General features: G+C 41.2%; 113 protein-coding genes and 1 tRNA gene (2 of these 114 only partly in view). 61 read left to right on the top strand and 53 right to left on the bottom strand.

Going from position 1 to position 115,343, the window contains the following annotated elements; translation table 11 throughout:
• The 4 genes from ACNS8M_RS09590 to ACNS8M_RS09575 all read left to right on the top strand — a co-directional run.
• Positions 1 to 308, top strand: partial view of a lipoprotein-releasing ABC transporter permease subunit gene (locus ACNS8M_RS09590; protein WP_168417760.1) — the end only. The gene continues 928 nt to the left of window position 1, outside the view; only the last 308 of its 1,236 coding nucleotides appear in the window; its start codon lies off the left edge, out of view; the stop codon is at positions 306 to 308.
• Complete coding sequence (lolD, locus tag ACNS8M_RS09585) at positions 301 to 984, top strand: lipoprotein-releasing ABC transporter ATP-binding protein LolD (RefSeq protein ID WP_168541745.1); 684 nt, start codon at positions 301 to 303, stop codon at positions 982 to 984. Before ACNS8M_RS09590 ends, lolD begins: the two co-directional genes overlap by 8 nt.
• A gap of 154 nt (positions 985 to 1,138) precedes the next feature.
• Positions 1,139 to 1,414: a hypothetical protein gene (locus ACNS8M_RS09580; RefSeq protein ID WP_216076196.1), complete on the top strand. Its 276-nt coding sequence runs from the start codon at positions 1,139 to 1,141 to the stop codon at positions 1,412 to 1,414.
• On the top strand, positions 1,401 to 2,036 hold the full coding sequence (locus ACNS8M_RS09575) for a ComEC/Rec2 family competence protein (RefSeq protein ID WP_419224793.1): 636 nt from the start codon (positions 1,401 to 1,403) through the stop codon (positions 2,034 to 2,036). Before ACNS8M_RS09580 ends, ACNS8M_RS09575 begins: the two co-directional genes overlap by 14 nt.
• Here ACNS8M_RS09575 and ACNS8M_RS09570 read toward each other — a convergent pair.
• Positions 2,033 to 2,896: an IS982 family transposase gene (locus ACNS8M_RS09570; RefSeq protein WP_004679438.1), complete on the bottom strand. Its 864-nt coding sequence runs from the start codon at positions 2,894 to 2,896 to the stop codon at positions 2,033 to 2,035. The genes ACNS8M_RS09575 and ACNS8M_RS09570 overlap by 4 nt on opposite strands.
• A gap of 123 nt (positions 2,897 to 3,019) precedes the next feature.
• Between ACNS8M_RS09570 and ACNS8M_RS09565 the strand changes: the two genes are divergently transcribed.
• Complete coding sequence (locus ACNS8M_RS09565) at positions 3,020 to 4,561, top strand: DNA internalization-related competence protein ComEC/Rec2 (protein WP_419224792.1); 1,542 nt, start codon at positions 3,020 to 3,022, stop codon at positions 4,559 to 4,561.
• On the opposite strand, the gene ACNS8M_RS09560 is transcribed toward ACNS8M_RS09565, so the two are convergent.
• A complete protein-coding gene (locus tag ACNS8M_RS09560; RefSeq protein WP_419224791.1) occupies positions 4,518 to 5,507 on the bottom strand; it encodes a lysophospholipid acyltransferase family protein in 990 nt (329 codons plus the stop codon). The genes ACNS8M_RS09565 and ACNS8M_RS09560 overlap by 44 nt on opposite strands.
• A 127-nt stretch (positions 5,508 to 5,634) precedes the next feature.
• Here ACNS8M_RS09560 and sppA point away from each other — a divergent pair, with 127 nt between their 5' ends.
• Positions 5,635 to 6,657, top strand: coding sequence for a signal peptide peptidase SppA (gene sppA, locus ACNS8M_RS09555; RefSeq protein ID WP_419224790.1), 1,023 nt, complete (start codon positions 5,635 to 5,637; stop codon positions 6,655 to 6,657).
• Positions 6,654 to 7,472, top strand: coding sequence for an alpha/beta fold hydrolase (locus ACNS8M_RS09550; RefSeq protein WP_419224789.1), 819 nt, complete (start codon positions 6,654 to 6,656; stop codon positions 7,470 to 7,472). Before sppA ends, ACNS8M_RS09550 begins: the two co-directional genes overlap by 4 nt.
• A gap of 78 nt (positions 7,473 to 7,550) precedes the next feature.
• Here ACNS8M_RS09550 and purN read toward each other — a convergent pair whose 3' ends face one another.
• Complete coding sequence (gene purN / locus ACNS8M_RS09545) at positions 7,551 to 8,180, bottom strand: phosphoribosylglycinamide formyltransferase (RefSeq protein WP_168460156.1); 630 nt, start codon at positions 8,178 to 8,180, stop codon at positions 7,551 to 7,553.
• A 10-nt stretch (positions 8,181 to 8,190) separates the two neighbouring features.
• The gene (purM, locus tag ACNS8M_RS09540) at positions 8,191 to 9,261 is read right to left on the bottom strand and encodes a phosphoribosylformylglycinamidine cyclo-ligase (RefSeq protein ID WP_168460155.1); all 1,071 of its coding nucleotides are present in this window, start codon (positions 9,259 to 9,261) and stop codon (positions 8,191 to 8,193) included.
• A 135-nt stretch (positions 9,262 to 9,396) separates the two neighbouring features.
• Between purM and cxpE the strand changes: the two genes are divergently transcribed.
• The 4 genes from cxpE to ACNS8M_RS09520 all read left to right on the top strand — a co-directional run bounded on the left by cxpE (position 9,397) and on the right by ACNS8M_RS09520 (position 15,751).
• Positions 9,397 to 10,617: a chloramphenicol efflux transporter CxpE gene (gene cxpE / locus ACNS8M_RS09535; RefSeq protein WP_168460154.1), complete on the top strand. Its 1,221-nt coding sequence runs from the start codon at positions 9,397 to 9,399 to the stop codon at positions 10,615 to 10,617.
• Between the two features lie 14 nt (positions 10,618 to 10,631).
• A complete protein-coding gene (gene hda, locus ACNS8M_RS09530) occupies positions 10,632 to 11,336 on the top strand; it encodes a DnaA regulatory inactivator Hda (RefSeq protein WP_325780815.1) in 705 nt (234 codons plus the stop codon).
• Between the two features lie 122 nt (positions 11,337 to 11,458).
• Positions 11,459 to 13,279 (top strand): rhombotarget A, encoded by a 1,821-nt coding sequence (gene rbtA / locus ACNS8M_RS09525; protein WP_419224788.1) that lies wholly within the window; start codon positions 11,459 to 11,461, stop codon positions 13,277 to 13,279.
• Positions 13,280 to 13,336: 57 nt separating this feature from the next.
• Entirely contained in the window at positions 13,337 to 15,751 is a 2,415-nt protein-coding gene (locus tag ACNS8M_RS09520) for a CSLREA domain-containing protein (RefSeq protein WP_419224787.1), read from the top strand.
• A gap of 139 nt (positions 15,752 to 15,890) precedes the next feature.
• Here ACNS8M_RS09520 and ACNS8M_RS09515 read toward each other — a convergent pair whose 3' ends face one another.
• The 5 genes from ACNS8M_RS09515 to ACNS8M_RS09495 all read right to left on the bottom strand — a co-directional run bounded on the left by ACNS8M_RS09515 (position 15,891) and on the right by ACNS8M_RS09495 (position 19,172).
• A complete protein-coding gene (locus ACNS8M_RS09515; protein ID WP_168460147.1) occupies positions 15,891 to 16,292 on the bottom strand; it encodes a DUF3106 domain-containing protein in 402 nt (133 codons plus the stop codon).
• On the bottom strand, positions 16,282 to 16,602 hold the full coding sequence (locus ACNS8M_RS09510) for a hypothetical protein (protein WP_168417773.1): 321 nt from the start codon (positions 16,600 to 16,602) through the stop codon (positions 16,282 to 16,284). The genes ACNS8M_RS09515 and ACNS8M_RS09510 overlap by 11 nt, the downstream gene beginning before the upstream one ends.
• Complete coding sequence (locus tag ACNS8M_RS09505; protein WP_168417811.1) at positions 16,599 to 17,213, bottom strand: RNA polymerase sigma factor; 615 nt, start codon at positions 17,211 to 17,213, stop codon at positions 16,599 to 16,601. The genes ACNS8M_RS09510 and ACNS8M_RS09505 overlap by 4 nt, the downstream gene beginning before the upstream one ends.
• 156 nt (positions 17,214 to 17,369) lie before the next feature.
• A complete protein-coding gene (locus ACNS8M_RS09500; RefSeq protein WP_168417774.1) occupies positions 17,370 to 18,146 on the bottom strand; it encodes a TrmH family RNA methyltransferase in 777 nt (258 codons plus the stop codon).
• A 54-nt stretch (positions 18,147 to 18,200) separates the two neighbouring features.
• Complete coding sequence (locus ACNS8M_RS09495) at positions 18,201 to 19,172, bottom strand: class 1 fructose-bisphosphatase (RefSeq protein WP_168541728.1); 972 nt, start codon at positions 19,170 to 19,172, stop codon at positions 18,201 to 18,203.
• 177 nt (positions 19,173 to 19,349) lie between these two features.
• On the opposite strand from ACNS8M_RS09495, the gene ACNS8M_RS09490 reads away from it, so the two are divergent.
• Positions 19,350 to 19,535 carry an NF038105 family protein gene (locus tag ACNS8M_RS09490; RefSeq protein WP_168417776.1) on the top strand — a complete coding sequence of 62 codons (186 nt, stop codon included), beginning with the start codon at positions 19,350 to 19,352 and terminating at the stop codon, positions 19,533 to 19,535.
• A 219-nt stretch (positions 19,536 to 19,754) separates the two neighbouring features.
• Here ACNS8M_RS09490 and pal read toward each other — a convergent pair whose 3' ends face one another.
• The 6 genes from pal to ybgC form a co-directional block, all read right to left on the bottom strand.
• Complete coding sequence (gene pal / locus ACNS8M_RS09485; RefSeq protein ID WP_168541726.1) at positions 19,755 to 20,324, bottom strand: peptidoglycan-associated lipoprotein Pal; 570 nt, start codon at positions 20,322 to 20,324, stop codon at positions 19,755 to 19,757.
• Between the two features lie 71 nt (positions 20,325 to 20,395).
• Positions 20,396 to 21,679 carry a Tol-Pal system beta propeller repeat protein TolB gene (gene tolB / locus ACNS8M_RS09480; protein WP_419225338.1) on the bottom strand — a complete coding sequence of 428 codons (1,284 nt, stop codon included), beginning with the start codon at positions 21,677 to 21,679 and terminating at the stop codon, positions 20,396 to 20,398.
• A 195-nt stretch (positions 21,680 to 21,874) separates the two neighbouring features.
• The gene (tolA, locus tag ACNS8M_RS09475; RefSeq protein WP_168541724.1) at positions 21,875 to 23,110 is read right to left on the bottom strand and encodes a cell envelope integrity protein TolA; all 1,236 of its coding nucleotides are present in this window, start codon (positions 23,108 to 23,110) and stop codon (positions 21,875 to 21,877) included.
• Between the two features lie 3 nt (positions 23,111 to 23,113).
• A complete protein-coding gene (tolR, locus tag ACNS8M_RS09470; RefSeq protein ID WP_168541722.1) occupies positions 23,114 to 23,566 on the bottom strand; it encodes a protein TolR in 453 nt (150 codons plus the stop codon).
• The gene (gene tolQ, locus ACNS8M_RS09465; protein WP_168541720.1) at positions 23,566 to 24,264 is read right to left on the bottom strand and encodes a protein TolQ; all 699 of its coding nucleotides are present in this window, start codon (positions 24,262 to 24,264) and stop codon (positions 23,566 to 23,568) included. The genes tolR and tolQ overlap by 1 nt, the downstream gene beginning before the upstream one ends.
• Positions 24,265 to 24,291: 27 nt before the next feature.
• A complete protein-coding gene (gene ybgC, locus ACNS8M_RS09460; RefSeq protein WP_004971791.1) occupies positions 24,292 to 24,699 on the bottom strand; it encodes a tol-pal system-associated acyl-CoA thioesterase in 408 nt (135 codons plus the stop codon).
• 227 nt (positions 24,700 to 24,926) lie between these two features.
• On the opposite strand from ybgC, the gene ACNS8M_RS09455 reads away from it, so the two are divergent.
• Entirely contained in the window at positions 24,927 to 25,505 is a 579-nt protein-coding gene (locus tag ACNS8M_RS09455; RefSeq protein WP_278517823.1) for a hypothetical protein, read from the top strand.
• A 66-nt stretch (positions 25,506 to 25,571) separates the two neighbouring features.
• Here ACNS8M_RS09455 and ruvB read toward each other — a convergent pair whose 3' ends face one another.
• The 3 genes from ruvB to ACNS8M_RS09440 form a co-directional block, all read right to left on the bottom strand.
• Complete coding sequence (gene ruvB, locus ACNS8M_RS09450) at positions 25,572 to 26,579, bottom strand: Holliday junction branch migration DNA helicase RuvB (RefSeq protein WP_419224784.1); 1,008 nt, start codon at positions 26,577 to 26,579, stop codon at positions 25,572 to 25,574.
• A gap of 286 nt (positions 26,580 to 26,865) precedes the next feature.
• The gene (ruvA, locus tag ACNS8M_RS09445; protein ID WP_168460136.1) at positions 26,866 to 27,468 is read right to left on the bottom strand and encodes a Holliday junction branch migration protein RuvA; all 603 of its coding nucleotides are present in this window, start codon (positions 27,466 to 27,468) and stop codon (positions 26,866 to 26,868) included.
• 112 nt (positions 27,469 to 27,580) lie between these two features.
• On the bottom strand, positions 27,581 to 28,924 hold the full coding sequence (locus tag ACNS8M_RS09440) for a deoxyguanosinetriphosphate triphosphohydrolase (RefSeq protein WP_419224783.1): 1,344 nt from the start codon (positions 28,922 to 28,924) through the stop codon (positions 27,581 to 27,583).
• Between the two features lie 308 nt (positions 28,925 to 29,232).
• Here ACNS8M_RS09440 and purL point away from each other — a divergent pair, with 308 nt between their 5' ends.
• Together purL and ACNS8M_RS09430 are read left to right on the top strand one after the other, a co-directional pair.
• The gene (gene purL / locus ACNS8M_RS09435; RefSeq protein ID WP_419224782.1) at positions 29,233 to 33,069 is read left to right on the top strand and encodes a phosphoribosylformylglycinamidine synthase; all 3,837 of its coding nucleotides are present in this window, start codon (positions 29,233 to 29,235) and stop codon (positions 33,067 to 33,069) included.
• Between the two features lie 178 nt (positions 33,070 to 33,247).
• On the top strand, positions 33,248 to 33,565 hold the full coding sequence (locus ACNS8M_RS09430; protein WP_168417786.1) for an NGG1p interacting factor NIF3: 318 nt from the start codon (positions 33,248 to 33,250) through the stop codon (positions 33,563 to 33,565).
• On the opposite strand, the gene ACNS8M_RS09425 is transcribed toward ACNS8M_RS09430, so the two are convergent.
• The gene (locus ACNS8M_RS09425) at positions 33,562 to 34,338 is read right to left on the bottom strand and encodes a nitroreductase family protein (RefSeq protein WP_168460132.1); all 777 of its coding nucleotides are present in this window, start codon (positions 34,336 to 34,338) and stop codon (positions 33,562 to 33,564) included. The genes ACNS8M_RS09430 and ACNS8M_RS09425 overlap by 4 nt on opposite strands.
• 150 nt (positions 34,339 to 34,488) lie before the next feature.
• On the bottom strand, positions 34,489 to 35,289 hold the full coding sequence (locus tag ACNS8M_RS09420) for an enoyl-CoA hydratase-related protein (RefSeq protein WP_168460130.1): 801 nt from the start codon (positions 35,287 to 35,289) through the stop codon (positions 34,489 to 34,491).
• 100 nt (positions 35,290 to 35,389) lie between these two features.
• Here ACNS8M_RS09420 and ACNS8M_RS09415 point away from each other — a divergent pair, with 100 nt between their 5' ends.
• On the top strand, positions 35,390 to 35,965 hold the full coding sequence (locus ACNS8M_RS09415) for a nicotinate-nicotinamide nucleotide adenylyltransferase (RefSeq protein ID WP_419224781.1): 576 nt from the start codon (positions 35,390 to 35,392) through the stop codon (positions 35,963 to 35,965).
• 65 nt (positions 35,966 to 36,030) lie between these two features.
• Here the strand turns inward: ACNS8M_RS09415 and ACNS8M_RS09410 are convergent, their stop codons facing one another.
• The 5 genes from ACNS8M_RS09410 to dapD all read right to left on the bottom strand — a co-directional run bounded on the left by ACNS8M_RS09410 (position 36,031) and on the right by dapD (position 39,335).
• Complete coding sequence (locus ACNS8M_RS09410) at positions 36,031 to 36,489, bottom strand: peroxiredoxin (RefSeq protein WP_168460128.1); 459 nt, start codon at positions 36,487 to 36,489, stop codon at positions 36,031 to 36,033.
• A 70-nt stretch (positions 36,490 to 36,559) separates the two neighbouring features.
• On the bottom strand, positions 36,560 to 36,964 hold the full coding sequence (locus ACNS8M_RS09405) for a hypothetical protein (protein ID WP_168525778.1): 405 nt from the start codon (positions 36,962 to 36,964) through the stop codon (positions 36,560 to 36,562).
• 13 nt (positions 36,965 to 36,977) lie between these two features.
• A complete protein-coding gene (gene queC, locus ACNS8M_RS09400) occupies positions 36,978 to 37,649 on the bottom strand; it encodes a 7-cyano-7-deazaguanine synthase QueC (protein WP_168460124.1) in 672 nt (223 codons plus the stop codon).
• 74 nt (positions 37,650 to 37,723) lie between these two features.
• A complete protein-coding gene (gene queE / locus ACNS8M_RS09395) occupies positions 37,724 to 38,434 on the bottom strand; it encodes a 7-carboxy-7-deazaguanine synthase QueE (RefSeq protein ID WP_168525780.1) in 711 nt (236 codons plus the stop codon).
• 79 nt (positions 38,435 to 38,513) lie between these two features.
• Entirely contained in the window at positions 38,514 to 39,335 is an 822-nt protein-coding gene (gene dapD, locus ACNS8M_RS09390; protein WP_168460120.1) for a 2,3,4,5-tetrahydropyridine-2,6-dicarboxylate N-succinyltransferase, read from the bottom strand.
• Positions 39,336 to 39,638: 303 nt separating this feature from the next.
• Between dapD and carO the strand changes: the two genes are divergently transcribed.
• Positions 39,639 to 40,388 carry an ornithine uptake porin CarO gene (carO, locus tag ACNS8M_RS09385; RefSeq protein ID WP_419224780.1) on the top strand — a complete coding sequence of 250 codons (750 nt, stop codon included), beginning with the start codon at positions 39,639 to 39,641 and terminating at the stop codon, positions 40,386 to 40,388.
• A gap of 56 nt (positions 40,389 to 40,444) precedes the next feature.
• On the opposite strand, the gene ACNS8M_RS09380 is transcribed toward carO, so the two are convergent.
• The 6 genes from ACNS8M_RS09380 to ACNS8M_RS09355 form a co-directional block, all read right to left on the bottom strand.
• Positions 40,445 to 41,617 (bottom strand): outer membrane protein transport protein, encoded by a 1,173-nt coding sequence (locus tag ACNS8M_RS09380; RefSeq protein WP_419224779.1) that lies wholly within the window; start codon positions 41,615 to 41,617, stop codon positions 40,445 to 40,447.
• 201 nt (positions 41,618 to 41,818) lie between these two features.
• A complete protein-coding gene (locus ACNS8M_RS09375; protein ID WP_168525785.1) occupies positions 41,819 to 42,742 on the bottom strand; it encodes a CysB family HTH-type transcriptional regulator in 924 nt (307 codons plus the stop codon).
• Positions 42,743 to 42,795: 53 nt separating this feature from the next.
• Complete coding sequence (locus tag ACNS8M_RS09370) at positions 42,796 to 43,857, bottom strand: sulfate/molybdate ABC transporter ATP-binding protein (protein ID WP_168525787.1); 1,062 nt, start codon at positions 43,855 to 43,857, stop codon at positions 42,796 to 42,798.
• 11 nt (positions 43,858 to 43,868) lie between these two features.
• Positions 43,869 to 44,762: a sulfate ABC transporter permease subunit CysW gene (cysW, locus tag ACNS8M_RS09365; protein WP_168460110.1), complete on the bottom strand. Its 894-nt coding sequence runs from the start codon at positions 44,760 to 44,762 to the stop codon at positions 43,869 to 43,871.
• The gene (gene cysT, locus ACNS8M_RS09360; RefSeq protein ID WP_168460108.1) at positions 44,759 to 45,592 is read right to left on the bottom strand and encodes a sulfate ABC transporter permease subunit CysT; all 834 of its coding nucleotides are present in this window, start codon (positions 45,590 to 45,592) and stop codon (positions 44,759 to 44,761) included. The genes cysW and cysT overlap by 4 nt, the downstream gene beginning before the upstream one ends.
• 84 nt (positions 45,593 to 45,676) lie before the next feature.
• Positions 45,677 to 46,282, bottom strand: coding sequence for an alpha/beta hydrolase (locus ACNS8M_RS09355; RefSeq protein WP_168460106.1), 606 nt, complete (start codon positions 46,280 to 46,282; stop codon positions 45,677 to 45,679).
• Here ACNS8M_RS09355 and ACNS8M_RS09350 point away from each other — a divergent pair.
• Complete coding sequence (locus ACNS8M_RS09350; RefSeq protein ID WP_286428231.1) at positions 46,274 to 46,483, top strand: hypothetical protein; 210 nt, start codon at positions 46,274 to 46,276, stop codon at positions 46,481 to 46,483. The two genes, ACNS8M_RS09355 and ACNS8M_RS09350, sit on opposite strands and share 9 nt — an antisense overlap.
• A gap of 64 nt (positions 46,484 to 46,547) precedes the next feature.
• On the opposite strand, the gene ACNS8M_RS09345 is transcribed toward ACNS8M_RS09350, so the two are convergent.
• Positions 46,548 to 47,558 (bottom strand): sulfate ABC transporter substrate-binding protein, encoded by a 1,011-nt coding sequence (locus tag ACNS8M_RS09345; protein WP_419224778.1) that lies wholly within the window; start codon positions 47,556 to 47,558, stop codon positions 46,548 to 46,550.
• A 171-nt stretch (positions 47,559 to 47,729) separates the two neighbouring features.
• Here ACNS8M_RS09345 and pabC point away from each other — a divergent pair, with 171 nt between their 5' ends.
• The 5 genes from pabC to mtlD all read left to right on the top strand — a co-directional run bounded on the left by pabC (position 47,730) and on the right by mtlD (position 53,085).
• Positions 47,730 to 48,563 (top strand): aminodeoxychorismate lyase, encoded by an 834-nt coding sequence (pabC, locus tag ACNS8M_RS09340; RefSeq protein ID WP_419225337.1) that lies wholly within the window; start codon positions 47,730 to 47,732, stop codon positions 48,561 to 48,563.
• The gene (gene mltG, locus ACNS8M_RS09335; RefSeq protein WP_419224777.1) at positions 48,556 to 49,626 is read left to right on the top strand and encodes an endolytic transglycosylase MltG; all 1,071 of its coding nucleotides are present in this window, start codon (positions 48,556 to 48,558) and stop codon (positions 49,624 to 49,626) included. The genes pabC and mltG overlap by 8 nt, the downstream gene beginning before the upstream one ends.
• 2 nt (positions 49,627 to 49,628) lie before the next feature.
• Positions 49,629 to 50,237, top strand: coding sequence for a dTMP kinase (gene tmk / locus ACNS8M_RS09330; protein ID WP_419224776.1), 609 nt, complete (start codon positions 49,629 to 49,631; stop codon positions 50,235 to 50,237).
• Between the two features lie 107 nt (positions 50,238 to 50,344).
• Positions 50,345 to 50,761, top strand: a complete 417-nt coding sequence (locus tag ACNS8M_RS09325; RefSeq protein ID WP_286428234.1) for a PaaI family thioesterase — start codon at positions 50,345 to 50,347, stop codon at positions 50,759 to 50,761.
• A gap of 194 nt (positions 50,762 to 50,955) precedes the next feature.
• Positions 50,956 to 53,085 (top strand): bifunctional mannitol-1-phosphate dehydrogenase/phosphatase, encoded by a 2,130-nt coding sequence (gene mtlD, locus ACNS8M_RS09320; protein WP_286428235.1) that lies wholly within the window; start codon positions 50,956 to 50,958, stop codon positions 53,083 to 53,085.
• Between the two features lie 178 nt (positions 53,086 to 53,263).
• Here the strand turns inward: mtlD and nadB are convergent, their stop codons facing one another.
• Positions 53,264 to 54,898 (bottom strand): L-aspartate oxidase, encoded by a 1,635-nt coding sequence (gene nadB / locus ACNS8M_RS09315; protein WP_419224774.1) that lies wholly within the window; start codon positions 54,896 to 54,898, stop codon positions 53,264 to 53,266.
• Between the two features lie 331 nt (positions 54,899 to 55,229).
• Here nadB and ACNS8M_RS09310 point away from each other — a divergent pair, with 331 nt between their 5' ends.
• The 11 genes from ACNS8M_RS09310 (at position 55,230) to ACNS8M_RS09260 (ending at position 64,615) form a co-directional block, all read left to right on the top strand.
• Positions 55,230 to 56,612 carry a Do family serine endopeptidase gene (locus tag ACNS8M_RS09310; protein WP_168417808.1) on the top strand — a complete coding sequence of 461 codons (1,383 nt, stop codon included), beginning with the start codon at positions 55,230 to 55,232 and terminating at the stop codon, positions 56,610 to 56,612.
• A gap of 148 nt (positions 56,613 to 56,760) precedes the next feature.
• Positions 56,761 to 57,207, top strand: coding sequence for an acyl-CoA thioesterase (locus ACNS8M_RS09305; protein ID WP_019837691.1), 447 nt, complete (start codon positions 56,761 to 56,763; stop codon positions 57,205 to 57,207).
• A 269-nt stretch (positions 57,208 to 57,476) separates the two neighbouring features.
• Positions 57,477 to 59,294 carry a translation elongation factor 4 gene (gene lepA / locus ACNS8M_RS09300; protein ID WP_194557563.1) on the top strand — a complete coding sequence of 606 codons (1,818 nt, stop codon included), beginning with the start codon at positions 57,477 to 57,479 and terminating at the stop codon, positions 59,292 to 59,294.
• A gap of 21 nt (positions 59,295 to 59,315) precedes the next feature.
• Positions 59,316 to 60,143 (top strand): signal peptidase I, encoded by an 828-nt coding sequence (gene lepB, locus ACNS8M_RS09295; protein WP_419224773.1) that lies wholly within the window; start codon positions 59,316 to 59,318, stop codon positions 60,141 to 60,143.
• A 24-nt stretch (positions 60,144 to 60,167) separates the two neighbouring features.
• Positions 60,168 to 60,539: a DUF4845 domain-containing protein gene (locus tag ACNS8M_RS09290; protein WP_419224772.1), complete on the top strand. Its 372-nt coding sequence runs from the start codon at positions 60,168 to 60,170 to the stop codon at positions 60,537 to 60,539.
• Positions 60,511 to 61,212 (top strand): ribonuclease III, encoded by a 702-nt coding sequence (gene rnc / locus ACNS8M_RS09285; protein WP_168418159.1) that lies wholly within the window; start codon positions 60,511 to 60,513, stop codon positions 61,210 to 61,212. Before ACNS8M_RS09290 ends, rnc begins: the two co-directional genes overlap by 29 nt.
• Positions 61,209 to 62,237 carry a GTPase Era gene (era, locus tag ACNS8M_RS09280; protein WP_168418160.1) on the top strand — a complete coding sequence of 343 codons (1,029 nt, stop codon included), beginning with the start codon at positions 61,209 to 61,211 and terminating at the stop codon, positions 62,235 to 62,237. The genes rnc and era overlap by 4 nt, the downstream gene beginning before the upstream one ends.
• 22 nt (positions 62,238 to 62,259) lie before the next feature.
• Positions 62,260 to 62,457, top strand: coding sequence for an NF038104 family lipoprotein (locus tag ACNS8M_RS09275; RefSeq protein WP_419224771.1), 198 nt, complete (start codon positions 62,260 to 62,262; stop codon positions 62,455 to 62,457).
• Positions 62,458 to 62,465: 8 nt separating this feature from the next.
• Positions 62,466 to 63,179, top strand: coding sequence for a DNA repair protein RecO (recO, locus tag ACNS8M_RS09270; protein ID WP_419225336.1), 714 nt, complete (start codon positions 62,466 to 62,468; stop codon positions 63,177 to 63,179).
• A gap of 11 nt (positions 63,180 to 63,190) precedes the next feature.
• Positions 63,191 to 63,916 carry a pyridoxine 5'-phosphate synthase gene (gene pdxJ / locus ACNS8M_RS09265; protein WP_168525749.1) on the top strand — a complete coding sequence of 242 codons (726 nt, stop codon included), beginning with the start codon at positions 63,191 to 63,193 and terminating at the stop codon, positions 63,914 to 63,916.
• Positions 63,917 to 63,961: 45 nt separating this feature from the next.
• The gene (locus ACNS8M_RS09260) at positions 63,962 to 64,615 is read left to right on the top strand and encodes a tRNA-(ms[2]io[6]A)-hydroxylase (protein ID WP_419224770.1); all 654 of its coding nucleotides are present in this window, start codon (positions 63,962 to 63,964) and stop codon (positions 64,613 to 64,615) included.
• Positions 64,616 to 64,800: 185 nt separating this feature from the next.
• On the opposite strand, the gene ACNS8M_RS09255 is transcribed toward ACNS8M_RS09260, so the two are convergent.
• Positions 64,801 to 64,876, bottom strand: a tRNA-Asn gene (locus tag ACNS8M_RS09255).
• 250 nt (positions 64,877 to 65,126) lie between these two features.
• On the opposite strand from ACNS8M_RS09255, the gene ACNS8M_RS09250 reads away from it, so the two are divergent.
• From ACNS8M_RS09250 to ACNS8M_RS09240, 3 genes are all read left to right on the top strand, one after another.
• The gene (locus ACNS8M_RS09250; protein WP_419224769.1) at positions 65,127 to 65,615 is read left to right on the top strand and encodes a hypothetical protein; all 489 of its coding nucleotides are present in this window, start codon (positions 65,127 to 65,129) and stop codon (positions 65,613 to 65,615) included.
• Positions 65,616 to 65,664: 49 nt separating this feature from the next.
• Positions 65,665 to 66,812, top strand: a protein-coding gene (locus tag ACNS8M_RS09245) for an IS3 family transposase (protein ID WP_419224768.1) whose coding sequence is annotated in 2 segments (ribosomal slippage) — positions 65,665 to 65,917 and positions 65,917 to 66,812 — 1,149 coding nt in all. Because the reading frame shifts where the segments join, the coding sequence is not laid out codon by codon here.
• 231 nt (positions 66,813 to 67,043) lie between these two features.
• The gene (locus ACNS8M_RS09240) at positions 67,044 to 67,871 is read left to right on the top strand and encodes a DMT family transporter (protein ID WP_419224767.1); all 828 of its coding nucleotides are present in this window, start codon (positions 67,044 to 67,046) and stop codon (positions 67,869 to 67,871) included.
• Between the two features lie 25 nt (positions 67,872 to 67,896).
• Here ACNS8M_RS09240 and ACNS8M_RS09235 read toward each other — a convergent pair whose 3' ends face one another.
• From ACNS8M_RS09235 to ACNS8M_RS09220, 4 genes are all read right to left on the bottom strand, one after another.
• Entirely contained in the window at positions 67,897 to 69,279 is a 1,383-nt protein-coding gene (locus ACNS8M_RS09235; RefSeq protein ID WP_419224766.1) for an RNA-guided endonuclease TnpB family protein, read from the bottom strand.
• A gap of 4 nt (positions 69,280 to 69,283) precedes the next feature.
• A complete protein-coding gene (locus ACNS8M_RS09230; protein ID WP_419224765.1) occupies positions 69,284 to 69,883 on the bottom strand; it encodes an IS607 family transposase in 600 nt (199 codons plus the stop codon).
• On the bottom strand, positions 69,883 to 70,524 hold the full coding sequence (locus ACNS8M_RS09225; RefSeq protein ID WP_419224764.1) for a hypothetical protein: 642 nt from the start codon (positions 70,522 to 70,524) through the stop codon (positions 69,883 to 69,885). Before ACNS8M_RS09225 ends, ACNS8M_RS09230 begins: the two co-directional genes overlap by 1 nt.
• Before the next feature lie 260 nt (positions 70,525 to 70,784).
• Positions 70,785 to 72,020, bottom strand: a complete 1,236-nt coding sequence (locus ACNS8M_RS09220; protein ID WP_419224763.1) for a pyridoxal phosphate-dependent aminotransferase — start codon at positions 72,018 to 72,020, stop codon at positions 70,785 to 70,787.
• A 218-nt stretch (positions 72,021 to 72,238) separates the two neighbouring features.
• Between ACNS8M_RS09220 and ACNS8M_RS09215 the strand changes: the two genes are divergently transcribed.
• Positions 72,239 to 72,418 (top strand): hypothetical protein, encoded by a 180-nt coding sequence (locus tag ACNS8M_RS09215; protein WP_168460083.1) that lies wholly within the window; start codon positions 72,239 to 72,241, stop codon positions 72,416 to 72,418.
• Positions 72,419 to 72,475: 57 nt separating this feature from the next.
• Here the strand turns inward: ACNS8M_RS09215 and ACNS8M_RS09210 are convergent, their stop codons facing one another.
• Entirely contained in the window at positions 72,476 to 73,264 is a 789-nt protein-coding gene (locus ACNS8M_RS09210) for a hypothetical protein (RefSeq protein ID WP_419225335.1), read from the bottom strand.
• A gap of 233 nt (positions 73,265 to 73,497) precedes the next feature.
• Here ACNS8M_RS09210 and uvrB point away from each other — a divergent pair, with 233 nt between their 5' ends.
• From uvrB to ACNS8M_RS09185, 5 genes are all read left to right on the top strand, one after another.
• The gene (gene uvrB, locus ACNS8M_RS09205) at positions 73,498 to 75,525 is read left to right on the top strand and encodes an excinuclease ABC subunit UvrB (RefSeq protein ID WP_168418168.1); all 2,028 of its coding nucleotides are present in this window, start codon (positions 73,498 to 73,500) and stop codon (positions 75,523 to 75,525) included.
• A 165-nt stretch (positions 75,526 to 75,690) separates the two neighbouring features.
• The gene (locus tag ACNS8M_RS09200; protein ID WP_168525707.1) at positions 75,691 to 76,299 is read left to right on the top strand and encodes a lipocalin family protein; all 609 of its coding nucleotides are present in this window, start codon (positions 75,691 to 75,693) and stop codon (positions 76,297 to 76,299) included.
• A 261-nt stretch (positions 76,300 to 76,560) separates the two neighbouring features.
• Complete coding sequence (gene rarD, locus ACNS8M_RS09195) at positions 76,561 to 77,484, top strand: EamA family transporter RarD (protein ID WP_019837675.1); 924 nt, start codon at positions 76,561 to 76,563, stop codon at positions 77,482 to 77,484.
• Positions 77,485 to 77,832: 348 nt separating this feature from the next.
• Positions 77,833 to 79,290 carry a glyceraldehyde-3-phosphate dehydrogenase gene (locus ACNS8M_RS09190; RefSeq protein ID WP_168418170.1) on the top strand — a complete coding sequence of 486 codons (1,458 nt, stop codon included), beginning with the start codon at positions 77,833 to 77,835 and terminating at the stop codon, positions 79,288 to 79,290.
• A 198-nt stretch (positions 79,291 to 79,488) separates the two neighbouring features.
• Positions 79,489 to 79,842 (top strand): winged helix-turn-helix transcriptional regulator, encoded by a 354-nt coding sequence (locus ACNS8M_RS09185; RefSeq protein WP_168418171.1) that lies wholly within the window; start codon positions 79,489 to 79,491, stop codon positions 79,840 to 79,842.
• On the opposite strand, the gene ACNS8M_RS09180 is transcribed toward ACNS8M_RS09185, so the two are convergent.
• Positions 79,843 to 81,030, bottom strand: a complete 1,188-nt coding sequence (locus ACNS8M_RS09180; RefSeq protein ID WP_168542126.1) for an MFS transporter — start codon at positions 81,028 to 81,030, stop codon at positions 79,843 to 79,845. It lies immediately after the preceding gene.
• Between the two features lie 217 nt (positions 81,031 to 81,247).
• Here ACNS8M_RS09180 and cgtA point away from each other — a divergent pair, with 217 nt between their 5' ends.
• Positions 81,248 to 82,462 carry an Obg family GTPase CgtA gene (cgtA, locus tag ACNS8M_RS09175; protein ID WP_168418173.1) on the top strand — a complete coding sequence of 405 codons (1,215 nt, stop codon included), beginning with the start codon at positions 81,248 to 81,250 and terminating at the stop codon, positions 82,460 to 82,462.
• Positions 82,463 to 82,489: 27 nt separating this feature from the next.
• Complete coding sequence (gene proB / locus ACNS8M_RS09170) at positions 82,490 to 83,623, top strand: glutamate 5-kinase (RefSeq protein ID WP_168418174.1); 1,134 nt, start codon at positions 82,490 to 82,492, stop codon at positions 83,621 to 83,623.
• Between the two features lie 137 nt (positions 83,624 to 83,760).
• On the opposite strand, the gene ACNS8M_RS09165 is transcribed toward proB, so the two are convergent.
• Positions 83,761 to 84,465, bottom strand: coding sequence for an SIMPL domain-containing protein (locus ACNS8M_RS09165; RefSeq protein WP_168460074.1), 705 nt, complete (start codon positions 84,463 to 84,465; stop codon positions 83,761 to 83,763).
• A gap of 493 nt (positions 84,466 to 84,958) precedes the next feature.
• Here ACNS8M_RS09165 and ACNS8M_RS09160 point away from each other — a divergent pair, with 493 nt between their 5' ends.
• The 8 genes from ACNS8M_RS09160 to ACNS8M_RS09125 all read left to right on the top strand — a co-directional run bounded on the left by ACNS8M_RS09160 (position 84,959) and on the right by ACNS8M_RS09125 (position 95,167).
• Positions 84,959 to 86,332, top strand: coding sequence for a diaminobutyrate--2-oxoglutarate transaminase (locus ACNS8M_RS09160; RefSeq protein ID WP_168542146.1), 1,374 nt, complete (start codon positions 84,959 to 84,961; stop codon positions 86,330 to 86,332).
• 4 nt (positions 86,333 to 86,336) lie between these two features.
• Positions 86,337 to 87,869 carry a pyridoxal phosphate-dependent decarboxylase family protein gene (locus ACNS8M_RS09155; protein ID WP_168525713.1) on the top strand — a complete coding sequence of 511 codons (1,533 nt, stop codon included), beginning with the start codon at positions 86,337 to 86,339 and terminating at the stop codon, positions 87,867 to 87,869.
• 483 nt (positions 87,870 to 88,352) lie between these two features.
• Positions 88,353 to 89,378, top strand: a complete 1,026-nt coding sequence (locus ACNS8M_RS09150) for a substrate-binding domain-containing protein (protein WP_168418178.1) — start codon at positions 88,353 to 88,355, stop codon at positions 89,376 to 89,378.
• A 98-nt stretch (positions 89,379 to 89,476) separates the two neighbouring features.
• Positions 89,477 to 90,856 (top strand): phosphate ABC transporter permease subunit PstC, encoded by a 1,380-nt coding sequence (gene pstC / locus ACNS8M_RS09145; protein ID WP_019837665.1) that lies wholly within the window; start codon positions 89,477 to 89,479, stop codon positions 90,854 to 90,856.
• Positions 90,856 to 92,244, top strand: a complete 1,389-nt coding sequence (gene pstA, locus ACNS8M_RS09140) for a phosphate ABC transporter permease PstA (protein WP_168460072.1) — start codon at positions 90,856 to 90,858, stop codon at positions 92,242 to 92,244. Before pstC ends, pstA begins: the two co-directional genes overlap by 1 nt.
• A 13-nt stretch (positions 92,245 to 92,257) precedes the next feature.
• Entirely contained in the window at positions 92,258 to 93,184 is a 927-nt protein-coding gene (gene pstB, locus ACNS8M_RS09135; RefSeq protein WP_096901086.1) for a phosphate ABC transporter ATP-binding protein PstB, read from the top strand.
• A gap of 216 nt (positions 93,185 to 93,400) precedes the next feature.
• A complete protein-coding gene (gene sohB / locus ACNS8M_RS09130; protein ID WP_168460071.1) occupies positions 93,401 to 94,363 on the top strand; it encodes a protease SohB in 963 nt (320 codons plus the stop codon).
• Between the two features lie 177 nt (positions 94,364 to 94,540).
• Complete coding sequence (locus ACNS8M_RS09125) at positions 94,541 to 95,167, top strand: cytochrome b/b6 domain-containing protein (protein WP_168525719.1); 627 nt, start codon at positions 94,541 to 94,543, stop codon at positions 95,165 to 95,167.
• Positions 95,168 to 95,196: 29 nt separating this feature from the next.
• Here the strand turns inward: ACNS8M_RS09125 and ACNS8M_RS09120 are convergent, their stop codons facing one another.
• The 9 genes from ACNS8M_RS09120 to ACNS8M_RS09080 all read right to left on the bottom strand — a co-directional run bounded on the left by ACNS8M_RS09120 (position 95,197) and on the right by ACNS8M_RS09080 (position 102,832).
• Positions 95,197 to 95,823, bottom strand: a complete 627-nt coding sequence (locus tag ACNS8M_RS09120; protein ID WP_419224762.1) for a DUF2238 domain-containing protein — start codon at positions 95,821 to 95,823, stop codon at positions 95,197 to 95,199.
• A 90-nt stretch (positions 95,824 to 95,913) separates the two neighbouring features.
• Positions 95,914 to 97,302, bottom strand: coding sequence for an adenylosuccinate lyase (purB, locus tag ACNS8M_RS09115; RefSeq protein ID WP_168525723.1), 1,389 nt, complete (start codon positions 97,300 to 97,302; stop codon positions 95,914 to 95,916).
• Between the two features lie 55 nt (positions 97,303 to 97,357).
• Positions 97,358 to 98,089 (bottom strand): high frequency lysogenization protein HflD, encoded by a 732-nt coding sequence (gene hflD / locus ACNS8M_RS09110; protein WP_168418184.1) that lies wholly within the window; start codon positions 98,087 to 98,089, stop codon positions 97,358 to 97,360.
• Between the two features lie 12 nt (positions 98,090 to 98,101).
• Positions 98,102 to 99,235 (bottom strand): tRNA 2-thiouridine(34) synthase MnmA, encoded by a 1,134-nt coding sequence (gene mnmA, locus ACNS8M_RS09105; protein WP_168542152.1) that lies wholly within the window; start codon positions 99,233 to 99,235, stop codon positions 98,102 to 98,104.
• Positions 99,236 to 99,239: 4 nt separating this feature from the next.
• On the bottom strand, positions 99,240 to 99,725 hold the full coding sequence (locus tag ACNS8M_RS09100; protein ID WP_419224761.1) for an NUDIX hydrolase: 486 nt from the start codon (positions 99,723 to 99,725) through the stop codon (positions 99,240 to 99,242).
• Between the two features lie 162 nt (positions 99,726 to 99,887).
• Positions 99,888 to 100,418 (bottom strand): gamma carbonic anhydrase family protein, encoded by a 531-nt coding sequence (locus tag ACNS8M_RS09095; protein ID WP_194558785.1) that lies wholly within the window; start codon positions 100,416 to 100,418, stop codon positions 99,888 to 99,890.
• A gap of 104 nt (positions 100,419 to 100,522) precedes the next feature.
• On the bottom strand, positions 100,523 to 101,671 hold the full coding sequence (gene dacC / locus ACNS8M_RS09090; protein ID WP_168460053.1) for a D-alanyl-D-alanine carboxypeptidase PBP5/6: 1,149 nt from the start codon (positions 101,669 to 101,671) through the stop codon (positions 100,523 to 100,525).
• Between the two features lie 116 nt (positions 101,672 to 101,787).
• Positions 101,788 to 102,192: an MCR_0457 family protein gene (locus ACNS8M_RS09085; RefSeq protein WP_168418188.1), complete on the bottom strand. Its 405-nt coding sequence runs from the start codon at positions 102,190 to 102,192 to the stop codon at positions 101,788 to 101,790.
• 268 nt (positions 102,193 to 102,460) lie between these two features.
• Positions 102,461 to 102,832, bottom strand: coding sequence for an MCR_0457 family protein (locus ACNS8M_RS09080; protein ID WP_419224760.1), 372 nt, complete (start codon positions 102,830 to 102,832; stop codon positions 102,461 to 102,463).
• Between the two features lie 207 nt (positions 102,833 to 103,039).
• Here ACNS8M_RS09080 and surE point away from each other — a divergent pair, with 207 nt between their 5' ends.
• From surE to ACNS8M_RS09065, 3 genes are all read left to right on the top strand, one after another.
• Positions 103,040 to 103,813, top strand: coding sequence for a 5'/3'-nucleotidase SurE (gene surE, locus ACNS8M_RS09075; RefSeq protein WP_419224759.1), 774 nt, complete (start codon positions 103,040 to 103,042; stop codon positions 103,811 to 103,813).
• A 111-nt stretch (positions 103,814 to 103,924) separates the two neighbouring features.
• Complete coding sequence (locus ACNS8M_RS09070) at positions 103,925 to 104,749, top strand: peptidoglycan DD-metalloendopeptidase family protein (protein WP_168418191.1); 825 nt, start codon at positions 103,925 to 103,927, stop codon at positions 104,747 to 104,749.
• A 94-nt stretch (positions 104,750 to 104,843) separates the two neighbouring features.
• The gene (locus tag ACNS8M_RS09065; RefSeq protein ID WP_419224758.1) at positions 104,844 to 105,773 is read left to right on the top strand and encodes a LysR family transcriptional regulator; all 930 of its coding nucleotides are present in this window, start codon (positions 104,844 to 104,846) and stop codon (positions 105,771 to 105,773) included.
• 99 nt (positions 105,774 to 105,872) lie between these two features.
• Here the strand turns inward: ACNS8M_RS09065 and ACNS8M_RS09060 are convergent, their stop codons facing one another.
• The gene (locus ACNS8M_RS09060; protein WP_168418193.1) at positions 105,873 to 107,084 is read right to left on the bottom strand and encodes an aspartate aminotransferase family protein; all 1,212 of its coding nucleotides are present in this window, start codon (positions 107,082 to 107,084) and stop codon (positions 105,873 to 105,875) included.
• A 161-nt stretch (positions 107,085 to 107,245) separates the two neighbouring features.
• Between ACNS8M_RS09060 and grxD the strand changes: the two genes are divergently transcribed.
• Positions 107,246 to 107,587 carry a Grx4 family monothiol glutaredoxin gene (grxD, locus tag ACNS8M_RS09055; RefSeq protein ID WP_019837647.1) on the top strand — a complete coding sequence of 114 codons (342 nt, stop codon included), beginning with the start codon at positions 107,246 to 107,248 and terminating at the stop codon, positions 107,585 to 107,587.
• A gap of 109 nt (positions 107,588 to 107,696) precedes the next feature.
• Here the strand turns inward: grxD and ACNS8M_RS09050 are convergent, their stop codons facing one another.
• A complete protein-coding gene (locus tag ACNS8M_RS09050) occupies positions 107,697 to 110,360 on the bottom strand; it encodes a Lon protease family protein (protein WP_419224757.1) in 2,664 nt (887 codons plus the stop codon).
• Positions 110,361 to 110,554: 194 nt separating this feature from the next.
• Here ACNS8M_RS09050 and ACNS8M_RS09045 point away from each other — a divergent pair, with 194 nt between their 5' ends.
• The 4 genes from ACNS8M_RS09045 to rpmE all read left to right on the top strand — a co-directional run bounded on the left by ACNS8M_RS09045 (position 110,555) and on the right by rpmE (position 114,780).
• On the top strand, positions 110,555 to 112,753 hold the full coding sequence (locus tag ACNS8M_RS09045; protein WP_168525735.1) for an AmpG family muropeptide MFS transporter: 2,199 nt from the start codon (positions 110,555 to 110,557) through the stop codon (positions 112,751 to 112,753).
• A gap of 1 nt (position 112,754) precedes the next feature.
• On the top strand, positions 112,755 to 113,156 hold the full coding sequence (gene gloA / locus ACNS8M_RS09040) for a lactoylglutathione lyase (protein ID WP_168418196.1): 402 nt from the start codon (positions 112,755 to 112,757) through the stop codon (positions 113,154 to 113,156).
• 205 nt (positions 113,157 to 113,361) lie between these two features.
• A complete protein-coding gene (locus ACNS8M_RS09035; RefSeq protein WP_168542164.1) occupies positions 113,362 to 114,360 on the top strand; it encodes a bile acid:sodium symporter family protein in 999 nt (332 codons plus the stop codon).
• A gap of 195 nt (positions 114,361 to 114,555) precedes the next feature.
• A complete protein-coding gene (rpmE, locus tag ACNS8M_RS09030) occupies positions 114,556 to 114,780 on the top strand; it encodes a 50S ribosomal protein L31 (RefSeq protein WP_004971624.1) in 225 nt (74 codons plus the stop codon).
• Between the two features lie 167 nt (positions 114,781 to 114,947).
• Here the strand turns inward: rpmE and ACNS8M_RS09025 are convergent, their stop codons facing one another.
• Positions 114,948 to 115,343 carry the 3' portion of an EAL domain-containing protein gene (locus tag ACNS8M_RS09025; protein ID WP_419224756.1) on the bottom strand. 1,731 nt of this gene lie beyond the right edge of the window, so only the last 396 of its 2,127 coding nucleotides appear in the window; its start codon lies beyond the right edge, outside the window; it ends in the stop codon at positions 114,948 to 114,950.

Below are 115,343 nucleotides of genomic sequence, written 5' to 3'. Positions count from 1 at the left end.
CGCCAAGTACCATTACTAAAATCTTTATGGTGCAAGGGACTGTCATTGGGGTGATTGGCACCGTGTCAGGGGCAATTTTGGGTATTATTTTTGCTTCAAGTATTAGTGGCTTTATTGCATGGCTGAATAATCTATTTGGGCTTAACTTGTTTGATGCTTACTTTATCAACTACTTACCTTCATATTTAAGATGGCAAGATGTGGTGGTGATTGTGAGTCTGTCGTTAATTTTAAGTTTCTTGGCAACCATTTACCCTGCGTTACGTGCAGCAAAAATTCAACCTGCAGAGGCATTGCGTTATGAGTAAAATTGTTCTTGAAGCGAAACAAGTTTCTAAGCACTTTACCGATGGCAAAACTACTGTAGAAGTGATTCGTGGATTAGATTTGCAGGTACAGCAAGGGCAGTTTGTGTCGATTGTCGGTGCAAGTGGTTCAGGGAAAAGTACTTTGCTGCATGTGTTAGGTGGTTTAGATCGACCAAGTACCGGTGAAGTATTTTTGAACGGGCAGCGTTTTGATAATTTAGGCGAAGCAGAGCGTGGTTATCTGCGTAATCAGTATTTAGGCTTTGTTTATCAGTTTCACCATTTGTTGCCTGAGTTTACTGCGTTAGAAAATGTTGCAATGCCGCTGATGTTACGTGCAGGTACGCAATTTAAAGAAGTGAAAGCACAGGCAGAATACTTGCTAGAACGTGTCGGTTTATCACATCGTTTAACCCATAAACCTGGCGAATTGTCGGGTGGGGAACGTCAGCGTGTTGCCTTAGCACGTGCTTTGGTCACCAAACCTGCACTGATGCTTGCCGATGAACCCACAGGTAATTTAGACCGTAAAACTGCAGTCAAAGTGTTTGAACTTCTGCGCGAATTGCGTAGTGAAATGAACATGGCGATGTTGATTGTGACCCATGATGAAGAGTTGGCGAAATCTGCCGATACCATTTTGCACATGCAAGATGGTGTTTGGGTAGATGGTTAAAAATTCTTAAATTTGACCACGTCATTATTGACCTTAATGTAGGCCATTGTGGATAGTCGAGCTAAGCTGCATTAGTGGAATAAGACTCTTTTATTGAAGCCCGCTTCGGCGGGCTTTATGATGCTTGCCAATAAAAATAATAAACTGAATTTTCATGTTGCAATTCATTGGGCTAGCTTGGGTAATGGGAATTGCCTGTGTTGGAATACGCGTTTCATTTTTTCCTTTTGATACTCTAAACGCATTACCACGCGTGCTGGTATTCATTTTTATATTGTGTATTGGGCTGCAAGTTTATGTGCAGCAGCGTTTGCCTTCTGTGTATTGGAAATTATTGAATGGGGTTTTGGCCAGTCTATTGTGTTTTATTTTAGGCTGGTTTTACGCAGATTCACAGTTACAGCAGCGAATGCAGAATGCAGTGGCGTGAACTGCAACGTGACACAGCAGAGGTCATCGTCTATGTACGGCAATTAAATCAGTTAAAAGACAACAATGTTTCACAACCTATTGAGGTGTTGAATCGACATACACAAACTGTCACATGGCTTGCTTTAGCTCAAAACTCTGTATTACCCGACTTAGAATTAGGTCAGTATTATAAGCTCAGTGGTACGGTTTACCCTGCGCATAGCTATGCGACTGCAGGTGTATTTGATGTAGAGCAATGGTATTTGCAGCAAAATATCATGGGCAATTTCTGGGTAACTCATGTCCAGCCTATTTCTGCCCAACATATTTATAGCATGGGTTTGAGCAAGCATTGGCGTGCACAACACACGCTTAGGGCAAAATTTCGGTTATGGGTAGAGCAACAGCGTTATCAAATTCGAGCGTTTATTCAACAGCAGTCTTTGCAACATAAAGGTCTGCTTTTAGCGTTACTCACGGGCGATAAAAGTCTGTTATCTAGTGAAATTGAAGATCAATTTCAACGCTTTGGGATTAGTCATTTGCTGGCAATTTCGGGGCCACATGTGCTGATTTTTGCAGCAATGCTGTGTTGGTGTTTGGATCGCTTAATTAACCTGAGTTCGATGAAATCCACTTAACCTTTTAGCATATTTTGGAAAGTTGGCTTATTGGGGTTCAAACAATAAGCCACTACAGCAGCCATGATATTCACCATGAAGTTATTTACCGAACGATGACGTGAATGTTCAAGTTGATGTAAATTTTTTAATTGATCATTCACTGTTTCGATCAATCCTCTTCTGCAAAGTAATTGTTTTTCTTCTTCAGTTTGGATGGGTTTATTTTTCATATTCCGACGTGATGGGGTCAATATTTTCAGTCCTCTTGCTGCTAAAGCTTCGGCTTTTGCTTTGCTCAAATAGCCTTTGTCTCCCAGTAGGATCCCTTTTAATTCTTGAGTTAAAGATTCTAATATAGCAACATCATGAACATTTCCCGATGTCAGCTTGAGATTAATAATTTCACCTAAATTATTGATAACGAGATGTAATTTAAAACCATAAAACCAACCCGTACTACTTTTTCCACGACCGGCCAAGCCTTTAAATACACGATGCCTTTTAATCCGAAGATTATGGCAAACTACCAATTTAGTGGAGTCAATGATACTGATTCCCGTATCTTTTCCTTTCACCTGATGGAAGAAACTACTCAGAGCTTGCAAACAACGGGGCATGATTTCAATAAATCGGTTGTAGCTAAGCAGTTTAGGAAAAGCAGATTTCCAGAATGGAACGATCATTTGGCAATAAAAATATTTGAAGAATCTAAAACCGGATTGATGAAATAAAATGACAATGGTCATTGCTTCAGACAAGCTTAAAGCTGACTTTTTCAACCTGGTTTTTTGATTAGAAATTAAAGCTTTCTCTAAAGATTCATTAAATTTTTTGCAGAAATCATCCAAAATACAAAATAATTCGGTAATATGATCCATTGAGAAGCCTTGTTTTATAACATTTTGTCTTGAGAACCAATATGTTACAAAAACAGGGCTTTTTTTCTACTCTTTTTTTATATCGAACTCAGGTTAATTAGGTGTTATCGCCCGCATTACTATTTGTGGATGCCCAGACAATACCTATTGTTGTTACCATTTTTAAGCTGTGTAGGGTTATACACGGCATTTGTCGGTTTCGAAATTCCAGCACTCAGAACTTTGTTGATGTGCAGTGTCGTCACAATAATGTTGCTGCTGAAGCAAAAAATAAGCAGTTTTGCCTTACTGATTTACAGCGCTGCTTTGTTGCTCTATTTAGATCCTTTGAGCGTATTGTCAGCAGCATTTTGGCTATCTTATGGTGCATGTTTTATTTTGCTGCGAATTTATCAGAGCCTGCATCATCAACCCAAACGTATTTATTTCAGTCGCTGGCAACAATTCTGGCAGGGCTTTAAAATTTTAGTTGAATCGCAATGGAAAATATTCATTGCCTTGTTACCACTGGTGATTGTGTTTTTTAAGCAAGTCTCTTGGATTGCTCCTTTAAGCAATATCGTGGCCATTCCTTTCATTGGGTTAGTGATTGTACCCTTAGATATTTTGGCAGGTCTTAGCTTTTTTCTATTTGAGCCATTGTCAGCAGTATTGTTTCAACTGAATGATAATTTACTGGCTTTGTTGTTACTGATATTTCGAGGTATAGACGCTTTATTTGTACCACAGCTATCTAGCATCGAAATGTCGGCTGCAGTTTATATTTGTTTATGTATAGGGTTGTTGTTGCTGTTTTTACCACAATCAGTTTTGCCTAAGACTTGGGCTGCCTTATGCTTTGTACCCCTCATTTTAATTGACCCGCAACGACAAAAGTTTGAGTTGGTTGTGTTGGATGTCGGGCAAGGGCAAGCCGTATTTCTGCGTTCTGGTTCGTACAGTATGATGATTGATGTGGGCGGATATTATGACGAAAGCAAGTTTAGTGTCGGGCAGCAGATTATACGTCCATTTTTATCTGTGCAGGGCATCAGTACGCTAGATCATGTAATGCTCACGCATTTAGACCAAGATCATAGCGGTGCTTTTGCTTATTTGAAAAATGAAATCAATATCCATAAGGTTAGTGCCAATCAAGCGGTGAATGTGACTGAAAATACCCAGTTTGAATTTTGTTACCAAGGGCAACAATGGAATTTACCATATCAAGTACGCATACAGGTACTCTCTCCAAAACCAAGTCAGTTACAGTATGCCGCACAGCAGCAGAATGAATACGCTTGTGTGCTACATATTCATGTGCCAAATGCACAACCTTATCAGGACTTTTTGCTGATGGCCGATACAGGCTGGGCAACTGAATATCAAATTTTACAGGATTATCCTGATTTAAACGTGGATGTTTTAATTTTGGGGCATCATGGCAGTAAACACAGCTCTGCTTATGATTTTTTAGCACATTTTCGGCCTAAACTGGCTGTGGCATCGGCAGGTTTTGACAATCGTTATGGGCATCCTAGCCCTATCGTTGAGCAACGTTTGGTCGATCTGAATATTCCATTCATGTATACGGCTCAGCATGGAAGTTTACGTTTTTATTTAGATGCGCCACAACGCATGCTTATACAGCCGTATCGGCAACAGAAGTTGTGGCTGCAGCGTTAACTTGATTCTGAGCTTGCATGCGCACAGCTTGAACATCAGCCAAGGCTTCATGCGTAGGCTTGTGATAAACCCCGCGTAAATCTGGATGGGCTTTGTATCGTTTATAACTCCAATGATAATGCGCAGGATAACGACGAATTAGGTCTTCAATTTCACGGTGAATAATTGCTGTACCAGCATTGGCATTACTTTCATAAATTTGTTCGTCAATCGCTTCGATATGAATATCAAAACCCTGATTTTCATTTCTCAATGCATATAAAAGTAGGGCGCTGGCTTTAGTTTTTTGAATTAGTTTGGCACTTAAATTGCTCGATTCCAAAGGGATGCCAAAAAATGGAATCATTTCACCGCCCACATTGGGAGTATGATCAGGCAGAATCACCGTAGTACCGCCTTGTTTCAGGGCTTTAAAAATCTGACGCACGCCAGACTCATCAGTTGGAACTAAATTCGCCTGTTCACGGCTACGTGCCTGACGAACAAAGTCATCTGCAGCAGGATTTTTCACTGGCTTATACATAATGGTCATTGGGGTAAATTGTGCAATCCATGCATTCATAATTTCCCAAGTGCCAAAATGCGGCACAATCAACACCACGCCTTTTTGTTGGGCAAGTGCTTCTTGTAATAAATCTAAACCGTGTACTTGATGAATTCTTTGAATATTCTTTTGATTGCTTGAGCCCCAAATATGAAAAAACTCAAAATAAGAGGTGAGTTCGTTACGAATCGCTTGTTGGGTAATGAGTTTACGTTGCTGAGCGTCTAACTCAGGAAGTGCAATTTCTAAATTCAGTTCAATGGTTTGTGAGGTTTTACTTAAACGTAGACGATTGACCAAAAAAGCCAATGATTTGGCAAAAATCCGCGCAACAGACAAAGGCTGACGACTGACAAAATGCAGCAAGCGCGATAAAGACGTTGTAGGTGCGGGTTGGGTCATAACGACAGCGTCAATTGATCAAAAGAATAAAGATGCGAAATATTATAGGAGAAAATACAGGCTTTAGACAGTTTTTGCCAATTCCGTGTATATAATGGAGCAAATTTACTATTTTTTGGATTGTTTCATGTCCGATTGGCCACCAAAACCACAAAATGAATCACAGCAAATCCCACCACATGCACAGCAGCCAACAGGCAATGAGTGGAAACTATTAGAAAAAGCAGTTTTAGCCTCAGTTGAAGAACAACGTCGTGCACGTCGTTGGGGAATTTTCTTTAAGTTTTTAACTTTTGCCTATGTTTTTTTGCTCTTGGTCATTATGGGCAAAGGTTGCAGTACCACGACGACGAATCCATCTGCAGCGAGTCCGCACATTGCAGTGGTTGATATTGTTGGAGCGATTGCATCAGATAAGCAAAGTGTGAACAGCAACGACACCATTAAGTCGCTGAAAAAAGCCTATGAAAATAGCAATAGTAAAGCCGTAGTGCTGAACATTAATTCACCTGGCGGCTCACCTGTACAGTCCGATGAAATCTGGCAAGAAATTCAATATCTGAAAAAACAGCATCAGGATAAAAAACTGTATGCTGTCATTGGCGATACTGGTGCTTCGGGTGCTTATTATATTGCCTCTGCTGCAGATGAAATTATTGTCAATCCATCTAGTTTGGTGGGTTCAATTGGCGTAATTATGCCAAATTACGGCCTGAGTGGTTTAATGCAAAAACTGGGTGTGGAAGATCGCACCATGACCTCGGGTGAAAACAAAGCCTTGTTGTCGATGACGCAACCTGTCGATCCTGCACAGAAAAAGCATGTACAAGCAGTATTGGATAATGTGCATGGTCATTTTATTCAAGCAGTGAAAGATGGACGTGGTGCGAAACTGAAATCACAAGATCCTGCGATTTTCTCTGGTTTATTCTGGACAGGTGAGCAAGCAGTTACACTGGGTATTGCCGATAAAATTGGTAGTCTAAATAGCCTAAAGCGTGACTTAAACCTTGATAAAGCTGTGAACTATACGATTGAACATAGTCCTTTAGACTCTGTACTGGGTCGTATGGGGGCCGCAGTGGGAGAGGGTTTTGCCACTTCAATTTCTCAACAGCTTCAGACTGAGCAAAACGCGAAATTACAATGAAACCACTGATTCATTTTGCACATGCCAATGGTGTGCCATCAAAGGTCTATCAAAAACTCTTTGATTCACTTAAAGATGATTACGATGTGATTGATGTTCCATTGCTAGGGCCAGATAAGCGTTATCCAATTGATAACCATTGGCATAGCTTAACCCAGCAAGTGATTGACAGTATTGTACGTCAATCGCAAGGCCGTAAAGTCATAGCGTTGGGACATTCTTTAGGTGCGGTCTTGTCTTTTCAAGCAGCATTGCAACGTCCTGAGTTGTTTGAGCAAGTGATTATGCTCGATCCACCTTTAATTATGGGCAAAGCTTCAGTATTTTTGCATTTTGCTAAAATGATGAAACTCAAAGCGGTTGATCAAATGTCACCCGCAGCTTTGTCTTTGCGACGTCGTGATCATTGGGAGAACCGTGCGCAGGCTGCAGAATTATTGCGCCCTAAAGGTTTTTACAAAGACTTTGATGCAGACTGTTTTCAGGCCTATATTGATTATGCGTTAACAGAAGACAGTGTGCGTGGTGGGGTAGAGTTGACCATTCCAAAAATGGATGAAGTCAATATCTTCAGAACCAATCCATCGCTTTGGTGGTTGCCGCAGTCTAAGCCGCAAGTGCCAATGCAATTGGTAATTGCAGAAAAAGGGCCATTTTTAAAGCCTGGTTTTCCACAGATTACTTCTAAGAAATTTGGGATACCGTATCAGGTTACGGCAGGCGGGCACATGTTCCCCTTAGAAAAGCCTATAGAGACTGCGCAGCTGATTAAAGACTTAATTCAAGCCCAGCAAACAAAAGCAAGCGTGGTGTAAAAAGATACTTGTTTGCATCGTGTATAAAAAACGCCTGATAACAGGCGTTTTTTATTTTGTATCCATTAAGCCAATTGCTTAAACACGGCAAAACTGTACTGGTTGCTGTAACAGCTGCTGACGATACATCACGCCTTGCGCGGTGTGTTCAAGGCTACCATTGCAAATCCATTCAACCACTTGTGGGTAAATTAAATGTTCCAATACATGTACGCGGTTGGCCAAACTTTCAGGAGTGTCATGCAGATTTACCTGTAATACACCTTGTGCGAGTGCTGGACCTGCATCTAGTTCGGCTGTGACATAATGGACTGTACAGCCATGCAAGGTATCACCAGTATTGAGGACACGTTGATGGGTATGCATGCCCTTATAATGTGGCAAGAGTGAAGGATGAATGTTGAGCATTTTTCCTTCCCAAGCCTGCACAAACTTGGCACTTAAAATTCGCATAAAGCCCGCAAGAACAACTAAATCGACATTCCAGGCCAGCAATTGCTGATGCATCACCTCATCAAAGGTTTCACGGTCAGGGTATTGCTTATGTTCAATGACTGCGGTTGGAATACCTGCATTTTGCGCACGGGTGAGGGCATAGGCATCAGGCTTATTGGAAATAACCCCAACAATTTGCCCTGAAAGATTGGCATCTATCAGGGCTTGTAGGTTACTTCCGCTGCCTGAAACAAGAACAGCTATTTTGATCATGGGTGTTGAATCACGCAAAAATTACGCGAATTTTTTCATCTGCGCCTTCAACAGATTCGGCATTGTCTTGAATGCGACCCATTACCCATGCTTTTTCGCCTAAGCTGTTGAGAAGTGCTACAGTTTTGTCTGCATCATTGGCATCTACTGCAACAACCATCCCTACACCACAGTTAAAGGTACGATACATTTCAAACTGTTCTACACCACCTTCGCGTTGTAATAGTTTGAATAGTTCAGGCCATTCCCAAGAAGATTCATCAATCACTGCTTGTGCACCATTTGGCAATACGCGAGGCAAGTTCCCAGGTAGGCCGCCACCAGTGATGTGTGCCATAGCATGCACATCTACTTGTTTGCATAATTCAAGCATAGATTTAACATAAATGCGTGTTGGTTCCATGGCAACGTCAGCAAGTGGACGACCATCAACCAGTTGAGTTAAATCAACATTTTTTACGTCTAAAATTTTACGAAGTAAAGAGTAACCGTTCGAGTGCGCGCCTGAAGATGCAACACCAATTAAAACGTCACCCGCTTTTACTTTAGAGCCATCAATAATTTTGCTTTGCTCAACCACGCCCACACAGAAGCCTGCAAGATCGTAATCTTCACCTTCATACATGCCTGGCATTTCTGCTGTTTCACCACCTACAAGCGCACAGCCTGCAAGCTCACAGCCTTTACCAATACCTGTCACAACATTGGCAGCAACGTCTACATTTAAGTGACCTGTTGCATAGTAGTCGAGGAAGAATAAAGGTTCAGCACCACATACCAGCAAATCGTTTACACACATTGCGACTAAGTCTTGACCAATGGTGTCGTGGCGATTTAGGTTCAACGCTAAACGTAATTTAGTCCCTACACCATCTGTGCCAGATACGAGGACAGGTTCTTCATAACCTTTAGGAATTTTACAAAGTGCGCCAAAGCCACCTAATCCACCCATCACTTCAGGACGAGTAGTACGCTTAGCAACAGATTTGATACGATCGACTAACGCGTCGCCCGCTTCAATATCGACACCAGCATCTTTATAGCTTAAACCAGTGGTAGGGTTAGAAGTTGAGTTGCTCATAATGAAGTCTCCGCATTCGCGGGGCCGATTATACCTGAATATACGAAACTCTTATGTTATTTATGCGCCAAAATGCTATCTTTATTCAAATATTTTAGCTTCTATAACGAATAAACTGAAAAAAGGCGAATTTCTATGGTCGATCGTACCTTGCGTCGCATTTTTATCCTGTCTGGGATAGTTCTGCTCCTTTGGGTGCTGTACTTATTAAAACCGGTTGTCATTCCTTTTGTGGTCGCATTTTTCATGGCCTATTTATTTAGTCCATTGGTGGAAAACTTGTGCAAAGTCGGTTTGCCGCGCTGGTTGTCAATCAGTATTGTATTTATTGGAATTGGTATCGCGCTGACGCTTGCTGTTTGGTACATCATTCCATTGGTTTGGAAACAGTTGATTATTGCGCGTGACAGTATTCCTGTAGGTATTAACTGGATTAATTCGACCTTTTTGCCTTGGGTGTCGTCCACCTTCAATATTGAAGAAATGGAAATTGATACCACGCACATGACCACGATTGTGATGGATTATGTGCAGACCAATTACAGTGCCGATAGCATTCAAGCAATGGCCTTGCGTGTTGCACAGTCTGGACTGAATTTTATCCAGATTGGGGGTACGGTCGTGCTCATTCCAATTATCGCTTTCTATTTCTTGTTGGATTGGCAGCGCATGCTCGACAGTTTACGCCGTTTAATTCCACGTCCGTATGAGCAAAGCACGTTGACTGTGGTGCAGGAATGTCACAGTGTTTTAGGCGCATTTGTGAAAGGTCAGTTTTTGGTGATGATTTTGTTGGGTGTGGTCTATGCCACAGGCCTACAACTGATTGGTTTAGAGGTTGGCTTAATTATTGGCATGATTGCTGGTCTGGCCAGTATTATTCCATATTTGGGTTTTGCCGTAGGAATTGTTGCTGCAATCATTGCCACTTTCCTGCAATTTGGGATTGACTGGATGCAATTGGTCTTGGTGCTGGTGGTGTTCATGATTGGGCAGGCCGTGGAAGGCTACATTCTGCAACCATTTTTATTGGGTGATAAAATTGGACTTTCACCTGTTGCCGTGGTTTTCGCAGTTTTGGCAGGCGCGCAGCTCGCAGGCTTTATGGGAATGTTAATTGCCTTACCGGTTGCTGCGGTGATTGTGGTCCTGCTTCGTCATTTGCGTGATTATTACGAAAAAAGTTACTTATATGGACAACCTGTGGTGGTGTCTGAAGATGCAGTATCGGGTGATATTAGTATTGAAACCTCACAAGTGCATATTGATATCGAACTTGACCCTCATGCTGCAAATTCACTGCAACAGACTGAAAAATCAAGTAAGATAAAACCCTCAGATCAGCCAGACTCCTAGGTGATTACAGTTATATGCGTCAACTGCAGTTAGACATCGAGCCTCAATTAGATGCACGGATCAGTGATTTTTCTGGTCCGGGTTGGGGGCACGTCATTGATGCAGTACGACAGCTTCATGCAGGACTGGTCAATCGTTTTTATGTCTATGGTGGTGCAGGTACAGGTAAAAGTCATTTGCTGTCTGCAATTTGTGATTCATATTTAGAAATTGGCAAATCTGCCATTAAAGTGTCTTTACTTGAGTTGCTCGATGCCCCAACCGAAGCAATCACGTCTTTAGATCGCTATGACTTGGTGGCTTTAGATGATATTGAAGCGATTAGCGGTGTGCCACATTGGCAACGTGCAGTTTTTCATTTGATCAACTACAGTAATGAAGTGGGTGGTCAGTTGGTATTTTCCTCCCGTTTTGCACCGATTGAATTGAAGTTGGAATTACCTGATTTACAATCACGTTTGACGCAAGCGGTGAGTGTTAAAGTACCTTCGGGCAGTTTATATGCAGACCGACAAGCATTGGTGAGTTCGGTGCTGGAACGTCGTGGCATCCTGATTGATCCACAAATTATTGATTATTTGTTATTGCATGGGCCACAACAAACTTCTATCTTGCTGCAAAGCCTTGAACAGTTGGTGCAATTACTCAAAGGAGAAAAAACAAAATTAAGTGGCGCCAATTTGCGTCAGATTTATGCGCTGATTGACGAATATCGGTAAAAATTAAAATTACTTGAGAATTTGCCCAAGCTGTGCGAAATTATTGGGAAAATAATTCGAAGTTGCAGGGAATTTGCAACTAAAGAAGAAAAAAAACAAAGAAAATTACAAGGAGTACGCTTATGCTCAAGCAGAGCATCGGCATTGGTATGCTGTTTATCGCAGGTCATGCATATAGTAGTAATATCATTGTCACCACCACTGCAGACACAAAAGCAGATGATCAACAATGTTCTTTGCGTGAAGCCGTCGAATATATTAATTTAGGAAAGCCTGAACAAGGCCATTTGGGATGTGGCGGTGAAAATGCCTCCAATGTGATTTTATTAGAAAAAAAAGCGATTTATCAGCTAGATCAGCAGCTTAAAATTATTGAAAGCCTGGAAATAAAAACCACTTATGACAGTAGTTTTAATGACAAAACCTCGCCAGGATTAAATAATGCCACGATTCAAATGCGTGGGAATGGTCGGATTTTCCATATTGATGATAGTCAGGATCGTTTCCTAAATGTGTCACTGAAAGAGCTAACATTAGAAGGATGTGGAGAGGAGCGCTGCCGTCAGGAACAAGGTGGTTTAATTCTGAATAATGAAAATTTAAATTTAGAGTACGTAAAGCTGAGTAAAGGTATTGCCAATCAAGGTGGTGCAATTTATAACTTGGCGCAAATCACTACTGATCTTGATCGTGTTGTTAGAGGCTTAATGCAGGTAAAAAATAGCCTGTTTGAAAGTAACCAAGCACAAGATGGCGGTGCCATTTATAGCAAAATTCCTAATTTTACAGTAACTTCATCGGTTTTTAAGAGCAATAAAACAACAAACTCAAACGCTGCCAATTTATATGCCGCTAGCAGCACAGCAGATGAAAATACCCAAGTTTTTTCAAATGATGTGAACAAGGTGACAAGTAGTACCTTTATTGCTAATGAAGGGTATGTGTTGAATGTCCTTGATGGTATTGGTGTTAATAATGTCAGCATCCTGGGGAACACGCGCGGTATTTATTTAAATGCCCCTTTGGGTAAAGGCTATGTAGCGAACAGTATTGTTTTGGCGAACCCACATCCAGTGAATAGCATGGCTTATAATTGTACCCAAGCAGGTTCAGATGCCACCGTATTACAAAATAATCTAGTTGGTGCAGGTTGCAGTACGGGTGATGCGAATTATCCAAACAGCGTATGGACAGGTAATACCATATTCGCAGGCAATATGCTTGAAGGGGCATGTAAAACACTGAGCGAAGATGCTGCGGCCTTATTTTGTCCATACCATGTGCCTGAAAATGCGTTCTTAGGTTTTATTCGTCCGCGTGTATTGCTGACTGATCAAAGCTTGCAAGATTCTCTAGTGGTGAATAAAGGTCAACTTGCTAAAGCAGGGTTGCCTATGCAGGGGTGTACATCAGCCGATCAGCGAGGGATGCAACGTGAATTTGATAGCACGTTATGCGATCGCGGTGCAATTGAGGTAATGGTGCCTGCATCTAGAGGCTTAATCGGTCAAGATATTCTGGCTGGTCAAATTGCAAAAATGACAGTGAGTGACTTGCTCGGTGACAGTGACCTTGTACCTAAAGAGTTTTGTGATCAAGTCTATCCGACGAATCCAACAGGGCAGCCTTGGCAAGCCGGATGTGTACAAATCGAACAATTAGATACCCGCTCTAAAGGTAAGCTGACGATTGATGAGTCTGGCAACTTGGTTTACACACCAGATTCTGCTTGGCATGGGGCAGATGTTTTTAAAATTAAACTGGTCACGAGCACAACGCGTTTTAATAGTACTTCTCCTTATATGGAAGTGAAAGTTCAAGTCATACAAGAACATGAAAATCGCATGGAAAGCGATAAATTAAATGTTTCAGGTGGTGCGTGGAGCGCTTACGGATTAATGGCTTTATTGGGCTTGTTAGGTTTACGCCGTAAAAAAGCATAAAGGATAAATATGAAAAATAATAAAAAAACACTGTTAGGGATAATGGTGCTGTCAGCGATGTCGCTTATGGCCGCGGATGATCGTGTTATTCAGGTGACGACTTTTGAGGATCAAAATGGTGAAGATCTAAACAATTGTTCCTTGCGTGAAGCCTTAGTCGCAGCCAAGAAAAATATTGCTTTTGGTGGATGTAGTGCAGGTAATACAAACCGTGGTAGTACCGACTATATTCAGTTGAAGGAAGGCGAATACATTTTAAACTCTGAGTTACGTCCTGAATCTATGGTGAGGATTTATGGTGCAGCTGCTTTAGACTATAATCAGCGTGATCCGCTGACACATCGTTATCCTTCTATTGCGCCATTAAAAACCAGTATTAATGCACAAGGTAACAGTCGTATTCTCAATACTTCGGATACTCAAGCCAGTGTAGCCTTGTATGATCTGGTACTCAAAAATGGTAATGCCAATGGTGGTGGTAATCTTAATGCTAAAGATCAAGGCAAAGGCGGTGCTGTTTTTGTAGCAGGGCCATTGTCTGCAAATAATATAGAAATCCAAAACTCAAAGGGCGAACAGGGTGGTGCAATATATGTAGTTGCGCATCAGACCGAACGTCAGGTTAATTTGGAAAATGCATTCATTCATCATAACCAAGCAAAAGTAGGAAGTGTTCTGGCTATGGATTGCCAGGCTAATCTAGTCAATACACGTTCTGTTATTCACGTAAATCGTAGCAGTATTATCCAGAATGGGTCTACAGATAGTCAGAGTACATTTGATCTTTGTGGGCAGCCAGATCTTAAAGTAAGCACAAGCACAATTGCACAAAACCAGGCAAATGCTAATCAAGGACATATTTTTAATCTAGTTCATTCTGATCAGCATCCTTTAAGTACATTGTCTCAAGTATCTTTAGAAAGTAATACTATTGTTGAAAACAAAGCATTCAGTACGCTGTTTTATGATCAGCATCCGCGTATCGCACTCTTTTTTAATGTGTTGGCTTTTAACCAAGGTAAATCTTGCCGATCTGCTCAAGATTTAAATCAGCTGCAACTCAATATTGCTACTTTACGCAATGCAATATTGCCAGCGAGTGCGACTGCAGAACAAGGTGAGTGTGATTTACCTGAAAAGGCTAGTAGTAGCTATGAATTGAGCAAGAATATTGATTTAACAGGCTTAAGTTTTGATCAGTTGCTTCAGCCTTTACAAGCCCCTTCGGCTTATAACTTATTCTTGCCACTTTATTATCCAAAGCGTGGTGTAGACCCAAGTAAAGACTTGATTGATGTTGAGGGTTTGGGTTGTGCCGAAGAGGACCAACGTGGTTTGGCACGGGTTAGTAACGCGACACTCACTTTAAATCCGGATGCAAAAAATAGCTGCGACATTGGTGCTGTCGAAGTCATGCGTTTAAATGCTGCAGATATTACCAGTTTGAGCAATATTTCGTATGAGAGATTATTAGATGGGTATCAAGAGCAAATTGATCGTACACAGGCTAGTATAGATCAAAACAAAACCAGTGATCAGGCTTTACTGACACAGGCACGTGCTGATTTGAAAACTTTACAAGATTTGCTAAATCATACCAAAGCCAAACAACAATATCGTGCAATTTATATTGATCCATTTGCATTGGCGTTAAAGCAAGATGAGCCAACCGCAGTTGGTCAGTTCGTTCAGTTAAAACAGTTAAACTCAGAGAATTTTAGTATTCAAACAGAAGCATTAGGCATAGGGGCTGTTTCTGGTACAGGAACAACGTTCAATGTGGATAAACTGACTAAAGACCCATTGTTTAAATGTGAGTGGGATGCTCAGTTACAGCGTATCTTAATGTATCGTTTGAATGACAAAGTGACAGAGCTAACTGATTCTGCGTACTGTAAATATACCATTACCTCTAAATCGGACAGTAATCATCATTCATCAGGTTTGCTGGAAGGGAAATTTAATAATATTCAGCCAATTGCAAAAGATGATCGCATACGTATGGAATATGGGTCAGACTTGAAAGTTAGTTTTAATCCATTGGCGAATGATAGCGATGGTGGGGATGGCATAATCAGTACTTTAACTGAAAATACCAATAAACCAGCATTCTATAAAGACCATACAGGACAAGAACTCGCAATTCGCTTTACACATATTCCTTCTAGCGTGGTGCTAGATGCAGATCGTAAAGCTCCTTGTCCAGGTGATTATGCGCGTGAAACCTGCTATGGAGGCAATATCCAAGTACAAGTGCGCAATAGTTTTAGCCCATTCGATTATGAACTGAGATATACCGTGTTCGATCATGAGCAGGCACTATCAGAAGAAGCGACTATTACTTTGGAGAATACAGCCAAGAATACCAACTATGAAGCCAGTAGCGGTGGTGGAGGTAGTTTGGGTATTTGGGGATTAATGACTTTATTAGGCTTAGTGGGCTATCGTCGTCACACTCGGTTCAAGTCTTAACGTAAACAGGTGGCATAATAAAAAAAGAAGCCCAGAATGGGCTTCTTTTTTTATGTGAGCAATTGAGGGTGTAATTATTTCTAGAAATATGCACAAAAGATTTTGTCTTTTATGAGCATAGGCGTGCTATTTAACCATTCTAGTGATTGACGATGTTTGGTTGATATTTTTGAATATATTCTTGACGAATCAAGGGGCGTTGCTCTGGTGTAGCTTGTTGTAGCCGTTGACCTAATTCTCTGCGTTCTTGCGTACTCATTTTTTGCCAGGTTTCACGCATTTTTTGCTTTTCACTTTCAGGCAATTGGGTAAACCAATCCATGCGTTGTTGTAAAGCCACACTTTTATCTGCAGGGATTTCTTTCAGATTTTGATAACGCTTAATCAGCGCCATCTGTTCTTCTTCAGACAGCGTTTCCCAAGTTTCTGCAATTTGCGTGTCGGCGTCTTTGGAAAAAATCCAAAAACGCTCAAAACCTGCAAAACTGGTTTGCAGAAAACCAAGTGCACAAAACGCAAATACAATTCGCTTAGCTGCCATGTGGAACTTTGTCCTCACCTAACACCATTAACATTTCTAAATCTTCCACCATTTGTGGAGAAAGTTTAGGAACAGACACAGCTTGATTTTGTGGTGCTGTGGTCATTTCCATTGAGTTTGGCAAAACCACAAAACCTGCAATTGCTGCTGCCAAAGCAAAGCCTGACATTTTCCAGAGTCCATAGCGCGAGCTTTTCTTGTCTTGAATATGATCTAAGACATGGTTCATGACCGCTGCTTTGTCTTGATGATGGTGAGCGAGCCCATCTAGTTTGGAAGTGACTTGTTTTAAGAAATCATCTTGTTTCATTCTGATGACCCTCCCAGATTTGGATTCATATGTGCCAAACTATTGCGTAAGGCTTGAATGGCACGGTGATAATGGGTTTTTACACTGCCTTCAGTACAATTCATAATTTGTGCTGTGGTGTGTGTGTCAAAGCCTTCCCATGCACGTAACATAAAAGCTTGTTGTTGACGTACAGGAAGCTTTGCAATTGCTGCTTGAATTTCGTCTACAGTGACGGCCTGATCTAAAAACTCAGCTGGATTGAGTGCTTGTTCATCCACAATATCGAGTTGTTCGACATCGTCATCATCTAAACTGACTTTTTTAAACAATGAAAAGGGATGTGCACGTCGCGCTTCTTTGCGTCGCCAGTCTTGTAATTTGTGATTTAAAATTGTGTAAAACAGGGGATACCATTCATCTGTGGCTTTATCTGCATAAGATTTATGTAAGGAAATAAAGGCTTCTTGAACTAAATCCATGGCAATGCCATGCTGTCCTTGGGTCGCACTTTCCATCATGACTAAGGCACGCCCGGTTACATCCTGCATAAAATTTTTTAGGCGTTGTTCAGCCGTACTCTTTAGAGCACTCAAATTTTCCGAGTGTGACGACTTCGGGTTTAAATCCATAGAGATGGAAAATCCTGTCATTGGATACCCACCATTATTTTTAACATCATACTTATATAACGCTAAAAACAATGGTTTGGTTGACATTACAATTTATTATTTTAAGTCTAATCTATTTTTTCTACAGGGCTAGTCTATTTAAAATAAAATAACCATTTACAGACGTTGGCGCACCATTTCAAAGAAACAAATCGAACCTGCAATCGCAACATTTAAGGACTCCTGACCACCAGGTTGTGGAATGCTTACCGCTTGTGCATGCTGCAAGGCGTAGTCTGACACACCTTGTCCTTCATTACCTAAAATCCAGACGCAGGCTTTACGCAAGTTTTTGCTGTACAAGCTTTCTGCATGGTGTGAGCTGGTTACATATACCGGAATCTGAAATTGCGGTAAAACCTCTTCCAGTGTGACATTTTCAAAAGTCTGTAAGCTAAAGTGCGCGCCCATGCCTGCACGTAACACACGTGGTGACCAGAGTGATGCAGAACCTTTGGTGCAAATAATTTGTTCAATCCCTGCGGCGGCGGCAGAACGTAATAAGGTACCGACGTTGCCTGGGTCTTGCACATTTTCTAAAATCAGCGTGTCTGCTTTAAAGTCCAGCGTTTGACTTGAGCTTGGTAAATCGACAATGGCTAAACAAGCCAATGAAGTACCTAAAGTGCTTAAATCTTTGTATAACGATTCACTAATGACAAATACTGCGCCAGTATATTTTGCCAAAATACGTTCATAGTCAGGGTGGCTGAGTGCATGTTCTGTGGTGAAAATTGAATTGATCTTTTTATTTTCATGTAACCACGCAAGACACAAGTGCGTGCCTTCAAGCACAGTTTGTCCTTGTTTTTTACGATAGCTATTTTGCTCAATTAAACCACGTAAGTGTTTAATTTTCGGGTTATCTTTTGATTCTAAAAAAATCGTAGGCATGCGATAAAATCCACAGCAATTGGCGCAATACCAATTGCTGTTGTTGAAAAATGATTAATGATAGCTGCTGACTAAATCGACTTCATTTTTTGAACCAATAATGACAGGCACACGTTGATGCAAGTCGGTTGGTTCAATATCTAAAATACGCACACGACCTGTAGTTGCAGCACCACCAGCTTGTTCCATGAGCATGCTCATCGGGTTGGCTTCATACATTAAGCGTAAACGGCCTGCTTTTTTGGGGTCTTTTAAGTCGTATGGATACATGAAAATACCGCTACGGCAAAGAATACGGTGAATATCACCCACCATACATGCTACCCAGCGCATGTTGAAATCTTTTTCACGTGGGCCAGTCTTACCTGCCAAAAGTTCATCGATATAGCGTTTTACAGGCGCTTCCCAGTGACGTTGGTTAGATGCGTTAATGGCGTATTCTTTGGTGTCTGCTGCAACTTGAATATTGTCTGCAGTCACTAAAAATTCTTGGCTTTCCGGATCAAAGGTAAAGAACACCACACCTGCACCAACAGTGAGCGCCATCATCGTTGATGGGCCATAAAGAACATAACCTGCTGCCACTTGTTGTGTACCTGCTTGCATAAAGTCTGCAGCCTGAGTCACCGCATTTTTTGCAGGTAAAATGGAGAAAATTGTACCCACACACATATTGATGTCGATGTTGCTTGAGCCATCTAGTGGGTCAAACAAGACTAAATATTGACCATTTTCTTGAGCAGGGGTGAATTCATCTAATTCTTCAGAAGCCAAACCACCAACATTTGGGTGTTTTTGTAATGCTTCAATTAAATAATCATTTGAAATGACATCTAATTTCTTTTGTTCTTCACCTTGTACGTTTTCATTTTGTGCACTGCCTAATACACCTGCCAAAGCACCTTTCTGTAATGTTTGATCAATTGTTTTACAGGTATTGGCAATGGTTTCAATTACTTGAGCAAGTTCGGGTGTTAAATTTCCAGTTTGTTGTTGTAGAAATTGGGAAAGGGTACGGTATGACATGACTGGAAAACTCCGAATAACTGCAAAAATGAGGATAACAATATGCTGCAATAGTTTAGATGAGAACGCGTTAAAAGAAAAATTAAACTCGACTATTTGCTGTGATTTTACCCTTGCAAGTCTTGTAGAAAGTGCTATGTTGATGTGAAGGATTTAATTTGAGATAGGAGCACAGATATGACAACGTTAAAGTTTGATGCGACTCCAACGCCGAGCGAAGGGATTAGTTTAGACGATATTTCTGAGGACAAGATGAAAGCAGCTTGGAAAGATTACGAGTCTAAACCTGAATATAAAAAGTTCAATAAGCATGATTTGATTGAATCTATGCAAACGGCTAAATCAGATGCAGAGTCTGAGTAAATTGTTTTAAACAATTTTCAGATATCAAACGCTTAGGATTCAACATATTCAGTTTGCTAAGTTTTTAAATTGCGATTGCAATCCTAGGAATATAGTGAGTCAAAATAGTAAGTCAAATAAAAAGCGCTCTTAAACAAATTGTTTCAGAGCGCTTTTTATTGGATTTGAGAAAACACTTCTTAAAAAGTCTAGAAATGCTTTCTCAAAACATAACGACCATTATTTTAATAATGGCGGTACGGCTTCATAGTTAATTTCTACACGACGGTTTTCTTTCCAGGCATTTTCATCGTGCCCTGGATTGACTGGCATTTCTTTGCCATAACTCACAGCTTCAAGCTGACCTGCATTGACACCGTTGGTAATCAAGAAACTTTCAACTGCTTTAGCACGACGCTCACCCAAAGCCATGTTGTATTCACGGGTACCGCGTTCATCGGTATGACCTGTAAGTGCAACTTTAGAGTTGGCATTGGCCATTAAAAACTGTGCATGTGCTTGCAAAGTTTGGTAATCGTCATTTGATAATTCGCTGCTGTCGTAGTCAAAATGCACCACACGTTTTGCTAAGAAAGCTTTGTTGGCTTCAGTAACACCTTTGGCTGATGCACCTGTAAGGTTTTGCGCACTTAAAGCGGCATCTTCACTCAAGCCTTGGGTATTGACTGTCGTTGCACCACTTGGGTTTTGACCCGCTTGTAAGTCTGTAGCAGGTTTACGGTTTGCACAGCCTGTCATGACTAAAGCCGATGCCAAAACAGGGAGTACCAATAATTTAACTGCGTTCATCCTCATCTCCATGAAGCTTGATTTTTTGGTTTTAAAACAGAACTGAAAAAGTATTTACTTGCATGATTGAATTACTTTGGCGCCCATGCAGGTTCACGAACTTCACCTTGTTCACTTGGTAAGTTCATGCGGAAACGACCATCTAAAGACATAATCGACAATAAACCGCGTGCACCTTCACGTGTTGCGTATACCACCATTTGTCCGTTTGGCGAGAAGCTTGGCGACTCATCTAAACTGGTAGGGGTTAAAATATTGGTGATGCTGGTGTTGATGTCTTGAATCGCAACTTTATAGTTACTACCACTTGGACGATGTACCAATGCTAGTTTACGACCATCGGCACTGAGTGTACCGCGTGCATTAAATGCACCACGGAAGGTCACGCGCTTGCTGCTGCCTGTAGCAAAGTCATAACGATAAATTTGCGCTGAGCCACCACGGTCTGAAGTATAAATAAAGGATTTACCATCTGGGGCATAACGTGCTTCGGTATCAATCGCACTGTCATTGGTCATGCGTTGCAGTGTACGGGTGTTCAAATTCATTTGATAAATTTCTGGATTGCCATGCATAGATGCGGTGAACAACATGCTTTGACCATCTGGTGAGAAACTTGGAGCACCATTTAAACCACGGAAACTGGCTAATTTTTCACGCTGACCTGTGGCTAAGTCCTGAACATAAATTGCAGGGCGTTTAGTCTCAAACGACACATAGGCAATTTTTTTAGCATCAGGTGTCCAAGCAGGCGATAAAATCGGATCACGCGAAGTCAAAATAGTTTTGGGTTGCTCACCATCAGTATCGGCAATTTGTAGAGTATAGCGTTGCTCAGGTGTTGCAGGATTACGTAGCACATAGGCAATACGTCCACTAAAATCACCTTTAATACCAGTGAGTGCTTCATAAATGGCATCACTGATCATGTGTGCGGCAGAACGCACCCGTGAAGCAGGTACGCTTAATAGCTCATTCAACAAATATTGCTGTTTTTGTACATCGTACAGTTGGTAATGAACTTCATAGCCTCCTGCTGCTGTGGCTTTGACATTCCCTGTAACGACATAAGGTACACCCGCCGCTTGCCATGCAGCGGCATTCGGGTGGTTCATTCCTGCTGTTGCAGCAAGGTTTTTAGATGAGCTGGTAAATTTCCCAGAACGATTTAAATCATTTTCAACAATGGGATAAATGCTTTGATCGTTTCCAAATGGCACAATCGCAATTTGTGGTGCTTCTTCTGGTGCTTTGGCAATTTCTAGATGCAGTTGGGCAAAAGATTGTGTGCTTAAAACTGGGCTGAGTGCAGTTAAAACGGCAAGGCAAAGTAGGTGTTTACGCGTTGTTTCCATCATTCGCTATTTTCTCAAATCAACATAACTTTTTTGGATGTAATTGTTGTACATAATGGCATGCTTTATTGGGAATGAAAGCATGAATGTATAATAAAACTGTTATAACACTGTGAAAAATGAAATTTATTTAAAGTCGTGAATATTTTTCTAGGGGAGAGTCTGAGTAAATGATTTTACTCAGACTATTTTAGCTTATTGTGCGGTAAAGGTTGAGGTGAAGCTGCGTGCTTCACGGCGTGCATCTGGGTCAGATGGCATTGGATAAGGCGCAGCAGCACGAACTGCAGCTTCTACACTGGCTTTCATGTCTGGGTCACTGGAATTGACCACTACAGATTGCACTGCACCACTGTCACTTAGAGTCACACGCGCAGTTGCACGTTTGCCCGATGAACCCACAGGGGTATCCCACGCACGTTTGATTTTATTTTCAAAATCACGTTTAGCTGTTGAAGCGATACGGCGTACTTCAGCTTTTTTCTGTGCGGCTTCTTCTGCGGCTTGTTTAGCGGCAGACGCTTTGGCTTCTGCATCAGCACGAGCCTTCGCTTCGGCATCTGCCTTGGCTTTTGTATCGGCATCTGCTTTACGTTTTGCTTCTGCGTCCGCTTTGGCTTTAGCGTCTGCTGCAGCTTTACGTTTTGCTTCTGCGTCCGCTTTGGCTTTAGCGTCTGCTGCAGCTTTACGTTTTGCCTCTGCGTCTGCTTTGGCTTTAGCATCTGCCGCGGCTTTACGTTTTGCCTCTGTATCTGCTTTGGCTTTAGCATCCGCTGCAGCTTTACGTTTTGCCTCTGCATCCACCTTCGCTTTTGCATCAGCTTCCGCTTTACGCTTTTCTGCTGCATTGGCTTCAAGTTTGCGTCTTTCTGCGGCTTCAGCTTTTTTTAGCGCTTCGGCTTCTTTACGGCGTATAGCCTCAGCTTCAGCACGTGTTTTAGCATCAGCCTTAGCTTTTGCTTTAGCATCAGCTTCACGTTGCGCACGTTCTTCAGCACGTGCCTGTTGTGCCTTTAAGCGTTCAGCTTCGACTTTTTGTTGTGCTGCAATTTGTTTTGCTTCAGCAGCTTGACGTTCTGCACGTGCTTGAGCTTCTGCCGCTTGCGCTGCTTTTTGTGTATCGACTTGAGGTTCGGGTGGCGTTGGAGTCGCTGCAGGTGTCGGAATGACTGGGGCAGGTTCAAGAGCAGGTTCAGCAGTTTGAGTAATTTGCTCCGCTACATTTTCATGTGTCGTTTCGGCAGATTCAGTTTCTAATAATGGTTTTAAATCTTCGGGTTTAATCAGTACGGTTTTAATGGGTTTAGGTGGCTCAGGCGCTTTACTCATACCCAAATAAAGCAAGCCAACCACAGCGATAATATGGACACCAACGGTGAACCCAATCGCAATAGCTTTTTGTTGAAAAGGTGGCTTTTTAAAATCTTTCATAAATTACTTTAAAGGCTCGGTCAGCAATCCAACTTGGGTTAAACCTGTATTTTGAAGTGTGTTCATCAGTGATATCACTTCACCATAAGGGCGTGATTTGTGGCCTTCAATAACTACTCTAAACTCTTTATTTTCTGACTTAGCCTGTTCCTGAGCTTGAGTGAGTATTGTTGTAAGTTCTTCAAGTGAAATAGGTTGGTTAGAACTAACATCTTTATATTTCAGGGAGTATCGCCCATCTTTATCTAAAGTTACCAAAGCATAAGCATCTTTAGATTCAATTGGATTACCATTGGCTTGCGGTAAATCGACCTGAATACCACTGGTAATCATAGGTGCGGTAACCATAAAAATCACAAGCAACACCAACATGACATCAATATAAGGTACAACATTCATGTCACTTTTCAGTGGTTTTTTGATGCGCTCGAAGCGTCCTGAGCGTTGAATGGCCATTAGTCGTGATCCTTAGTGTTGCCTAAAGATTGACGTTGTAATAAGGCCACCATTTCTTCAGCAAATAGGGCACGATCTGAATAAATACCTTCGCCCTTAGCTGTGTAATGGTTAAAGGCAAGTACCGCAGGAATGGCAGCAAATAAACCAATAGCTGTGGCAATGAGGGCTTCTGCAATACCTGGCGCAACGGTTGCTAGTGTGACTTGGTCAACATCAGCAAGTCCAATAAAGGCATTCATAATGCCCCAGACTGTACCAAATAAACCCACATACGGTGCGACAGAACCAATGCTGGCCAGTGCGCCTAAGCCTTGTTCTAGCTGAGCTTGGTCACGGCTTAAACCTACACGTAAAATACGTTCTGTACCTTCAATACTTTGTGTGGCAGGGGCGTGGCGTTTTTTAAGTTTTAAAAACTCCCCCAATCCCTGATAGAAAATATCTTCTAAGCCAACACGTTTTGAATTGAGCTGGGCGTTGTTATACAGCGTATTCAGCTCTGCGCCAGACCAAAAGATTTTTTGGAAATGCTGATCATCTGCCTGTGCTTTTTTATAGCTCATGTGTAACTTGGCAATCAGATACCAGCTGTATAATGATGCTAAAAGTAGCGACAGCATTACCAGCTGAACAACAGGACTAGCTTGTAAAATAAGATCTGATACTTGAAGAGATGATTCGAGTTGTGTTGCCATAGTTACTACATGTGCCAATTCATTTTTTTAATCTTGTCCTAATTCTTTCAGAATAAGGCTGCGAATTTCATCTGGCAGGCGACGCGGTTTCATGTCTGAACCAAGACAGGCCAATTCAACCTCACCAGATGCAAGCATGATTTCACCACGATAAATATTTTGTTGCAATACAAATGATGACGCTTTACACGAAACTACACTTGCTGTAACAGTAATTAGGTCATCCATTAAGATTGGGCGTGAATATTTCACATTAATTTTATGTACGACAAAATTGTAGTCTTGTTGATGCCAGTAATGATCAACACCCGATGCACGAAGCCATTCGGTACGGGTACGTTCCATAAAGCGAATATGGTTAGCGTGGTAAACAATACCGCCTGCATCGGTATCTTCCATATAGATACGAATTTTAAATTCAAATTTATTCGCCATGATCGTGTTCCGCTTCTATGTTGCAAAGTTGTTGAGTCAGCAATGTCTATAGCTTAAGTCGTGTCTGTGAAAGTGACGTGAATAAGTCTAGGAGTCAAGCTGTGTACCGCGTGGCAGTTTATCATTCTCACCGCTTGGTCCAATGGCACAAGATTTCAAACATGCTTTTAAGTTAAAATTATCTGGCTGCGTATTTCATGCAGATGATCAATTGAAATGAGAAATGCATGAGTCGGTTAATTAAATTTTTGGTTGTTATCGCAATTTTGTATGCGTTGTGGATAGTGTTATTTCAGTCAGATGATGGAATTTCTGATTCTGCAAGTTATCAATCCACGCAGCAAATCCATCAGTTTAAAGATTATAACATTCGTACTTTAGAAACTTATGCAGGGGAGTTTCGTGTTTTAGCACGTGAAGATTACAACTTTGGACGTGAAGCTGAACTTAGCCCTGTCGATTTTGCCTTAGGATGGGGTGAAATGGCAAAGCCAGAAGTTTATAAGCAGCTGTCTATTCGTCAAAGCAACCGTTGGTATCATTGGCGTTATGAACAAACACCGCCTATTCCTGTTCAAGAGATTGCACGATTGAGTGCCAATACCCACTTAATTCCTGCAACCTCTGCTGTTGCTACACAATTAAAGCGTATAGATGAAGATGATCTGATTTATTTGAAAGGTAAATTGGTTGAGGTCACTGCCGCAGATGGTTGGCAATGGCGCAGCTCTTTAAGCCGTGAAGATACAGGCGCGGGGGCATGTGAACTGATGTTGGTTGAAGATGTGCGTGTCATCGAAAATTAGGGTCTAGCTACCGACCTAACTGATTTAAATGTTTAAGAGTTCAAAGGGAGATGAACTCCCTTGAAGTTATTTTTCTTTCGGCTCAGGCGGTGTCATGCCAAATTGCAAATAAGCCATATTGGTGGCAATACGTCCGCGTGCGGTTCGCATCACATAACCTTGCTGAATGAGGTATGGCTCAATGACATCTTCCAGTGTGCCTGAATCTTCGGCCATAGCGGCTGCCAGTGCCTCTACACCTGCAGGGCCACCATCAAAACGCTCTAACAGCATAGATAAATAACGACGGTCTAAGGTGTCTAAACCATCTTTATCTACATTGAGCATATCTAGCGCACGTTGTGCCATGTCTTGTGTGACCTCACCTGTGCCTTTGACTTGGGCATAGTCACGTACACGACGCAACAAGCGATTCGCGATACGCGGTGTACCACGTGAGCGACGAGCAACTTCTTTGGCGCCTGCATCGGTCATTGGTACATCCATTAGGCTAGCCGAGCGTTTGACAATATGGGTCAAATCTTCAGCCGAGTAAAATTCTAAACGCTGCACAATGCCAAAACGATCCCGCAATGGAGAGGTCAGCAAACCTGCTCGGGTGGTGGCTGCCACAAGGGTAAAAGGTGGCAAATCCAGTTTAATGGAACGTGCTGCCGGCCCTTCACCAATCATGATGTCAAGTTGGTAGTCTTCCATTGCAGGGTACAAAATTTCTTCAATCACAGGCGAAAGACGATGGATTTCATCAATAAATAATACGTCGCCTTCTTCAAGATTGGTCAGCATGGCTGCTAAGTCGCCTGCACGTTCCAGAACTGGCCCCGAAGTGGATTTAAGATTGCCGCCCATTTCACGGGCAATAATATTGGCCAGTGTGGTTTTACCTAAACCGGGTGGTCCGAAAATGAGGGTATGGTCAAGCGCTTCACCACGGCCACGTGCTGCACCAATGAAAATTTCCATTTGTTCGCGCACGACAGGTTGCCCAATGTAGTCATCGAGGGAAGTTGGGCGGATGGCACGATCAATTTGATCTTCGGGTTTTTCAGAACCACTGATGAGACGGTCTTGCATAGGTGATCTAAACTTTAAGTAAACTGATTTTAATTAGAAGTCTCGCAAAACATTTTTGACGGAGTCTTTCCAATAGAACTTTAATATGAGGAATAACCTGCGGTTCGCCTTACTTTTGTTTAGGCAAAAGTAAGCAAAACCATTGTCATTCGCAAAACTCGTCGAATTTTGATTCGTATCGATAATATCGCAGAAACATTTTTGTGCAAATGCCTCCTGCCTCAAACAGTTGCGAATGACTTCGTCGCGTATCAGATTAAGTGAATCAGGTAATATTAATGTGTGCTTAGCGATTCATCGACTTTAATGCCGCCCGAATAATGTCGCTGGCTTCGGTAAAGTCAGCCTTGACTGCATTAATCAGTTTTTGTGCTTCGGCAGGTTTGTAACCCAAAGACTGCAGTGCGGCTTCGGCTTCAGCAACGGCAGAGTTACCCGTAAACTGAATTTGGGTGGTTGTAGAATTGTGACTGGTTGCTTCACTAGACATGGCTTTAAAGCGGTCACGTAATTCAATCATCAAGCGTTCAGCAGTTTTTTTACCCACGCCCGGCACTTTGATCAAGGTATTAATATCTTCATGTTCTACAGTGTGAATTAGCAACTCCACACTTAAGGTCGATAAAATCCCTAAAGCCATTTTTGGGCCGACACCATTTACTTTTAATAAGGTGCGGAAAATGGTTTTTTCCTGTGCATCTAAAAAACCATACAATAATTGTGCATCTTCACGTACTGCTAAATGTGTCCACAAGGTGATTTTTTGCCCTTTTTGAAGTTGGCAAAATGTGGTGAGTGGGGTGTCAATTTCATAACCCACACCGTTGACATTCAGCAACACGGTTGGTGCTTCCAAAGCTAACACTTCGCCAATAAGACATCCGATCATATTTATGCTTCACACATTGGTTTTAAATGAATTAAGGTTTGCATACTAGAGTGCCTTGCCCTAAAAGGCAAAATCTGTATTTGCGTGATGATATTGTTTATATCCAACGTATTCATCCAAGTAGTCCGACCTTATTGCCCTGTAATTCCTGTGACAAATTATAGGCTTGGTGATCAGAAAACTTAGAAATAATATCTAAGACTTGCATAATATTTTCATAATGATTATGCGCAAAATCTGCCCCTGCACGCTGTAAAATAGACATTAAACGCTGCTCTTTAAAGCTGAGAGTTTTATGCGGTGTGGTCAATGGAATAAACGCATCCAAGATATTTTGTAAACTTTGATGTGCAATAATTTCAAGCCCTGCTTTTTGTGGATGCTCAAAAATTTTCTCACGGGCTAAATCTTTGGCGCGATTAATACCAACTTCAATATCTGCCGAGCAATACTGCAATAAGCTACCTTGTAGTTGACCCATTAAAATTTCTACATGATGTTTAGCAAAAGCCGTGGTGACTTCATCGACCAAACGCTTCATCACCCGACCACGTAAAGCTGCAATTTTCTGTTGCCATGTGGTACGTGGCATCGCCAATTCTTCAGGGATGCCATACTCCCCAATCAGGTTTAGAAAAATTGGCTCGACTTCTTCATAGCTGAGCATATTCAGAATAATGCCATCTTCCAGATCAATCAGGGCATAGCAAATATCATCAGCTGCTTCTAACAAATAGGTGAGTGGGTGACGGCAATAGTGATAATCCCCCAATTGAATCAGCCCTAGTTGTTCTGCAATTTGTTGGAGTATCTCTTTTTCTGACTGATAACAGCCAAACTTTGCACGTTGATTGGCAGGACGGTTGCCTTGTTCGGCAATGGTTTTGGAGAGCCAAGGGTATTTCAAATATGCACCTAGGGTGGCGTAGGTTAAACGCATGCCGCCATCATTGGGGTGATAATCAATTTTGGTAAGCAGACGTAAGCCTTGTGCATTGCCCTCAAACTGACGTACATCGGCTTCTTCTTCATCGCTGAGTTTTGCAAGAAAGTTGCCGTGTGAGGCATCGTCAAACCATTCGCGAATAGCGTATTCACCTGCATGTCCAAAAGGTGGATTGCCAATATCGTGCGCTAAACAAGCCGCCTGAATAATGGCACCTACATCGGCAGGATAAATCCACATGGGTAAGTGGTCTTTAATTTTTTCTGCGGCCAACATGCCCAAAGAACGTCCAATACAAGAGACTTCTAAAGAATGGGTTAGGCGAGTATGGATACCGTCATGCTGTGTCAGCGGGTGAACTTGGGTTTTACGGTTTAACTGTCTAAAACTTTGCGAAAAAATAATACGGTCATAATCTTTATGAAAAGGGCTGCGCGCCTGTTCTGTACTTTGTTTTTTACTACCAATCCGAACTGTAGAAAGCAGTTCTAACCAACGCATTTGAGTCATTTATCATTATTCACTATGTGCTTGTTTGCATCATGCCAAAAAAAATGCAAAAGCTCTAGGGGAGTGCGACATGAGTTGTCTTTTAAAATACAGCTTTAACGTGTTTCTAAAATGGCAGAATCATCTAAGATGCAAAACCATCGGAAATCTATGCTTTATCTCAATATTCAGAAGTTTTGCTGCTGAAACGCAGCAATAAAACTGTTTTGCCATCTAGCTGATTTGGGCATTTCACAGTAGAATATGCGCTCTCTTCAAGTCACATTGTGGCATGGTCCAAAAGATCAGCCCGTGGAGCCAAAATCAGCATGTTTATCGTTGCCGGTGCACCTGCACATTCTTCTTTTAAGAAAACTCAACTCTTAAACCGTTTAGCGTCAATGAGTTCTGTTCAATCTTTCGATAGCCAATGGGTTTATTTATTTGACCAAGCGCTCGACGAGCAACAACAGCAATCTGCTTTACAGCTTTTAAACGATGGTGCGTCTTTTGAATTACGCCAAGCTGCAAGTGATGAAGTTCAAATTTTAGTCACTCCACGTGTGGGTACAATTTCACCGTGGTCATCAAAAGCAACAGATATTTTTGCTAACTGTAATACACCTGTGCACCGCTTAGAGCGTGGTGTTTTGTTCACCCTGAAAGGTATTTCAGCGGTATCGAATGAAGTTAAACAAGTATTGCATGACCGCATGACTGAAAGTGTGTTCAATCATATAGATGATGCGGCAGCGTTATTTACTGAAACTGAGCCAAAACCGCTCAACAGCATTGATATTTTGGGCGAAGGTAAGTCTGCGCTGGTAAAAGCCAACAGCGAATTTGGTTTTGCATTGTCTGATGAAGAAATTGATTATTTAACTGATGCATTTATCAAGTTAGGTCGTAATCCGCATGACATCGAATTGATGATGTTTGCGCAAGCTAACTCTGAGCATTGCCGTCACAAAATCTTTGGTTCTGAATGGACAATTGATGGCGAAGTACAGCCATTGTCATTGTTCCAAATGATTAAGAACACCTATAAAGAATCACCTACAGATGTTTTGTCTGCCTATAAAGACAACGCTTCGGTCATTGTGGGTTTTGATACTCAGCGTTTTTATCCGAAAAAAGACGCAGCGACAGGTCACTACATTTATAAGTACAAGAGCCAAGCTGCCCACATTCTAATGAAAGTGGAAACTCACAACCACCCAACGGCAATTGCTCCATTTGCAGGTGCTGCAACAGGTTCGGGCGGTGAAATCCGTGATGAAGGTGCAACAGGCCGTGGTGGTAAACCAAAAGCTGGTTTGACAGGTTTTACTGTATCTAACTTGAACATTCCTGGTTTTGAACAGCCTTGGGAAGAAAATTACGGTAAACCTTCACGTATGGCATCGCCATTACAAATTATGATTGAAGGTCCGTTGGGTGGTGCAGCATTCAACAACGAATTTGGTCGTCCTGCGTTAAATGGTTACTTCCGTACTTTTGAGCAAAACGTGAATGGTGAAGTCAAAGGCTTCCATAAACCAATCATGATTGCAGGTGGTTACGGTAACATTCGTCCAGATCATGTTGAAAAAGATCCAATTCAGCCAGGTGACTTGCTCATCGTTTTAGGCGGTCCAGCCATGTTAATTGGTTTGGGCGGTGGTGCTGCATCTTCTGTAGATAGCGGTACAATGGGTGAAAACCTTGACTTCGCTTCAGTACAACGTGAAAACCCAGAAATGGAACGCCGTTGCCAAGAAGTGATTGATACTTGCTGGCGTTTGGAAGATGCCAACCCAATCGTATCGGTGCATGACGTTGGTGCAGGTGGTATTTCTAACGCAATGCCTGAATTGGTGAATGATCACGAATTGGGCGCAGTACTTGATTTGCGTAAGATTCCATCTTTAGAACCTGGCATGTCGCCTATGGAAATTTGGTCAAACGAAGCGCAAGAACGTTACGTATTGGCTATCCGTCCAAGTTCTTTAGAATTATTTGAGTCGATCTGTGCGCGTGAGCGTTGCCCGTTTGCAGTATTGGGTGAAGCGACTGAAGCGCGTCATTTAACGGTTGAAGACCCGCTATTTAAAAACAAAGCTGTAGATATGCCAATGCAGGTTATGTTAGGTGGTACACCTCGCATGAGCCGTTCGTATGAAAGCATTGAGCGTAAAGGGGATGACTTTGCTGCGGCACAAGTCACCGATCTGAAAGATGCGATTTACCGCGTCTTGAAAAATCCAACAGTTGCTTCTAAATCATTCCTAATCACCATTGGTGACCGTTCAATTACCGGTATGGTTGCACGTGATCAGATGGTTGGCCCATGGCAAGTCCCTGTTGCGGATGCAGCAGTGACGACCACTAGCTTGCAAGGCTTCACAGGTGAAGCAATGGCAATGGGTGAACGTCCGCCTGTAGCATTGTTAAACCCTGCAGCATCTGCACGTTTGGCAGTGGCAGAATCAATTTCTAACATCATGTCGGCCAAAATTGATCAGATTAGCGATATTAAATTATCTGCGAACTGGATGGCGGCAGCAGGGCAAAAAGGTGAAGACCAAGCCTTGTTTGAAGGTGTTAAAGCCATTGGTATGGAAATGTGTCCTGCACTGGGTATTGCAATTCCAGTAGGTAAAGACTCATTGTCTATGCGTACCACTTGGAATGACGAAGGCGAAGACAAATCTGTCACTTCACCAATGTCAGGTGTCATCACAGCCTTTGCACCTGTAACCGATGTACGCAAAACATTAACTCCTGAATTAAAAAATACCGATTCAGTATTAGTACGCATTGACTTGTCTAAAGGTCAGTTCCGTTTAGGCGGTTCGATTTTGGCACAGGTGTATAAAGCCATTGGTTCAATCACACCAGATGTAGACAATTTTGATGAGTTCAAAGCTTTCTTTGCTTTGGTGCAAGATTGGAATGCACGTGGTCTGATCCAAGCCTATCACGACATTGGTGATGGTGGTTTATTGGCGACTGTTGCAGAAATGATGTTTGCTTCACGCTTAGGTGTGGCACTTGAAGATCAATCTGTTGCAGCATTGTTTGCTGAAGAAATTGGTGCAGTATTGCAAATTTCTAAAGCCGATTGGGCAGCCTTGGCAGCAGAAGTCGCTGCATCTGCACTGAAAGATACAATTACAGTCGTGGGTACTGTCAATAATACCGATCAATTGTCTGTGAATGGTTTGGTACTTGAACGTGCAGACTTGCAAGTGGCGTGGACTGAAGTATCTCACCAAATCCAACGTTTACGTGATAACTCAGAAACAGCAGATCAAGAGTTTGCATTAATTACCGATAAAGCACACAAAGGTTTAATTGCACAACCAAGCTTTGATTTAAATGAACCTGTAGAAGCACCGTATATCAATACACGTCGTCCTAACATGGTGATTTTACGTGAGCAGGGTGTGAATGGTCATGTAGAAATGGCGGCAGCGTTTGACAAAGTTGGCTTTAACACTGTTGACGTACACATGAGTGACTTACTTGCAGGTCGTGTTGATTTAGATGACTTTGAAGGTTTAGTGGCGTGTGGTGGCTTCTCTTACGGTGACGTATTGGGTGCTGGCGGTGGTTGGGCTAAATCAGTGTTGTTTAACCCGAAACTGCGTGATCAGTTTGAGAAATTCTTTAACCGTCAAGAAACTTTCTCATTGGGTATCTGTAACGGATGTCAAATGTTGTCACAATTAGCGCCATTAATTCCGGGTGCAGAAGCGTGGCCACGTTTCCATCGCAATACCTCAGAAGTATTTGAAGCGCGTAGCGTTAACGTACGTGTGGAAAAATCGAACTCTGTCTTGTTACAAGATATGCAAGGTTCAATTTTACCAATCGCAGTGGCACATGGCGAAGGTCGTGTCGTTGCACCAGAAGCGAATTTGGCTGCCTTGAATGCAGGCAACCAAGTGATTTTACGTTATGTGGACAGTCATGGAAATGCAACGCAGCATTATCCAATGAACCCGAATGGCTCACCAGATGCTATTTCTGGGGTGACTTCAACCGATGGTCGTGCAACGATTATGATGCCGCACCCTGAACGTAATTTCCGTGCACTTCAACATTCTTGGAAGCCTGAAGAATGGACTGAAGATGGTGCATGGTTACGTATGTTCCGCAATGCACGTAAGTTTATTGGTTAAGCTTGAGCTAAATTGATAATTAGACTAAGCCACCTTCGGGTGGCTTATTTGTTTTATCTGATTTAAATGATTAAGTGTTTTGTATAGAACAACAAGGCTTATCGAATAAATTCTGTTTAGACTATTTTAAATAGATTTTAACGAACGATTTTATTTAAATGCTTATTAAGGAAAATATATGCTGAAACTCATCTACTATGTACCTGAATCACATCTTGAAGCAACCAAGAATGCTATTTTTACAGCGGGTGCGGGCGGTATTGGCAATTATGAGCATTGTGCATGGCAGGTTTTAGGCACAGGTCAATTTAAACCAGTACAGGGCGCACAACCATTTATTGGTGAGTTGGATACTTTAGAACAGGTAGCCGAGTGGAGAGTGGAAACCATTGTGCCTGAGCAATACGCCAAGGCAGTGGCAAAGGCACTCAAGGCAAGTCATCCTTATGAAGAACCTGCCTTTGAGTTTTTACAAATAATTGAAATAAAGGATTAAACCTTTTGAATAAATAACCCACGGTCAAAACGATATTGCGGGAAAAATACACCATCTTCGGCACGTTCACCTGCAGCAATAACCATAACTGGGTGCTGTTGATCATTCAGCTTTAATAATTTGCGTACCATTGGTTCATCAAAACCTTCCATCATACAGCTGTCAAAGCCATGTGCACGAAGTGCTAATACCATATTTTCACAAGCGAGTGCGGTGGTTTTACTGGCCCAAAGTTTTGCATCGGCAGGGGTGAAGGCAGTGACAGGTAATTGTTTATCTAAACTACGAGCAATTTTAAATGCAACTTTCTTAAAGTTACCTACTGTGTTTAGGTAACCAGTCATGTAGTTATAAGGAATAAATTTGTAATACTTTTTCACTGCAGCAGGAGCTTCAGGAAAAGGAAACTCGCTGATGTTCTTTTTGGCCATTTCATCCACCCGGTCAGTGCGTGCTATACACACAATGAGCTCTGCAGCGGTGCGTGCCGCAAGCTGTCCTAAACAAGCTTTGACCAGTTGCTTTTTCTTAGCAGGGTTTTGCACCACAACAAATGTCCACGGCTGCAAGTTAGATGAGTTTGGTGCGAGTAAGGCCATGTCTAAGCAATCATCTAAAACCTCGGCAGGTATGGCTTTGTCAGTAAATTTACGCACCGAACGACGGCTTTGAATGACTTTTTTAAAGTTTTCGACATCAATATCTTGTGGGGCAGCTTCAAAATAGCGTTCTTTTTTCTCTAGTTTGGTGTCTTGAGTAAGCTTAGTAGACATTTCAAATAATCCTCAATTTTAATGATATACAGCACTTAGCAAAATATGGGGGCGAATAAAGAAAAAACCACATTCGCTTAAGCCGAATGTGGTTAGTCGTTCTTTTTAATTCAGGTGATGTGCTGAATACATTTTTAGTGAAACAGCAGCTTAATTAAACTGGCTAAAGTCAGGCTTACGCTTTTGCATAAAGGCCTGCACAGCTTCCATCATTTCAGGTGAGCCGACACGTTGCATGAATATTTCTGCTTCATGGTCAATCCATGCCACAATTTCATCTACATTGTGTTTCATTAACGCTTTAGATTGTTTGAGTGAAGCCAATGGTAAAGCGGCCAATTGCGCTGCTTTTTGCTGTGCAGTTGCATAGACATCACTTTCAATGCTATTGACTAAATTTGCAGCCAAGGCAGTTTCACTATTAAATTTTTGTGCAGTCAGTAAAAGTTCAGCAGCTTTATGATAGCCTGCTTGCTCCACTAAAAGCTTGCTCGAAGCCCCTTCTGGCGATAAACCTAAACTCACAAATGGAATCTGGAATAGCGCAGTGTCATCGCTATAAACTAAATCTGCATGTAACAGAATTGTGACACCAATGCCAATTGCTACCCCACGAACTGCAGCAATTAGAGGTTTTGAAAACTTAGCTGCAGATTTTAGCAAGATGAATGGAGGGCCTTCCGCAGCAGGCAATTGCCCTTTAAGTGCAGCAGACTTCATAAAGTCTTGCATGTCATTGCCTGCACTAAAGTCGGCATCTGCACCACGTAAAATGACACAACGCACTTCATTGGCTTGATCTGCCTCATCTAAGGCTTGTGCAATCCATAAATATAATTCACCATACAGCGCGTTTTTTGCTTCTGGGCGATTGATGGCTAAAGTCAGTACGCCATGCTCTAAATTCGCATTCAAATGTGGATGGGGTTGTTGAATACAGCTCAGTGTCATCGTACTATCCTTGCTTTAATTGGGTTGAATTTATGGCTCATTATGTCGCAAATTCGCAGCGCTGGCACAACTCATGAGTTCATAAAAAGTTAGATTTATTATGCAATATACCTTTGATTATTTGGTTTTCATTGGCCGTTTTCAGCCATTTCATTTAGCACACTTGCAAACTATTCAAATTGCTTTGCAGCGCAGTCATTATGTGATTTTGGCCTTGGGTTCGGCTCAAGCTGAGCGTAATTTGAAAAATCCGTTTTTAGCCAAAGAACGTGAACAAATGATTTTGTCTAACTTTACGCCAGATATGCAAGAGCGGATCAAATTTGTGCACGTAGTAGATGTGTATAATGATGAAAAATGGCAAAAACTGGTGAAATCTTTAGTGAATGAACTGATTCAGCCACAAGACCGAGTTGGATTGATTGGGCATTTTAAAGATGATTCATCTTATTATTTAAAGTTTTTTCCTGAATGGGAAATGGTCGAGCTAGACAGTTTGCAAGGTGCGATGTCTGCTACACCTGCGCGTGAAGCGTATTATCGTGGGGAAATCCAGCCTAATTTTTTCCCGAAAGGCACAATTGATTTCTTAAAGGCATTTCAAAGCACAGCTATTTATCAACAGTTACAAGAAAAATATCAACAACAGGACAGCAGCAATTTGCTTGAAGAATAAATTTTTAGAGAGAAATGGATGATTGAAAATGCATCAATCATCCATAATTTTTTAAAGCAGAAAAATTAAGCCTGTAAAGCAGTTAAGTCAGCCAAGACTTGTTCTGCATGCCCTGCAGCTTTGACTTTACGATATTCTTTTACCAGTTGACCTTGATGGAAAATAAAAGTCGAGCGTTCAATGCCCATTACTTTTTTTCCATACATATTTTTTTCTTTGATTACATCAAACAATTGGCACAGCACTTCTTCTTTGTCACTAATTAAATTAATACCTAAAGATTGCTTTTCGGTAAAGTTTTGATGGGCTTTGACCGAGTCGCGCGAAATACCAATGATGGTGGTATTGAGTGCCTCAAATTGTGGCTTTAGCGCTGTAAAATCGACAGCTTGTGTGGTGCAGCCAGGGGTAGAATCTTTCGGGTAAAAATACACCACTAACCAATCTGTACCAAGTTCGGTTAAATTTACTTCACCTGTAGTGGCAGGAAAAGCTTGATTTGGTAATTGAATTGTCGTGCTCATATTTTTCTCCAAAATCATGCACATAAAAAACTAGCCACATAAAGTGGCTAGTTGAAATTGTTAAGAAAACTTATTTTTTCTCAGCAGCTTTCATTGCTTCTTCAGTTAAGGTTTTTAATTTACCTGTTAACTGTGGGCCAAAACAAGCTTGTAAATCTTTATTTTGCTTTTGTACAAAAGCTAAAGTACCAGGGCTCTTTTTCTGGTTAATGGCACTTTGAATTTCCCATTTCTGAGCGTTGGTCAATTTACCATCTGCTTCTACTGCACAAGTACAATACTTGTTCACTTCAGCAGTAGTTAGTTTTTTGCCTTTAGCAGTTTCTTCTTTACAAACATTAATTAAAGCTGCTTTTACATTGGTGCTTTTGTATGCCTGTTGCAACTTATCATTATTTGCGTGTGTTGTTGTTGCGAATAATGCAGCTACAGACACAATCGCAGAAACCATAATGTTTGATTTTAAATTTTTCATACACTTTACCTTATTATGACGGTATATAACGTGTTGGGTCTGCAACACCTGCATCGGCAAAACCTTGTTTGCGTAAGCGACAGCTGTCACATTTACCACAAGCACGTCCTTGGTCATCTGCTTGGTAGCAAGAAACCGTTTGACTATAGTCTACGCCATGTTCAATACCTAAGCGAATAATATTTGCTTTGGATAAATGTAACAATGGTGTTTCAAATTTTAGCGGTTTGCCTTCTACACCCACTTTGGTGGCCAGACGTGCCATATTGGCAAAAGCATCAATAAATTCAGGGCGGCAGTCAGGATAACCTGAATAATCTACCGCATTGATACCGATCACAATCGCTTCTGCATCAAATACTTCTGCTGCAGCTAAGGCATAAGACAGGAAGATGGTATTACGAGCAGGCACATAGGTAACAGGAATACCTTCTTGCTCATGGTCAGGTACTTCAATGCTGTGATCGGTTAACGCAGAACCACCTAAATTACCCAAATCAATATTAATCACACGGTGCTCAACGCCTGCTTTTTGGGTCAAGGTGCGTGCAGCATCCAATTCTGTGGTAGAACGCTGACCATACATAAAACTAAGCGCAATACATTCATAACGCGCTTGTGCCCATGCCAAACACGTGGTTGAGTCTAATCCACCAGATAACAATACAATGGCACGAGGGCGCATAGTTGAATCTCCAAAACTTTAAAAATTAAGATTTAAGGCCTGAGCAAAATACTGAGCAATTTCGGCAGTCAGCATTAGCGACCTGTTTCATCGTTCCAAAGCAATTTATGCAATTGTAACTGGAAACGAACCGGGAGATGGTCGGCTAAAATCCACTGCGCTAAATCACGTGCAAGCTGAGGCAGGCTTACTGCACCTTTTTCTACTGCAAATGCGGGGGAGAACCACACCGTGTCTACTTTTTTATGCAGTTGATATTGTTCAAGCTGCTGTTTTGCCCAAAGATAATCATCATGGTTGCAAATCACAAACTTGATTTGATCATGTTGGGTTAAAAAATCCAAATTTGATAATAAATTACGCGACATTTCACCCGATGCAGGGGTTTTTAAATCTAGCACTTTAGATACACGATGATCCACTTTAGAGACATCTAACGCGCCGCTGGTTTCTAAAGACACTTCACAGCCTAAATCTGCCAGACGCTGCATAAGTGGCAGTGCATTGGGTTGAGCCAGTGGCTCACCACCCGTGACACAAACATACGGGGTTTTAAAATCGAGCGTGGTTTGAATAATGTCGTCTAAAGACTTGCGTTCACCACCTTCAAAAGAATATGTGGTATCGCAATAATGGCAGCGCAAAGGGCAACCCGTAAGACGAATAAAGACCGTCGGTAAACCAGACGTATTGGCTTCACCCTGTAATGAATAAAAAATCTCCGTAATGCGTAACCCCGCAGACGGATCAGAAACAGGAATAGCGGAAGATCGCAGCGTACTCATAATATTCATCACAGTATATAAAAAACAAAAATCCCTACGATCATTGCTGATCGTAGAGATGCTGAAGACTGAAAGGAAATTAGTCTTCGCGTAATAAATCGTTCAAGCTGGTTTTTGCACGTGTTTTAGCATCCACCTTTTTCACGATGATAGCCGCATATAGGCTGTATGTGCCACACTTAGATGGCAAGTTGCCTGATACGACAACAGAGCCAGCAGGTACACGGCCGTAGTGGATTTCGCCCGTTTCTCGGTCATAAATTTTGGTAGATTGACCAATATACACGCCCATAGAAATGACTGAGCCTTCTTCTACGATCACGCCTTCTACAATTTCAGAACGTGCACCAATGAAGCAGTTGTCTTCAATAATAGTGGGATTAGCTTGCAAAGGTTCAAGTACACCACCAATGCCGACACCACCTGATAAGTGAACATTTTTACCAATTTGTGCACAAGAGCCCACTGTTGCCCATGTATCTACCATAGTGCCTTCATCTACATAGGCACCAATGTTTACATAAGAAGGCATTAATACGACATTCTTGGCTTGGAATGAACCTTTACGTGCTACGGCTGGCGGTACAACACGTACTCCTGCTGCTTTAAATTGCTCGTCAGTCCAATCTGTAAATTTAGTATCGACTTTGTCGTAAAAACGAAGGTCACAAGATTCTATTGGCTTGTTGTCATTCAATTTAAACGACAGCAAAACTGCTTTTTTCAACCATTGGTGAACAATCCATTCACCATTAATTTTTTCAGCTACACGTAATGTGCCATTGTCTAAACCCACAATTACTTGTTCAACTGCTTGGCGAATTTCAGCAGGGCAATCTGCCGCTGTAAAATTAGCACGGTCTTCAAATGCTTGTTCAATAATTGTTGAAAGCTGCGACATCGATGTAATTACCTGAAAAATTTTCCCAAGATTTTACACTATATTGTGTCAAGAATAGATTGAAAATTAAGCTTTAAATAAAGAAATTATAATGAAAGGTCGAAAGCTAAACAGATTATATACAGCTTAATTGTTACTGTTTTGAAATTAAATTGTTTAACAATCAACAAGAAAAAAGAATTTGTATCAAAAAATAACATAAACCTAGCAAATCTTGCATAAAAGATGAGCGCAACATGCCCTATAGTTTTTTCATGACAAAACGAATGAAAAATTCAAAAGTTTTAATTTGAGGAGAACACAATGAAATCTTTACACACAATTTTAGCCGCATCGGTATTGGCAGCAGCTGCAGGTTCTGCAATGGCAGATACAGCTGTTGTGCAGGATGGTTATGCATTTGACCGTAACCAACTCATTCCAACAGGTGTTCGTGCTGAAGTCGGTACAACAGGTTATGGCGGTGCCTTACTTTGGACTGCAAACCCGTATGTGGGCTTAGCTCTTGGTTATAACGGTGGTGATATTTCTTGGTCGGATGATTTATCAGTCAATGGCTCAAAGTATGATATGGATATGGAGAATAACCTGACCTATTTAAATGCTGAGATCCGTCCGTGGGGTGCAAGTGCTAACCGTTGGGCTCAAGGCGTTTATGTAGCTGCTGGTGTTGGTTATGTAGATAATGAATATGACCTAGACCGCCGTGTTAAGCCTGGTGAAGGTTTCTCTGTAAACCATACTGCTTTTACAGCGGGTACAGATGGTGCTCATATCAATGGTAAAATGAGTTATAAAAATGACATCGCACCTTACTTAGGTTTAGGTTTTGCACCAAAGATTAACAATAACTGGGGTGTGTTTGGTGAAGTCGGCGCTTATTATACGGGTAATCCAGACGCCAATTTGACGCTTGTGAGTGGCGGTGCAGCTGATAATGCTGTTCGAGGAAGCTTGGTAGACAATATTGCCATTGAAGAGGAAAAAATTCGTACAGATGATAAACATGAATGGATGCCAGTGGCGAAACTGGGTGTGAGCTACCATTGGTAATTCAAGTCAGTGTTTGAATGAACAAAAAACGAGCTTCGGCTCGTTTTTTTGATGGACTAAAAACGGTGTGCAAGTTTGAGATGATAAATCCAAGCATCCCGTTCTTCGAGTTGTGAAAAGTGTGAGCTTTGTGAAAGCAAAGAAGACCCTTGTGCATTCTTTGGTTGATTAAAGTACAGATAATGAATACCGCTAATCACAAAAGTTTTAGGGGTGAAATTATAAATAAGGCCAGTACCTAAACCTAAATAACCATCTACAGGGTTGAAGCTGGAAGCAGGATTTCCTACACCTGAGTCCCACAATCCTTCAACAGCAGTGATCCATTTTGGTGACCATTGATGCGCTACACCCAAACGTGCCGACCACTGATTTTTTTGGTAATCAATCAGATTTAAATTCATATTAGGTACTTGCTGTAGCATTGCAGCATATTGTGAGGGCTGAATTTCAAAATCTTGCCAATTCACCCATCTTAAGGATGCATAGAGAAAATTTTGTGCAGGTAAACCTGTATGAAAATCGAAATTAATTGATTCTGGTGTTTGAATAGTAGTCGCATGCTGTGGTGCAATCTCTAGAGGAAACCCCAAAAAACTTTCGCTAGCATTGGTATGGTGCTTAATTTTAGAGCGGTAGGTAATAGCTGTAGTGAAAGCATATTCAGGAAGTTGATAGCTGATACCAGCCAGCCAGCCCCATGCGTGATCTTTAGGGAAGTGCACATCATAATCAAAATAAATATTGTCGACGTGTGTACCAATTCTGAGATTCCCTGAAAAGGATTGGTAGCTCACACCCGTAAACAGATTCCAGTTTGCATTTGGTTGGAAGCCAACCAGTGCAGTCATGTTGTTTGAATCGAATTCAACGTCTGCAATTTCTGAAGAGGGGTGAGTCGTTTTGAACTGATAACCCACATCCGTAAAAAAAGGTTGGTCAAATAATAATGCGACCGAAATTTGTGGATGCGGTTGTAGTTTTAAGGCGGCTTGAAAGTAGTGTTGCTTATTCACCATATCACCTGTAGAAAACTCTGGACTCCCTACAGATGAAACAGGTTGCACTTTTCCTGAAACATTCGGGTTGACTTGCAGCATAGACACTTCTGCATAATTGCCTTTTTCAAAGAAAGCTTGAATAGATTGATTACTGCGTTCTAAGCCTGCAGCATAAACATGACCGATGGGCAGCACGTAGAATAACGCAGTATAAATGTGATATTTCATGTTACGCCCTTGGTCGAAATTATAGAATCGTATTTAAAATTGAATCGTATTTTTTATTTTAGATTCTATATTATTCATGGTTTTTATAAAATATAAATCATTATTTCAATTATTTGCTGCACAAAAAGATAAACCAATTTCATAGCAAAGTGATGAAACATAAGCACGTCAATTTACGTGCTTATGTTGGTCTAATTTGGCTTATTCCTCAGGATACGCAATACGCTTCAAGGCTTTAATATCTGCATCTGGGGCGCATAATGAAATAAATTCATAGCCGTAGCCACGCAGTAAATGACCTTTGTGCACCGCAATCCAAGTGGTATTAATGCCAAAAATATCGGTCTGAATTTGTTTGAGACGATAATCGCGTTCAGCATCGTATGCCACATTGTTGACCACACCAACGCCCATGCCTAATTCCACATAGGTTTTAATGACATCGGCATCCAGTGCTGACATTACAATATTGGCATCAATCCCTGCATCGGTAAAAGCCTTGTCAATTTTAGAGCGACCCGTAAAACCACCGTGATACGTAATAATTGGGTAGTCTGCTAGATCGGTCAGCTGAATGTCAGTTTTACTCGCTAAAGGATGATCTTGCGGGGTGATAATGCTGTGCTGCCAGTTATAGTAAGGCACACTGGCCAAGTTGTCTTCTGTGGTTAAAGACTCCGTTGCAATGCCAATATCGGCTTCACCCTGAAGTAGCATTTCTGAAATTTCGATAGGGCTGGCTTGTTGCAAAATCAAATGAACTTTAGGAAATTCCTTTTTAAATTGATTTACAATTGGTGGCAATACATAACGTGCTTGGGTGTGGGTTGTTGCAATGGTAAGCGTGCCTTCATCGACTTTGTTAAAGTCATCGGCAAGGCGTTTAATGTTGTCAGCATCGACCAACATGCGCTCTACAATGCTCAGCAAGGCTTGCCCGGGTTCGGTGAGCCCCAGTAAGCGTTTGCCTTTACGCACAAATAGTTGTACCCCTAATTCATCTTCAAGGTCTTTAATGTGCTTACTGACTCCAGATTGAGAGGTGTACAGTGCAGCTGAGGCTTCAGTTAAATTAAAGTTCTGTCTAACCGTTTCTCTAATAATTCTAAGTTGTTGGAAATTCATAGTGGTGAAACCTTAAAAGAGGATGGGGCATGTGACGCCCCATCTTAATGTCCTTATGCAACTTGATTTTCAAATAAATGTAAAGTGCTGACACTTAACCATACTGTTTGATTTGGGCGGAATTGGTGGAGCTTGGCTTCTTCTGCACTTAAGGCAATTTCAATTAAATTACCTTGACGATCTTGCAATTCTGCAACCACTTTACCTGCAATCCAAACTTCACGTAAAAAAGTAGCTTGAATGCAATTTTCTTGTGGTTGTGCATGAATATGCAGTTCATCTGGACGTGCAAATGCAATCACGTCACCCTGCGGTGCATTGGGTTGGTTCAGCAGTTGTACCCGATCTTCACCAATCTGAACAAAGCCATTGTGGTGTTGGCCTTCAAAACGGTTGGCTTGACCCAAGAAGTCAAATACAAACGGTGTAGCAGGCTTTTCATACACTTCACGTGGTGAACCAATCTGCTCGACATTGCCTTTGTTCATAACAATAATCTGGTCTGCAACTTCCAGTGCTTCTTCCTGATCATGGGTCACGAAAATAGACGTGATGTGTAGCTCATCATGCAGGGTTCTTAACCAGCGACGTAATTCTTTACGTACTTTGGCATCCAGTGCGCCAAAAGGTTCATCGAGTAGTAATACACGTGGTTCAACCGCTAGGGCACGTGCTAAAGCAATACGCTGACGTTGACCGCCAGATAGCTGAGCAGGGTAGCGGTCAGCTAAAAAGCCAAGTTGAACCAAATCTAATAAACGGGTAACACGTTTTTTAATTTCAGCTTCTGAAGGTCGGGTTGAACGAGGACGTACACGTAAACCAAAAGCCACGTTGTCAAATACAGTCATGTGGCGGAACAAGGCATAGTGCTGGAATACAAAACCAACCTGACGTTCACGGACATGCACATCGGTCGCATCTTGACCTTCTAAAATTACTTGGCCACGATCTGCAGATTCTAAACCTGCAATAATACGGAGCAGGGTGGTTTTACCACAGCCTGATGGCCCAAGCAGTGCCACCAATTGACCATCTGGAAAATCGAGAGAGATGTCTTTGAGTGCATGGAATGCACCAAAATTTTTTTCAATATTTTTAACTTGAATACTCATGTGGTCATTCCTTAAGAAACGGTTGAATCTTCATTACGTTGGTTTTGTTTTTCTTGGCGAATTTCTACCCAGGTTTTTAAAATTAGGGTTACAATAGCCAAGAGTGCCAAGAGTGATGACACTGCAAACGCAGCACTAAAGGTATATTCGTTATAGAGAATTTCGACGTGAAGTGGCAGGGTGTTAGTTTCACCACGAATATGCCCAGACACAACCGATACTGCACCAAACTCACCCATCGCACGTGCATTACACAGAATCACGCCGTAAATTAAACCCCATTTAATATTGGGTAGAGTGACTTTCCAAAAGGTTTGCCAGCCTGATGCACCCAACACAATTGCTGCCTCTTCTTCTTCTGTGCCTTGTGCTTCCATTAATGGAATTAATTCGCGGGCTACAAAAGGTACAGTAATAAAAATGGTTGCGATCACAATTGCAGGAACGGCATATAAAATTTTGATGTCATGTTCCATCAACCAGCCGCCCATCCAGCCTTGTGTACCAAAAATCAACACCAGCATTAAACCTGCAATGACTGGAGAAACTGAAAATGGCATATCAATTAGCGTGGTGAGGATAGATTTGCCGCGAAAGTTGAATTTGGCGACTGCCCATGCGGCTGCAACACCAAAAACCACGTTTAAAGGGACTGCAATGGCTGCGGTCAGTAAGGTTAATTTCACTGCCGATAGCGTGTCTGGATGTACCAGTGCTTGTGCATAAACCCCCACACCTTGTTTAAATGCTTCTACAAAGACCAGAATCAGCGGCAAGATTAAGCAGCTTAAAAAGAAGATTAAGGCAATCGCAATTAGGGTATAACGCACCCAAGTCGGTTCACGAGTGGCATCGCGTGACTGTAGTTTTTCAGCCAAAGCATTGCTGTTGGTATTTAAACTCATCGTGCAGTTCTCCCTGTGCGACGGCTTGCCCATGCTTGTAATAAATTAATAAGGAATAGCATCACAAAAGAAATCAGTAACATCACCACAGCAATGGTAGTTGCACCTGCGTAGTCGTATTCTTCCAAGCGAGAAATAATCATTAACGGTGCAATTTCAGTTTCAAAAGGCTGATTACCTGCAATGAAAATAACAGAGCCGTATTCGCCTACACCACGAGCAAATGCCAAAGCAAAGCCAGTGATTAAGGCAGGCAGTAAAATAGGAAAAATCACTTTACTGACAATTTGAAAACGGTTTGCTCCTAGTGCCGATGCAGCTTCTTCCAGTTCGGTTTCTAAATCACTTAATACAGGTTGTACGGTACGTACCACAAATGGAATACCAATAAAAATCAAGGCCAAGGTAATCCCGATTGGGGTATAAGCGACTTTAATGCCAATCGGTTCTAAATATTGACCAATCCAACCCGTGGGTGCATATAAAGAAGTCAGCGCAATACCTGCTACTGCGGTCGGTAGAGCAAATGGTAAATCGACCAACGCATCTATAATACGTTTGCCTGGGAAACTGTAGCGAACTAGGCACCATGCCAATAACAGGCCAAAGACCACGTTAATAAAGGCAGCGATGAGCGCAGCACTAAAACTTAATTGCAAAGATTTTAGAATACGTTCTGAACTTAAAATTTCCCATAAACCATCCCAACCAATACCAAGCGATTTAATAAATACTGCCGATAAGGGAATAAGAACAATTAAGGATAAATACGCTAGGGTAAAGCCTAGAGAAAGACCAAATCCTGGCAGCACTCGGGATCGCTGCGACATGATGACTCCTCAAAGAGAGAATTGTGTTTGAAAACAAACAGAGCAAAGAAAATGTAAATTCGGCACAAGCATAGTTTGCAAGGGTTAAATTGCAAATTTAAATAAATACTTGCTGTTATCAGTATTGCTGATATGCGACATCGTATTTTGTGAGATGAGATAATGATGAATCTCAGGGAAAGCACCAAAGCCAGAAGCGACATTAATATGTCCAACTTGACCTAAATTAATAGGCTTTAATTGCCATGTTTGCGCTAAGGCTTGCGCATCTTCAAAGCTTAGCCATGGGTCATTTTCGCTAATTAATAATTGAGTCGGTACAGACCATTTGAGCTGCTTAAAATAAGCTAAATAGTTGTTTTGGCTTTGCTGTGCAAAACCTGATTCACCAAAACGTGCAGGGTTAGCAGGCGCAACCAAAACTACATTTTTAATTTTTTCTTGTAGTTCAGGATATTGTGCCAAGGCTGCAATTGTGGTCAGACAGCCAAAGCTATGTGCCACGATTTGGATATCGTCCTGAATAGGCGCAACAGTTTTCACAAACTCAGCCACCCAATGACTTAAAATTGGTAAATTCCAGTCTTGTTGTTGCACACGTGAGCAAGACATGAGTTGTCGTTGTAACCAAGACTGCCAGTGAGCATGTTCGCTGCCACCCACGCCTGGAACAATTACGGTATGAATCATGTCGATGCTCCTGAAAAATATATGTACATTAATGACGTTGCTGTTCCACTTTTTGAGTGGAAGGTCTGGTTAGGTTTGCAATTCAAATCACTAGACCATTGTTTAAAAGTCATTTTTGAAACCTGCACGAAGAATAGCGAGAGTTTCTATGCAAAAAAAATAATTAAAAATGAATTTTATATGAATAAAAAAGATATATAAGAAAATAGGGTAAAAAAGCACCCCTATTTTTCAATGAGGGTGCTTGCCCAAGTCCTTCACATGCTTATTTTGCAGCGTTGGCTTTTACAATTTGATCGAAAATACCACCATTTTCAAAATGGACTTTCTGCACTTTTTCCCAGCCACCGAATTCTTGATCAATGCTGACCAATTTTAAAGGTTTGAATACGTGCTGATACTTGGTCAATGCGGTTGCGCTGCGTGGGCGGTAAAAATGCTTACCTGCTAAGTCCTGCCCTAAAGGAGAGTACAAGAAGTTTAAATAGCCTTGAGCAAGATGCTGATTGCCTTTTTTCTCGGCATTTTTATTGACAATAGCCACAGGTGGTTCTGCCAATACAGAAAGGCTTGGGGTAATAATTTCAAATTTACCCGGCTGTTCACGAATCGCTAAATGAGCTTCATTTTCCCAAGCCAGTAAGACATCTCCAATACCACGCTCTGCAAAAGTGGTGGTTGAACCGCGTGCCCCTGAATCAAGAACTTTGGTTTGTTTATAGATTTGACGTACAAACTCTTGGGCTTTGGTATCATTCCCAGCAGGTTGATGTTTAGCCCATGCCCAGGCTGCTAAGTAATTCCAGCGTGCGCCCCCTGAGGTTTTCGGATTTGGTGTGATGATTGCAACATTTGGTTTAACTAAATCGCCCCAGTCCTTAATATTTTTAGGGTTACCTTGGCGGACTAAAAATACGATGGTTGATGTGTATGGAGTTGAGTTATTCGGTAACTTTTTTTGCCAGTCAGCGGGTAATAGTTTGGCTTTTTCTGCAATAACATCTATATCCGCTGCTAAAGCTAGGGTCACAACATCGGCATTTAAGCCATCAATAACCGCACGTGCCTGTTTACCTGAGCCACCGTGTGATTGCTTGAAATTAATAGTTTGTCCAGTGCGTTTTTTCCAGTAGTTGTCAAAGTGTTGATTGACATCTTCGTATAATTCACGGGTAGGGTCGTAAGAAACATTGAGAAAGTCTTTTGCAGATACACTCAGTGCTGTGCTAGAAAGTATGGCTGCCAGTACCCCAATTTTAAATTTTGAAAAGCTCATGATTGACCTCATTGGTTTATGCTTTGTTGTGTGCTGAGTTGAATGAGGCAAGCATATAGTCAGTTCATTTTCTTAAAAAATAATTTAAAATGCGGTGAATATCAGCAAATGATAAATATAAATTTCTTCATTCTTTTTTATATTTTGTGATAAATCATGAGTAAGTCGTCTATGCAGTGTTATAAAAATGCTGAGCCTATTGAGCACATCCACCTATTAGACCGAGCATTTCATTATGGCGATGGCTGTTTTAGCACTGCACGGATTCGCAACAATCAAGTTGAGTTGTGGCATCGTCATTTAGCGCGTTTAGCACATGCCAAAGAACACATGCATTTAACTGCAAATCTTGAACTTATTAACAAAACACTTGCCGATTTAAAACAAAAACAGGGCAAGTTAAATGGCACATTAAAGCTTGTGCTGAGTCGTGGTGAGGGTCAACGTGGTTATAGCTTGCCCGAACATCCTGCCGATGTATGGGTATTCTTTTATCCTCAGGCGCAAGAAACTTTGGGGGCAGAACACTACTACGAAATCATTCAAAGCGGCGTCTTAGAACAGACCATTGGCCTGACAATGCCGCAGTTGGTTGGTGTAAAAAGTTTGAACCGTCTTGAACAGGTTTTATTAAAACAAGAGGCAGATCAAGCGGGGTGGCTTGAGGCTTTGGTGACCGATGTGCAGGGGCGTGTGGTTGAAGGTGTGAGTAGTAATTGTTTCATTCTTATAAACAATACATGGATTACCCCACAACTTGGTTATAATGGCGTGCACGGCGTGATGCGGGCTGAAATTTTGTCGCGGATGCAACAGCACAATATTACGTGTGAACAACGTGATGTAGATGCTGCAGAAATTGCGAACATTCAAAGTTTGTTTTTTTGCAATGCGCTTAGTCCAATGAAAATTGCCAACCATTTACAGTCACAGCTTTTGGATGTGCAACCGTGTATTCAATTATTTAAGCAACTTCAACTGAATCAGATACATTCTTATGTCTAAACCTAAACGCCCATCAAAATCTAAAAAGAAAACTAATACAGTACAGTCTATACGTGCCTTGAAAGGTGGCATCATTTTTATACTGGGGCTATTACTGGTGCTTGGCGTGATTTTATGGTCAAGTCTGTTTAGAGAGTATCCTGTTGAAGGTCAAAAACAATTATTGGCGATTAATGAGGGCGACACGTATTCACGCTTTATTGATCGTTTGGCTGAAGATGATCATGTGAACTTTCCAATAGTTTTAAAGTTGTACCAACGGGTGATGATCCATGACAGCATGAAGAAAGGTGTATATGAAGTGCGTCAGGGCATGAGTGTACGTCAGGTTATGGAAATGATCGCCAATGCTGAAAATGCGCAAATGAACCGCATTTTGGTTATTGAAGGCACGACCTTTAAGCAATTGATTGAGGCATTAAAGAAAGATGATTTGGTTAGTAAAGAAGTAGTGCATTTACCTTATGCAGAATTGCTGAAAGCTTTAAATATTCCTTATGCACATCCAGAAGGGTTGTTTGCACCAAATACGTATTTTTTTGCTAAAGGTGAAACTGATCGTAAAATTTTAACCGATTTATATCAGCGTCAAATGAAAGCATTGGATGATGCTTGGAATAATCGAGCAGCAGATTTACCTTATAAAAATAAATATGAAGCCTTGATTATGGCCTCAATTATTGAAAAAGAAACCAATGTTGATGCTGAATTACGGCAAGTGTCTGGGGTGTTTGTACGCCGTTTAAAACTGGGCATGCGTTTGCAAACCGACCCAACTGTTATTTATGGAATGGGCGATAAATATCAGGGCAATATTACCCGTCAGGATTTACGCACGCCAACGCCATACAATACCTATACCATGAGTGGCTTAACGCCAACACCAATTGCTTTACCAAGTCAAAAAGCCATTGAAGCAGCCATACATCCAGATCAGTCTGACAATATTTATTTTGTGGCGACAGGCAATGGTGGGCATAAATTCAGTACCAATTTGCAAGATCATAACCGCGCTGTACAAGAATATTTAAGCGTAATACGTGCCAAAAAGTCAGGGGAATAAGTATGTTTATTAGTTTTGAAGGCACCGAAGGTGTAGGTAAAACCACACTGATTCAACGTATTCACGATTATCTTACGGCACAAGGCCAGTCTGTGGTACTCACCCGTGAACCAGGTGGCACAGCTATGGCTGAGCAAATTCGTAATTTGTTACTTAGCGTTAAGCATGAAGAAAAAATGTGTTCCGACACAGAGCTGTTGTTGATGTATGCCGCACGTGCACAGCATTTAGATCAGGTGATTTTACCTGCACTTGCTGCAGGTAAAACTGTGTTATGCGACCGTTTTAGTGATGCAAGTTTTGCCTACCAATGTGCTGGCCGTGGTTTAAGCGTAGCGAAGTTGAACATGCTGAATAGCCATTTTGTGGCACGTATGCCTGACTTAACTTTCTGGTTGGATGCCCCAATTGAGCTGGGTATGACCCGTGCACGTGCTCGGGGTGAGTTAGACCGCTTTGAACAAGAGAAAGCTACTTTCTTTGAGAAAGTCAGAGGCGGTTATCAAACTTTATGGGAACAACAACCTGAACGAGTAAAACGCTTGGATGCGACTCAAAACCCAGATCAAGTCTTTGCACAGGCAATGCAATATTTACAGCCAAATACTTAACAAGCGAATCAGTCATTCTTGCGCATTTGATTGCATTAAAAAATCTTCTATAGTGATTGTGCTTTAGAAGATTTTTTATCATTTAGAAAAATAGTGAATCGAACAACATGAGCATGACCAAAGAAGAAATTATTGAATTTTTAAAAGTAGAGTTTCCGCAAAGTCTGGAAAAATGTAAAATTGTGTCCATCACGCCACGTGGGGCATTGGTGAATTATCACATCGATGAACGTGATTTACGCCCAGGTGGTACGGTATCAGGGCCGACTATGATGACTGTTGCAGACTATGCACTTTATATCGCCATTTTAGGGGAGTTGGGTTTGGTGGCTTTGGCGGTGACCAGTAATTTAAACATCAACTTTTTACGCAAGCCCGCAGCAGGGCGTAATTTACGTGGTGAATGTCGCTTAATGAAAGTAGGGAAAAACCTCGTGGTCGGTGAGGTTTGGGTATATTCCGAAGGTGTAGATGATGCCGTGGCGCATGTCACAGGGACGTATTCGATTCCACAGATTGGCTGAGAATAAAGTCAGCTTTATCTTAATTTTAGTTACTTATATTTACCATGTGGTTACATATGTACACATACCACATGAAAATCAGGGTTTGATTGGTTAAAAAATAATCACAAATATTTCATTTTATGTTTTTCATATAGAACAAATCTGCTTTTGTCTAAGCTAGCAACCCGTAAGTGATAAAACAAGGGAGCTAAATGCTTAAATTTAAGAACAATATTGTTCATGGAGCAATCTTTGATATGGATGGAACAATGTTTGATACTGAACGATTACGGTTTCAAACATTGAAGCAGGCATCTCAGGAGCTCATTGGCGTTGAATTTTCAGACGTATACCTCATGCAATGTTTGGGTTTGAGTGCAAAGAGCGCTGAACAACTGGCGCAAGCAGAATATAGTGCAGACATTCCTTACCGTGAGATCCGTCAGCGTGCTGATGAACTAGAACTAGAAAGTGTGCGCAATTTTGGTGTGCCCATTAAAAAAGGTTTGTTGCAGGTATTAGAGCGGTTACGAAAGTCTGGCTTGAGAATGGCGGTTGCTACGTCTAGTCGTCGTGCCATTGCCGAAGAATATTTGATTAATGCCAATGTCTATAAGTTTTTTGATGTATTAGTTTGTGGCGATGAGGTGCAACAGGGCAAGCCACATCCTGAAATTTTTATAACAGCCGCACAAAAAATTAATCTAGAACCCAGCGAATGTTTCATGCTGGAAGATTCTGAAAATGGAATCAAATCTGCACATGCAGCGGGTGGCATAACCATACTATTTCGGGATATCAAAAAACCTAATGCTAATATGTTGTCACTCACGCAGCATTATTACGCAAGTATGCAAGCTTATTTAGATGACTTAAATCAAGTTATTCCTGTATTGGAAATGCCGAGTTTACAAGAGGCCTTCCCGCAAACTTTAAATCAGTTGAGTGTGGGGATTCATGGTTTTGGTGCAATAGGTGGGGGCTATTTGGCCCAAATTTTATCGCACTGGGATGGCTATACCCGTCCTAAACGTATTTATGCTTCTACACGGAATACCTTATATCGTTCTGCAGTAAACGCCTTTGGAACGTATTCAATTCGTTATGGACAATGTTCTTATGATGAACGAATTGAAAATATGCACATCATTGATGCGGAGAACTTGCAGCAGATGCAGCAAATGTATGTGGAGTCGAGCCTAATTGCATTATGTTTGCCTGAACATGCTTTACAGCAAGAGGCTAAAGTAATTGCGCAGGGCTTATATGCCCGTTTTATAGCGCAAGTTGAACTCCATCAGCCTTTAACTATTTTGGTAATTTTAAATAAAGTTGGGGCAAAACAGCTCTTGATGACGCATATTCATCAGGCGTTAGAGACGTTGTTGGATCCCGATACGGCAGCCAAAATTATGGCGCAGCATTATTTTTGCGATACTGTCGTAAATAGAATGGTCTCTAAATTAAGCGATCAAAACTTATATCGCCAATTACGCATCAAGTATAATATTTTTAAGCAATTTCAGTTGGATGACGAAGCAGAGCCAATTGAAATTGAAGACAATACTCGATTGCAGCCTGAGCAAGAGCGTCAAGCCACCTTATATGTAGAAGATTTAAGACGCAATTTTCAGCCCAGTCACATTTTGCAAAGTATGGATTTAATTTTATTTCATGCTGAAAGTGACATGCCTATTTATGTGGAAAATGCCAGTCCATTATTGCAACACATGCGTCAAATGATTTTGGTAGATGATATTGCCGAAATCCAACTCATTAAAAATCGTTTATGGAATGGTGTACATGCCATGATGGCTTGGTTATCCAGTTTAATAGGGCATAACAGTATTGGTGTCGCAATGGCAGACCCATTGGTTGCAGATTTTACCCGCGCTGTTTCGGCACAAGTAGCGTTGGGATTAGCTGCACAGTTGCCGCATCGTCAGCAAAACTTAAAGCATCTGGCACAGAGCTTTCTGGACTCATGTGAACATGCCTATAAAGACCCGTGTCAGCGTGTGGCACGTGACCCTTTGCGTAAACTCTCAGCCAATGAACGGGTGATGGGTGCTTTGATTTATCATCTGCAGCATGATTTAGCTGCAAATTATGTGAAGAAAGGAGTGGTGTTGGGCTATCTGTATGCAATTAAAATGCAGCAGTTGGGGACTCAAGCAGCATTACAGCATTTGTCAAAACAATTGCAAAATGCGCCTATATACGAACAGACACGGCAGCAATTGCAGTACACAATTAGCCACCAATTACAGCAACTATTGGCTGGTCAAGTTCGCTTAGAAGCATTTATTCAAGATGATACTCAAGTTGCAGCCGTAATATAAAACTCAACTTGATGAATTCTTAGGAGGAGGTTTAGTAAGTTAACGTCATCATATTCAAAATGATAAAATACCGAATCGTGTTATGGAATACGATTCGGTGCTTTCTTGCATTAGAATTCGAATGCACTTTATTCACAGATACTTTTATGCAAATGCTGTTGCGTAACAAGCAATCAGATCACTCATTCACCAATGGAGTTTCCACTTGGAAATTAGGTGGAATGAGCACAGTTTTACGCAATTCAGGCGCAAGCTCAGGATAATCCAGCGTGAAGTGTAAACCACGTGATTCTTTGCGTTGCATGGCACAGCGTACAATCATTTCAGAAACCAGAACCAAATTACGCAGCTCAATCAGGTTTTTACTAACTTGGTAGTCCTGATAATACTCGGTGATTTCACGTTTTAACATTTCAATACGGTGCAAGGCACGCTCTAAACGCTTAGTGGTACGTACAATGCCGACATAGTTCCACATGGTTGCACGTAGCTCATCCCAGTTTTGTAAAATCACCACATCTTCGTCAGGGTTGGTCACTTGCGAATCATCCCAAGCAGGGACTTCAGGCGAGCTATAATCTGCGGTGTAATGGGCTTCAATATGTTTGGCGGCTGCCATACCATAGACAAAACATTCTAAAAGAGAGTTACTTGCCATACGGTTAGCGCCATGCAAACCTGTATAAGACGTTTCACCAATCGCGTATAAACCAGAAATATCGGTTTGGCTATGTTCATTGACCATCACCCCGCCACAAGTGTAGTGGGCAGCAGGTACAACCGGAATCATATCTGTAGTGATATCAATGCCTAATTCCAGCAAACGTGCATACAGTGTAGGGAAGTGTTCCTTGACAAATTCTGCAGGCTTGTGGGTAATATCTAGCCATACATGACGAATACCCAAACGCTTGATTTCATAGTCAATTGCACGTGCCACAATATCACGCGGAGCGAGTTCTGCTCGTTCATCAAAACGCAGCATAAAGCGTTCGCCATCAGGTAAACGTAAATATGCACCTTCACCACGCATGGCTTCAGTAATTAAAAAAGAACGCGCCTGAGGATGATACAAACAGGTTGGATGGAACTGGTTAAATTCCATATTGGCTACACGGCAACCTGCACGGTATGCCATGGCCATACCATCGCCCGTCGCAATGTCTGGGTTTGATGTGTAAAGGTAGGCTTTCATTGCGCCGCCGCAGGCAAGTGCAGTAAATGGAGCAAGGAAGGTATGTACTTTTTGAGTACTTTCATCTAGTGCATATAAGCCCAATGAGCGATTAGCTTCGTTTAAACCAAGCTTTTGTGAGGTAATCAGGTCAATGGCAATATAGTTTTCAAATATCGTGATGTTTTGCTGTTCTTGAGCACGTTGCACCAAAGTCGTGGAAATTGCACGACCTGTTGCATCGGCAGCGTGAATAATACGGCGCTGAGAATGGCCACCTTCACGGGTTAAATGCAATTGCTCTTGTTCGTCTAAGGTAAACTGCACACCATGTTTGAGCAGAAAATCTACCGAAGGTTTACCGCCTTCCACCGTTTGTTTTACGGCGTCAATTTCACATAAATGTGCACCTGCAATCATGGTGTCATCTATATGTTGTTCAATTGAGTCGGTTTCATCAAGGACTGCAGCAACACCACCTTGCGCATAGAAGGTGCTGGCTTCAGTTAGGGTAGATTTTGCCAAAACGGCGATTTTGAAATGCTGGGGTAATGAGAGCGCTAAACTCAAACCTGCACCACCACTTCCCACAATAATCACATCAAATTGATGTGTTGTGTTTAAATTAGACATGTCCATCAGCTAATTTGAAAAAAGTTGGATAATGACACCCCTTTTTGCAGAAAAACGCAAGTGCGAAGTGGGCATGAATAATGAAAAAAAAAGAATAAACGAGAAACTTTTATGGAATATTCCAACTTTTATGACAATTTTGTCCAATCTATTTCAGATGTTGAGCTTTAAGTCAGATTCAGCATGGTTAAATATTCAATCTCATCAAACTGATTTAATTGCAATAAACTAAAAGCTGAAACTGAAAAGATTCAACATTTTATTACGCAAAACCGAGTAATTTTGTGATAAATAAGATGGGTTCAAAGTCATAATTATTATTGAGTGAATGCTATTTATGAAAAATCGCAATTTAAAAAAAGGTTTATATGCGGCTGTTTTTACTATGGCAACTGTGCAGACTCAAGCAGCACCACCAGTAGACTTTTCTAATTTGGTTGAGCAGGTGAGTCCTGCTGTTGTGAGTGTCAATGTTGTCAAAAAAATGAGTCAGGAAGAACTCTTACAACAACAAGTTCCAGAAATTTTACGCCGTTTTTTTGGCAATCAAGTCATTATTCCACAACAACAATTGCCACAAGAAAAAACAGGTTATGGCAGTGCATTTTTTATTAGTAAAGATGGATACCTTTTAACGAACCACCACGTGGTGGAAGATGCTTCAAAAGTTACAATTGTACTGAATGACCGCCGTGAATTAGATGCAACTGTGGTGGGTAGTGATGAACGTACTGATGTTGCTTTATTAAAAGTGCAAGGTGCTAGTTTCCCAGAGTTGCGTACAGGCAATGTCGATCAATTGCGTGTAGGTGAGCCTGTGCTTGCAATTGGTTCTCCATTTGGATTTGACTATTCTGCATCGGCAGGGATTGTTAGTGCAAAAATGCGGAATATGATGGGTGAAACCTCAGTACCCTTTATTCAGACCGATGTAGCTTTAAACCCAGGTAACTCAGGTGGGCCACTGTTCAACCAGCGTGGTGAGGTTGTGGGCGTGAACTCCCGTATTTTTAGTGGTACGGGTGGTTATATGGGGTTGTCATTCTCTATTCCTATTGATGTAGCAATGGACGTGGCCGATCAGTTAAAACGAAATGGTAAAGTGACCCGCTCTTATTTAGGGGTGAGTTTGCAGGATATTGACCGTAATTTGGCTGAATCCTATAAACTGAGCAAACCAGAAGGTTCATTGATTACTCAAGTTGCGCCAAATTCTCCTGCTGCACGTGCGGGCTTACGTGCGGGTGATGTTATTCTTAAATATAACGGTACGCCAATTTCCCGAACTTCAGAATTGTTGAACTATTTAAACCGTTCAGTGCCAAATCAGAGTATTCAGCTTGAAGTATTACGTGATGACAAACGCCGTAATATTACCGCTACAGTCAGTACAGCACCTGATGATACGCCTGCAAAAAACAACCCTGAAACTGCTGCTAAAGGCCCTGTCTTAGGTGTGTCTATTCGTGATTTAACTGTTGCAGAACAACGCCAGTTAGATATTAAAGGTGGTGTGCTCATTCAGGAAGTGCGTCGTGGTGGTTCAGCAGCTCAGGCGCGTATTATGCCAGGCGATGTGGTGGTACAACTGAATAATACTCCAATTCAAAATGCCAACCAGTTTGTTGAAACGGTATCTACCCTGAAAAAAGGTTCAGTTGCTCGGGTCGTGATTATTCGTCAAGGGCAACGTGCCATTATTGGGATGCGTATTCAATAAGTTAAAGCATCTGTCAGTGTTAATTTGATCTCAATATAAATGATCATTCGCATAATAGTCGCTCTTCAAACAGAGCGACTTTTTTTATGCTAATTGAATATTTTTGATAGACTAAGCAGACACGGCAGTTTCTAGTAAAAAGGATGCAATGAGCAGCATATTTGATTTAAAAATCACGGTTCAACCTGAACATATAGATATTTTGGGTCATGTGAATAACGTGGTTTATGTGCAATGGATGCAAGATGTGGCATCGGCGCATATAGAGCAGCTAGGTTTAGGTGTACAAGAATATTTGAAGCTGAAACATGCCATGGTCGCTGTAGAACACCATGTGCAATACCGTAAAGCAGCTCTCGAAGGAGAGGAGCTGATTTTACGAACGTGGCTCAGTGATTTGAATGCGCTGTATTCATTTCGTCAGTATGCATTTTATCGCCCGCAAGATAAAAGCCTGTTATTTATGGGTAGCACACAATGGGCATGTGTGGAAATTGCCACAGGCCGTCCAAAGCGTATGTCACCTACCTTTACGCAAGCTTATCAGCCACTGGCTGCAGATGTTAATCCTTTAGATTTTAGTGCTTATGATTAGTCGAGAGATAAGTTAAGTACCGAGTGTGCTCTAGTTGGGTATTACGATTCGTTATATCTTGAGGTTTTTAAGATTCATAAAGTATTTAAATCTACACATAAAATGTCTAAGTCTGCTGTATAAAAAGAAAAAACTAAAGGGCAGCAAAAGGAACTCATTATTATGGATACATTGAAAAATCCATCTGCTATAATCCTTCGCAATTTCTATTCGGCTTTTGCTCTGCATGAATTTTAAGGTGCAGGGCGTGTTATTTTTTAAGGTAACCCATGGCGCAAGCTAAAAAATCTGTTGATATTAAAAACATCCGTAACTTTTCGATCATTGCGCACATCGATCATGGTAAATCGACTCTGGCAGATCGTTTCATTCAAACCTGTGGCGGTCTACAAGATCGTGAGATGCAAGCGCAGGTGTTGGATTCTATGGAGCTTGAGCGTGAGCGTGGGATTACCATTAAAGCCACATCGGTGACTTTATACTATAACCATCCAAATGGTCAGGAATACCAGTTAAACTTCATTGATACCCCAGGACACGTCGACTTTTCTTATGAAGTGTCACGTTCTTTAGCCGCTTGTGAAGGTGCGCTATTGGTGGTGGATGCTGCTCAAGGTGTAGAAGCACAGTCGGTTGCAAACTGCTATACCGCCATTGAGCAAGGCTTAGAAGTTTTACCTGTACTCAATAAAATTGATTTACCGCAGGCAGAGCCTGAGCGTGTGATTCATGAAATTGAAGAAATTATTGGTATTGAAGCACAAGAAGCACCAACTTGTTCTGCAAAAACAGGTTTAGGCATCGACAATGTTCTAGAAACTTTGGTGAATGTGATTCCAGCACCACAAGGTGACCGCGAAGCACCGCTACAAGCTTTAATTATTGACTCATGGTTTGATAACTACTTGGGCGTTGTGTCTTTGGTGCGTATCAAACAGGGTCGTGTGCGTAAAGGCGACAAGATGTTGATGAAATCGACAGGTCAAACGCACATCATCACATCTGTGGGTATTTTTAATCCAAAACATACTGAAACCGGTATTTTAGAAGCAGGCGAAGTGGGCTTCGTAATTGCAGGAATTAAAGACATTTTTGGTGCGCCAGTGGGTGATACCATCACGCTTGCAACCACACCAGAAGTTGAAACATTACCAGGCTTTAAAAAGGTGAAACCGCAGGTCTATGCAGGTTTATTCCCGATTGATGCCAGCGATTTTGAACCTTTTCGTGAAGCATTGCACAAACTACAAATTAACGACTCAGCGTTGTTCTTTGAACCAGAAAGTTCAGATGCCTTAGGTTTTGGTTTCCGTTGTGGCTTCTTGGGTATGCTACACATGGAAATCGTACAAGAGCGTTTAGAACGTGAGTACGACTTAGACCTCATTTCATCTGCACCGACTGTAATTTATGAAGCGGTGATGAAAAATGGCGAAACAGTTTATATCGACAGCCCATCAAAAATGCCTGATGGTTCAACAGTTGAAGATTTACGTGAACCCATTGCCGAATGTCATATTTTAGTGCCACAAGAATACTTAGGTAACGTCATGACCTTGTGTATTGAGCGTCGTGGTGTGCAAAAAGATATGAAATTCTTGGGTAACCAAGTGTCTGTTACTTTTGAAATTCCAATGGCAGAAGTGGTGATGGACTTCTTTGATAAATTGAAGTCATGTTCACGTGGTTTTGCATCTTTAGATTATAACTTTGTCCGTTTTGAAAGTTCGTCACTGGTTAAGGTGGATGTACTGATTAATGGTGAAAAGGTAGATGCTTTGGCGATGATTTGTCACCGTCAAGATGCACGTCACCGTGGCATTGCCTTGGTTGAAAAAATGAAAGACTTGATTCCACGTCAAATGTTTGATGTGGCTATTCAGGCTGCGATTGGCGCACAGATCATTGCACGTTCAACTGTAAAAGCAATGCGTAAAAACGTACTTGCGAAATGTTATGGCGGTGACGTTTCACGTAAGAAGAAATTACTTGCCAAACAGAAAGAAGGTAAGAAACGTATGAAGCAAGTGGGAAGTGTTGAAATTCCACAAGAAGCATTCTTGGCAGTATTAAAAGTCGATCGCTAAAATTATAAGGATAACAAGCCCATGGATTTTGATTTTAATTTGATTCTCGTTCCTGCTACGCTGTTTTTTATTGCAGTGTGGTTGTTGGATAAATTTGTATTTAAGCAAAGAGCCAACAAAGGCCGAGGCAATGAAAATTTCATTATTACATGGGCCTATGACTTTTGGCCTGTTTTGGCGGTAGTGATGGTACTACGTTCATTCTTATATGAGCCATTTAATATTCCGTCTGACTCGATGGTGCCAACCTTGGAAACAGGCGATTTTATTTTGGTGAATAAGTTTGAATATGGTGTGCGCTTGCCAATTATCAACAGTAAAATTATTGATGTGGGTTCACCAGAACGTGGCGAGGTAGCAGTTTTCCGTTATCCACCACAACCAAGTATCAGCTACATTAAGCGTATTGTCGGTCTACCGGGCGATCATATTGTCTATGATCATGGTCAGCTGAGTATCAATGGTGAAAAAGTGAGTAAAACACCAATTCAGTTTAGCCGCGACAAAGACAGTTTAGATACACCAGCTTCAATTTACCATCAGGAAACTTTGGGTAAGCACACTTTTACTATGCGTGAGCTAGAAGGGGTGAATGTGGCACGTCAGGCACCATTCCTGAACTATGTAGACAATGGTAAATATTCAGCAGAAAATGGTTTATATTGGGAAGTCAAAGTTCCAGAAGGTCATTACTTCGCGATGGGGGATAACCGCGATCAAAGTGCTGACAGTCGTTTTTGGGGCTTTGTACCAGAGGAAAACCTAACAGGTCGTGCATTCTATGTGTGGATGCATAAAGAGCCTGGGTTTAATATGCCGTCATTTAGTCGTAACGGCAAAATTGATTAATACAGCAGATTAGGAAAATAAAAAATGCGTCATCAACAAGGTGCATCTTATATTGCAATTTTAATTGCAATTATTGGTTTTGCATTTATGGCAAAAGTTGCAATTGCAGTTTGGGGGCCATATTTCGATGATCGAATGTTGGATAACCAAATTGAAGAGCAGTTATTGAACGGGCCAAAAAACCTCACACCACAAAAATTTATTGGTGAAATGGATAAGCGTTTAAGCATGAACAACATTCGCGATATTCAATTTGCAGATGTTGCTCAAGTCACGAATGTTGATGGTCTGCAAGTGAAAAAAGAATATGAAATAAGAAAACCATTCTTATTGAATATTGATATTGTAATGAAATTCGAGAAAAGTTTTGATCAAAGCTCAGTCCAAGCTAAATGAGACCCGCCTAGCCAGCCGTATTGGCTATCAGTTTAAGCAAACTGAATTGCTTAAACTGGCTTTAACCCATCGCTCGGTCAGTCATAAACACAATTACGAACGCCTGGAATTTCTAGGCGATTCATTATTGGGCATGATTATCGCCAATTATTTATATGAGGCCTATCCTCACGAAAATGAGGGGCGTTTAACCCGTATGCGGGCAACCTTGGTACGCCAAGAAGCCTTGGGTAAAATCGCCAATGATTTAAAATTGAGTCAGAATTTAATTCTCAGTACTGGTGAATTGAAATCTGGCGGTCATCATCGTGAGTCTATACTAGCAGATACCGTAGAGGCGATTATTGGTGCTATTTATGTCGATAGTAGCGATTTAAATTTGCTGCAATCCATTGTGCTAAAATGGTATAGCCCGTATTTAGATCACATTGAGCCAACCGATCAACTCAAAGATCCAAAATCCCGCTTACAAGAGTATTTACAAGCACGTAAAAAACCTCTCCCGGTTTACGAGGTTGTAGATATTCAGGGTGATGCACCGAATCAGCATTTTATTGTGGAATGCCGAGTCGATAGTTTACCTGTAATGAAGGGTGAAGGTTCAAGCCGTCGCTTTGCCGAGCAGGCAGTAGCGGCAGATATTTTAAAATTCTTGGAGCAAAAGTCTGAATGACCATCCATTCCGATCACGTAGATGCTGATCACGAGTCGAATAACGACGCCAATGACTTAATCAACCAATTCTTTAGCGGTCAGGGAACTGAAATACCATCTGATTTCCGCAGTGGTTTTGTTGCGATTGTTGGTCGCCCGAATGTGGGTAAATCGACCCTCATGAATCACTTATTGGGGCAAAAACTTTCAATTACCTCACGTAAGCCACAAACCACTCGCCATAAAATTGTGGGTATTGATACCCGTGAAAAATCTCAAGCTGTGTTTGTAGACACACCAGGGATGCACAAAAAAGAAGTACGTGCCATCAACAAAATGATGAACCGTGCTGCATCTTCTGCTTTGCGCGATGTAAATTTAGTTCTGTTTGTGGTGGATGCACAAAAGTGGACCCAAAATGATGAACTGGTTTTGGAAAAGCTGAAAAATGCAGAAATGCCAGTGATTCTAGTCATCAACAAACTTGATACTTTTGAAAATAAAAATCAGGCATTGCCGATTATTCAGGAACGTGCCAAGTTAATGAACTTTGCCGAAATTGTACCTGTATCGGCACTGCGTGGCGCGAACCTCGATCATTTGCGTGACACGATTGAGCGCTATTTGCCATTCCAACCACCACTGTATTCGTTGGATCAAATCACAGACCGTTCTGAGCGCTTCTTGGCATCTGAAATTATTCGTGAAAAGATCATGCGTCAATTGGGTGAAGAACTGCCTTACGATTTAACAGTACAAATCGAATCATTTAAAACAGAAGATGCTGTTTTGAATGAAAAAACAGGTCGTATGAAAGCACCATGTACTTATATTGATGCCACTATTTTTGTAGATCGCCCGGGTCAAAAAGCCATTGTGATTGGTGAAAAAGGCGCAAAACTAAAAAAAATTGGTATGGATGCACGGGTCGACATGGAAAAAATGTTCGAGCAAAAAATCATGCTGACGCTTTGGGTGAAAGTCAAAGGCGGCTGGTCTGACGATGAACGTGCATTAAAAAGCTTAGGATATAGCGATATCTAAGTTTGAATAAAAGGGAACTGTGATGATGAAAGTGTTGGCAATTGTGGCATGTATGTTTGTCTTGCAAGGTTGTATTCATAAAGTTGTGACAGTTCCCGTTAAAGTTGCCTATAAAACTACGAAAGGTGTGGTCAAAGGCACTGCTGCTGTCGTCGGTGCTGTCATTCCAGATGGTGATGACGAAGAATCTCAGCCAGAAAAAGCCAAAGAACGGGATTAATTGACGCAATTATGCGCAATGAAATCTTGCATGGTTATCTCATCCATCATCGTAAATACCGTGAACGAAGCCATATTGTGCATTTGTTTACTCGTGAACATGGGCGGGTCGATGGTATTTTAAGACAAATGCCACCACCGCAATATCAACCGATTCGTATTCAGGCATCGGGAAAATCAGAGCTTAAAAACTTCACTAAACTGGAAATTGTCAATCAGCCTGTTTTTTTCTTTGGCGATGCATTTTTTTCAGGTTTTTATTTAAATGAAATTGTGTTGCGACTCTGTTCGGTCGAAGTCGAAATGCCTGAAACTTTTGTGCAATATCATCAGACCTTAGCGTATTTGCAGCACTTATCTAGCCAAGAAAATCCAAATCAGTTTTTAAGACAGATTTTGCGTCAGTTTGAACATGCTTTATTGGAAGAATTAGGTTATGCCATCGATTTCTTGGTCGATGCCAATCAGGAAGCAATTCAACCTAATCTGCATTATCATTTTCAGCTCAATGATGGTTTTATTCCCACCGCTCAAGCTTCACGGTCAAACTTACTCGGTGCACAGATTCTGAGTATGTGTGACTATGAAAAGGGTAGGGATTTTAACCCAGAGCAGTTACAATTGCTGTCTAGGCTGTATCGGCAAATGATTAGTTCACTGTTGGGTGATCGACCTTTAAAAAGTCGCCAATTGTGGATTCAGAATTCTCAAACTCAAGCGTAATGTAGGAATCTATTATGGCTTTACTCGGTGTCAATATTGACCATGTGGCAACTTTAAGACAAGCGCGTGGCACGAACTATCCAGACCCTGTAAAGGCCGCGTTGATTTGTGAGCAAGCGGGTGCAGAGGGAATTACTTTGCATTTGCGTGAAGACCGTCGTCATATTCAGGATGATGATGTACGTCGTATGCGTCCATTGCTAAAAACCCGTATGAATTTGGAAATGGCCGTGACTGAAGAAATGATCGCATTTGCCAAAGAAATTCGTCCTCAGCATGTGTGTTTGGTGCCTGAACGTCGTGAAGAAGTAACCACAGAAGGCGGTCTAGATGTTGTGGGGAATTTTGAAGCTGTTAAGGCAGCGACGCAAGAATTAACCGCAATGGGTTGTGACGTTTCACTGTTTATTGATGCTGATATTGCGCAAATTGATGCAGCAGTGGCATGTGGTGCACCAACGATTGAAATTCATACAGGTGCCTATGCTAATGCAGCAAGTGAAGCCGCACAACAGGCTGAGCTAACCCGCATTTTGCAAGGTGTTGAATATGCAGCCAGTCGTGGTTTGGTGATTAATGCAGGACATGGACTGAATTTAGAAAATGTAGGCCCAATTGCTGCGATCCCGCACATCCATGAGTTAAATATTGGTCATGCTTTAATTGGTGATGCAGTATTTGTCGGTTTGGAACAAGCCGTAAAACGCATGAAAGCCGCGATTGATGCAGCGCGTTAATTTGAATCTGTATATTTAAGATTGAAAGATAAAATTTGAAAAGTTATGTCTAGCATAAATTATGATGAATTAATGCAGCCTGTGATTGCATTTTTAGGTTGTGAAACGCCGCAAGCTTGGCTAGATGAAGCATTAAAAAATTTAGATATTTTGATGCAGGATCATGCTAACTGTGAAAAGAAAGCAGCGGGTACAGCCATGAACCTGATGTTCCGTTACAGCTTTTTTACCGATTTACAGGTCAAATTGGCGCAATTGGTACGTGAAGAAATGCTGCACTATGAACAAGTATTGGAGTTCATGGCAAAGCGTGGGCAGGCGTGGCAGGGTTTAAGTGCGGGGCGTTATGCGGGGGGGTTACGTAAAGAAATCCGAACCTATGAGCCTGAAGCATTAATTGATGTACTGATGATTGGTGCATTTGTAGAAGCGCGTTCATGTGAGCGTTTTTATGCGCTTGCTCCTTTGGTTGATGAAGAATTAGGTAAGTATTATCGTTATTTGCTTAAATCTGAATCACGCCATTATGAAGATTATTTGGCACTGGCGTTGGATGTGGCTAAAACAGCAAAACTGAAAAACCCAGAAGAAGATATTCAGGGGCGAATTCAGCATATACGTGAAGTGGAAAAGAACTTAATTCTCAGTCCAGATGATCTGTTCCGTTTTCATAGTGGTGTGCCTGCACAAGCTGTTTAAACTGTATAGATAACTTTGCATGCAGATAAAAGCGGAACTTCGGTTTCGCTTTTTATATTTTGAGGCTTATAGACGTGTTGATAAATGCGGCTATCTCTCAAGCTTTGGGTATTTAAAAAGAAGCCCAACCAATAAATTTCAGGCAATAAAAAGCCCAAGTCATCATGCTTGGGCTTTTTAGAATTTGGCTCTCCCACCTGGGCTCGAACCAGGGACCTGCGGATTAACAGTCCGTCGCTCTACCGACTGAGCTATGGGAGAATCTGCATGCGATTATAAGCAGATTTAAGCAAGGGTCAAGCAAAAACTGTCATGTTCCTTTCATTTTTATTTTATATGCTTTTTATTTGAGCAAAAAAATAATATTTTCCAAAAAATGCCTGACAAAACTTGCATCATGAAAAAACGATTGTTAGTCTGAATGGCATAACAAAGTGTTTAAGTGCAAACTTAAACAGTGTGGATTTAACCCAACTTGCCAGCACTAAAATGGCTAAATAGGAGTAAGCGCATGAATACGCTTAGCATTTCTGATATTTTTTCAAATTTTTCTTATTATCAAGAACATTATCTTTCTATTCTTTCTAACCCTGAACAGTACGCAACACCTGTTCAAGGTGCTTATATTCAAGTTTGGCCTTTGACGCATCAAGATTTGTATTTGGGTGATTTATTGCAGCTATGGTTCAGTGAAAAATGGCTGATTCAATCGCCTTGTCAGTTATTGTCAGACCATCCTGACAATGGCACGAAAAAACCATTGCAACGTGACCATGACCTATATTTATATCAATTGGCAGGCAGTGCACTTTCGGGCAGTAACCGTTCACGGGTGTGGTCGCTGTCTGAGCAAAAAATCTTACGTGTCGAGTTAAACTCTGCTTTTCGTTATTTATGTGAATTTAAAGGTACATCTCGACCTGAAGTTTCAAAATCTGAACTGATTACCGCATTAAAAAAGAGAGGTGGATCAGGAAATTTGAACAACACCTATAAGTGATATTTTGCTCCCCAAATGATGTTATAAACATCGATATAAGGAGTATTTTATGGCACGTAGACCAAGAAGAAATCATTCAAATGATTTTAAAGCTAAGGTAGCACTTGCTGCGATTAAAGCAGAAAAAACACTTGCTGAATTGAGTGCTGAATTTGATGTTCATCAAAACCAAATTATCGACTGGAAAAATCAATTGATTTCGGCTTCCTCGCAAGCCTTCGATCAATCAAAAGCTCCAGCAGAACCACCCATTGATCTAAAAAAACTACATGCAAAAATCGGTGAGCAGGCATTAGAAATTGATTTTTTAGAAGGTGTGTTGAAGAAACTGGGCCGCTTCAACCACAAAAGTTAATCGACGACTCACTTCAGATTTCAGTATCTAAGCAAGCTAAGCTACTGAAAGTCTCCCGTGGTTGTTATTACTATCGCCCAAAACCTGTGAGTGCATCAGATCTGAAGCTGATGCGCTGTATTGATGAATTACATATGCAATACCCTTTTGCAGGTAGCCGTATGATGCGTGATTTATTGAACCGTCAAGGACATCATATAGGACGACGTCATACATGTACTTTAATGAAAAAAATGGGCATTAATGCGTTATATCGTAAACCAAATCTAAGTCAGGCCAATCAAGCTCACCGTAAATATCCATATCTGCTCAAAGGATTGAATATTCAACGGAGTAATCAAGTGTGGGCAACGGATATAACATATATCCCTATGGCAAAAGGCTTTGTCTACTTATGTGCTGTGATTGATTGGTACAGCCGTAAGGTGCTTGCCCATAGCGTATCGATTAGTATGGAGGTTGCATTTTGTATAGAAACATTAAATGAAGCTATTGAAAAATATGGTCGACCTGAAATCTTTAATACAGGCCAAGGCAGTCAATTTACCAGTGATGCGTTTATTGAAGTGTTAAAATCAAATGACATCCAAATCAGCATGGACGGTAATCTTGCGCAGCATCGCTGTTCATTGGTCGATAATGTGATGATTGAACGATTATGGCGGAGCGTTAAATATGAGGAGGTTTATCTCAAAGCCTACAGCAATGTTTTGGATGCGAAGAAGCAATTAAACGCATATTTTGAATTTTATAATTTGAAACGACCTCATTCGAGTCTGGACAAAATGACTCCAGATGAGTTTTACTATGACCAGCTACCACAACAAAATAAGGTAGCTTAACTAGAGCAGAATATCACTTATAAATAAGCTTTTAGTTGTTCAAACAAGTGGGACCACCTCTAAAGGGTGTTTAACTTTGTATAGATAAACACATTAGTGCGTTCAATTTTGCCAACTCAATCAATGAAATTGAGTTGGCAGGTTCGAATTGCTACTAACTGTAGATAGTAGCAATTCAAAACTAAACATACGATAAAATCGTGTAGTGCAGCTTGATAAGGATATTCAGCCGTGTGGTTCAAAATAAGTATTGCCATGTTGGCTTTTGCTGCAAACTCTGTGCTTTGTCGCTTAGCTTTGGCAGAGCAGCAAATTGATCCTATGAGTTTTAGTTTGCTGCGTGTGGGCAGTGGGGTGGTCGCTTTAGGATTGTTGTATGTCTTTTTTCAGGTACAACATCCTTTGCAATTCCAATGGAAATCTGCGCTGAGTCTGGCCATTTATGTTCTCGGTTTTTCTTTGGCCTATTTGTATATAGATGCAGGTGTAGGTGCTTTGCTGCTGTTTGGTGCGGTGCAAATCACCATGATTAGTTACGCAGTTTGGCATGGTGAACGCATGGCTTGGCCACGTTGGACAGGGTTAGGCTGTGCCTTGTTGGGTATGTGTTTATTATTACTGCCTGAAGCTGATGCACCAACGTTTAAATATGCACTGATGATGCTTGTTGCAGGTATTGCGTGGGGTTTTTATAGTATCTTGGCCAAGAATATGCAGCATGCTTTGACTGCTACTTTGTCCAATTTCCTTTTTGCGCTGCCGTTAGTGACTATGTTGTTTCTGTGGCATTTACCAGACAGTTTTATTAGCTTGAATGGTGTTATTTTAGCTGTGTTGTCAGGTGTGTTCGCCTCGGGTGGGGCTTATGTGCTGTGGTACAGCATTGTTAAAAAAATAGATGGTATTACTGCCAGTACCGTACAACTTTCTGTGCCCAGTTTGGCGATTCTAGGTGGGGTAATTTTTCTAGGTGAGCAATTAACATGGTTGATGCTATTTGCCAGCTTGATTGTGCTCTGCGGCATTTTGATGGTGATTTTAACCAAACCGCGTGTATAAAAGTATTCTGTTCCTTAAAATGTAGTCAACCATAGTCAAGGACTAATTCGCACTCTGTTAATGTCTTGTTGCCAAGCGTGTAACTAGAGCCTGAGTCGGTCAGTTCCGACTTGTAGCGGTCAGTCCGTTCTTGCAATATACGCTTTACAGTTTTGTAAGGCGTATAACGACTTATCTCATTGTCGTTTAATCTTGCAAGCACGTTTCTCGCAGCATTCCAATCAGCTTGCACAACTTCCCCATTGAAACGGTGAAAACGATCTCCCTTACGTGTACCTATTAAAAGGCCATGCAAGAAAGAATCACTTTGCGAAGTATATGCAGAATTGACTAGATGCACCGTAGAACCTCTACGGTGAGATATACCTGTTAGGGCATCGGCTAATAAGCCTTTAACCCATGTGTTTAAACGTCTATTGGTATTTTTACCATAGCTACGCTTACTTTGGATTGGTGCGGTTAAATCCTCCGCAACAATCACTTTGGCTTTATCAACCAACTTGTGAGTTGCTGTAAATATCAATGTCTTGAGCTTTGCTTTCTGAGCATCTTGCCTTTTATCTAGCTTCTTGCGACCTAGATTATTTAACTCAATTTTCTGTTTCTTGTGCGGTTTGGCTTTAGAAATCGCTCTGAGCTTATTTCTACGTTTGTACTTTTGATTTAGGTAGTCTGATTCACTTGAGATCAGCTTGCCTAGACCACTCCCATATACTTCACCATCAGAATCCACAAAAGCTTCTGAGTACCCTTTATCAACACCTACGGTTTCCTGACCACAATCTTGTGTTTCAACTGCATCATAGGTTGAATGAACTTCAATATTGCCATTTTTTAGAATAATTCTTAATGTGCCTTGCGGTGCAAAATCAACAGTCGTATTTAATGGGATTTTAATGGTTTGTCGAGGGATTAGGCTTGGTACTTTAAGCCAACATTGACCATTTAACTCAAAGGTTTTACACATATCCGCACGAACAATAATTTGATTATGTGTGTGATTAACACCATGCTTAAAGTGATTACGCATTTGACGATGGAGGAAATTATCAGTCATCCATTCATCTTTTTTAAGCAAGGTGTATAGTCTTTTTTGTTCATTATTACAGGAGGTGCGTTTTCGGATCGCCTGCTTTACTTTGTCTTTTGATGCTTCTCGATAGGCTTTAATATCACCTATGCAATCACGTAGCGTTTCTTTCCACGCATTTGCAGAAACACCAAAGTCACGACTTTCTTTCATCCACGCATCACGAATAGCTCTGTCACTGATATTCAAACCTGAAATAGCACCATATTTAGCCCACACCTCGCTACGAATACGACCAAGTAAAACAGCTTGTTTCTCAAGCTGTTTGTACTTTTGCACATTCAAGTTTTTACAATGGTGGATGCGTGTTAGTTTCAAAAAGTTATTCCTTACTATTCACTAATTCTTTAACTTTTTCTTTGTATTTTCTTAATCCGTAAAGTCGAGAAGAAAAACAATGAATAATCGCTAACAAGTCTTGTGTTACTTCTTCCGTTGGGGATAGAGATTCTTGATTCATAATAATGATTTTACAGCCATGTCTTTCTGCAAAAGATTCAAACCACTCAAAACCAAATCGTACTAAGCGATCTTTATGAGCAATTATTAGCATTGAAACTTTACCCATTTCAATATCAAGAAAAAGCTGATTGAATTTCTTTCTTTTATAATTCAAACCACTCCCAACCTCTGACACCCAATCATCAATAGCATAACCGTTTGCAGTACAAAAAGTTTCTAAAGCTGCCACCTGATTAACTAAATCAGGTTTTTGAGCAACACTTGATACCCTTGAATAAACAACTACTGATGATTTTTCTTCGGTTGCTTTTACCCCAATATATTCAAGATACTGATCGTGTGTGTAATACCTACGATTTTTAGGATTTCTGAATGCAATTAAAGTGCCTTCGGCATCCCATCTTTGTAATGTTTTGACTGATTTTCCAATCATTTCACCGAATTTAGCAGGAGAATACATTAATCAATCTCCGCTAACTTTTTAAAATCTTCGAGTGTATAGTCTTTGAATATGGATTCATCACAATATATTGCTCTGTCATTATCATCATCCCATCCAACAACAGGGCATGTATAAGGTTGCGATGCAACCCCTAACTGATTATATTTAAATAAAATATCGTCACAAACCTCATAAAGTTCTGAATCCTCATGATGATCAACAACTTCAAGGAAAATTAGTTCACTAATATTTTCTGCAAATTTTTTGTATTTTTCAGGCACTTCTAGTTGATATGGCTCTACTAAATCATCTAGTTTTTTAGCGCAAGCATCACCAAAAATCTCTAATAATTTTTCCTCATATTCTTGACAGCGCATACCTTGTCCTGAAACGTGAGTACATTCAGAAAAGCCTGTATTTGCATTAATAAAATCAGCATAGGTGGGGCATTTATCGGAGAGTGATTGATTCGTTTTTTTAGGGTACGAAGAACAATCATAGCCTAAATCTACAATATCGGTTTCATAGCAATCATTCTTTGACCACTCACCATAGACCCATGATGCAAATTCCTTAATAAACCCATCTTTATTTTCAGGGGATACAAAATAAGCAAGGTCTTGCTCTACTTTCTTTAAGCTTTCAGTCAAGTATTTCATTGCAAGTTTTTTTAAAATTTAACACCTAAATTGTATATGTTTGACTATATTTATCAATATAATTATTTGCTATCAATCACTCTTTCTGGGGTATAGATGCCAGTAACAGTTTAGGGGGAGGGTTGTTGAGCCCCTCACTAACAAGTTTTTAAATAGAGGGAGACTCTGCATGGCATTTAAAGTGATCGTTGCAAAATGAAATTAGAAATAAAAAACCCACGATTGAATCGTGGGTTTTTGTTCATCTAAACAAGTTTAGATTATTGTGCAGCTTTTTCAGCTTCGATAGAAGCAATCGCTGCATCTACGCCTTCAATTGATTCAGCAGCTTTTTTGATACGTGCAAGCGCATCTACAAGTACTTCGTCTGCAGTTGCATAAGAAATACGCATGAAACCGCCTAAACCGAACGCATCACCTGGAACAACGGCAACTCCAGTTTCTTCCAATAACCATGCAGAGAATTCTGTGCAAGATTTTAAGCCTTTCGCACGAATCAATGGTTTGATGTTTGCGTATGCATAGAATGCGCCATCTGCAGGTAGGCAAGAAATACCTTTGATGTCATTCAAGCCATTTACCACAAGGTCGTGACGGCGTTTGAATGCTTCAACCATCGGTGCTAAAACGTCTTGAGGGCCGTTCAACGCAGCTTCTGCAGCAACTTGTGAAATAGAAGTTGGGTTAGAAGTAGATTGTGATTGGATTTTTTTCATTGCACCAATCAATTTAGCAGGACCCGCTGCATAGCCGATACGCCAGCCAGTCATTGCATAGGCTTTAGACACACCGTTTAATACGATTGTGCGGTCATAAAGGTCTGGTGCAACAGTCGCAATGTTGTAGAACTCATCTTCCCAACGGATTGGCTCATACATATCGTCAGAAGCAATAAATACTTCAGGATATTTACGTAATACTGCAGCCAAAGCTTCTAATTCTGCTTTGGTGTAGATCATACCTGTAGGGTTAGATGGGCTGTTCAACACCACTAAACGAGTTTTGTCTGTGATTGCTGCTTCTAATTGTTCAGGTGTGATTTTGAAACGTTGTTCTTCACCACATTTCACAATCACTGGCACGCCTTCAGCAATGATCACCATGTCTGGATAGCTTACCCAGAATGGAGCAGGGATGATGACTTCATCACCTTTGTTTAACAAAGCTAAAGCCAAGTTAAAGAATGATTGTTTACCGCCACAAGACACCAAAATTTGGTTAGCTTGGTAGTCAAGATTATTGTCACGTTTTAATTTTGCGATAATCGCTTTTTTAAGACCTGGCGTACCGTCAACAGCGGTATATTTTGTAAAACCGTTATTAATTGCGGCAATTGCAGCATCTTTGATGTGTTGTGGTGTATCGAAATCCGGCTCACCTGCACCTAAACCAATCACGTTATGACCCGCAGCTTTAAGTTCAGCGGCTTTGTTGGTTACAGCAAGTGTTGGGGACGGTTTGATGGCATTGACACGATCAGAGAGACGTACGTCCACGGCATATTCCTTCTTATAGGGATAAAAAAATAAAAAGCATATTATCTTAGCCTAAATTCGATGGCTACGTCGTTTAAAATTGCATCAAATTAATAAAAAATCACCAAATTAGACCAATTTCTTATAAAAACTGGCTCAAATTGAAAGTGATGTGGAAGTTTCTCGCATCATGCGGCAAAAAACTTTAAAATAAGCCAAATTTTATTAGAGTGATGGTCATGAGTAAGCAGCAGCCTACTTCAAAAAAACCATTGGTGAATCTCCCATTCCCAATGCCGAACAAAGCACAAGATAATGATGAAGCAGTGCATAATTCGGTGCGTCCTAAACCTGAGCAATATGCCGATAAAACGTGGCCACCACCACGTGGAACCCGTCGTTCTATGGGTAAGCGCTAAAAAAATGCCACATTGTTGTGGCATTTTTTTATGGTCTTAAAATTTTAAATTATCAGATTAACGTACATGTTTACGGGCTTTGTTGGCAGGCTTCGGTGGTGCAATTTCACGTACGCCATGCCAAACATCGCTAAAGTCTTGCTCATTGATATTATACAGCTCCAATAAGGCTAAAATGGCGGCACCAAATAGCATAGGCCCTTCAGAATTGCTCTGGAATTCAAATACCTTACCATTTAAGTTGTGCAAAATATCCTGAATTTCAAAGACCCGATCACGACCATTACTGTCGGTTGGGTACATTTGTGTGTTCAGTATAATTTTGGCTAAAGCTTTTTCATTTTCACTCAAAGCCAAGACTTCAATTAATTCATCGGTGGCAGGGGTGAAAATAACTGAATCGCGGTAAATGGTATGTAATAGTTTTTGCGTCAGTTTAGGCAGTGCTTTTTCAACAAAAGGACGGAATGAGGCAGGGAAAATTACATTGTGCGCAATGCCTTTAAACATCGGGGCAATTTCTTCAACGGTATAACCTGCAATACCACAGCCAATTGAAGTTAAAAAATACTTCATTTTAGGATGATTTTTGGCATAGGTTTTAAAGTCATCTACATAGTGCTGAATCTGTGAAAGGGGCATTTGTTGTAAATGTTCATTCATGGTAGGAATGGCAAAACTTTGTCCTGCCCAACCGCGTCCCACACCATCTACTGCACCAAAAAATTCTTTGGCAGTTCGTGCTGCACCACCCGCATGTTGTCCTGCCATGTTACTGCCAAATACGAAAACAGTATCTTCAGGGAGGCTTTTGATAATTGATTCGTCGTGATATTGGTAAGTCATGAGTGTGCTTTTATGGTTGTCGTCCTGAAATTTCATGTTGCCTTTGAATAGCCTATGGGTCAAGCCTTAAAGCAGCGCTTAGCGCTAAATTAGTCGTAGCACATCTCAGAGCGGAAACAGCAATTGGAGCTTTGCATGCAGATGCGCAACATCCTACCTACATATTCGGCTGCCCCGACAGCAGGCAATTCTGCTAAAATGTCAGGTTCGCATCAAACAAAAGAGCTGCATTTGTGAGTGATAAGCAACCTTTCGATTTAGTCACCAACTATCAACCTGCGGGTGACCAACCACAAGCCATTGAAAAATTGGTTCAAGGGATAGAACAGGGCTATCACGATCAGCTATTACTGGGGGTGACTGGTTCAGGTAAGACCTATACCATGGCCAATGTGATTGCCAGAACACAGCGTCCAACCATTGTGATGGCACATAACAAAACCTTGGCGGCGCAGTTGTATGGCGAATTTAAAGCATTTTTCCCGAACAATGCGGTTGAATATTTTGTCAGTTATTATGACTATTATCAGCCTGAAGCCTATGTGCCATCTTCAGATACTTTTATTGAAAAAGATTCCGCGATTAACGATCACATTGACCAAATGCGACTCTCTGCGACACGTGCATTATTAGAACGTCGTGATGCGATTATTGTGGCGTCTGTTTCTGCTATTTATGGTTTGGGCGATCCGAATGCCTATATGAGTATGTTACTGCATGTGGTGCAGGGAGATCGGGTGAATCGGGATGATTTGATTCGTCGTTTGGTCGAAATGCAATACACGCGCAATGAGCTGGAGTTTTTGCGTGGTACTTACCGTATTCGGGGTGAAATTTTAGATATTTTCCCAGCTGAATCTGATCAGCATGCTATTCGCATAGAATTGTTTGATGATGAAGTTGATTCGATTCGCTGGTTTGATCCACTCACAGGCAAATTGGTACGCAAAGTACCACGGGTGACGATATATCCTAAAAGTCACTATGTAACGCCTAAAGATAATTTGGAACGCGCGATTGGTACCATTAAAGAAGAGTTGAAAGAGCGTTTGGTGTTTTTCCGTGAACACGACAAATTGCTGGAAGCGCAGCGTATAGAACAGCGTACCCGTTATGATTTAGAGATGATGCAACAATTGGGTTATACCAATGGCATTGAAAACTATTCACGACATTTGTCTGGCCGTCCCGCAGGCGAAGCTCCACCAACTTTGTTTGATTATGTACCTGATGATGCTTTGCTAATTATTGATGAGTCACACGTGACTGTGCCGCAAATAGGCGCAATGTATAAAGGTGACCGCTCCCGTAAAGAAAACTTGGTGAATTATGGTTTCCGTTTGCCAAGTGCGTTGGACAACCGTCCCATGAAATTTGAAGAATGGGAGCGCATCGTGCCATCCACAATTTATGTGAGTGCCACACCTGCACAATATGAATTGGAAAAATCACAGCAAATTGTAGAGCAAGTGGTGCGTCCAACAGGGTTGATTGACCCTGAAATAGAAATTCGTCCTGTGCTGACGCAAGTGGATGATGTGCTTTCAGAAATTAATATACGCAAAGAACTGAATGAGCGGGTGTTGGTCACGACTTTAACCAAACGCATGGCTGAAGATTTAACCTCATATTTAAAAGAATACGGTATTCAAGTGGCTTATTTACACTCAGATATTGATACCGTGGAGCGGGTTAAAATTATTCACGAATTGCGTACAGGTGTGCATGATGTACTGGTTGGCATTAACTTGTTGCGTGAAGGTCTGGATATGCCAGAAGTCTCTTTAGTGGCTATTTTAGATGCCGATAAAGAAGGTTTTTTACGCTCGGAACGTTCATTGATTCAAACTATTGGACGTGCAGCACGTAACTTAAAAGGCAAAGCAATTTTATATGCAGACCGCATTACGGACTCTATGCAAAAAGCCATAGATGAAACAGACCGTCGTCGTGCTAAACAGATTGAATTTAATACCTTACACGGTATTACACCTCGCAGTGCCGTGCGTCAGGTCATTAAAGAAATTGATACGGGCGAAGTGCTGAATGATGAACAGGTCGATGAAAAAATCAATGCACAAACCCGTGCTTTGAGTGCCGATGAACAGCATATTTTGGCCGATCCTAAACTGTATGCAAAACACATTGCTAAGCTTGAAAAAGAGATGCTAAAAGCCTCTAAAGAATTGCAATTTGAACAGGCGGCACGTTTAAGAGATGAAATTCTGCGTTTAAAAGCACAAATGCTGCAATCGGGCTAAATCTTCAGCTTTACCTTATTATTGTAAATGCTTTATGCGTCCAACTACGTGCATGTAAATTTGAGTTTCAATATTTACATATCCATACAGTAAATTGAAAAGCTTGCGGTTATTTTGAAGAAGATAAATGAAATTGACTTTAAAATTAGAGCTTAGAGGTATTGTATGACTGCTAAAAAACTCCCGTTTGCAGGTGCACGACTCGCCAAAATTGCCCTAGGTGGAGCGGTACTAATAGGTTTAGGTGCAGCCACTTTGGCCTATTCCAAAACCAATGAGCCGATGAAAACGGTTGAAAAAGTTGAGTTAGATAAGTATTTGGGCGTTTGGTATGAAGTGGCGAGAAAACCTCTCTATTTTCAGAATAAATGTGCTTCCAATGTAACCGCAGCCTATACCTTAAATGAAAATGGCAATGTGCAGGTCGATAACCGTTGTACTGGAAAAGATGGCAAACAAATGCGCGCATTGGGTGAAGCTTTTGTGCAAAATGCGCCTTTTAACAGCAAACTTAAAGTCAGCTTTTTACCTGAAGTTGTACGCTGGTTACCTGTAGGACGCGGTGATTATTGGGTATTAAAACTTGATGAAGATTACCAAACGGTATTGGTAGGTGAGCCACGCCGTAAATATTTATGGGTACTGTCGCGCACCGCGCAGCCCGATCAGGCTGTGGTTACGGAATATCTGAATTATGCTAAATCATTGGGCTATGATTTGGGGGATGTGATTTATACCCAACATACACCAAAGAAAAAGTCAGCTGAAGAATAAAGTGAAATAGAAGAGCTAAGCCATAGCTAAAAGCATGATAACCTGCTCAGTTAAATAGCGAGCTTAATAATTTAAAGATGGATGGACCACGCACAGACTGCGTGGTTTTTTATGTGTGAAAAAAATCTTAGATTTGAACATGCAGTAAAATAATTCTATTAAAAATGTAGAAAAATGATGCACTTCTTTGCAAAATTTTAAGCAGTCAATATGCTGTCATTACAATATCGGTATAATGCACACTTGGGCAGGAGTGGGTAGATGTATAAAGGCGTAGCATTATCGGTTTTGGCATCGGTCACTTTTGGACTGTTGTACTTTTATACCCAACTCTTAAAGCCTTTAGACAGCGAAGAAACGTTTGCGTGGCGTATGTTGGCAACCTTGCCATTCCTGACCGTATTTATGTGGTGGTCGGGAGATTTTAAGCATATTTTCGCTATTTTTTCACGCATTAAACAACAACCACTTTTACTGTTGTGGTTGCTTGCCAGTTCTTTTTTATGCACCACGCAATTATGGCTATTTCTATGGGGACCTATTAACGGGCGAGGTCTACAAGTATCTCTCGGGTATTTCTTATTACCCTTGGTGATGGTCTTGGTCGGTTGCGTGCTCTATAAAGAAAAATTATCAACTTGGCAAATGGCAGCAGTTGCCTTGGCGGTGTTGGGTGTCAGTCACGAAATTTGGCGGATTGGCAGTGTGGCGTGGGAAACCTTATATGTCGCTTTTGCCTATCCTTTATATTTCTTTTTACGTCGTGTCTTTCAAACCGATCACTTGGGTGGTTTTTGGTGGGATTTGCTGCTCGTGATTCCTATTTCGCTGTATTTGGCCTTTGTCTATAGTGACAGTTTGCAAGTCATTGCAAATTTTACCCATTTAATTTGGGCGGTATTGGGACTGGGTTTTTTAAGTGCATTAGGGCTGGGTAGTTATATTTTGGCCAGTCGTTATTTGCCTTTTGTGATTTTTGGCTTATTGAGTTATTTAGAACCTGTGCTGTTGGCTTTTGCCTCAATGTTATTGGGTGAGCGAATAGAAGCAGGGGAATGGCTGACCTATATTCCAATTTGGTTGGCGGTGGCGTTGCTGGTAATGGAAGGTTGTTTGCATTTAAGAAAGCAAAAACAGAATCAGCAAGATTTACAGCAGAAGATAGAGCAGCAATCAGAGCGATAAATATCTTAAAAATCTATTGGCATACTTCTGTAGAAATACAAAGAAGATGGTTTAAAGGTTTGCCGATACATCTTAGTTTGAAAAAATGATCTTTTTTGAATTTAAGGTATAGAAAAAGCAGATGAAGCTTAAATATACCTGCCAAGTTTTTGGCCTGAAAAATTGAACATTGAATGAAAAAAGTAAAATCACAAAAATAATTACAACTATTTTATGAATTTATAGTGAATATATAAGAAAATAGTCGGGTCAATGCCAGCTTTTGATTCAATCTTGACGACAATTCCATTACAATTATCGGGTTTTGAAATTCATGCCTAGATATACAATTAATTAGAGGACGTATCTGTGAGCAAAGAGACTATCATCGCCCTACACGCAGAGCACCAAGGTCGCTGGAAAAACCGTGAAGAAATCGCGGAACGTATGATTGCTTTACTCGGTCAGTTGTACCGTGAAAAAAATATCATGGTTTCAGTATTTGGTCGTTCTTTAGTTAACCGTTCTGTGATCCAAATTTTGAAAGCACACCGTCGTACTCGTATGATGGATGTAGAACTTTCAGTTGTTCACACATTCCCAATTCTTGAAGCTTTAACCAAAGTAGAGAACATTGGTTCAGCAGAAGTTGACTTGGGTAAACTTGCTGTTGAATATAAAGAAAAAGGCGGCGATGTAGATGCATTTGTTGCAGACGCTGTGAAATCTTTAGCAGGTAACCCAACAACAGTAGAAAGCAAAGATGTTGTTCTTTACGGTTTTGGTCGTATCGGTCGTATTCTTGCACGTTTAATCATTGGTCAATCAGGTCTTGGTCGTGGCTTAAACCTTAAAGCTATTGTGGTACGTAAATCATCTGACGGTGATTTAGAAAAACGTGCATCTTTGCTACGTCGTGACTCTATTCACGGTCCGTTTGCAGGCACTATTTCTGTAGATGAAGAAAATGAAGCCATTATCGCAAATGGTAACTTCATCAAAGTGATCTATGCATCTAACCCATCTGAAGTAGATTACACAGCTTACGGCATCAACAATGCTTTAGTCATTGACAACACAGGTAAATGGCGTGATGCAGAAGGTCTTGCTCAACACCTTCAATGCCCAGGTGCTGCACGCGTAATTTTAACTGCACCAGGTAAAGGCGACATGAAGAACGTGGTTTACGGCGTAAACCAAGCTGACATTCTTGATGAAGATACCATTATTTCTGCAGCAAGCTGTACAACGAATGCAATCACACCAACTTTAAAAGTGTTGCATGACAAATACACTGTTGTGAATGGTCACGTTGAAACTGTGCACTCATTTACCAATGACCAAAACTTGATTGATAACTACCACAAGGCAGATCGTCGTGGTCGTGCGGCAACTTTGAACATGGTTATTACTGAAACTGGTGCAGCAAAAGCAGTTGCGAAAGCATTGCCTGCATTGCAAGGTAAATTAACAGGTAACTCTGTACGTGTTCCAACGCCAAACGTATCACTTGCTATCTTGAACTTAACGCTTGAGAAAGAAGTAGATCGTGAAGAAGTGAACGAATATATTCGTCAAATTTCAATTCACTCTAACCTTCAAGGTCAGATTGGTTATACCAACTCGACTGAAGTGGTTTCAAGCGACTTCATTGGTTCACGTACTGCGGGTGTATTTGACGCGCAAGCAACCATTACTTCTGGCAACCGTTTAACTGCTTACGTTTGGTATGACAACGAAGTGGGTTATAGCTGTCAAGTATTACGTATCGCTGAGCAAATGGGCGGCGTAAGTTATCCAAAAATTCCTGCTGAAACAAATGCATAATTTGTAACATCAGAATTTGAAAAAGAGCCTTTTTAAGGCTCTTTTTTTATACATTTTTTCTATGCTTAAAGCGTATGATAGATATTTGAAGTTTTAGCAAAATAAGTTATTCTAAACTTACAAAAATAAAGTCTATGTTTAAAAGTAAGCTTGATTTTTAATTCAACTTTTAAGGTCAATCTACACAAGGATTAAGTTATGCAATATGCCAGCAGTCATGTACTCGGACAAGTCCTTGCCAAAGATTGTCCATCTCGTATTTTGTTAGAACACCTTGCCAATAAATGGTCGATGTTGGTGCTGCATTGTTTGAGTGAGGGTTTACATCGCTTTAGTGAGTTAAGACAGCGCATTGAAGGGGTGAGTGAAAAAATGTTGGCACAAACCCTGAAAATTTTAGAACAAGATGGTTTGATTTTACGCACTGTCTATCCAACCGTACCACCTAAAGTGGAGTATCAACTTACATTTGAAGGTTCACAAATTGCAGAAAAAGTTAATCAGTTGATTGATTATTTAGAAAAAAATATCAATCAGACTCTGTCAGAATAATTATCTTTCTTGCTGTCTAAAATCATAACGATCAATCAATAAAATACCTACGGCAAATATTAAAATACTCGCTACACAGCCCATCCAACCCCAGTGCTGCCATGCGTAGACCGCCGTCAGAGAACCAAGTGCTGCACCAGAAAAATAAATGGTCATATATACGGCATTAATACGTGAGCGTGCGGTGGCATCAATTCGATACACCAAGTTCTGATTCAGTACGTGAAATGCAGTGAGGCCAAAATAACTCATCAATACGCCCACTGCATAAGCCACAATATTCTGCTGCGCAAAAAAGAGTGGAATGCAAGAAAACAACATCAAACTGATACAGAGCATAGCGACAAAATTTTCATGTCCTTTGCCTACCGTTTTACCTGACCAGCTCGAAGAAAAAATGCCTATTACACCCAATAAGCCAAAAAGCCCGATTTGAAAATCACTAAAATGATAAGGTGGATTGGCCAAGACAAAAGTCATGGAAGTGAAAACTAAAGATAAAATGGCAAAGCCTAAAGCACCTGCGCAGGCTCTGCGAATTAAATGTGGCTGGGTGGTGGCCAATTGTATTAGAGAACGATAAATAGCTACCACGGTCAAATTTTTATTGGCAGTTGTAGAAGGTAGCTTTTTCCACATCAGCCCTGCAAACAGTAGGGTGATTATGCCGCTACTTAAATAAACACCTTCCCAAGACCAAAAGGTCGAAACAAAACCAGCAAAGGTGCGCGATAAAATAATACCCATCACCAAACCACTCATCAGTTTACCTACAATGGCAGCACTCGATTCGGGTGGACTAATGCTTGATGCAAAAGGAATTAAAACCTGTGCGGAAATCGCACCAAATGTGGCACATACCGTAAAGAAATACAGCATGGTTAAATTGCTGCTAAAGGACAGTAAAATTTGTGAGAGTGCTGCAAAGACCATCAAACTCACAATCAATTTTCTTTTATTGAGTAAATCGCCCAAAGGCACAAGTAACATTAATCCTAAACCATAGCCGATTTGTGCAAGTACTACTGCAAAACCTGCTTGGCTGGTGCTGATGCCTAAACTTTTTTCAATTGAATAAATCAGCGGTTGGTTAAAATAAGCAGAGCCTGCACATAAACCACATGCTGTTGCCATCAGTAAAATAAATTGAGGAGATAAAGCAGTTGTTGTGGTTGCAGAGTCAGACATAAATGCAAGTAAAACAAAAAGGGCGGATGCACTATAAGAATTTAACCTAAGAAGGAGAAATAAGAAAAAACGATCACATGATTGTTAAAATAAATCAGTGATTTTGACGTTCCTGATATAAAAAGCCTGAGTTGATACGATTGCATAAATATAATTCGAGAAATTTTCTAAAATATGGCAGAATATACGGCTTTTAAAGTTTTAGAGGATTGGCAAGATGCGCTTTGTTGATGAAGCAGTCATTACCGTAGAGGCTGGCGACGGTGGCAATGGCGTAGCCAGTTTTCGCCGAGAAAAATTCGTACCATTTGGTGGACCAGATGGTGGTGATGGTGGACGTGGCGGCAGTATTTATGTGCAAGCCGACGACAACGCAAGCACCCTTGTAGATTATCGTTATACCCGTAAATTTCGCGCTGAACGTGGTAAAAATGGTTCTGGCGCAAACTGTGCTGGTCGTGGCGGTGAATCTGTTGTATTGACAGTACCAGTGGGAACGACCATTGTAGATACCGACTCTGGCGACATCATTGCAGACTTAGTCGAAAGTGGTCAGAAAGTATTGGTTGCACAAGGTGGAGATGGTGGTTTAGGGAATACGCACTTTAAATCATCGACCAACCGTACCCCGCGTAAATTTACGCATGGTACCAAAGGCGAGTTCCGTGAAATTCGTCTGGAGTTGAAAGTACTTGCGGATGTTGGCTTATTGGGTATGCCAAATGCGGGTAAGTCAACGTTCATTCGTGCTGTTTCTGCGGCAAAACCAAAAGTAGCCGACTATCCATTTACCACCATGGTGCCAAATCTGGGTGTGGTGGATGCAGACCGTCATCGTTCTTTTGTGATGGCCGATATTCCGGGGCTAATTGAAGGTGCGGCTGAAGGTGCAGGTCTTGGTATTCGTTTCTTGAAACACTTGGCACGTACCCGTATTTTGCTACACATTGTTGATGTTCAGCCTATTGATGGCTCTGACCCAGCGTATAATGCCAAAGCAATTATGGAAGAATTGAAAAAATTCTCTCCAACTTTGGCTAAACTGCCAATGGTGTTGGTGTTAAATAAACTGGATCAAATTCCTGAAGATTCACGCGAAGAGTGGTGTAAACACATTCTGGAAGAATTGCAGTGGGACGGCCCTGTATTTAAAACTTCAGGCTTAATGTCTGAAGGTACTCAGCAAGTGGTTTATTACCTGATGGATCAAATTGAGCAACAACGCGAACGTGAAGTTGAAGATCCTGACTATGCTGCAGAAATGAAAGCATTCCGTGATCAGTTAGAAGCTGAAACACGTGAACAAACCATTGCCGCGAAAGAAGCGTATCGTGAGATGCGCCGTCAGCAACGTCTTGCAGGTATGTTGGGCGATGACGACGAAGACGATGATGGTGAAGATGGCGATGTAGAAGTGTACTACGTACGCTAAGCGCTACAAAAAGTGACTGAGGACAGGATGATAGAAGTGGTAGATGGGCAACGTCAGCTCAAGGGTTGTAAACGAATCGTTGTTAAAATCGGATCATCTTTACTCACAGCCAATGGGCAAGGTTTAGATTTAGATGCGATCTCGCATTGGGCGGGACAAATTGCAGATCTACACAATGCAGGACACGAAATTATTTTGGTGTCATCGGGAGCTGTGGCTGAAGGTATGGTGCGAATGAAACTAGAACATCGACCCACTGATCTACCCAGTCTTCAGGCATGCGCTGCCATTGGTCAAATGGGACTAATTCAGACTTGGTCAAGTGTGTTGGAAAAACACCAAATTCAAACGGCACAAGTACTTTTAACGCATGATGATCTGGCAGATCGTCGTCGTTATTTAAACTCATGTGATGCTTTGCAGAACCTGATTGAATGGCGTGTGATTCCTGTCATTAATGAAAATGACACAGTCTCTACCGATGAAATTCGTTTTGGCGATAACGACACCTTAGCTGCAATGGTAGCAGGGCAAGTGCATGCAGACTTACTGATCATTTTGACTGATCAGCAAGGCATGTTTGACTCTGACCCACGTTCTAACCCAAATGCAAAACTGTTCCACACTGTACGTGCTTTAGATGAAAGTCTGTTTGATATGGCAGGTGGTGGTGGTAAGTTTGGCCGTGGCGGTATGCTGACCAAAGTTCGTGCGGCACGTTTAGCGGCTAAATCGGGCTGTCCGACGTTGATTGCCAGTGGTGAAAGTGACAACGTACTTGCGCGTTTAATGGCGGGCGAATTGTTGGGTACTTTATTTATTACCGATAATGACCGTATTGCCGCACATCAACAATGGTTGGCAGCACATTTACAAACAGCAGGACGTTTGGTGATTGATGATGGTGCAGTCAAAGCCATTAAAGAAAATCATCGCAGTTTATTGCCTGTGGGTGTAAAAGCCGTAGAAGGGCATTTTGACCGTGGTGATGTGGTGGAATGTGTAGATACGCAAGGCCATCGTGTGGCAGTTGGACGTGTAAACTTCAGTTCACGCTCTGCAGACTTAGTCAAAGGTTTGGCATCCGACAAAGTGCATCAAGTCTTAGGTGAAGCACGTTCACTGGAGATGATTCACCGCAATCACATGGCAATCTACTAAATTTGGCTTGCATTTTAAGCTTTGAATTAAGTTTAAGTTTTAAAAAATCCCGCTTGGTTTGCCTCGCGGGATTTTTATATGCTCAGATGATTCGAGTAAATGAATCTTGATGAGCTGTTTTAGGTAAATTCAGATTTTTATTTAAACTGAATCGTTCCATTTGCATTGACGGTAATTTTAGATTCACCCGCCGCCATATCTTGATCAGCTACAGCCGATTCCGCGACTGCAAATTTAGCCATACTCGCGCGCATCACAGGTTGTGGGAAATAAGAATTAGTATTCAGGTTTAAATTCACCAAGTTATAGCCCGATTTATTCCAAGCCTGACTCAGCATTTGCGCACGTTGCTGGAAGTTTTTAGAGGCTTCTACCATTAACTCATTTTCAACTTTTTTACGCTGCGCATCCGACACGCTAAAATTAATTGATTGGGTTTGGAAGTTTTGTTGTAGTTCGCTAACCAATTGGCTTGCGGCTTTAAAGTCGGTGCTTTGTACACGTACTTCGGCACGACCACGCCATTCTTTTAACTTACGGCTGTCATTGTCGTAAATTGGATAGGTGGTCTGTGAACCTGTTTCAACTTTCACTTGTGGATACTTACGTGCCGTTGCAATGGCTTGGCTCATTAACTGATTGATTTGCGATGCCAACTCTGCAGGTTGTTTGTGACTTTTTTCAATATACAGTACTGCATGCATTTGATCGTTTGAAACTTCGCGTGAAGCTTCAGCTTGTACATTGACGATATTGTAATTCAGTGATTCATTTTGCTGTGCAAATACCGTACTGGCAGCACCAGCAGCCAAGAGCGTAGCAGCGAGAGAAAGTAAGCGCATATTCTGACCTATTGTTCAAATTATCGGAAATTTTGGAGATGATTTGTCTGCATTAAATAGTAACTTTGCTTTGTGAGGATTTTTAGTCGAAATTGTGGTGGCTTTGTAAAATTTCACTATAAAATTGCAGTAAATTCAGATTTATAAAATTCAATAAAAATAATGATCTATACTATTTTGAAAATAAATGCTGCACGGCTTGAGAGATTGCTCAAAAGAAAGTATAAAGGAATAGGAAAGAGTTAATTTTTCTTTCCTTTGTCACAATGTAAGATGATAATTCAATCGAATCATCTGCAAGATATGTTTTTTCGATGAAATTAGGCAATATTTGGGTTAAACCTGTTTATTTTCTAGAAAAATTAGGTATTATCCCGCTTCCTAGTCTTGAAGAACAAAACTCTATCTCGCTAGATCAAAAAAGCACCGAGTCAAAGGACCGCAAGTCACCAGACTTATTTCTTTCAACCCATATCAGAGATGGTAATTCGATATGAGCGTTACTTCTGTAAACCCTGCCAACCATTCCACAAACGAATACTACTTGACTCGCCAAAGTCAGATGGAATCGAATGTGCGTAGTTATCCTCGTAAATTACCGTTAGCGATAGCGAAAGCACTGGGTTGTTGGGTTACCGATGTTGAAGGTACTGAGTACCTAGATTGTTTGGCTGGGGCAGGGACCTTGGCATTGGGTCATAACCATCCTGCGGTGGTTCAAAGCATCCAAGACACTTTAGCGAGTGGTTTGCCATTACACACCCTAGATTTAACGACACCTTTGAAAGATGCTTTTACTGAAGCGTTGCTTTCACACATGCCTGGCGGTCAAGAAGAGTACTGCTTACAGTTCTGTGGTCCTACAGGTGCAGATGGCACTGAAGCTGCAATTAAACTGGCAAAAACCTACACCGGTCGTAGTTCAGTGATTAGCTTCTCAGGCGGCTATCATGGTATGACTCATGGTTCATTGGCCATGACAGGTAACTTGTCTGCAAAAAATGCAGTCAATGGTTTAATGCCTGGTGTTCAATTTATGCCGTATCCGCATGAATACCGTTGCCCAATTGGCATTGGTGGCGAAGCGGGTGTAGATGCATTAACGTATTATTTTGAAAACTTTATTGAAGATGTAGAAAGCGGTGTCACTAAGCCTGCAGCTGTAATTCTTGAAGCAATTCAGGGTGAAGGCGGTGTTGTGACTGCACCAGTAAAATGGTTGAAGAAAATCCGTGAAGTGACTGAAAAGCACAACATCGTTTTAATTCTAGACGAAGTACAAGCGGGCTTTGCACGTTCAGGCAAAATGTTTGCATTTGAACATGCAGGTATTGAGCCAGACGTGATTGTTATGTCTAAAGCTGTTGGTGGTGGCTTGCCATTAGCTGTACTTGCTATTAAACGTAAGTTTGACGCATGGCAGCCTGCAGGTCACACGGGTACTTTCCGTGGTAACCAATTGGCAATGGGTACTGGTCTTGTGGTGCTTAAAACCATTAAAGAACAAAACTTGGCACAAAACGCACAAGAGCGTGGTGAGTTCCTTCAAGCTGAATTGAAAAAATTAGCGGTTGAATTCCCATGTATTGGTAATGTTCGTGGTCGCGGTTTAATGATTGGTATTGAAATTGTAGATGAACGCCAAGAAAAAGACCGTTTAGGTGCTTATCCAGCAGATTCTCAATTGGCTGCTGCTGTTCAGGCCGCATGTTTTGACAACAAACTATTGCTTGAAAAAGGTGGTCGCGGTGGTACGGTAATTCGTTTACTTTGCCCATTGATCATTACACAAGAAGAGTGTGTAGAAGTTATCGCTCGCTTCAAGAAAGCAATTGCTGAAGCGTTAGTCGCAGTTCGAGGCGCATAAGTTTATGGTAGATTTTGCAGAACATCGTAAAGCGTTACTCTGCAATGATGCTCAATCCATTGCTGACTACAGTGCAGCAATGGAACAAGCGACTCAAGCAGTCGCGGCATGGTTGCAAAATGACAAAATGTACACAGGCGGCAGCATTAAAGAATTGCGTGAAGCGATTGCTTTCCAGCCGTCTAAACAGGGTTTAGGTGTACAAAAGTCATTGGAACGCATGGTAGAGCTTTTCTTAAACAAAAGTTTAAAAGTTCATCATCCACATTCTTTGGCGCATTTGCATTGCCCAACCATGGTGGCAAGCCAAATTGCAGAAGTGTTAATTAACGCAACCAACCAATCTATGGACTCATGGGATCAAAGCCCTGCTGGTTCATTGATGGAAGTACAGCTAATTGACTGGTTACGTCAAAAAGTTGGCTATGGCGCAGGTCAGGCAGGTGTGTTCACATCAGGTGGTACACAGTCTAACTTGATGGGTGTGTTGTTAGCGCGTGATGCTTGTATTGCGAAAAACTGGAAAGATGAAAACGGTAATCCGTGGTCTGTTCAGCGTGATGGTGTACCAAGCGATGCAATGCGCAACGTAAAAGTCATTTGTTCTGAAAATGCACACTTCTCTGTGCAAAAGAACATGGCGATGATGGGTATGGGCTTCCAGTCGGTTGTTACTGTACCTGTGAATGAAAATGCACAAATGGACGTGGTTGCGCTTGAGCAAACCATGGCACATTTAAAAGCAGAAGGTAAGATTGTTGCCTGTGTGGTTGCAACTGCGGGTACAACCGATGCAGGTGCGATTGATCCACTCAGAAAAATTCGTGACATCACCAATCAATATGGCGCGTGGATGCATATTGACGCGGCTTGGGGTGGGGCATTAATTCTTTCTAACAGTCATCGTGACATGCTTGATGGTATTGAGTTGTCAGATTCTGTAACACTTGATTTCCATAAGCATTATTTCCAAACAATTTCGTGCGGTGCGTTCTTGCTGAAAGATGAAGCGAACTATCGTTTCATGCACTATGAAGCAGAATATTTGAACTCTGCGTATGATGAAGAACACGGTGTACCAAACCTTGTGTCTAAGTCACTACAAACGACACGTCGTTTTGATGCATTGAAACTTTGGATGACTATTGAAGCCTTAGGTGAAGAGCTCTACGGTTCAATGATTGACCATGGTGTGACCTTAACTCGTGATGTTGCTGACTATATTAAAGCAACGGCAGGTTTAGAGTTATTGGTTGAGCCTCAGTTTGCTTCTGTATTGTTCCGTGTTGTGCCTGAAGGTTATCCTGCAGAGTTCTTAGATAGCCTGAACCAAAACGTGGCAGATGAATTATTTGCGCGTGGTGAAGCTAATATTGGTGTAACCAAAGTAGGCAATGTCCAATCATTGAAAATGACGACGTTAAGCCCTGTTGCAACATTAGACAACGTGAAGAACTTACTTGGTTTGGTCTTAACTGAAGCAGAACGTATTAAAGATGCAATTGCTGCAGGTACATATACACCAGCAATTGACTAATGGCTGAATTACAGCAATTTTGATCAAATACAGCAAAAGAAGTCACTACGGTGGCTTTTTTTGTGCCTATTGTTTAGCGAGCGTAGAACGGGGCTAAAAATGTTTTGTTAATTTGAGTGTAATAAAAGAGTTCATCGTAGATTCTTCAATGGTTTTAGGCGTATTTGTCATAGAAAATAATTAGAATTGATGAATAAAACAGCAAATATTTCAGAAAAATTCATGAAAAAAGATGACATTGGCATGAATTATTACATTTTAAAAATAAATTTAAGAAAAAAATGAGCACAATAATATTTTATTACATATTGATTTTTAAGGAAATTAAAATAAATCAATGCAGAAAAGGCAAATATAACCAAAGCGTAACAAAGTTGTAACATGGCTGTCATATTATAAAACCACAATGCAGTTATCGAAATAAGTACAAAACTTAATAACAAGTGACGTACTCCGAACTTGCATACATTGAGAGAGAACAGAATGCGCTTTACAAACATCGCCATTGCTTTAGCCGTATCTGCAGCAGCTGTAACAACAACTGCAAACGCAGCTCGTGACACCATCCAAATCGCGGGTTCTTCAACCGTTCTACCATACGCAAGTATTGTAGCAGAAGAATTTGGTAATACTTTCCCACAATTCAAAACTCCAGTTGTTGGTTCAGGCGGTTCTTCAGGTGGTTTGAAGCAGTTCTGTAACGGTGTAGGTGATAACACAATCGACATCGCGAACTCTTCTCGTAAAATTAAAGATTCAGAATTAGCAGCTTGTAAAAAAGCTGGTGTTAACCAAGTTTTAGAAATTAAAATTGGTTACGACGGTATCGTATTTGCATCAAATGCAAACAAAGCAGCTTATAAATTAAAACCTTACCACGTGTTTGCAGCAATTGCAGCTGAATTACCATCTAAAGGTAAAATGGTTGCTAACCCATATACTCGTTGGAACCAAATTGACAAAACACTTCCAAATGAGCCTATCACTTTAGTTATTCCAGCATCTAACCACGGTACACGTGAAGTGTTCCAAGAAAAAATGGTTGATGCAGGCTGTGAAGCTTACTCAGCAATTAAAGCTTTAGACAAAGATGCGAAGAAAAAAGCATGTACATCTTTCCGTAAAGATGGTCGTGTAATTGAAATTGCGGGTGACTACACAGAAACATTGGCTCGCTTGAAAACTTCTCCAAGCGCAGTAGGTGTATTTGGTTTAGGCTTCTATGACCAAAACCGTGACCGTTTACGTGTTGCAACTGTAAACAACGTAGCACCGTCTGAAAACACAATCTTAAATGGTTCTTACCCTGTATCACGTCCATTGTTCTTCTACGTGAAAGGTGAGCACCTTAAATCAATCAAAGGCTTACCAGAGTTTACTGAATACTTCTTGAGCAAAAAAGTATCTGGTAAAGGTTCTAAGTTAGACAAAGCAGGCTTAATTTCTATGTCTGACAAAGAGCGTGCACAAGTTCTTGCTAACTTCAAAGCTGGTAAAGCGGTTAAGTAATTTGAGTTAAAACAGCTGATGGCAGGGATGACCTGCCATCGGCTTTTTGCTAAGAAATGTTTTTTCAAAAACGAAATTGAAAAAACAGTGGAGAATACATGAATCTGCTACTCATAGGTGTGTTATTGGCCATTATCGCCATAGCCTATCAAATCGGGTTAAGCAAGAGCCGTAACCTAGCAGGTAAGGGAAATAACTCTGCAATGTTACATTCACGCCCAGGATATTATGGTGCGTTGGTAGCATTATGGTGTGGTATCCCTGCTTTTTTAATTTTGATTGTTTGGAACTTGGTTGAACCAAGTATTCTAGAGCAAGTGGTGTTAAATAATGTGCCTGCGCACATTGCTGCTGGTCTAGATCCTGCAAGTACCAGTGTTTTGGTTGATCGTGTACAAGCGATTGCTTCTGGTTTTGGTGTAAGTGATACACCAGCTGCTTATGAAATTGCAGCAGCAGAGCAATTGTCTAAAGTAGCAACGATTGGTTCATACGCTAAACTTGCGGTTGTTATTTGTGCGGCTTTATTTGGTCTGGTGTGGGCAAAGAAACGTGTTTCACAACAATTCCGCGCACGTAACCAAGTTGAAAAAATCATCAACATTTCTTTGGCATTATGTTCTGGTGTCGCGATTCTGACTACAGTCGGTATTGTGATGTCTATGTTCAGTGAAGCAATGCGATTCTTTAGTTTCGTTAGCCCACTGGATTTCTTCTTTGGTACTGTCTGGAACCCAGGTTTTAGTACATCGGGTAGTGCAGACGGCAGTTATGGTTTATTGCCATTGCTGTGGGGTACCTTAATGGTCAGTGGTATTGCCTTACTTGTTGCAGTACCAATTGGCTTAATGATTGCAATTTATCTAGCAGAATATGCATCTCCTAAATTCCGTGCTTGGGCAAAACCAACCATTGAAGTTTTAGCGGGTATTCCAACGATTGTATATGGTGTATTTGCCATGATGATCATTGGTCCGTTCTTAAAAACTGCAGGTGCCTTAATTGGACTCGATATTAATGCCACTAGTGCATTAACTGCAGGTCTGGTCATGGGTATTATGATCATTCCATTTGTATCTTCATTGTCTGATGACATTATTACGCAAGTGCCGCGTGCGCTACGTGATGGTTCTTTAGGCTTGGGTGCAACCAAATCTGAAACCATTCGCCGTGTGGTTATGCCAGCTGCATTACCAGGGGTGATTGGTGCGTTCTTACTTGCTGCGTCACGTGCGATTGGTGAAACCATGATTGTGGTGTTAGCTGCAGGTAATAGTCCTTTACTACACGCAAACCCATTAGAGGCGGTATCTACGGTTACGATTACGATTGTCAACCAATTAACAGGTGATACAGATTTCGCAAGTCCGCAAGCATTGGTTGCTTTCGCACTTGGCTTGACCCTGTTCGTGATTACCTTAGGTTTGAACATTGTTGCACTATACATCGTGCGTAAATATCGTGAGCAATACGACTAATGAGTACTTCAAATACATCGTCTTTGGATCAGTTAGATCCACAAGCTGCTGCCGAATTACGTGAACAACGTAAAAAGACTATCGCCAGTTCATTGGGTAAGCGCCATCGTAAGGAAAAAACTTTCCGTATTATGGGGCTGTCGGCAGTTATCGCAGGTTTATTCTTTGTCGTGTTGCTTTTTGGCAGTATTTTGGCCAAAGGCTTGCCAGCATTTTGGCAAAGCAGCATGAGCCTTCCAATTTATTTCGATCCAGCAGTTGTGAATGTAGGTCCAAAACCGAAAGCAATTGCAGGTGAGTCACCAGCCCAATACGAAGAACGTATGATTGCGTGGCAAACTGAAATGGGCATGGTCGATTGGGATGCCCTCATTGTGAACGGCATTATTGCTAAAGATAAAGCGCTAGAAGCACAGCGTGATGATCTTGGCTATTTATATACCAGTTCTGAAGCGTACCGTGTACGTGACATGGTGTTGGCTGATCCATCACTGATTGGTCAAACCAAAGATGTTAAAGTACTTGCAGATGCTAACGTAGATGTATGGTTAGAAGGTAATATTGACCGTAGCCTGCCAGATGAGCAGCAACAGTTAAGCCCTGAAGTACGTCAATTGGCAGACAAGTTAGAGTCACAAGGCATTATTGAAAGTACATTCAATACCAACATTTTTGTTAGCCCAGACTCACGTAGTTCTCCTGCAACATCTGGTTTGGCGGGTGCATTCATGGGTTCTTTATTCATGATGCTAATTGTGATCTTTATTTCGATTCCAATTGGTGTGGCATCGGCAATTTACTTAGAAGAATTTGCGCCAAAAAATGCCATTACTGATATTATTGAAGTGAACATTAACAACTTGGCTGCTGTACCTTCTATTGTGTTCGGTTTGTTAGGTGCTGCCATCTTTATTGGTTGGATGCACTTACCATTGTCTGCACCGTTGGTGGGTGGTTTAGTGTTAAGTTTAATGACTTTACCAACCGTAATTATTACCACACGTGCATCGTTAAAAGCAGTGCCACCGTCTATTCGTCAGGCAGCTTTAGGTTTGGGCGCATCGCGTTTACAAACTGTGTTCCACCATGTACTCCCACTTGCATTGCCGGGTATTTTAACGGGTGCAATTATTGGTGTCGCACAAGCTTTAGGTGAAACTGCACCATTGTTATTAATTGGTATGAGTGCCTTTGTTGCCAGTGTACCAGCAACTCCATTTGATCAATCTACTGCGTTACCTGTGCAAATTTTCTTATGGCAGGGTAATGAAATGCGTAACTTCTTTGAAGGACGTACCGCTGCAGCCATTATCGTATTGCTTGCGTTAATGATTGGCTTGAACAGCCTTGCAATCTGGTTACGTAAGAAGTTTGAAGTACGCTGGTAATTGAGGGCAGAATATGAATACTGTAGCAAGCACAGAAAAACCAAATTCCTTAGAACAGGATAAACAAGTGAATCCACAGCAAAGCCAATTTACATCTCCAGATGTAGAACAGAAGCAATCATCAACTTCGTTTGTTTCACAGTTTGATACACAAGCGTCTAGCAAAAAAGAAGCTAAGTCTTCAAATGTGAAATTAAGTACCAATGATGTGCATGTGTACTATGGTGAATCTGAAGCAATCAAAGGTATTGATTTAAATATCTATGAAAATGAAGTGATTGCATTTATTGGTCCATCTGGTTGCGGTAAATCTACTTTCTTGCGTACTTTAAACCGTATGAACGACACCATTGATAGCTGTCGTGTAACGGGTAAAGTGATGTTGGATAACCAAGACATTTATGATCCTAACCTTGACGTCGTATTATTACGTGCGCAAGTTGGTATGGTGTTCCAAAAGCCAAACCCATTTCCAAAATCAATTTTTGAAAACGTAGCCTATGGCCCTAAACTGCATGGTTTAGCGCGCGATAAATACGATTTGGAAGAAATTGTAGAAAACAGTTTGCGTAAAGCTGGTTTGTGGGATGAAGTGAAAGACCGTTTGAATCAACCAGGTACTGGTTTGTCGGGTGGTCAGCAACAACGTCTTTGTATCGCACGTACCATTGCGGTAAGTCCAGAAGTAATTTTAATGGATGAACCATGTTCGGCACTTGACCCAATTGCAACGGCAAAAGTAGAAGAATTAATTTCTGAACTTTCTACTCAATATACAATTGCAATTGTAACGCACTCTATGCAACAGGCAGCACGTGTATCTGACCGTACTGCATACTTCCATTTGGGTGATTTGATTGAAGTGAATGCAACTGAAAAAGTATTTACTCAGCCAGACCATCAATTAACAGAAGCGTATATTACAGGTCGTTTTGGTTAATTTTCAAAATCTGTATAAAAGGACCGCAAATCAAACCGATTTGCGGTTTTTTTATGACGAATGTTTAGTACCTAGCATGATTTTGCTTTTGCACAAATTAAACGGTAATGAGATTTAAAATCGATTAAATTAAGCAAATCAACAAGGTGATATTGAATTTTTAAGTTCAGCCCTCATCTTAAGCTAAGCACAAATAAAATTGAGAATTGCGGATCTATGTTATTTCATTTACCTAAATTACCTGCCGAAATTCGTATTAGCCATTTAAATGCGCGAATTAACGAACAACGAAAAAAAATTGCGCAAACTACGGCATCTAAACTTGAGTTATTGCAACTTAGCCAACAAATGGCACGTGAAGCACGAGCCCGTAAAAAGAACAATCAAAAAATTTATGTACTTGACTTTAAAGGCGATACAGCCGCATCAGCAGTAGAGCAATTACGTGAAGAAATCACTTTGGTTTTGGCAACAGCAAAAGCAGGTCGTGACCGTGTGGTGGTGCGCCTAGAAAGCCCTGGTGGCATGGTACATGGCTATGGACTTGCTGCTGCTCAATTGGTGCGTTTACGTGATGCAGGATTTCATTTAACCATTTGTGTCGATAAAGTTGCGGCAAGTGGTGGCTATATGATGGCATGCATTGGTTCAGAAATTGTGTCAGCGCCATTTGCCATTTTGGGTTCTATTGGGGTAGTGGCACAAGTACCGAACTTTAATCGCTTGCTGAAAGAAAAAAATATAGATTTTGAGATGTACACCGCAGGTGAATATAAACGCACCGTGACCATGTTTGGTGAAAATACCGCAGAAGGCAAAGCAAAATTTGAACAAGAGTTGCAGCAAACCCATATTCTGTTTAAGCACTTTGTTGAAAAGTACCGCCCACAACTGAATGTTGAAAAAGTCGCAACAGGTGAGCATTGGTATGGTCATGATGCTTTAGATTTAAATTTGGTGGATAAACTACAAACTTCAGATGAGTACTTACTGAGCTTATTGCCACAGCATGATATTTATGTAATTCAAACTCGTAAAAAACCAACATTGGGTGAAAAACTGGGTTTACAAGCAGCACAAATGGCAGACAGTCTGATTCCAGCTGTAATGAATAAACTGGTGGATAGCCTAAGCAAAGCCAATAGTAGTTTGCTGCAAATACGTGATCCGAAACTGTAATAGCGATCATCTAACTTCTAAGTTTGATCTAAAAATTGCGCTCATTGAGCGCAATTTTTTTATTCATATTTTATAAAAAATTAAAGTTTTTAGGTCTTTGATTTAAGCATCTTAATTTTCAATTCAGCTTGATGCGATATCTTGGTAATAAGAAAAAAACACCTAGCCATGTTGAATATGCAAACAAATATTGTGCCAGCGAAGCAATCAACATCTACAGATTTAATGATTCGTTTTTTACATATGGTGATGCTACTGAGCTTTACAGGAGCATATCTAACAGGCGATGTGGAAGAATGGCATCAGTTGCACATGGCTTTTGGTTACACTTTGGGAATTAGTTTAGCTTTACGAATAGTGTGGCAGGTGTTGAGTATGTTGAACAGTAGACAGCCAACAGGGATTTCAAGACGTTTAGGCATGGTCCAACAATTTATAAAACGCTATTGGAAACAGCCACAGCAGTATTTTTCACTGCAGTTTTTAAAGTCGGGTAGTTCCAGTGCGTTTCAATTTAGTATTTTGTTGATTTGGTTAGCATTGCCTTTAACTGTGTTGGCTGGATTTTTCACCGATTATACCCAAAGTCATACCTTAAAGGAGGTGCATGAATTTGCTGCAAATTTATTCTTAGTTGCAGTGTTGGTGCATTTAGCAAGTTTAACTTTAAGCAGTGTATTGTTTAAAAAATGGCTTGCCAAAACCATGTTTTGGGGTTCAGGTAAACCCGCAGTATTCACAGTGCTGGTCTGGATGATTTCAGTTGCAAGTTTAGCTGGTTTTTGGTGGTGGTATTGGCAATAAATTTGGATTTAGTCAGCAAGGGTATTCTGTTATGGGGTGTGTTTCTTGATTAAGTAGAAACAGCCCATGAGTATTGCCCCTATTGTCGCTAAAAGCATATCCATGTGTGCATCCCAAATATCCCCTTGCTGTCCGTTATAATTTTCAGCATCTTCTGGTGATAAGCCAAGCGCAATGAGCCATTCCAGCCATTCATAAATCAAACTGCTTGCCATGACAAATTGAATGACCAAAAGATATAAAACTATCGGTTTATTTTTTGGAAACCAGATTTCAAACAAACGTAATAAAACAGGGTAGAGCAAAATCCCATAAGTCAAATGCACAAAGCGGTCATACATATTGCGTGACCAGCCCATGCTTTGATCTAAATTAAAGCCAAAGCTGTGCAAAATCCAATTATTATAGGGCACATAAGAATACAGATAATGTGCCCCGATAATGTGAATCAGTAAAAATATTAAATACAGCACAAAACTGGAAAAGCTCAGTCCTACTTTTTTAAAGGCAATCAGCAAACCAGCCATCATAAAAACTGTGCCTGCCTGATGCAGTAAATATGACTCAAATTCCAGTGGTTGAATACTGGCAGCAAACATGGCGAGTACGACCAAGCCTAAAGCGCAGTAATGTTTAATGTGGAATTGATTTTCCATGTGGATTTTGATTTGGGAGATTTATTTTATTCTAATAAAAATGCGAAGCCGAAGCTTCGCATTTTTGTATTCGGGTTATTGCTATACAAACTAGATTTTAGAAATAAGATCAGCAACTTGTTTAGCTTGTTCAGCAGCATTACCTATATAAGTTGCAGGAGTCATTTCCGCTAAACGTGCACGGTCTGCTGCAGGAACGCCTTCTAACTCGTTACCATTTACAAAATCGACCATCATGTCACGTGTCATGGCTTGACCACGAGTCAGGGCTTTTAGTTTTTCGTATGGTTTTTCGATGTTATAGCGACGCATAACGGTTTGAATTGGTTCAGCCAATACCTCTTGTGCATTGTCTAAATCTTCAAGAATACGTTGAGCGTTCAATTCAAGTTTGCCAATACCTTTTGAGCAAGCTTCAAATGCGATCAAGCTTTGTGCAAAACCAACACCCATGTTACGTAGAACAGTCGAGTCGGTTAAGTCACGCTGCCAGCGAGAAATTGGTAATTTTTCGCCCAAGTGCGCCAAGACTGCGTTAGCAATACCTAAGTTACCTTCAGAGTTTTCAAAGTCAATTGGGTTAACTTTATGTGGCATGGTTGAAGAACCCACTTCGCCTTCTTTAAGTTTTTGCTTGAAGAAGCCAAGTGAGATATAACCCCAAACGTCACGGTTAAAGTCGATCAGAATGGTGTTGAAACGACGTAATGCATCAAACAATTCTGCCATGTAGTCGTGTGGCTCGATTTGTGTGGTGTATGGGTTAAATGTTAAGCCTAAAGACTCTACAAATGCTTGAGAATGTGCAGGCCAGTTGATTTCTGGGTAAGCAGAAAGGTGAGCGTTGTAGTTACCTACGGCACCATTGATTTTGCCCAAAAGCTCAACTTGTTTGAACTGTTTGATTTGACGAGCAAGACGATACGCCACGTTCGCCATTTCTTTACCCAAAGTAGTTGGGCTTGCAGTTTGACCGTGAGTACGTGACAACATTGGTTGATCAGCATGTTTTTCTGCCAATGAAACAATTGAGTCAATGATTTGCTGCATAGCTTCAATCAATACTTCACGGCCATTTTTAAGCATTAAAGCATGTGACAAGTTGTTAATGTCTTCTGAAGTACAAGCAAAGTGAATAAATTCCCCCGCATTTTTCAACTCATCAATGTTGGCAATTTTTTCTTTTAAGAAGTATTCAACCGCTTTTACGTCGTGGTTGGTGGTGCGTTCAATTTCTTTAATGCGGTTGGCATCATCTTCAGAGAAGTTTGCAACAATTGCATCTAATGCCGCATTGGTTGCAGCACTGAACGCAGGTACTTCAGTAATTTCTGGACGATTGGCAAGCGCTTGTAACCAACGCACTTCAACAGTCACACGAGCATGGATTAAACCAAACTCAGAGAGGAAAGGGCGGAGTGCATCACATTTGCTTGCATAGCGCCCATCTAATGGAGAAAGTGCGGTTAAAGCGTTCATATCGATTCCTTAAACTTTGGAATTAAACCTAAAACAAAAGCGTGTTCAGCATGGTTTAAACCACCTGATACTGTAAACGCGCCAGATCTTGAATATCACGTAATAATTTACGTTTGCTAAATATCATGCCCCATGAGCTGCCACCAAGTTGACGCCACAGGTGTGCCATTTGTAAGCCTGTAAAAAGCGAAGCACGAATTCGATTGGTATGTGCAGAATCTTTAAATGCCTCTGCATTGCCACGTACCATAATGCGCGGGTTAATTTGTCCTGCTGTGTCTACATAGGTTTGCGCTAAATTGGCAATAATACTGGGATGCAAATAGTTATTATCAAAAAATGAGAGTTGTTTTAAAATTTTTTGCTGTGATTGTTCAATGATTTCAACGTATTTGGGGTTGCTATAGACTTTCTTTTCCAATTGCAGCAATGCCATAGCATAAGACATGGGCAATTTGGCATTCGATAACTTGGGTAAACGCGATTTTGGCGCAGTATTGAAGGGTTGGTTGATGCTGCTTTCTAGCGTTTTTAAACCCAGCGAAATATCGGCCAAGTGATTAAAAAAATCCAGTGTTTGTGAGCTTTTGTTATGACTTGGACGAATGTTTAAACTGGCTTTAATCAATTGCTCAAAATAAAAGTTACCGCTATCGCCAATACTTTGTCTGCCTGTTAGTGCGGTCATGTGCGTAAGCTGAGTGGCTTGGAACACACCCGCTAATGCCAAAGCACGATTTTGGCGAACATTCAGAGTTGGAGACTGTTGAAACGGTAACTCTGTCATCCGGAACAATCCTTAAATAAAATCTGGTTTTGGTGCGTTGGTATGGTGAATGACACCGCCGCCTAAACACACTTCGCCCGAGTAGAATACGACACTTTGACCAGGAGTTACGGCACGCTGTGGTTCATCAAACTCGACACGTACGCCACCAGGTAAATCAGCATCATTGAAGATCACGCAATCTTGATCATCCTGACGGTAACGGGTACGGCAAGTACAACGGAAACCCGTTGCAGGAATTTCCTGTTCACCAGCAACCCAATCCACAGCTTCGCTCCATAAAATGGTGCTTTGCATAAGTGGATGTTCATGGCCTTGACCAATCACCAAGCGATTGTTTTCAATATCTTTGTGCAGCACAAACCACGCACCTTCGGCAACACCTTTTAAGCCGCCAATGCCAATCCCGCCACGTTGACCGAGCGTATAGTACATTAAGCCGTGATGTTCACCAACCTCTTTGCCGTTGTCTAAAACAATTTTTCCAGCTTGTGCAGGTAAATATTGTTTTAAAAAATCATTAAAGCGACGTTCACCAATAAAACAAATACCTGTTGAGTCTTTTTTCTTGGCGGTGACTAAATCTAGTTCTTCGGCAATTTTTCGGACTTGTGGTTTTTCAATTTCACCCACAGGGAACAAGGTTTTGTTAATTTCACGACCATGTACCGCATGCAAAAAATAAGTCTGATCTTTATTTTTATCTAAACCACGTAACAGTGGGGCGTAGGCTTCGCCTTTAGAGTTGTACTGCGTTTCACCACGACGAGCGTAGTGACCTGTGGCAATAAAATCTGCACCCAAATTCATGGCGTGATCTAAAAAGGCACGGAATTTAATTTCTTTATTGCATAGAATATCTGGGTTTGGTGTACGTCCTGCAGCATATTCGGCAAGAAAATGCTCAAAGACACGATCCCAATATTCCATAGCAAAGTTGGCTGTATGCAACTTAATACCTAGTTTATCGCACACTGCTTGCGCATCGGCAAGGTCTTCCATTGCGGTGCAATATTCGGTGCCGTCATCTTCTTCCCAGTTTTTCATGAAAAGACCTTCAACCTGATAACCTTGTTGAAGTAGAAGTGCAGCAGAAACAGATGAATCTACACCACCTGACATACCGACGATGACACGTTGTTGCATAGGATTAGGCATCCAAACTTGAAATTAGGGGAGAATTTTGGTGCTCGTAAATGAGCGATAAAGGGTAAGACTGACCACTGAGCGCATCTTGAACCGCTTTCATTACCAGTGGACTACGGGCACGTGCAGATTCAGCCAGTTCGTCTGCAGACATCCACACAGTACCGATAATGTCTGAATCGAGCTGAGCTTGCGCATCATGTTGCAGCGATTCGGCTAAAAAGCAGAAACGGTAATAGGTGCGGTCAGGAAACATAGGAGGTGTATAGCTATAAATACCCAATAAGGCATTAATTTTGACCTGATGCCCAGTTTCCTCCATGGTTTCACGCACTGCAGCTTCAATTAAGCTTTCACTAACTTCAACATGCCCTGCAGGTTGATTAAACACGCTATGCGTCACACCTTCTGTATGTTCTTCAACAAACAGGAATTTTCCGTTTTTTTCGATAACGGTGGCGACGGTAACGTGAGCAGTCCAAGCGGTCATTGAAAAGCACCATGGGGTAAAACGCATATTCTACAAAATTTAGGGGGATGTGGCTATGTTGAAAGGGGATTTCTTTAAAACTGTAAATCTAGGTTGATGTTTCAGTTCAATGCATAGACCTGCAAAATCCCCCACAAGAAAGTGTGTTTGTAGAGGGGCATTTTATTGATAATTCCCTGCAACCTTCACATAGTGCCGTGCAGAATAAGGTAAAAACTCTTTTTCCTTGTCAGTTAAAGGACGAACTTTTTGCACAGGACTACCCACGTACAAATAACCACTTTCTAAACGCTTACGCGGTGGCACTAAAGACCCTGCGCCAATCATCACATCATCTTCAATAACGACATCATCTAAAACAATCGTATTGATGCCCAATAACACCCGATTACCAATGGTACAGCCGTGTAACGTTACACCATGTCCAACGGTGACATCTTCGCCAATAATTAGCGGAGAACCTTCAGGTTTGTCGGCTTTTTTATGGCTGACATGCAGCATGGCATGATCTTGCACATTGGAGTTTTGACCAATCCGAATATGATTAACATCGCCACGAATCACGGCAAAAGGCCAAACCGATACATTGGCAGCCAAATGCACATCACCTATCACAATAGATAATTCATCTACATAACAACTTGCGTCAACTTTTGGGGTGTGGTCTAAATAGGCACGAATATTTTTTTTCATGATTGACACATCTATAGCTTATAAATTCAGGATTAAACACAGTATAAAATAAAAAAGCACACATTCGGACAATGTGTGCTTCGCTTTAGTCTAAGCTGAAAATCTTAGAATAAATTACTAAAGAACTGTTTGATATGGTCTAACATACGTGCAAAGAAGCCTGCTTGTTCAATATCTTGCAAAGCAACCAATGGTTTTTCTGCAATCACTTTACCGTCTAAAGTTGCCACATATTTACCAATGACTTGACCTTTTTTCAAAGGAGCAGTCAATTTAGGCTGAACCACCAATTGTGTTTTGATTTGGTTGGCTTTGCCTTTAGGCATGGTCACGTTAAAGTTTTCTGGTAAACCAATTTGAGCTTCTTTACTTTTACCGTACCAAACTTTGGCTTTTGCCAAGACTTGGTTGGCAGGTTGAACACGTACAGTTTCGTAATTTGCATAACCCCAAGCCAATAATTCACGTGTTTGTGTTGCACGTGCTTGCATGGTTGGTGCACCAAAAATCACCGAAATTAAACGCATTGGACCACGTTTAGACGATGTAGTTAAACAATAACCTGCTTCATTGGTGTGGCCTGTTTTTAAACCATCTACACTTGGGTCTGTATACAACAGGGCATTACGGTTGCCTTGTTTAATTCCATTAAAAGAAAATTCTTTTTCAGAATAGATTGGATAATACTTTGAACTGTCGTGGATGATGTGCTGTGCCAAAGTCGCCATATCTTTTGCGGTAGATAAGTGACCTTCTGCAGGCATACCTGTAGAGTTCATAAACTGGGTGTTGCTCATGCCAATACGCTTGGCTTCTTCATTCATCATGTGAACGAAAGTGCCTTCGTTGCCTGCAATGTGCTCAGCCATGGCTTTAGAGGCATCATTGCCTGATTGCACAATAATACCGCGTAGCATTTCAAGTACAGTGGCTGTGCCATTTAAAGGAACGTACATACATGATTCTGTACTGCTACCACGACACCATGCAGATTCATTCATGCGGACTTGTTCATCTTCCGTGAGTTCACCCTTTAATAACTTTTGTTCAATGATGAAACTGGTCATCATTTTAGTCATAGAGGCAGGGGCGAGTTTTTCGTTTTCATTTTTTGAAGCTAAAATTTGTCCCGTCTCATAATCCATCAAAACGTATGATTTGTTATTGAGTTCTGGTGGTGTGGCTAAGACAGTTGCTGCATAAGAAAAGCTTGGTAATAGTAATAATGCAGCAAGGGCGCTTTTTCGGGTCATTCTAAGGGGTTCCAATACTTGATGTATGCACAAAGAGCTAGCATTTTAGGGCAAAGCTCAGCCGACTTCTATGGGAGATATCGGCTTATTGATAAAAGTATTGTAACCAAATTGTATTATCGGCTATATGCTGTCAATTCTTGGCAAATTGCTTTGTTTTTGGCTGTTCCAGCCGCTTTGGCATCTGCACGTGCTTCTTTTAAAATAGGTTGAAAGCTTTTTTGCTTGCTGAGTTTATTTAATGCTGTAACTGCGTCTTTTTCTTTTGGCATATATTCTTGTGCAAGCTGCGCATAACCCTGATTAAACTTAGCTTTATCTGTTACCAATGCAGGGCAAACTTCAGATAATACATAAATAGCCGCTAATTCTTGCTGAGTCACCTGTTGTAATGGCGTGACTTCAATATTTTCTTCTTGTGCCATTGCTGCTTGGCTTAAACCTAAACTCAGTGCAATTGCACCCAAAACTTGAACTGTACGTGATTTTTTAAAGCCAGAAAATGAAGCAGAAAATTGCATATAAATTACCTTAAATATGGTTTGAGCTGAATCAAGTGATTCATTTAAGTGTTTATAAGATTAAACATTTATTTTGTAATTGAAAGAGTGAAAATGTATTAAAGCTGTGTGATTCAAACATCAATCGTGTAGAAAAGGTGGAGCTTGGCTTTGAGATCTGGAAAGTCTGGATGTGTTGTAAGTTATATGTGCGCAGTATAAAAATAAGGCAAACGTTCAAAGTCTGCCTTATTAGAAAAAGATTCAATGGTGATTTAAATCACTTGATTTAAAGTGCTAATTCCAAAGCTTCTAGACATACTGCTTTTTGTTCATCGGCACTGGTATCTTTAGCGGCTTGACGTGCTTCGGTTAAAACTGATTGATATTCTGTATCGGCCTGTAATTTTGCAAGTGTCGTGCTGCTATCAGAATAATCTTGTAAATAGGTTTGAATCAACGCTTGAATGTTACTGTCTAATTTTGCATTTTTGCCAATCAGCGCAGGGCACATTTCAGTCATGACTTGTGCTGCAGCAACATCTTCCTTAATAATGGTATTGGCTTCTTCAGCAGTTAGATCACTGGCAACAACAGCTTGAGTCATTACAGCAGCAAAACCTAAACCCAGTAAACGACGAAATGGCAAAGCTAAAATCATGAGAGTCACATATATTTTGGATGGATGTTAGTCGCTAAATATATATAATCTTGTGTATATTTCAATGAAATGTGCTGACCAGTCATTTTAGTTTGTGTTGTGTGCCGAATCTGCTGAAGCATGGGCAATGTGATTTTGAGCTTAATTTGATGTAGGGATTTCCCAATTTATTTGATTCTTTATTGTTGTTTTATCTGAGATTTTTTTGTGAATATTCTAATAGCCAATGATGATGGCGTATTTGCACCTGGTATTCAAGCATTAGCGCAAGCCTTAAAGCCGCTGGGTCGTGTTGTCATTGTAGCCCCTGAAAGTGAACGTAGTGGTTTTTCAAGCGCACTAACTTTGGATCGTCCTTTAAGACCTGTGCAAATTGCTGAAGACGTTTGGGCTGTCAATGGTACACCTGCAGATTGTGTGTATTTATCCATGAATGGATTATTCGATTATGAATTTGATCTGGTGGTCAGTGGTATTAATAGTGGTGCAAATCTTGGTGACGATGTGCTGTATTCAGGTACTGTTGGTGCTGCATTTGAAGGTCGCTTGATGAAACAACCAGCCATTGCCGTATCACTGGCAGGGCACAATGTGCGTTCTTATCAGCATCCGCAAGATTATATGCAGGCCGCACAATGGGTGCATGATTTTATTGCTCAAGGTTTACCAAGTTTGCCAGCCCGCCATATTTTTAATGTGAATATTCCAGATGTACCAGTACTGCAAGGCACAAAAATCACTTACCAAGGGCAACGAACCCAGTCCAAGCCTATTACCAGTCAGGTCGATCCACGTGGACGTCAGGTATATTGGATTGGTTTGTCGGGGGAAGCGGTTGCTGCACCGAAAAAAGGTTTATCCGAGATCGAGTCAGATTTTTTTGCTGTGGCGAATGGCTATGTTAGCGTCACACCAATTCAAATGGATGCGACCAATTATGAGGTTTTACAAAGCTTGCACAGTCAATTGCCAAAAAATTGACAAAGTAATGTTATAACTTTGTGAAAAAGTGGCTGTTAAGCCTCATTTCAAGGACTTTTTTGCTACTCTTAGCGAAATGGAACATATATAGAATTTGTAGAGAGGAAGAGAATGCCCGTGGTGTTTCAATATCGTTTATTTGCCACACCAACCGCTGTGTTGAAAACCCTTGTGTTATCCACTGCTGTTGTTTCTACCGTATTGTTAAGTGGCTGTGCTTCTAAACCTCAAGTAAATAATTCTGCACGTTATGCAACGGCACCGAATTTTTATACCGTACGTTCGGGTGATACTTTAAGTGGTATTGCGGCACGTTATGGATTGAGCTACCTCAGCATTGCAGAAATGAATGATATTGCACCGCCGTATCGTATTTATGTAGGGCAGTCTATTCGCCTGAAAAGCGGTAATGCACCACGTACCACAACCACACGCCCTGTAACGCAGGCTGCACCAATTCAGCGTCAGACTGTAACTTTACCAACTACGCCAACTCCTGCACCTGTGATTTCGTCTACAACAACGACCACGAGCTCATCGTCACCAACAACTCCTGTACGCAGTAGTAGCCTGCGTTGGGTGAAACCATCGCAAGGTGCGGTAATTGAGCATTTTAATTTAGCAAGTAATGTTAAGGGTACACGTTATGGTGGCAATGTAGGCGATCCAATTTATGCCGCTGCCGATGGTCAAGTGGTGTATGCAGCCGATGGCTTGAAAGAATATGGCAATTTAATTTTAATCAAGCATATTGATGGTTATATCACGGCTTATGCACATAACAGTAAAATGAACGTGAATAGTGGTCAAAATGTAACAGCGGGTCAAAAAATTGCAGAAATGGGCTCTTCGGGTGCTACACGTACCATGTTGGAGTTTCAGGTACGCCTAGATGGTAAGCCAATCAATCCGACTAATGTTTTACCAATAAATTAAATTTTGCAAATACAAAACATAAATTTCACCGTATAATACAATAGGTTGCTTTTATCGAAAGATAAGAGCACCTGTATAATTTCAGAGGGAATTTATGTTAGATCAACTTCGAGCAATGGGTGTATTTGCTTGTGTTGTTGAAAAAAGATCGTTTAGCGGTGCAGCGCGTGATCTAGGGATCACCACAAGTGCCGTCAGTCAACAAATCCGTTCATTAGAACAAGAAATGGAAGTCACACTTCTGCATCGTTCTACTAGAAAACTGAGTTTGACTGAAGCAGGACAAGCTTTTTTCCACAGCTGTCAAGAAATGCTAGCTGCTGCTGAGCGCGGAAAAATCCGCATTAATGAATTAAGAGATGATCTGGTCGGTGATTTACGAATTGCCACCACTCCTGAGTTAGGCGCGAATCATGTGATTCCTGCACTTTCACATTGGATGTCGGCCCATCGTGGTTTATCTATCCATCTAGAAACAGACAATCAATACATCGATTTAATTGATAACCGTATTGATATTGCCTTGCGTATGAGCCCAAAAATTGAAGATCAAAACTTGCATGTGATTCCAATTGCACATGTAGATCAGGTTTTAGTGGCATCTCCAAGTTATTTAAATCAGACCGCACCAATTTCACGCCCAGAAGATTTAAAAAATCATGATCTAATTCCATTAACGATTATGAAGAATTTTCAGCATTTAAGTTTTCAGCACGTGACCCGTGATGAAAATGTCAGTATTGAAATGGGATCACGGTTATCGACCAATAATGTTTTGGTGTCTAAATCGTTATGTATGCAGGGGCATGGTATAGCCCGTATTTTACATTTAGATATTCAAAAAGAATTATTGAACGGTGGTTTGGTTGAAGTTTTGCCTGAGTGGAAATTACCTGCATTTACCTTGTATGCGATTATTTCTAAACATGAGCAACTTCCAATGAAAATACATCGTTGCCTAGAGGCATTAAAACAGTATTTTTCTCAATTACCTGGTGGGCGTGTGTATCAAGAAGCATCTTGATGGGGCAATGACGGTTAAGTATTTTGAGTTTCACACAATTATAAATAATAAATAAAAAGCCGCAGTTTCAACTGCGGCTTTTTCGGTAGGGCATAGAATTTATGCCAAGAATTTTTTAATCATGCTGACCAAGCGCTCAATTAATTGATCTGCCTGAGCTTGAGTAATATTTAATGTTGGCAATAAACGCACCACAGAACCTGCAGTGACGTTAATAATCATTTTGTACTCATCACGGGCAATATCTACCAATTCTGCACATGGTTTTGGTAATTCAATACCAATCATCAAACCAAAGCCACGCACAGTTACATTTTGATCTGCAAGTTGTTGACGCAATTGCGTCACAATATAGCCACCCATTTGTGCAGCATTTTCTACCAAGTTTTCTTTCTGAATGGTGTCAATAACAGTGTAAACCACGCGTGAACCAAGCGCAGTACCACTGTAGGTTGAGCCATGATTACCAGCAGTAAGAACGCCCACACCACGACCTTGAGTCATGACTGCACCAATTGGGAAGCCATTGCCCAAACCTTTCGCTGTAGTCAATACATCAGGCACAATATTGGTGTGCTGGTAGGCAAAGAATTTACCTGTGCGACCATTACCTGTTTGTACTTCATCAAGCATCATCAACCAATTGTGCTGATTACAAATACGGCGGATGTCTTCTAGGTAGCTAAAGCCTTGTGTTGCTGTATTAACACCACCTTCGCCTTGAATCGGTTCAACCAAAATTGCCACAATGTCTGGATGCTGAATTGCAGCTTCTTCAATGGCTTCAACATCACCAAAAGGTACGCGAATAAAGCCTTCCACCAAAGGTGCAAAACCTTCCTGAACTTTTTTATTGCCAGTTGCAGACAGGGTAGCCAAAGTACGACCGTGGAAAGAGTGATCTGCAACAATAATTTTAGGATTGGCAACGCCTTGCATGTGACCGAATTTACGTGCAATTTTAATTGCACCTTCGTTAGACTCTGCACCACTGTTTGAAAAGAACACTTCTTCCATGCCAGCAACTTGCGCCAATTTTTGTGCAGCAGCAGTTTGCCAAGGCACTTCAAATAAGTTACTGGTGTGAATTAAAGTTGCGGCCTGATCTGCAATAGCTTCTGTAATAGCAGGATGCGCGTGACCTAAACCACATACAGCAATACCAGTGAGGGCATCTAAATATTCTGTGCCATCTTCAGTATAAAGATAAGAACCTCGACCGCGAACAAAGCTGATCGGCTGACGGCCAAATACAGGCATCAAGTGTGATGGTTGATCAGTTTGCACAGGAGCAAGGGTAATGTTATTCATGACTAACTCTTATCTGTTAGGTTGGAGGAAAAAACTTATATAAGCAAAATCTGCCACAGATGAAAAGCCTAATTGTAAATAAAGTTGGATTTATTGCTTTAGACGTACTGTTTTGCTCGGTTTTGGGTATAATGCCACACAGATGAGTTGAGGATTTACCAATGACTGAACAAGTACGCGATACCGAAGCATTAATTCGTGAACAAATTGCTAAACATGCTGTTCTTCTTTATATGAAAGGCACACCACAATTTCCACAATGTGGTTTTTCTGCGCGCGCAGTAGAAGCACTCAGTCAAATTGGTCGTCCTTTTGCTTATGTGAATATTTTAGAAAATCAGGATATTCGTACGACTTTACCAAAAATTGCCAACTGGCCAACTTTCCCACAATTGTGGATTAACGGCGAGTTGATTGGTGGTAGCGATATTATGTTGGACATGTTCCAAAAAGGTGAGTTAAAGCCTTTAGTTGAGCAATACAGTCCAGCACCTGAAGCTTAAGCGACTAAATTGAAGGCATTTATGCCTGAGTGTTAAAAACGCAAAAGTTAATATAAAAAAAGCGCCGAAGCGCTTTTTTTATTGCTGATAGTTTTAAGGGATAAGCACATTACTCAACCGTAGGACTTGCCGCTACAAGCTCAGTAGTTTCAGCTAATTCTTCAGCTTGCTCACCTGTTTCTACCGCCGCTTTTGGCTTTTTCTTGTCCTTTTTCTCTTTGTCTTTTTTATCCTTTTCTTTCTTGGTTTTTTTCTTTTTCTTCGGCTCTTCTTCAATTTCCGCGCCATCTTCAATGGCTTGCCAATATTCAAGCTGCTCCATGACTGCAGCATAAATTGAGCCTTTGCTATAACGTCCCTTTTTGTTGAGTTTGCCTACAGGACGTGCCATTAAAATTTCTAGGGCTTGGTCAATGGTATCAATGGCGTGAATGTGGAACTGACCTTGTGCGACGGCTTCAATAACATCTTTGCGTAGCATTAAATGCTGCATGTTCTGGCGTGGGATAATCACGCCTTGCTTACCCGTTAAACCTTGTAGCTTACAGGCATCAAAGAAGCCTTCAATTTTTGCATTCACGCCACCAATCGGTTGTACCTGACCCAATTGGTTCATGGAGCCTGTAATTGCCCAAGACTGATCAATTGGCAATTGGCTAATCGCTGAAATCAAAGCCGAGAGTTCTGCCACAGTCGCACTGTCACCATCGACCTGACCATAGCTTTGTTCAAAGGCGAGGGCTGCAGAAAAGTGCAAGATTTGTTCACGGCCAAAATGCGCTTTTAAGAAACTGGCCATCAACAACACGCCTTTGGCATGTAATGAACCACCAAGCTCTACACTGCGTTCAATATCTAAAATATCGCCGCCTCCTTGGTAGACCGAAGCAGTTAAGCGAGAAGGTAAGCCAAATTCGACATCGGCATAGTGAATCACCGACAAGGCATTAATTTGCCCTAAGCGGTGCCCACGTGTTTCGATTAACTGCGTACCACGCGATAAGTCCTGCCAATAGAGTTCACGCAAATAGCCTAAGCGGTATTTGCGATGATCGAGCGCTGTATTGATATGCTGTTCGGAAACAGTTTTATCACCCGCTTGAGCCGCATGGTGATGTGACTCACGAATTAAATCCCCTAAGGTGAGGGCATGTAATGACAAAGAGCTTTGGTCTTCTGCCTGACGGCTTGAGTCAGTCAGCAATGCCGCTAAAGCAGAACGATCAAATGGCAATAATTTGTCAGATTGCACATAATCGGCAATCAGTTGCATATAAGCCTGCTCGTTTTCGTCATTACGTTGTAATGTATCAGTAAAGTCGGCACGGATTTTAAAGACACTGCCTAGTTCAGGTTCTAGCTCTAAAATTTCATAATAAATTTCAGGCTCTGCCAGTAAAATAACTTTAATATTCAGTGGAATGGCTTGTGGTTCAATGGAAATGCTGCCTGTTAAAGTCAGCATGTGCTCTAAAGAAGACAGTTTTAATTGCCCTGATTTTAAAGCACGTTTTAGTCCTTGCCATGCATAAGGCTGCTCGAGTAATTGCTCTGCTTCGAGCATCAGAAAACCGCCGTTAGCTTTGTGTAAGCTTCCTGCACGAATTAAAGTAAAGTCTGTGGTAATGGTGCCATTTTGCGTGAGTTGTTCCACATGCCCTAATAAATTGTAATGGGTGGGAAAATCTTCAAAAATAACAGGTACGCCACTGTTGGGTTTGTGAGTCACAATAATATTCGCTTGATAGCGCGCAGGAATACGGCTAAAGGTACCCGGACGAAAATCATCCTCTTCCTGTTCTAAAACAAACTCGACATTATTTACGATGTCTTCAGCATAGTACTGTAAATACTCGGTCAAGCCTTCTACATTCGGGTATTTGTTTTGAATAATATCAATGCGCGGCATCACCACTTGTTTGGCAATATCGCGGTTTAATTCCTGTACTTTGTCGCGTGCATCATCTTCTAGATCACCTAAATGCAAGCCCAAACGCTCTAGTTTTTTATTCATATAACGAATATTAGAGGCAATTTCTGCACGGGTTTTGCTGTCTAAAGCATTAATATCTTCCTTAGACATTTCTTGCATTTTGTCATTTTTAAGATGTACAGGTACGAAGCAATGTTCATCTTCCTGCGCAATCAGTTTTAAATCGAGTTCTTCACCTTCACTGGTCAGTTCAATTAAGGCTTGTTGCTGCTCATCGCCCGCTTGCTGACGAATCATTTCAATACGGTTGTGGTAGGTTTCGGCTGTAAAGCGGCGCTCGAGCTGTTTTAAAATGGTTTGCCAAGTCTGATGCAACAAACTTTGAAATTTAGGTGCTTGACCTGCAGGCAATTGCAAGGCCAGTGGCTGACGTGGATGCTTGAAATTATTGACATAAACCCAGTCATTTGGGGTAGGCATACTTTTGGCATGTTGCTGCAACAAACGCTTGACCATCGTGCGCTTGCCTAATCCTGCTGTGCCTACAGCAAAAATATTATAGCCAGAATATGGCAGGGAAATACCTGCCTCGACTGAAGCACGTGCCCGATCTTGTCCTAAAAAATTATTCAGTGGTTTAATGCGTCGGGTTGACGCTGGAATGTTGTCGTAATTGGGGATATGCGTCAGTTGTGATGCTTTTAATTGAGTCGTCTCTAGGGTTGTTTGAATTTCGCTTTGTTCAAAGGCAGAGCTGAGAAGCGGTTGTTGTGCGTCTTGCGTTGCTGTTGTTGTATTGGCTGTTATCGATGTATTGATTTGATCAAGTCTTTGGGTCACTGTAGAAATCCAAAACGAAATATTGCAGTTAGAGGGTTAAAGGTATACAGGTTTAATGAGAAAATTCAAGCTAAGCCGCCATTTTTACTACAAAATGACAAGGCACTTGTGGATAATTTCATAAATACTGTTGAAACAGAAGCTATTCCACGATTGAATAACAACAATTTGACTTAACAGAAAATAATAATCGCATGACCACACAAAGTACTGGGCAAACTTCAGCACAAAATACAGGATGGAAAGCTGCATTTACAGCATTTTTAGACCGCCGTGCGCTGATTATGCTGTTTTTAGGTTTCTCCGCAGGTATTCCAATTTTACTGATTTTTTCCAGTCTGTCGTTGTGGTTGGGCGAGGCAGGAATTGATAAAAGTGCAGTGACTTTCTTTAGTTGGGCCGCCTTGGGTTATTCCTTTAAATTTGTTTGGGCACCATTAATTGATGAATTACCCGTTCCGTATTTAACCAAAAAATTAGGGCGTCGTCGGGCATGGTTGCTCATTGCACAATGTTTGATTATCTGTGCAATTGCAGTCATGGCATTTTCCGACCCTGCATTGGGGCAGGCACATTTATACCAAATGGCATTTGGCGCAGTATTACTCGGATTTTCTGCCGCCACGCAGGATATTGTCATTGATGCCTATCGTATTGAGTTGGCAGAAACCCAAATGCAAACCGTGTTGGCTTCGACCTATAACGCAGGTTACCGCATCGGGATGATTGTTGCGGGTGCGGGGGCTTTGTTTTTGGCTGCATCGTTAGGCACAGCTAAAGGCAACTATATTTACAGTGCATGGAAAGTGACTTATTTGGCCATGGCTGCGGTGATGTTGATTGGTATTGTCACCACCTTGATCATTCGTGAACCACAGGTAAATAGGGTCAATAAACATTATCAACGTCGTGACTATTTCCGTTTGGTGATGGTGTTTTTTGTCGCCGTATTCAGTTTTGTGTTGTGTTATGTCTTTTCTGGCAATTTAACTGAAGCCTTAAAACAACAATTTCAGCTGAAAGACGCATTTTTGTTATTCTGTTTGGAAGCATTGCGCTTTATTGCTTCAGGCGCTGCGGCAGTATTGATGGGCACTATTTTAGTCAAATGTGGTGCTGTGAATAAACAGATGGCCTTTGAAACATGGGTACATCCTGTTGCGGACTTCTTTAAGCGCTATGGCGTCAAACTGGCCCTAGTTTTATTGTTGTTGATTGGTTTTTATCGGGTTTCAGACATCATCGCTGGGGTAATTTCCAATGTGTTCTATCAAGACCTGAACTTTAGCAAAGAGCAAATTGCCGAAGCTGTTAAAGTGTATGGGGTGATTTTCAGTCTGCTGGGCGGCTTCTTGGGGGGCTTACTGGCACAGCGCATGAACATTATGAAACTGATGTTTGTTGGTGCAGTATTGGCTTCTTCAACCAACCTAATTTTTATTGGTCTAGTGAAGTCAGGGCAAGCGCTTAGTGATGTGCAAGTTTCAGTGGGGCAGCAACAATATCAGACTCAGGCCGATGAAGTGGGTTATTGGAAAGTTGCTGTACCAAGTCAGGTGTTGGCCACCCAACATGAAATTCAGGTACGTGCACATTATCAAACTGGCGATACACCATCACGTTTAGTGTCGATGCCTTATTTACAGCAGACAGCTACCGAAACTGCGCAATTACAGCTTTTACCACTAACTTCAGATAACACAATTTCCGTAGCAGAAAAGGCCAATAGCATTGTGGTACGTGGGCAATATGTGGGGCCTGCTCTAACCGAGCAGCAAAAAATTGTGCTACAGCTAGATGGACAAAACTTTGATGCCAAACTCGATGCTCAAGGTATGTTTACTGCAGCGATTACAGGGCAGCTTTTGGCAGATTCTGCAGCAAAGCAATTGACTGTGGTGTTGATGGATCAGCAACAGGTGCTACAGCAACACAGCCAAAGCTATAAAGTTGATTCAACGCAGGCTGCAGACACGACCTTGGATGTCGATATTCAGCCTTTGCCTGTGGTCAATACAGCATCAACCGAGATGGTGGAAATTCAGGGTAAAGTGATCAAACCGTATAGCTCATTATGGTTATATTTTGCCATTATTGTTGATAACTTAGCTTCAGGTTTAGCCGGCGCAGCGTTTATTGCCTTTTTATCCAGTTTAACCAGTGTGTCTTTTACGGCAGTGCAATATGCGATTTTTAGCTCACTCATGACCCTAACCCCTAAGATTTTAGGCGGTTATTCGGGTACTATAGTGACCAATATTGGTTATCCAAACTTTTTCCTCATGACCACCTTAATAGGAATTCCAATTTTGATTTTAGTGGTGTGGGTGGCAAAGTTATTACGTGATCATCAAGCAACATCTTCGGACACGATTCAACAGAAGGATGAATAATATGCGCATGCTGCATACCATGTTACGTGTAGGTAATTTAGAGCAATCGTTAAAATTTTATACAGAAGTTTTGGGCATGACCTTGCTTCGTAAGCGTGATTATGAAGAAGGGCGTTTTACCTTGGCCTTCGTAGGTTATGGCGATGAAGAAAATCACACAGTTTTGGAGCTGACTCATAACTGGGATACTCAAAGCTATGATTTAGGCAATGCTTATGGTCATATCGCAATTGCGGTAGAAGATGCTTATAAAGCCTGTGAAGAGATTAAAGCACGTGGTGGCAATGTCGTACGTGAAGCAGGGCCAATGAAAGGCGGTGTGACTGTAATTGCGTTTGTTGAAGACCCAGATGGTTATAAAGTTGAGCTGATTCAGCAAGATCAAAATGCACGTAATAACTAAGTGCTAATGCGAAAAGCAACAACTCGGCCTTAATTATGCAATTAACTGAATGTTGTTCAGTATTCAGTTAAAAAATATTGAACATATTCTATAAATACTCGCTTTTTGAATATCGCCCAGTAAGATAAGTTTATCGAAAGGTAAATAAGTCGCTGGGCTTATTCATATCAATGAACCCTTTAAAAACAAAAATTAGGATGCTGCAATGTTGAAGTTATTGGCACTGGATCGCTTTACTATACTCTTATTTGTAATGGTTATCTTAGCCAGTGTGCTGCCTGTTTCTGGGCAGGAAGCCGATGTTTTTGCTGTGATTACAACAGTCGCTATTGCTATCTTATTCTTTTTGCACGGAGCAAAATTATCACGTGAAGCGGTGATTCAGGGCTTTATGCATTGGCAGTTACATGCTTTGGTATTTACATTTACCTTTGCGCTGTTTCCCATTCTAGGATTACTTGCCAAACCTGTTTTAGTGCCAATGCTCGGACAAGAGTTGTATTGGGGCTTTTTGTTTATGTGCTTTTTGCCTTCTACAGTACAGTCTTCCATTGCATTTACTTCAGTGGCGAAAGGCAATGTTGCCAGTGCTGTATGCAGTGCTTCATTTTCCAATTTGATTGGGATGTTTATCACCCCCATTTTAGTAGGCGTGTTTATTTTGGGGCAGTCGGAACATGGTTTTGACCCGACCCATTCAATTATTCAAATTACTTTATTGCTGTTGGTACCATTTATATTGGGGCAGTTGCTGCGTCCTTATGTTTATCCTTATATGTTGAAATTACCAAAGTTGGTCAAGGTGTTTGATCAGGGTTCAATTTTGATGGTGGTTTATGGGGCATTTAGTGGGGCAGTCGTGGCGGGTTTATGGCATCAGGTGAGTGGTATGACCTTGCTGCTGTTAATTGTGGCGTGTTCAGTTTTATTGACTATTGTGATGTGGCTGGCATGGGTTGTACCTCAGTGGATGGGTTTTGCACGTGAAGATCAAATCGCAGCATTTTTTTGTAGTTCCAAAAAAACTTTGGCCAGCGGTGTGCCGATGGCGCAAATTTTATTTATTGGGCAGCCATTGGGTATGATTGTTTTACCCATCATGATTTTCCATCAAATTCAGCTCATGGTTTGCGGTGTGATAGCCAACGCGCTTGAGAAGCGGGCAGATTTGGCAGAGCAGTCAACATTAAATCCCAAAGAATAATTAGCTTTCAGCTATTTTATTCCGTATAATAATGCCCAACTTGTTGTGCTTAGCTCTGACGGTATCCGTCTCGGTGGGCCAAAAGAATGGTCTGTTATGGTGTTGGTCTGCTTTTTAGCACGTTCCTCATGTTTTATGAGAGTGACCAATTGCGATGACAGCATAAGCCTTCTTGAATCTTAGGAGTAATCGACGATGCGCGCCGATATTCACCCAAAATATGAAAAATTAGTTGCTACTTGCTCTTGTGGTAACGTAATCGAAACTCGTTCAGCTGTTGGTAAAGAAACTCTTTATCTTGACGTATGTTCTGCATGCCACCCGTTCTATACTGGTAAGCAAAAGAACGTTGACACTGGTGGTCGTATCGACAAGTTCAAACAACGTTTTGCTGGTATGTCACGTTCTATCAAACGTTAATATCCAGTACGAAAAAAACGGGCAATTTGCCCGTTTTTTGTGCCTAAAATTTAGAGCTAAAATCATTCAAAAATAAAGAAATTCAGGACAAAAAATAAGACTGCTAAAACAGTCTTATTCATAAAAATTGTTCTTTGCGCTAAGCGCTAAATGCAATGTACAAGACCTTATTGGTCTTGTACATCAATTAAATGATCCAGTTTTTTCTGGAAGTAATCACCCTGAATAAAGCGGGCATCAACATTCCATGCATTGGCAAACAGGTTCATATCATTTAAGTCACGTAGCAAAATTTCAATTGGCTTAATTTCGCTATATACACTGAGTTGTTCTTGCAATTCCTGCGTAGATTGATCATCTGCCAGTTTTTCAATCAGGGCGCTGTGCAGGGTCAAGTAGTGAATATCAACTTGTTTTAAGATTGATTCACTGTAAATTGAATGACCAAAATCTCGTAGTGAAATTTCTGCACCGTGTTGACGTAATAAACCGATTTGCTTTTGTGCATCGCCTAAGTTTTGACTAATATCTTCTTCTGAGAATTGTAAAATCAGTGGATGGCT

This window comes from Acinetobacter sp. A2, assembly GCF_048537555.1.
In the GTDB taxonomy this organism is placed as follows: domain Bacteria; phylum Pseudomonadota; class Gammaproteobacteria; order Pseudomonadales; family Moraxellaceae; genus Acinetobacter.
The sequence above is the reverse complement of the archived record's forward strand: the minus strand, read 5'-3'. Positions and strand labels throughout refer to the sequence as shown.

Excerpts from the sequence above, each read along its gene's own strand:
- lolD (WP_168541745.1), top strand. The coding sequence starts at position 301 with ATGAGTAAAATTGTTCTTGAAGCGAAACAAGTTTCTAAGCACTTTACC.
- ACNS8M_RS09580 (WP_216076196.1), top strand. The coding sequence starts at position 1,139 with ATGTTGCAATTCATTGGGCTAGCTTGGGTAATGGGAATTGCCTGTGTT.
- ACNS8M_RS09575 (WP_419224793.1), top strand. The coding sequence starts at position 1,401 with ATGCAGTGGCGTGAACTGCAACGTGACACAGCAGAGGTCATCGTCTAT.
- ACNS8M_RS09570 (WP_004679438.1), bottom strand. The coding sequence starts at position 2,896 with ATGGATCATATTACCGAATTATTTTGTATTTTGGATGATTTCTGCAAA.
- ACNS8M_RS09560 (WP_419224791.1), bottom strand. The coding sequence starts at position 5,507 with ATGACCCAACCCGCACCTACAACGTCTTTATCGCGCTTGCTGCATTTT.
- sppA (WP_419224790.1), top strand. The coding sequence starts at position 5,635 with ATGTCCGATTGGCCACCAAAACCACAAAATGAATCACAGCAAATCCCA.
- ACNS8M_RS09550 (WP_419224789.1), top strand. The coding sequence starts at position 6,654 with ATGAAACCACTGATTCATTTTGCACATGCCAATGGTGTGCCATCAAAG.
- purN (WP_168460156.1), bottom strand. The coding sequence starts at position 8,180 with ATGATCAAAATAGCTGTTCTTGTTTCAGGCAGCGGAAGTAACCTACAA.
- purM (WP_168460155.1), bottom strand. The coding sequence starts at position 9,261 with ATGAGCAACTCAACTTCTAACCCTACCACTGGTTTAAGCTATAAAGAT.
- cxpE (WP_168460154.1), top strand. The coding sequence starts at position 9,397 with ATGGTCGATCGTACCTTGCGTCGCATTTTTATCCTGTCTGGGATAGTT.
- hda (WP_325780815.1), top strand. The coding sequence starts at position 10,632 with ATGCGTCAACTGCAGTTAGACATCGAGCCTCAATTAGATGCACGGATC.
- rbtA (WP_419224788.1), top strand. The coding sequence starts at position 11,459 with ATGCTCAAGCAGAGCATCGGCATTGGTATGCTGTTTATCGCAGGTCAT.
- ACNS8M_RS09520 (WP_419224787.1), top strand. The coding sequence starts at position 13,337 with ATGTCGCTTATGGCCGCGGATGATCGTGTTATTCAGGTGACGACTTTT.
- ACNS8M_RS09515 (WP_168460147.1), bottom strand. The coding sequence starts at position 16,292 with ATGGCAGCTAAGCGAATTGTATTTGCGTTTTGTGCACTTGGTTTTCTG.
- ACNS8M_RS09510 (WP_168417773.1), bottom strand. The coding sequence starts at position 16,602 with ATGAAACAAGATGATTTCTTAAAACAAGTCACTTCCAAACTAGATGGG.
- ACNS8M_RS09505 (WP_168417811.1), bottom strand. The coding sequence starts at position 17,213 with ATGGATTTAAACCCGAAGTCGTCACACTCGGAAAATTTGAGTGCTCTA.
- ACNS8M_RS09500 (WP_168417774.1), bottom strand. The coding sequence starts at position 18,146 with ATGCCTACGATTTTTTTAGAATCAAAAGATAACCCGAAAATTAAACAC.
- ACNS8M_RS09495 (WP_168541728.1), bottom strand. The coding sequence starts at position 19,172 with ATGTCATACCGTACCCTTTCCCAATTTCTACAACAACAAACTGGAAAT.
- ACNS8M_RS09490 (WP_168417776.1), top strand. The coding sequence starts at position 19,350 with ATGACAACGTTAAAGTTTGATGCGACTCCAACGCCGAGCGAAGGGATT.
- pal (WP_168541726.1), bottom strand. The coding sequence starts at position 20,324 with ATGAACGCAGTTAAATTATTGGTACTCCCTGTTTTGGCATCGGCTTTA.
- tolB (WP_419225338.1), bottom strand. The coding sequence starts at position 21,679 with ATGGAAACAACGCGTAAACACCTACTTTGCCTTGCCGTTTTAACTGCA.
- tolA (WP_168541724.1), bottom strand. The coding sequence starts at position 23,110 with ATGAAAGATTTTAAAAAGCCACCTTTTCAACAAAAAGCTATTGCGATT.
- tolR (WP_168541722.1), bottom strand. The coding sequence starts at position 23,566 with ATGGCCATTCAACGCTCAGGACGCTTCGAGCGCATCAAAAAACCACTG.
- tolQ (WP_168541720.1), bottom strand. The coding sequence starts at position 24,264 with ATGGCAACACAACTCGAATCATCTCTTCAAGTATCAGATCTTATTTTA.
- ybgC (WP_004971791.1), bottom strand. The coding sequence starts at position 24,699 with ATGGCGAATAAATTTGAATTTAAAATTCGTATCTATATGGAAGATACC.
- ACNS8M_RS09455 (WP_278517823.1), top strand. The coding sequence starts at position 24,927 with ATGAGTCGGTTAATTAAATTTTTGGTTGTTATCGCAATTTTGTATGCG.
- ruvB (WP_419224784.1), bottom strand. The coding sequence starts at position 26,579 with ATGCAAGACCGTCTCATCAGTGGTTCTGAAAAACCCGAAGATCAAATT.
- ruvA (WP_168460136.1), bottom strand. The coding sequence starts at position 27,468 with ATGATCGGATGTCTTATTGGCGAAGTGTTAGCTTTGGAAGCACCAACC.
- ACNS8M_RS09440 (WP_419224783.1), bottom strand. The coding sequence starts at position 28,924 with ATGACTCAAATGCGTTGGTTAGAACTGCTTTCTACAGTTCGGATTGGT.
- purL (WP_419224782.1), top strand. The coding sequence starts at position 29,233 with ATGTTTATCGTTGCCGGTGCACCTGCACATTCTTCTTTTAAGAAAACT.
- ACNS8M_RS09430 (WP_168417786.1), top strand. The coding sequence starts at position 33,248 with ATGCTGAAACTCATCTACTATGTACCTGAATCACATCTTGAAGCAACC.
- ACNS8M_RS09425 (WP_168460132.1), bottom strand. The coding sequence starts at position 34,338 with ATGTCTACTAAGCTTACTCAAGACACCAAACTAGAGAAAAAAGAACGC.
- ACNS8M_RS09420 (WP_168460130.1), bottom strand. The coding sequence starts at position 35,289 with ATGACACTGAGCTGTATTCAACAACCCCATCCACATTTGAATGCGAAT.
- ACNS8M_RS09415 (WP_419224781.1), top strand. The coding sequence starts at position 35,390 with ATGCAATATACCTTTGATTATTTGGTTTTCATTGGCCGTTTTCAGCCA.
- ACNS8M_RS09410 (WP_168460128.1), bottom strand. The coding sequence starts at position 36,489 with ATGAGCACGACAATTCAATTACCAAATCAAGCTTTTCCTGCCACTACA.
- ACNS8M_RS09405 (WP_168525778.1), bottom strand. The coding sequence starts at position 36,964 with ATGAAAAATTTAAAATCAAACATTATGGTTTCTGCGATTGTGTCTGTA.
- queC (WP_168460124.1), bottom strand. The coding sequence starts at position 37,649 with ATGCGCCCTCGTGCCATTGTATTGTTATCTGGTGGATTAGACTCAACC.
- queE (WP_168525780.1), bottom strand. The coding sequence starts at position 38,434 with ATGAGTACGCTGCGATCTTCCGCTATTCCTGTTTCTGATCCGTCTGCG.
- dapD (WP_168460120.1), bottom strand. The coding sequence starts at position 39,335 with ATGTCGCAGCTTTCAACAATTATTGAACAAGCATTTGAAGACCGTGCT.
- carO (WP_419224780.1), top strand. The coding sequence starts at position 39,639 with ATGAAATCTTTACACACAATTTTAGCCGCATCGGTATTGGCAGCAGCT.
- ACNS8M_RS09380 (WP_419224779.1), bottom strand. The coding sequence starts at position 41,617 with ATGAAATATCACATTTATACTGCGTTATTCTACGTGCTGCCCATCGGT.
- ACNS8M_RS09375 (WP_168525785.1), bottom strand. The coding sequence starts at position 42,742 with ATGAATTTCCAACAACTTAGAATTATTAGAGAAACGGTTAGACAGAAC.
- ACNS8M_RS09370 (WP_168525787.1), bottom strand. The coding sequence starts at position 43,857 with ATGAGTATTCAAGTTAAAAATATTGAAAAAAATTTTGGTGCATTCCAT.
- cysW (WP_168460110.1), bottom strand. The coding sequence starts at position 44,762 with ATGAGTTTAAATACCAACAGCAATGCTTTGGCTGAAAAACTACAGTCA.
- cysT (WP_168460108.1), bottom strand. The coding sequence starts at position 45,592 with ATGTCGCAGCGATCCCGAGTGCTGCCAGGATTTGGTCTTTCTCTAGGC.
- ACNS8M_RS09350 (WP_286428231.1), top strand. The coding sequence starts at position 46,274 with ATGAATCATGTCGATGCTCCTGAAAAATATATGTACATTAATGACGTT.
- ACNS8M_RS09355 (WP_168460106.1), bottom strand. The coding sequence starts at position 46,282 with ATGATTCATACCGTAATTGTTCCAGGCGTGGGTGGCAGCGAACATGCT.
- ACNS8M_RS09345 (WP_419224778.1), bottom strand. The coding sequence starts at position 47,558 with ATGAGCTTTTCAAAATTTAAAATTGGGGTACTGGCAGCCATACTTTCT.
- pabC (WP_419225337.1), top strand. The coding sequence starts at position 47,730 with ATGCAGTGTTATAAAAATGCTGAGCCTATTGAGCACATCCACCTATTA.
- mltG (WP_419224777.1), top strand. The coding sequence starts at position 48,556 with ATGTCTAAACCTAAACGCCCATCAAAATCTAAAAAGAAAACTAATACA.
- tmk (WP_419224776.1), top strand. The coding sequence starts at position 49,629 with ATGTTTATTAGTTTTGAAGGCACCGAAGGTGTAGGTAAAACCACACTG.
- ACNS8M_RS09325 (WP_286428234.1), top strand. The coding sequence starts at position 50,345 with ATGAGCATGACCAAAGAAGAAATTATTGAATTTTTAAAAGTAGAGTTT.
- mtlD (WP_286428235.1), top strand. The coding sequence starts at position 50,956 with ATGCTTAAATTTAAGAACAATATTGTTCATGGAGCAATCTTTGATATG.
- nadB (WP_419224774.1), bottom strand. The coding sequence starts at position 54,898 with ATGGACATGTCTAATTTAAACACAACACATCAATTTGATGTGATTATT.
- ACNS8M_RS09310 (WP_168417808.1), top strand. The coding sequence starts at position 55,230 with ATGAAAAATCGCAATTTAAAAAAAGGTTTATATGCGGCTGTTTTTACT.
- ACNS8M_RS09305 (WP_019837691.1), top strand. The coding sequence starts at position 56,761 with ATGAGCAGCATATTTGATTTAAAAATCACGGTTCAACCTGAACATATA.
- lepA (WP_194557563.1), top strand. The coding sequence starts at position 57,477 with ATGGCGCAAGCTAAAAAATCTGTTGATATTAAAAACATCCGTAACTTT.
- lepB (WP_419224773.1), top strand. The coding sequence starts at position 59,316 with ATGGATTTTGATTTTAATTTGATTCTCGTTCCTGCTACGCTGTTTTTT.
- ACNS8M_RS09290 (WP_419224772.1), top strand. The coding sequence starts at position 60,168 with ATGCGTCATCAACAAGGTGCATCTTATATTGCAATTTTAATTGCAATT.
- era (WP_168418160.1), top strand. The coding sequence starts at position 61,209 with ATGACCATCCATTCCGATCACGTAGATGCTGATCACGAGTCGAATAAC.
- ACNS8M_RS09275 (WP_419224771.1), top strand. The coding sequence starts at position 62,260 with ATGATGAAAGTGTTGGCAATTGTGGCATGTATGTTTGTCTTGCAAGGT.
- ACNS8M_RS09260 (WP_419224770.1), top strand. The coding sequence starts at position 63,962 with ATGTCTAGCATAAATTATGATGAATTAATGCAGCCTGTGATTGCATTT.
- ACNS8M_RS09250 (WP_419224769.1), top strand. The coding sequence starts at position 65,127 with ATGAATACGCTTAGCATTTCTGATATTTTTTCAAATTTTTCTTATTAT.
- ACNS8M_RS09230 (WP_419224765.1), bottom strand. The coding sequence starts at position 69,883 with ATGTATTCTCCTGCTAAATTCGGTGAAATGATTGGAAAATCAGTCAAA.
- ACNS8M_RS09225 (WP_419224764.1), bottom strand. The coding sequence starts at position 70,524 with ATGAAATACTTGACTGAAAGCTTAAAGAAAGTAGAGCAAGACCTTGCT.
- ACNS8M_RS09215 (WP_168460083.1), top strand. The coding sequence starts at position 72,239 with ATGAGTAAGCAGCAGCCTACTTCAAAAAAACCATTGGTGAATCTCCCA.
- ACNS8M_RS09210 (WP_419225335.1), bottom strand. The coding sequence starts at position 73,264 with ATGACTTACCAATATCACGACGAATCAATTATCAAAAGCCTCCCTGAA.
- ACNS8M_RS09200 (WP_168525707.1), top strand. The coding sequence starts at position 75,691 with ATGACTGCTAAAAAACTCCCGTTTGCAGGTGCACGACTCGCCAAAATT.
- rarD (WP_019837675.1), top strand. The coding sequence starts at position 76,561 with ATGTATAAAGGCGTAGCATTATCGGTTTTGGCATCGGTCACTTTTGGA.
- ACNS8M_RS09185 (WP_168418171.1), top strand. The coding sequence starts at position 79,489 with ATGCAATATGCCAGCAGTCATGTACTCGGACAAGTCCTTGCCAAAGAT.
- ACNS8M_RS09180 (WP_168542126.1), bottom strand. The coding sequence starts at position 81,030 with ATGTCTGACTCTGCAACCACAACAACTGCTTTATCTCCTCAATTTATT.
- cgtA (WP_168418173.1), top strand. The coding sequence starts at position 81,248 with ATGCGCTTTGTTGATGAAGCAGTCATTACCGTAGAGGCTGGCGACGGT.
- proB (WP_168418174.1), top strand. The coding sequence starts at position 82,490 with ATGATAGAAGTGGTAGATGGGCAACGTCAGCTCAAGGGTTGTAAACGA.
- ACNS8M_RS09165 (WP_168460074.1), bottom strand. The coding sequence starts at position 84,465 with ATGCGCTTACTTTCTCTCGCTGCTACGCTCTTGGCTGCTGGTGCTGCC.
- ACNS8M_RS09160 (WP_168542146.1), top strand. The coding sequence starts at position 84,959 with ATGAGCGTTACTTCTGTAAACCCTGCCAACCATTCCACAAACGAATAC.
- ACNS8M_RS09155 (WP_168525713.1), top strand. The coding sequence starts at position 86,337 with ATGGTAGATTTTGCAGAACATCGTAAAGCGTTACTCTGCAATGATGCT.
- ACNS8M_RS09150 (WP_168418178.1), top strand. The coding sequence starts at position 88,353 with ATGCGCTTTACAAACATCGCCATTGCTTTAGCCGTATCTGCAGCAGCT.
- pstC (WP_019837665.1), top strand. The coding sequence starts at position 89,477 with ATGAATCTGCTACTCATAGGTGTGTTATTGGCCATTATCGCCATAGCC.
- pstA (WP_168460072.1), top strand. The coding sequence starts at position 90,856 with ATGAGTACTTCAAATACATCGTCTTTGGATCAGTTAGATCCACAAGCT.
- pstB (WP_096901086.1), top strand. The coding sequence starts at position 92,258 with ATGAATACTGTAGCAAGCACAGAAAAACCAAATTCCTTAGAACAGGAT.
- sohB (WP_168460071.1), top strand. The coding sequence starts at position 93,401 with ATGTTATTTCATTTACCTAAATTACCTGCCGAAATTCGTATTAGCCAT.
- ACNS8M_RS09125 (WP_168525719.1), top strand. The coding sequence starts at position 94,541 with ATGCAAACAAATATTGTGCCAGCGAAGCAATCAACATCTACAGATTTA.
- ACNS8M_RS09120 (WP_419224762.1), bottom strand. The coding sequence starts at position 95,823 with ATGGAAAATCAATTCCACATTAAACATTACTGCGCTTTAGGCTTGGTC.
- purB (WP_168525723.1), bottom strand. The coding sequence starts at position 97,302 with ATGAACGCTTTAACCGCACTTTCTCCATTAGATGGGCGCTATGCAAGC.
- hflD (WP_168418184.1), bottom strand. The coding sequence starts at position 98,089 with ATGACAGAGTTACCGTTTCAACAGTCTCCAACTCTGAATGTTCGCCAA.
- mnmA (WP_168542152.1), bottom strand. The coding sequence starts at position 99,235 with ATGCAACAACGTGTCATCGTCGGTATGTCAGGTGGTGTAGATTCATCT.
- ACNS8M_RS09100 (WP_419224761.1), bottom strand. The coding sequence starts at position 99,725 with ATGACCGCTTGGACTGCTCACGTTACCGTCGCCACCGTTATCGAAAAA.
- ACNS8M_RS09095 (WP_194558785.1), bottom strand. The coding sequence starts at position 100,418 with ATGAAAAAAAATATTCGTGCCTATTTAGACCACACCCCAAAAGTTGAC.
- dacC (WP_168460053.1), bottom strand. The coding sequence starts at position 101,671 with ATGACCCGAAAAAGCGCCCTTGCTGCATTATTACTATTACCAAGCTTT.
- ACNS8M_RS09085 (WP_168418188.1), bottom strand. The coding sequence starts at position 102,192 with ATGCAATTTTCTGCTTCATTTTCTGGCTTTAAAAAATCACGTACAGTT.
- ACNS8M_RS09080 (WP_419224760.1), bottom strand. The coding sequence starts at position 102,832 with ATGATTTTAGCTTTGCCATTTCGTCGTTTACTGGGTTTAGGTTTTGCT.
- ACNS8M_RS09070 (WP_168418191.1), top strand. The coding sequence starts at position 103,925 with ATGCCCGTGGTGTTTCAATATCGTTTATTTGCCACACCAACCGCTGTG.
- ACNS8M_RS09065 (WP_419224758.1), top strand. The coding sequence starts at position 104,844 with ATGTTAGATCAACTTCGAGCAATGGGTGTATTTGCTTGTGTTGTTGAA.
- ACNS8M_RS09060 (WP_168418193.1), bottom strand. The coding sequence starts at position 107,084 with ATGAATAACATTACCCTTGCTCCTGTGCAAACTGATCAACCATCACAC.
- grxD (WP_019837647.1), top strand. The coding sequence starts at position 107,246 with ATGACTGAACAAGTACGCGATACCGAAGCATTAATTCGTGAACAAATT.
- ACNS8M_RS09045 (WP_168525735.1), top strand. The coding sequence starts at position 110,555 with ATGACCACACAAAGTACTGGGCAAACTTCAGCACAAAATACAGGATGG.
- gloA (WP_168418196.1), top strand. The coding sequence starts at position 112,755 with ATGCGCATGCTGCATACCATGTTACGTGTAGGTAATTTAGAGCAATCG.
- ACNS8M_RS09035 (WP_168542164.1), top strand. The coding sequence starts at position 113,362 with ATGTTGAAGTTATTGGCACTGGATCGCTTTACTATACTCTTATTTGTA.
- rpmE (WP_004971624.1), top strand. The coding sequence starts at position 114,556 with ATGCGCGCCGATATTCACCCAAAATATGAAAAATTAGTTGCTACTTGC.